Source organism: Porphyromonas miyakawae (assembly GCF_045865415.1).
GTDB classification, from domain to species: Bacteria; Bacteroidota; Bacteroidia; order Bacteroidales; family Porphyromonadaceae; genus Porphyromonas; species Porphyromonas miyakawae.
Genome location: NZ_BAAFSF010000001.1, coordinates 682,501 through 797,843 on the forward strand (window position 1 = coordinate 682,501; position 115,343 = coordinate 797,843).

Here is a 115,343-nt window from a genome sequence, read left to right on the forward strand (position 1 = left end):
CATCTATTTCTCCCTTTTGTGGAGCTTGGTCAAGCCTCCTGGATGTCCTCCGTAGATAAATACATACTAAACGAAGCGCTTGTGGAGTATGTCGCCTGCGTCATTCACAAGGAATATACTGGAGAAAGCTTTTGGGAGGAAAAGGAACGTTATGTTTCGGAGAATGTGGATAGCACAATGTTGAATAATGTATCGCAAATAGAGGAAGTTACTTACACCGGGGAAGACAGTAATAGTAGCTATTGGCTATACTACACCTATATTCCTCACTGCATTCATCAGAAAGCATTAGTGAGTGGTGGAGATTGGGCGACAGCAGAGCGCATTATCTCTATCTACAAACGAGGCATAGAAACTAATTGGGACGAGGGTACTATGCGCCCCATCCTAAATCAGTTCAAGGACGACTTCGGAATTCATTTGAACAATAAATAAATACACTGAAAGACTTCATCCCGGGGAGTGCATTTGTAGTCAAGAGTTCTTCACTTTTACTTATGATATGAAGATTAACTTCAAGTTGACTAATGCTCTAATAGGGCAGTCAAGTTGAGTTTCAGAAGGTATATGACTCGTCATTAGAACTACTTCTACTGCATTCGTAAAAGTGAAAAGAAAAAGAGCTGCATGAGTTAATTCATGCAGCTCTTTTTTTATTAGGTTTCCGTTAATGTGGAAACGATTATTGCGTTACTCTCTCTAATCGTTTCATTACGGAGAAGATGAATGCAGCTGAAAGCAGGCAGCAAGCAATCAGGATACCCCAGAAGGCCACCAAAGACATCTTATCCCAAAGCGAACCCATAACGCCTACGAGCAAGTTACCTACAGCGGTAGCGGCAAGCCATCCGCCCTGCATCAAGCCGGCATACTGTGGAGGTGCTACTTTGGAAACAAATGACAATCCCATCGGACTCAAGAACAGTTCGGCAAGCGTCAGTACGAAATAGGTCCCGATAAGCGCATTCGGTGATACGAGTGTGCTACTGGTTCCTTGCAACGTACTCGGTGCGGGCAGCCCAACTGAAGTGAACAACAGCACCAAAAAGCCGACGGCTGCCAGTAACATACCGATACCGATTTTGCGCGGAGCCGAAGGTTCTTTGCCTTTGCGTGCCAGAGCAGTGAATATGCCCACTGTAACCGGAGTAAGCAAGATGATAAAGAACGGGTTGAATTGCTGGAAGATCTGCGGTGTAATATTAACGAGCGGTTCGGTAATCGTTCTGATGTCTACAAAATATCCGGCAATTAATAGTATTATACCGGCTATTATCAGCCAAATACCAATCTTTGCATTCTTCTTTCCGCCCAACAGTCCAAAGGTAGATAGGTAGATCCCATACATAAAGACGATAAACGGAATAAGGATAAAGAGAGAGAATGCCATATATTGGCTACTCGAAACCTTGCTGACCGTATAGTCTCGTGCAAAGAATGTCATGGTCAATCCATTTTGATGGAACGACATCCAGAAGAAAATCACCACTACGAATACCAGACCTAAGGCGATAAGGCGTTCGCGAACTTCCTGCTTTGACATAGCCGGAACATCCGTTTTACCTTGCGCTTCAGCTGCCGCCTTAGCTTGTTTCGCTGTTACATCTACCGCTTTCCACGTGCTGCGGAAGATAATGAATATCAGGATGGAGAAAATCAAACTGATACAGGCAACAAAGAATGCCAAGCTATAAGAGTGTGACAGCGTAGCGGTAACGTACTTTTCGCCGAATGCCCTTGGGAAATCACCGGCAGCATCTGCCCCCACAATACTTACCGGCACTTCTGCTTGCGCTACTCTGTCGCGAATAGCTTGCTGAGCAGGTGCATCTTCAGGATTCTTGCTTTGCAGTAGGTTGTAGTCATCTTTAGTAACCATCAGTGCCGGATCGGTAATAGCTTTGCTTTCCGTATACTGGTGCAAGCCGGCAATCTTCAAGTTCAGCAGCACTTCTGCCTCGTCCTCGGGGAACATTACGCCCTCTTTCTTTTTGGCAGCTTTAATCTTGTGTGCTTGTTCTTCTGCAGAAAGAGCGTCAAATCCTTGGTGCTGTGCAGCATATTCGCTGATAAACGCTGCTTCGTCTACCGTTTTGTCGTTCAATTTGACGTAGTTGTTCGGTATGGACGCATCGTAATAGAATTGTTCGCGACCGAGGATTGAGTTCGTAATTGCATTACCCACGCTGGGTGCAAAGAAAGCACCAATATTGATGAACATATAGAATATGGAAAATGCCATATCTCTGTTCTTGGAATAAGCGGGGTTATCGTACAATTTACCCACAAGTGCCTGCAAATTACCCTTAAAGAGTCCTGTTCCGCAGGAAATGAGGATAAGTGCGATAAACATTACCGTCAATCCAGCAGCAGCTGTGCCTAAAGGTAGCCCCAAAATGAGGTAACCTGCGAACATAATGCTTATCCCGATCAGAATCGTCTTGCCATATCCAAGCCATTTGTCAGCGATGATACCGCCAAAAACAGGCAAGAAATAGATGAGTGCAAGGAAGCTCCCGTAGATAACACTGGTTACGGCAGACGAAAAGCCGAACTTCGCCTGCAAATAGAGCGTTAGTATGGCTATCATGGTATAATAGCCGAAACGCTCACCCATATTGGCTAACGCCAACACAATTAATCCTTTTGGATGATTCTTAAACATATTATAGTCAGTTAATATTGTGTTTGCTGTTGTCTATCTGTTGTCTATTGCTCCGTTGCCTCTCTTATATCTATGAGAGCTCCGGTAGTTATGTCAAACTGCACTGCCAGATTGCTATTCCGGCTGCGTCCCATACGTATTGAAAGAGAGCGCTTTGTGCCAAATTGTGTTAAGACGAGCTCTTTTTCCGCTATGAGTCGATCCGATTGATAGAGGCTTACTTGAGCTTGTCCCGGTACATTGTATATGATTCCCTTGAGTTTTGATAGGTCTTTCTCTTCTTCAGGCGACAACACAGCCTCCATAATGGAAGAGTATCTCAAAGTAATAAGCTCACCTCTGTGCATCTCTGTACCTATAAACCCATTTTCTTTGGAGAAACGGGTAAGGGCTAGGGGAGTAGTGGCTTTATCAGGTAAGACCCTGAATCGCTTGATGTATTTATGTGTGCTCTCCGTTCCATAAAAAAGAGCTTCAATAGAGGCTATCTGAGATTGTAGCGTACTTACCATAAGTCGGAAAGCTTCACCCTCATGCGGGGCATTCTCTGCTTTGCCACTAATCAGCAACTGTAGATTCTCTTTTAGGTCAAAGAGTGTTTGTGCCGCTATTTCGGCACGCTTAGCTTCAGAAGTAGCAAACCCATACTCAGCAGGAAAAACAGGGTCAATCTTTGTTTCTTTCGTTTGCAGCTCTTGGGTATAGTCTGTTTCACTCTTGGTGGGAAGTATAGCCGGGGTCGCATTGATGGCGGCTAATATGCCTTCACGTGTGAGCGATAGATAGCTGGAAGCAGTCTGAGGGCGAAACTCAACGGTATAGATTTCCTCTTCGTTTACGATGCCTTCCGTAGCTATTTCTGCTAAGGTTAGTTTATTCTCTTTTGATGCTTGCTCAGTAGCCTTTCTCCCAAGGAGTAGCTCTGCGTAGCGGGCATAGCAACCCGGGGTGAAAAGCCCCTCCTCGGCATGGAGCGTTATGACGATACGTGTTTTAGGTAAAAAATAGGTAATACCTTTCTCCTTCACGTCTACGGAGTAGATGCGTCTTGTTACCTCTTGTGCTGAGAGTGTGCCAAACGTGCCAAGTAGTAATAAAAATAGACTTGCAATCGTGCACACGTAATATCTATTGACCTTCATTGACTACAAAACTAACTCTTTTTACTGACATTATTGTCAATTTATAGTACCCTTCTTTGTGTTTAAGGTACTTCTACGGGCAAGGCTTTTTTGCGGAATGCTCCTTGATATACGATCAATTATTTTTCAATAGGTCATCATGTAGAAAAAAAGATGCCCCCTTCCAGCAAGTGGAAAGGGGGCCCTTTCAGTATTGAAAAACAGTACTTATTGTCGAGCTATATGGCATACATCACGTACTTAAACAGCTCATTTATAGAAGAATACGAAAAAGAATTTTGTCTCTGTCTCAATGAAATAATTTACTTTCTATTGGACTTATTGCGTTGCGATTGCCTTTTCCCGCCTTGTGTACCCTTTACAGCTTCTTCAATCTGAGCACGCGTAAAACTGCCATTCAGATCTATGGCTACGAAGTTATCCGGCTCATCCACTATTAGGTAAAGGTTTTTCGCTTTATTGCCTTTCATTCGCCCCACGAAGTATACGCTTGTATCACTATCTTTATAAGAAAACAGCCTTTCAAAAAGCTTGTTGCTCTCTTCGAGTGCTGGTGCAAATGTTTTACGTAAAACACGCATTTGCTCCAATATGTCGGATGAGTAGATGTAGATGTAGCTAACTTCTCTCATCAACTGAGCCAATCCGGGTATATCGCTATTTGCTCCGGTAAATTCCAAGTTGCTGTTCTTTATCATAGTGGGCGAGAGATACACTACGGTAACACCACTAATATTCTGCAGTGCCTTTACGTTAATTTCTTGCTGTGCACTAGCGTTTCCGCTAGACAAAAGGCATAGCATGGTAACCAAACTTATGAAATGTGTAATTTGTCTCATTTTGTATATAGCGGTTGTTGTTATTCGTTTACTTCTGTGTATCCGGCCGGATCAGCGAATACTTGGAGTTGGTCAAGTGAAGCGTTGATCAGATTGTCCGTTTCGTTTAGGTGCTGATAAAGAGCCTCTCGTTGCGTTATACTTTCTTGAAAGCAGTCGTGTAGCATTCGGTAGGCTCTTTCGGCTTGATCGTTTACATCTGCTTGGTAGAGAGGAACGCCATTTATGGTACTTTGGTTCATCTTACGAAGAGAGTGTGTCAAGTACCCACTGCCTCCCAAAAGAATAATCGCAGACGCTGCAACTATTAGATATTGTCGCAGGTGAAACTTTAATGTTTTGGGCTTTAGCTGTTCGGCTTCGGCCATCATGCCTTCAATTACAGCGAGCTCCTGTCGATAGCGACTCTCTTTGGGTTGACCGAGTAAGAGTAAGTGAAGACGGAGCTCCTCCTCAGGAGTAGTCTCCCCCTCCCAATAGCGATCCAATAGCTCTTGTAAAGACTCTATGGGGGCTACTTTTACTTCTTGCTTTGCTTCGTTCATCTCTTATTCTCTTTTTCTTTGTTTGTTTCATCCAACAGTAGGCTGCGGGCTTCTTTTCTGAGTCGGCTCAGTGCACTACGTACAGTGCTCTCTTCAAGACCTAAGCGGTCGGCTGTTTCTTGGTTACTCAGCATCTCATACTGGCGCATCCTAAATATACTGCGTTGGGGTTCTTTTAATCCTGAAGCCCACTTTTTGAGCTTCTCCTCTTTTTCTTGTGCAACCAACTGCTCATGCGGGTCGCTCCACGCATCGGCGAGCACTTCTACCTGTGTGCTGTCAAGATCGCTCTTCAGTTGTGAAGCAGGGCTCTTTAGTTTGTCTAAGCAATGATTGCGCGCTACACGTATCGCGTATGCTTTGGGACTACGTACCTCATCAAGTCTTTCCCTTTCCTCCCAGAGCTTTAGGTATATATCTTGTACCATATCTTCCGCTCCACTATCATTTTTGAGCATGGAGAGACAGACTCGCTCGATCAAGCTGCGTAATGGAAGAAATGTTTTTGTAAAGGTGGCTCCATTCATTACACTTTCCATTAGCACTTTATAAGGATGGGTAGTCCTTTGTTGTTTGCATCTTGCTTTGCTCTTTCTCTTCTTTACTATGGGCCCTTTCTTTCGCCCCTCTACTGATAAGACGAAGAAAGAGGGGATTTGTTGCATGCTCCCCTCGTCAAATTTCAAAGGTAATGATCAGAGTACTTTGAATATATACTATTTCTAGGGAGACTTTTCCCTCTGATTTGAGCAGCTCTTGAGTGGGTGACATTTTTATCTGTATGTATTAAGAGAAACATCTGTACCTTTTGATGGAAACATCTATATCTTTTGTTTGAAAGATCTGTACCTTTTGAAGCTTGTTGCTTAACTTACTGATGAGAAAAATATCGGCTTTAGATAAGAGCGTGTTATGAATGTGCCTTAAGGTATCTTTTTCTCTGTAATACGAATATTGTATTATACACTTTGTTGTGTTGTGTTTTAGAGGGTAGTCGTATTGTGCAGTTCTTCTTTGTTTTGATAAATTTTGCTTCTTTAAGGCAGTAGGTGATGAATGCGCAGATTGATAGATCGCTCATTGAGAGTGAGGATTTGTGCTTAATATTTACTATCTTTGCGGTGAAATATAGGTAGCCCTGTCTATTCGTGTGTAGCATGCAGAGGTACCTGGTTTTTTTGTTTGAAGCAAAACAGTAACAAATATACAGACAAGATGGACCAAAAGATCCGTGAACTAACAGACAAAATTTTCAACGAAGGCGTTGAGAAGGGTAGAGAAGAAGCTGACAAAATATTAGCAGAAGCTCAGAAAAAGAGCATGGAAATGCTTGAAGATGCCCGGAGAGAGGCGGAGGCAATTCGCAAGAACGCTGAGAAGGGGAGAGATGAGTTGAAGAGCAATACGACATCAGAGCTGAAGCTTTACACGGGTCAAACGATCCAAGCCTTACGTACTTCTATAGCAGATACGATTACCGATAAGGTAGTTTCAGAAGCTGTAAGTAAAACAGTTAGTGATCCCTCTTTCCTTCAGGGACTTATTGCAAAGATTGTAAGTAACTGGACTCCGGGAGAAGAGATTGTGATAGAAACAGCCGATGCAAAAGCTTTAGAGGCATATTTTGCAAAAGAGGCGAAAGATCTCTTGGATAAGGGCTTGGTGATAAAGGAAGCTGCAGGTAGAGCTACCGAGTTTACAATTAAACCCCAAAACGGCTCCTATAAGATAGATTTTGGAGAAAGTGAGCTTGTAGAGCTTTTTAAGAGCTTCTTGCGTCCTCGTTTGGTCGAAATGCTTTTCTAGCATAGGGTGGTGTAATGGCTAAGTATTATGCTACGATCGCCGGGCTGCCCAATATCGGCGTAGACGATCGTAAATTACCTTTCGGTTCACAATACTTTGTGGGCGAACTGAAGAGTGTGCTGACTCCACATGACTGGCACTTGCTCTCCATACTGCGTATGGAAGAAGAGCAGCATTTCCTTATTGATTTTCTGACTGATGCCGAAAAGGCCAAAGAGGCTAAGGAGCAACCAACTCTCTTCTCCTATGAGGAGTTGGAAGAGGCCTTGTCTTTACTCAAGAAGGGTGCTAAGTTGAAAAAGAATGCTTTGCCCCGCTATTTTTTCCCTTTCTTTGAGGCGTTCGTTCTCGATAAAGGGGAAGAGGAAGAGCAGGATGAAGAGGAAAAGCGCGAATGGCCTGAGCGGTTGGAGGATAAGCTGTCGGACTTCTATTATGCTTACGCAATGGAGTGTGGCAATGAATTTGTAGAGGAGTGGAGCAAACTTAATCTTAATATAAAGAATGTATTTGCCGCCTTCACCAGCCGTAAACTGGGTTGGAATCCCAAAGAGTTTATTGTGGGAAACGGAGAAGTTGAAGACAAACTGCGTAAAAGCACGAATCAGTCCTTCGGCTTAACTGAGGATGATATTAGCTATCTCAGTGAATTGACCTCAGTGCAGAACGAAACAGATATAACTCGTCGCGAACGCATGATCGATCTGATCAAATGGCGTTGGTTGGAGGATAAGACCTTTGATAAGGTTTTTGATATAGAAGCACTGCTGGCTTACTATCTGCAGTTACGCATTATTGAGCGTTGGACAGGACTGAACGAACAGATAGGAGAGGAGACTTTCCGCTCTATAGTGGCTACACTGAAGCGCGAGAGTAACCGTTCTTTGGAAGAGTTTAAAAGAAATCAAAAAAAGTAATATAACCCATGACGAAAGGTGTTGTTAAAGGGATCGTATCTAACCTTGTGACCTTAGAGGTAGACGGCCCAGTGGCGCAGAATGAGATCTGCTACATCACAGTTGGAGAGGCACGCCTCATGAGCGAGGTCATCAAGATTACAGGCAGCAATGTTTATGTACAAGTCTTTGAGAGCACTCGAGGTATGCGAGTAGGCGACGCAGCTGAGTTTACCAACCATATGTTGGAAGTGACTTTGGGTCCAGGTATGCTTTCGAAAAACTACGATGGACTGCAAAATGACCTCGACGCCATGACGGGTATATTCCTTAAGCGCGGAGACTATACCTCTCCAATTGATGAGGAGCGCGTGTGGCATTTTACCCCTATTGCTAAAGTGGGTGATAAGGTAGAGGCAGCCAGCTGGTTAGGTGAAGTAACGGAGAATTTCCAACCTCATAAGATTATGGTTCCTTTTAAATTTGAAGGAATCTATAAGGTTGTAAGCCTTAAGGCAGAAGGCGACTACAAGGCAAAAGATGAAATTGCTGTATTGGAAGATGCTGAAGGCAATAAGCATAGTGTAACCATGATACAGCATTGGCCTGTAAAGCGTGCTATTCCCTGCTATAAAGAAAAACCGCGTCCCTTCAAGTTACTTGAGACCGGGGTGCGTACCTTGGATACCTTGAACCCTATTGTAGAGGGGGGTACGGGATTTATCCCCGGCCCGTTCGGTACCGGTAAGACAGTGCTACAGCATGCTATCTCAAAGCAGGCTGAAGCAGATATAGTGATTATGGCAGCGTGCGGAGAGCGTGCGAATGAGGTAGTAGAAATATTTGTGGAGTTCCCTGAGCTTGAAGACCCGCACACAGGTCGTAAGCTGATGGAGCGTACCATTATTATTGCTAACACATCAAACATGCCGGTGGCCGCTCGAGAGGCTTCCGTGTATACAGCAATGACGATTGCTGAGTACTATCGTTCTATGGGGCTTCGCGTATTGCTAATGGCTGACTCAACGTCTCGTTGGGCTCAGGCTTTGCGTGAGATGTCAAACCGCCTGGAAGAGCTTCCAGGACCTGATGCATTCCCGATGGACCTTTCTGCTATCGTAGCTAATTTCTATGCTCGTGCCGGTTACGTAATACTCAACAATGGTAAGCCGGGTAGTGTTACATTTATCGGTACAGTATCCCCCGCCGGAGGTAACTTGAAAGAGCCTGTAACAGAGAATACGAAAAAGGTGGCTCGCTGCTTCTATGCCTTGGAACAGCTTCGTGCAGATAGAAAACGTTATCCTGCAGTGAACCCTATTGATAGCTACTCAAAGTATATTGAGTATCCTGAATTTGAGAACTACGTGAGTGAACGTATCTCTCCGGATTGGTTGGGTATGGTGAACGATGCCAAGATGCGCTTGCATCAAGGTAAGGAGATCGCTGAGCAAATCAATATTCTTGGAGATGACGGGGTACCTGTTGAATACCATACCATATATTGGAAGAGTGAGCTTATTGACTTTGTGATTCTTCAGCAGGATGCATTTGACGAAATTGACCGAAATTGTCCGTTGGAGCGTCAGGAATATATGCTTAACCTCGTAATGGATATATGTCGTAGAGACTTTGCTTTTGAGGACTTCAATGAGGTAATGCACTTCTTCCGCGAGTTGATCAATGCTCTTAAGCAGATGAACTTCACCGAATTCAAGGGAGCTGAATTTAATAGCTACTTAGAGCGAGTGAAGGCTATGGTAGAGGAAAACACAACCGAGAAATAAATCCTGAGAGAACGCGATACAAATTATGGCACAATTAGCTCTTAAAAAAGTATATACAAAAATATCGAACGTGACCAAAGCTACTTGTATGCTACATGCTACAGGTGTTGGTAACGATGAGTTGGCTACCATTGATGGGCGTTTGGCTCAGGTGGTAAAGATTATCGGAGAGGAGGTTACGCTACAGGTTTTTGCCGGTACGGATGGCATTCCGACCAATGCAGAGGTCGTTTTCTTGGGTAAGGCTCCCTCATTGAAAGTAGGTGAGCAGCTCTCCGGACGCTTCTTTAATGCCTATGGAGAGCCTATTGATGGCGGTCCCTCTCCTGAAGGTAAGGAAATGGAGATCGGTGGTCCTAGTGTGAATCCGGTGCGTCGAGAGCAACCCAGTGAGTTGATCGCTACCGGTATTGCAGGTATTGACTTGAACAATACGCTTGTAACAGGGCAGAAGATACCATTCTTTGCAGACCCCGACCAGCCGTTTAATGAGGTAATGGCTATGGTGGCTCTTCGTGCTAAGAGTGATAAGATTATTCTCGGGGGAATGGGTATGACCAATGACGACTACTTATTCTTCAAGAATACATTTAGCAATGCAGGAGCACTCGACAGAATCGTGAGCTTTATCAATACGACTGAAGACCCATCTGTAGAGCGTTTGTTAATCCCTGATATGGCTCTTACCGCTGCAGAGTACTTTGCAGTGGAAAAGAACGAGAAGGTGCTGGTCCTCTTGACCGACATGACAAACTATGCGGATGCCCTTGCTATTGTCTCGAACCGTATGGATCAAATCCCCTCAAAGGACTCTATGCCGGGTTCTCTTTATTCGGATTTGGCTAAGATCTATGAAAAGGCTGTTCAATTCCCTTCAGGAGGATCTATTACCATCATTGCGGTAACCACACTCTCGGGAGGCGATATTACGCACGCCGTACCGGATAATACGGGGTATATTACGGAAGGACAGTTATACTTGCGCCGCGATACCAATGTCGGAAAGGTTATTGTAGACCCCTTCCGCTCCTTGTCACGCTTGAAGCAACAGGTAATTGGTAAGCGCACTCGTGAGGATCACCCGCAGGTGATGAATGCTGCTGTACGTCTCTTCTCGGATGCTTCTAATGCACAGACAAAGCTGGAGAATGGTTTCGACCTTACGGACTATGACAACCGTACACTGGCCTTTGCAGAAGACTACTCTCGTCAGTTGCTGGCTATCGACGTTAATGTGGATACTACTGAAATGTTAGATATTGCATGGGAGCTTTTTGCAAAGCATTTTACTCCATCAGAAGTTAATATCAGGCAATCCCTTGTCGATACCTATTGGAAGGGAGACAAAAAAGAAACAAAAGAGGCCAAGGCAGAGGCATAATCAGCTATTATGCTTAGGTAGTTAATTGCTATGGCTATTAAGTTTCAATATAACAAGACCTCACTGCAACAGCAGGAAAAGCAGCTTAAGATGCGTGAGCGTACCTTGCCCACGATCAAGAGTAAAGAGAGTGCGTTGCGGCTTGAGGTAAAGAAGACTAGGCGAGAGGTTGAAAAGCTAGAGGCAGAGTTGGAGGAGGGAATCCAAAGCTATCAGCATATGGTAGGCTTGTGGAACGAGTTCGATACATCGCTGATCTCGGTGGAGGATGTACGTCTCTCTACTAAGAAAGTAGCCGGTGTGTTGGTGCCTGTATTAGACGGCATCGACTTTGAGGTAAAGCCTTTTAGTCTTTTCAACTCACCCTCTTGGTTTGCTGAGGGATTAGATTTGCTTAAGGTACTGGCGACAACGGGTATAGAAGCTGAGTTCCTAGAGCTAAAGTTAGAGTTCCTCGAGTTTGCTCGTCGTAAGACAACCCAGAAGGTTAATCTCTTTGAGAAAGTACAAATACCCGGTTACAAGGATGCTATTCGTAAGATCAAGCGTTACTTGGAAGACGAAGAGAGTCTTTCAAAGGCTTCGCAAAAGATCATGCGTACTAACTTGGAACTAAAAGAACGAAAGGCTAAGGAGATAGATCTATGATAGAGAAAATGAGAAAATACCTCTTTATGACTTATCATAGAGAGTATGAAGCTTTCCTCCGTGAGTTACGCTCCTTAGGGGTAGTACAGATCAAAGAGAATAAGAATACGAAGGAGATAGAGACCTTGCAGTCTCTCTTGGCCAAGCGTAAGGAGATCGAAACTCTTGCTCGCCGCACCAAGATGCTTCAATCTAAAGAGGTAGAGAGTAAGGAAGCCCAAATGCTTACCAACGCTGCTGAGGGGGAGGCGCTCATTAAGGAGATTAACGATCTTACGGCTCGTGCAGAGCTGCTTAAACAGCAGGTTGATGCACAAAAGCGTGATATCAGCTATTGGTCTATATGGGGCGATTATAGTATCGATACTATGTCGGCTCTTGCAGAAAAGGGATATCCTATTCGTTTTTACTCAGTACCTACCAATGCGTACGAGCAGGCTTGGGAAAAGGAGTACAATGCCGTACCTATCAATGAATATCGTGCCCATACCTACTTTGTAACGGTAGGAGGGCCTCAAGAGCACAATATAGAGGCTGAGGAGGTAAAGGCACCTAAGTACTCTTTGACAGAGCTTCAGTCGCACCTTGAGTTACTTGAAGCTGAATTGGAAAAGACGAATCAGGCTATTACTGATTTTGCAGACAATAAGCTTCACTTGCTTGAGGGCTATATTCAATACCTTGATCGCGAGTATGACTTCTCTAATGCCTTGATACAGGCGCAGGATGAGGCTGATGCTTCACTTAAAGTAGTGGAAGGCTGGGTACCTGAAAAGCAGGCAGCCGCCTTGGAGCGTGCTTTAAGCGATACGCCCACTTACTATACCCGCATGGATATAGAGGCAAATGACAATGTGCCTGTGAAGTTGAATAACAACTCGTATGCGAAGCTCTTTGAGCCTATTACGAAAATGTATTCGCTTCCCAACTATAGTGAAATAGACATTACGATGCTCTTTGCACCGTTCTTTATGCTCTTTTTCGCTCTCTGTTTGGGAGATGGAGGCTATGGATTGTTGCTTCTTTCTGTGGCCACATTCGTTAAATATCGTGCTAAAAAAGGCTCTGCCAAGCGCTCTGTTTGTGCCCTGTTGCAGTGGTTAGGAGGTACAGCTGCTGTAGTGGGCTCGCTTATGGGTACTATATTTGGTATGGTTATGCCTTGGGCAGGAGATAGTCTACTGGGCTCGGTGCGCGACGATTACTTCTTAAACCAAAATAATATGATGACGCTCTCCATTGTATTGGGGTTGATTCAGATTATCCTTGGTAAGTTTATCGCAGGTTACAAAATATCAAAGCAGAAGGGTTTCAAATATGGGCTTTCTACCTATGCGTGGGCTTTATTCATCCTTGTCGGTATTTTATCGTTGGGACTACCTAAGATAGCCGGGGCTATACCCCAGTGGCTGATCTATACTATGTACGGCATAGCCGGCTTATCGCTTTTGGTGGCTCTCTTCTACAATATGCCGGGGAAGAATATTTTCCTCAACTTGGGCTCCGGACTTTGGACTTCGTATAACGTTGCTTCCGGACTCTTAGGAGATACGCTTTCGTACATTCGTCTATTTGCTATCGGGCTTACCGGTGGTATTTTGGGTGGTGTATTCAATAACTTGGCTGTAAGTGTCTCTTCCGGCATGCCACCGGTAGTGAACTTTATTGTGGCAGCGATTATCCTGCTCTTTGGCCATGGGCTAAACTTTGGGCTGTGTATGATCAGCTCCTTTGTGCATCCGCTTCGTCTTACTTTCGTGGAGTTCTACAAGAACAGCGAATTTGAAGGCGGTGGTCTACCGTACAAACCTCTTAAGTAAATAAATAATAAAACAATACTAAACCAATCAAACTCAAAACAAAGTATGATTAATGAAATTCTTATCTATGTGGGTATCGCTATTATGGTAGCACTCATCGGCATCGGTTCCGCTATTGGAGTTACAATTTGCGGTAATACCACAGTAGGGGCAATGAAGAAGAACCCCGGAGGCTTAGGCTCATATATCGGTCTCTCCGCATTGCCTAGCTCACAAGGTCTGTATGGATTCGTTGGTTTCTTCTTAGCCACCAACTTAGTAACTACTCTAATTCAAAACGGCGCAGTAAATGCTATTTCTGCGTGGGCTATCTTTGGCGGTTGCTTAGCTTTAGGTGTCGTTGGTCTTGTATCTGCCATTCGCCAGGCTCAGGTTTGTGCTAATGGTATCAAGACGATTGGTAATGGCGATAACGTATTCGGTGCTACTATGGTGATGGCCGTATTCCCCGAGCTTTACGCTATTTTGGCGCTGCTGGTTGTCATTCTTATCTTCGGTGCCGTTCCCGGATGGGTTGGTATCGCTGCGTAAGGCACGATTTAATATAACAAGCTTAGATTTTACGCGGAGTTGCTCGCAAGAGTAACTCCGCTTTCTTTGTGCTGTAGGGCAGAAATGGGCTTCTCCTGCTCGCTTCGTTTGGACGCAAGTAGCGGCCCGTTGATTCGGATCTTGTAGCGTGCCGGATAGGTCTTACCGTGTGGAGCGTGCGTTGTGTGGCAAAAAAAAGCACCTGTCCTAAGATAAGAACAGGCGCTTGGTAGCGTTGACGCAGCGGCTATTTGTGTGCTTCCGCTACGCGCTTCTGATCGGCAATAAATGCAGCTAATCCACTGTCGGTAAGTGGGTGCTTGAGCAAGCCCTTGATGGCAGCAAGCGGACAGGTAGCTACGTCGGCACCGACCTCCAGACACTCAATAATGTGGCGCGTGTGCCGTATGCTGGCAGCGAGTACCTCCGTCCGGAATCCATAGTAACGGAATACATTGACGATCTGCCCGATCAGTCCCACTCCGTCGCCGCTAATATCATCTACCCGGCCGACAAAAGGCGATACATAGGTGGCGCCTGCCTTGGCAGCAAGAAGCGCCTGCCCGAGATTGAAGATGAGCGTGCAATTGGTACGTATGCCCTCACTCGAAAGCGTGCGAACCGTTTTGATCCCATCTTCGGTGGCGGGTACTTTTACTACGATATTTTTGTGTAGTGCAGCCAATTCGCGCCCTTCTTTTACCATATCTTCGTAGGTAGTGGAGAGCACTTCGGCACTTACATCGCCATTCACGATTTGGCAGATGCGCAGATAGTGCTCGCGGCACGCCTTGTCACCTGCAATTCCTTCCTTAGCCATCAGAGACGGATTGGTGGTTACACCGTCCAATACGCCTAATGCGTTGGCTTCCTTGATCTGCTCTAAATTAGCTGTGTCAACGAAAAACTTCATTTCTTTGATATTGTTGTTTTGTGTTACTATTCTTCTTTCGGCTCTCTTTGCGGTTCATCAGGTCGGGTGAACCAAGAGGCATAAATGGAGTAGTTGTGCGCAATGCGCTGATTCATGGTAGCGGCCTGATCGGGGGATACCTGCTTGATCATTTTGGCAGGGCAGCCGGCCCAAAGGGTATGTGGCGGTACGACCGTATCTTTGAGTACTACGGCACCTGCAGCTATGATGGCGCCTTCGCCTATTACGGCGTGGTCCATAACTACACTGCCCATACCGATGAGCGCATAGTCCTCTATCTTCGCACCGTGTATCACCACATTATGCCCGATGGATACATAGTTGCCAATCTCAATGGTAGACTTTTGGTAAAGGGTGTGCAGCACACTGCCATCCTGTATATTGACATTATTGCCAATGCGGATGCTATTGACATCACCGCGCACCACGGCATTGAACCATACACTGCAATTATCGCCCATTACTACGTCGCCCACCACACAAGCTCCCTCTGCGAGGAATAGATTGGTGCCTGTAACAGGGGTGAAGCCCCTTACCGGAATAATCTTTCCCATAACGGCTTAGAGCGGTAAAGTCTTGGACCGAAGCCAAGCGGCCTCCTCTTTGGTGAGTAGGGGAGAGAGTTCCCGATATACCTGCTCCTGATACTCGTTGTACCATGTGCGCTCTTTGTCGCAGAGCATGGACTTATCTACGAGACGATTGTCGAGGAAGCAGAGGGTTTGGGTCTCAAAGCCGAAGAAGCGGCCGAAGTCTGTTTGGCACTTTTCAACTGTGAGGATCAAGTTCTCAATGCGGATGCCCCACTTACCGGCGCGGTAAAGTCCCGGCTCATTGCTGGTAAAGGTATGGATTGCCATGGGGGTGGGATTGTTGTCGGTACGAATGTTTTGCGGTCCTTCGTGTACGTTGAGCGCAACGCCTACTCCGTGCCCTGTGCCGTGTCCGTAGCTTAGTCCGCGATCCCAAAGAGGCTTGCGGGCCAGTATATCCAGTTGGTTGCCGCGTGTGCCCTCGGGGAACTGAGCCGTAGCGATAGCGATGTGGCCCTTGAGTACCAGCGTATAGTCTTCAACGAGCTGCTTATCGGGAGCCTTATCGCCTAATGCAATGGTGCGGGTAATGTCGGTAGTGGCATCTTTGTACTGCGCACCGCTGTCAAGTAAAAGCACGCCCTCATTGCGTACCGTGTAGCAAGTATCCTCTTGGGCACGATAGTGTACGATAGCCCCGTGGTCCTGATAGCCGCAAATGGTATCGAAGCTGTCGCAGATATACATGTCGTCGGCAGCACGGAAGTCGGCTAAATACTTATCTAATGCTACTTCGGTAAATGTTTCGCCTCGGTTGAGTGCATTCTCCAGCCACATAAAGAAACGCGTAAGTGCTACACCATCGCGCAGCATGGCGCGGTGAATATTGGCGCACTCAGTAGGATTTTTGTAGGACTTCTGAATGGTGATCACCGATGGTACCACTTCTACGGTAGCGATCTGCTCGGGAAGCGCAGCAAATACGTTGTGCGAGATGCGACCCTTATCGATGAGCAGCTTTTGCGTCGGAGACACTTTTGCCAAGAAGGAGAATATCTCTTCGTAAGGCTTGATAGCAACTCCTTCTCGGCTTAGCTTATCGGCTACTTCCTTTGTAAGCTTTTCAGCAAACGTGAAGAGAATAGCCTGCTTCTGATCTAAGTAGCCGTAGCCGATACCTACGGGATTGCACTCTACATCGCTGTTGCGGATGTTAAATAGCCAAGCCAGTTCATCCAGCATAGTCACGATGGTGAAGTCGGCTCCATGCTTTTTAATCTCTTTGCGAATGCGGTTGAGGCGGTCGCCGGTAGCCTCTCCGGAGAACTCGTCGGGATAGAGATAGAAAGGATTCTTGGGTATTTCGGGTCGGTCGCTCCAGATCGTGTCCAAGAGATCACGCTCTGTGGCGATGGTAACCCCAAACGGTTTCAAGTACTCTGCAAGGTGCTCGATTTGCGCCTGACTAAAGCAGTTGCCGTCGCAAGCCACTACTTTGCCGTTCCCCAGAGTGCTGAGAAACTCTTCCAAAGTAGCCACCCCGGGTACATCCTCTTTGTACAATTCAAAGGGAGTGCCCTTGATTTGCTCTGCACTTTGCAAGAAGTAGCGCGAGTCGGTCCAAAGAATAGCCTTATCGGCTGTGATCACAACCTTGCCGGCACTTCCGGTAAATCCGCTTATCCAAGCGCGCCCCTTCCAATGCTCGGGTGTGTACTCGCCTAAGTGACCATCACCGGAGGGTATGATATAGGCATCGAAGCCCTGCTCTTTCATGGCGCTGCGTAACGACGCTACGCGCTCAGTGATACGGTTATTTGATTTTGTCATGGGTATAATAGATTTTGATGTAATTAGCTTTCCATTGGGATGGGTCGATGCTCGGGACGCAGCAGATCCAACACTGTTTTAACCGGTGTAAAGGTATCCGCCGGTACTTCTACGAATAGCGTATTCCAGTAGTACATAGCTCCGTTCCATAGGCCGGGATGCTCTAAGGCAATCAGCTCTCTCCCCTCCTTGCTCTTTTGCGAGAGAAAAGCACTCTTGTGATTTACAAAAGAGTGTAGGTCAAAGTGCTCGTTTTTGTAATTGCGGGTATAGCAGACCAAATCAACGGGATTGAAGAACCCGTTCGTTTGCCACAAGGAGCGAATTCGTTCATTCCCTTTGTCGATTTGAGAGCTCTCCAGTATTTGGAGTGAAGTAGAGCCGTCAGCATCTCTCACAATATAAGGGCCTCCGCCCGGCTCTCCCTCGTTCTTTACCATGCCGCACACGCGTACCGGCCTATTGAGCTTTTCGCGAATCATATGGGCAAGATCTTTGTCGGAGGTCTCCTCATCGGTGTTGAGTTCGATACAAAGCTTTTCTTTTAGGAAGCGCTGCATTTCTTCCAACTGGGTACGAGAGGTACGTGGACGATCTAACAGCTCTAAGTAGGCTTTGATCTGATTTACGGTAGCCAGGAGAATACCACCGAGTAGCTTTTTGTAGCGAATAGTGTTGCCTTTTAAGTAGTCGGGAGTAACGTTGTCTATATTCTTGATGAATATTACTTCCGCTTCCTGCTCATTGAGATTCTTTATGAGTGATCCGTGTCCACCGGGACGGAGTAGCAGAGAGCCATCCTCATTACGGAAGGGCTTCCCCGATAGATCAATGGCAATGGTATCGGTAGAGGGGCTCTGGGTTGAATAGCTTATATCGAACAGCACGCCGAGCGCATCTTCTACTTTGGGGCGATAACGCTCAATGTGCGATTTGAACTGCTCCAGCCCGGAAGGCGAAACAGTAAAGTGGATGGCTACATTGCCATTGCGGTCCTTGATATAATAAGCCCCCTCGACCAAATGCTCCACGGCGGCACTGCGTCGCTCATGGTCATAGCGATGAAAATAAATCATCCCTTTGGGTGTGGCGCCATAGTTCATGCCCTTGTCGGTGAGCAGCAATTCGACCAGCTCTTTGTAGCGGCCGGTTTCCATTAGTTTGCTTACGCTCATCCACACCTTGCGGAGCGTAGTCTCGTTGAGTCTTTGTGCAAAGGCGAAGTCCTCAATGTGATCAAAGAAAGTTTGCTGTTCTTCCGTTAGAGGTGTATTCTCATTGCTCTCCAGAATAGGGAAAAGCATCTTGAACATACGGCTCGCCGCACCACTTGCCGGCACAAACTTTAGAACTGATGCATTTTTGCTTTGCCGGTACTGTTCCCAAAGCTCTAAATAGCCCACCTCTTCATCTCCGGAGATGCACATAATGCCATGCTCGGTAGTTGCTGCAGCTACTACATCTGCAAAGGGTGCCCCCTCTCGGAGTAGCTTCAATTGGCGCATAGCCTCGCTTTCGCTAATACCTGCCTCAGCAAATTGCTCCAAGTCGGAAGCACTCCATTGGTTGTCTTGATCTGTATTCATATTCATAGCCTCTTACTTAATTGTCGGAGAGGTACGAAGAATGTTACTCGTCCGCTCGGTAAAGGTAGTTAATTCGCATTGAATGTTTGTAAATACCTATACCTTTTCCGAATTAAATGATAAGTGGAGGAGAGAAAGGAGAAAATATCTTGTTAATCGGATGACTCATTGAGAGGCAACTCTAATCGGGAGCGGTGGGCTTGTCAAGTAGGGCAAACTCCGATTGTCTTCAGCTATATTGCATCGCATGGTTTTCCAACCTCAGAGGGGTATCGGCTCTTGTTATTTATTCTGCAAGGATTAGTCGTTATCTTTGCGAGAGAAAAATAGATATTGAAGAACGCTATGAATAGAAAAGTACTCCTTAAACTTCTTTCCCCTGCTGTGGCAGTCGTTATGATTGCCCTTACTTGTCATCCGCTTAATGCTGCTCTGCCGGATAGTATTGCACCGGTGAAGAACATTATCGTAATGATCCCGGATGGAACCTCACTTTCCACGCTCTCCCTTGCTCGTTGGTATCAACGCTATTTGGCACCTTCCCAACAGCATCTTGCCATAGACGAACTGATGTGTGGGTCCGTTATTACCCATTCCTCCGATGCTCCGATTGGAGATTCGGCACCCACTTCCTCTTGTTATATGAGTGGTGTGGTGAGCCAAACAGGCTTTATTTCTACTTATCCGGTAGCAACAGATCATGATATCGTGCCGGTGGATGAGACAATGGCATACCGCCCCGCCGTAACCCTTGCCGAGGCTGGTAAGTGGTTGCTGAATAAGCGCGTCGGCTTGGTGGTGACATGCGAGTTTCCTCATGCTACACCTGCCGACTGTGTGGCACATACCTATAGTCGCAAGCGGTACGACGTAATTGCTCCACAAATGGCCTCTCTACCGGTGGATGTGTTAATCGGTGGGGGCGTTTCACTGATGGATGCTACTATGCGAAGTCTACTCTCCTCGCAGCAAATAGATCTGATTGAAGATGATCTGCCGGCAATGCGGGCTTATCGGGGAAAGCGACTTTGGTCTCTTTATAGTCCGATGGGAATGCCTTACGACTTGGATCGAGATACCACAGCGGTCCCCTCTTTGGCAGAGATGACCGCAAAAGCATTGGCCTGCTTGTCAGAGGAAAATGATGAGGGCTTCTTTCTTATGGTAGAGGGAAGTAAGGTGGATTGGGCAGCTCATGCCAATGATCCTGTAGGAATAGCAACTGAAATGCTCGCTTTTGATCGTGCGGTGCGCACAGCAATAGAATTTGCCAAAAGCAATGGTGAGACCATGGTGCTGGTAGTGCCGGATCATGGCAATAGTGGCATTAGCATCGGAGAAGCAACGCTGAGGCATTACGACAAAGCCAAGGCGGAAGAGCTTTTCGGGTTACTTACCTCTATTCGTCTTACAGCCAGTGGAATGGCACAGCAACTTAATGCAGCAGACTCGGATCGTGCCGAAGAACTCTTTCGCACTTTTGCCAGTATTACATTGAACGAGGATGATTTGCATCTTCTCTATACAGCGCACGACTATAGGCATTCTCCCTTGGATTCGTTAGCGGTGACCAGTAGTATGTATGGTACGGCTCTTTCGGATGCAGTAGCTGCTATTTATCGAAGTAGAATGCACTTTGGATTTACTACGCATGGGCATACGGGCGAAGAGGTATTCTTGGGTATCTACCATCCTTATGGAGAGCGACCTCAAGGAGTACTGCTCAATACAGAGGTGAACAGCTACTTGTGCGGTTTGTGGGGCCTGCAGGGAAGACTCAATGAACTGACTCATGTGGCTTATGCACCCTTTGAGGAAGTTTTTCCCGGTCAAAAGCTGCGTATTGTGGGCGCGCAAAAGCATCCCGATTATTTGACCTTTACCCTTAGTGGCAAACGAGAAGTGCGTATATACCCCTATACACGTCGCATGGAGTTGGGAAGCCAAAAAGACTTTAAACGAGGCAAACAAAAAGTGATCATTCAGCCTAATAGTGCTATTTGGGTAGACAAGAATAGTACACTTTACTTGAATAAGGAGGTAGCACAAATTATTGAAAAGAGTAGATAGTATGTTAGATGAGAAAAGACTGCAACGTATCCGTGAAATGGCGGAGCGTATGAACGCTTTGGACGCTCTATATGCTCGTGCAAGTGCTTTAGTGGAAGAGGTGGAGCAAGCAGAAGAGGAATTTAAGCTCTTAGAGCAATATTATTACGGTGCATGGCAGAAGGATTACCAAGCTTCCTGCCGAGGAGAAGTTCCCGAAGATGTGCCACAGAGTGTGCTGAGTGAGGACCTTTCCTATGAAACGCTTACTAACCATGATGAGTTGGGACGTTGCTTTTTAGCTATGGCTTATAAAATGCTTTGCAGTAGGGAGTAAGCTTCTTATTTAGTATGGCATCGGACTATACTAAGCGGTAGTTTCTACAGTGTGCAGTTAGTGGTAGTGGCGCTGTTCTTACTAATCGCAAGAAAGCAGTAATTTTGCAAGGGATAGAGAATCACATAAAAAGATGACAGAAGAAGAAAGAGAAGACGCGGGACTATTTGGAAAAAACTCTTCGGATCAGGGGATACAAGACGAATCTTCGTTGGATAATTCGCTTCATGAGGAAAAGAGCTTGAAAGAACCCTCAGAGAACGTGGAAGGGATAGATGACGAAGATGGAAATGATACTCTCGATGATGTCGTTTCGTCAGATGGCTCTCCCTTGCCGGTCGAGGAGGATATTCGCACGTTGCCCGGTATGTACCGTACTTGGTTCTTGGATTATGCTTCCTACGTGATCTTAGAGCGAGCCATTCCTCATATTGAGGATGGGCTAAAGCCTGTACAGCGCCGTGTGCTCTATGCGATGCATCTCTTCGAAAATGGGCACCTGCATAAGGTTGCCAAAATAGTGGGGCAGACGATGGCTTACCACCCTCACGGTGATGCTTCAATCAATGATGCGTTGGTGCAGTTGGGACAAAAAGGTCTGCTGATTGATACTCAAGGGAATTGGGGAAATATTCTCACCGGAGACGAGGCTGCGGCAGGACGTTATATCGAAGCTAAATTGTCACCATTTGCTTTGGAAGTGGCTTTTGATGACGATATAACAGAGATGAAGCCTACCTATGATGCTACAGCTGAAGAGCCGGTCTGCTTGCCTGTGCGCTTCCCTTTGCTATTGGCTCAGGGTGCGGAGGGAATAGCAGTAGGCTTATCCTCTAAGATATATCCACATAACCCTAAAGAGCTTTTAGAGGCTTCTATTGCTTATCTAGAGAATAAAAGTTTTGAGCTTTATCCTGACTTTCCTACCGGTGGATTGCTTGATGTAGATCGCTATAACGATGGGCGTCGCGGAGGGCAACTAAAGAGCCGAGCCCGAATAGAGCGGATTGGGGAGCGGCAGCTTAGCATTACTTCTCTCCCTTATGGGAAGACTACTTCTACACTTATTGACTCTATTCTACGTGCCAACGACAAAGGGCAGATTAAAGTAAAGCACATCGACGACATGACTGCTCAGGAAGCCGATATCCGCATTCAACTGCCACAAGGAGTCTCTACCGACAAGACAATAGATGGTCTATATGCTTTTACGGATTGTGAGGTGCCTCTTTCTCCCAATGCATGTGTAATACGCGACGGCAAACCCTGTTTCTTGGGTATATCGGACTTGCTTAAGTATAGTGCCGATCGCACTGTTTCTCTTCTTAAGGAGGAGCTGGAGCATCGCCGTGAGGTGCTGCAAGAGGGACATGTAGCCGCTTCTTTGGAGCGTATATTTATTGAGGAGCGTATTTATAAAGAGAAGCCGTTTGAAGATGCTGCTAACGAAACGGAGGCTTTGGATTATATAAAAGAGCGTATTTTGGCCATGCCGGACTTAGTCTTTGTAAGGCCAATAAAACGCGAGGACCTGAAACGACTCTTAGAGATTAAAATGGCTCGTATCTTGCGCTTCAATCGCCTTGCTCATGACAAGAAGATCCTGTGTATTGAAAAAGAGCTGGAGCAAGTGGAGTATGATATCACCCACATTACAGATTATACAATCGCTTATTACCATCGTCTTATAGAAGAGTATTTTTCTGATTGTCAGCGTAAAACAGAGATAACACGCTTCTCTAATATAGAGGCAACGAAGGTGATAGAAGCAACCGAAAAACTCTACTTCGATCGTGAAGGCGGTTTTGCCGGTACTCAGATTAAGAATGGAGAATTCGTAGCTGAATGCTCTCTCTTGGATGATATGATTATTTTCTTTAGAGACGGCACTTACTTGATTACTAAAATAGAGGAAAAAAAGTTCCTTGGCGGAAAGGAAGTAATCCATATAGATCGCTATGTGCGTAATGATAAGCGTACTATATACAATGTGATTTACCGGAGTGGTGCGCAAGGATCCTCCTTTATTAAGCGGTTTTGTGTAACGGGGATGGTACGCGACAAAGAGTACGATCTGACAACCGCAGAGAAGGGGTCGAGAGTACTTTACTTTTCAGCGAATCCTAATGGGGAGGCTGAGACAGTGCGTATTACATTGAAGCAGCAGCTGAGAATGCGAAATTTGGTATTTGAGAAGGACTTTAGCGAGATACTTATCAAGGGGCGTCAAAGCCGTGGTAATTTAGTTACGCGGGCATCAATTCAACGAATTACACTGAAGGAAAAAGGTGCCTCAACTCTTGGCGGACGAAAGGTTTGGTTTGATAAGGATGTATTACGGATCAACTTTGATGGACAGGGTACCTACTTAGGCGAGTTTGAAGCAGGAGATAAGATTTTAGTAGTTCGTAATGATGGACTCTACTATACAACAGAGGTAGACGAAAGTGTTCATTTCCCCTCCGAACCGCTTAGAGTAGAGCGTTTTGATCCTAATAAAGTATGGAGTGTAGTGTATAGAATGGGCCCGACTCAGTACCCCTACCTCAAACGCTTCCAATTGACCGATCGAGCAAAGCCATTTGCACTGCAGGGTGAAGAAAATGTATTCGTATGTATGAGTGATGCAGCGGAGCCTATATTGCAGCTATGTTATGGAGGTAAGGATGAACATAGACCTCAAGAAAGTATAGATGTCGTTGACTTCGTTGGTGTTAAAGGGGTTGCAGCTAAGGGAAAGCGTCTCTCTACTTATGAAGTGGCAGATATTGAATTAATAGCCCAGGCTTCTGAGGATGAGACTGAAGACGATGGAATATGAAACAAACTTTCATTTTTTTGATTCTTTTACTCAGTAGTGCTTTCGGTCTCTTTTCACAAGAGGCGCCTAAGAGTACAACCACTTACCTTTCTTTTAAGGGTGGAGTAGGGGGAGTATTGATTACAGATGAGTGGTTGAGTCCTCTACGATATGGAGGTACAAGCTATTCCTTAACAGGAGAGGGAGAGTTCCCTCTTATGAAAGACTCTCCGTGGATGCTTCGCTTGGCTACAGATCTGCAGTATGCTCATGTATTGAATCCTGCAGGGAATGCTTCAATTGACTATTTTCGTACAGAGCTTATTCCGGAGGTAATGTATCGTTTATTTTTGCCTCACGGCTTTAGTTTAGCTGTGGGCCCGGGAATTTGCATTTCGGGAGGATCAAGGTCGCATTCTCGTAACGGCAACAATCCCGTCTCGGTAGATGCAAAAGCTAATTTGACTGCTGCTGTATTAGTCGGTTGGCGTGTGACCTCCTACAAATGGCCCATAGCTTTTAGGCTTTATGCAAATATCAATACGATAGGAGTAGGCAATAAAATTGGCTATGCGGAGAGCTATTTTGAGCAAGAGTTTGTGGATAAAGGGTTTGTTCATTCTGCGCTTTTTACGCATTGGGGTAATCAGTTGCAGTCTATACTTGCTTTTACAGTGGATGTGCCTTTATGGAACGTACTTACTCTTCAATTAGGCTACAAAATGAATGCTGATATAGCGCGAATAAGTGATCGGAAGAGAAGTGGCATTACCCATATGGGAATGGTGGGTATTAGTTTTGAGACTTTATGGTTCCGTGGGCGTCGTGCTGCTTCTTCAGATAAAGCGGCACCATATTTATTCAAGCCTTTTGAATTATGAGAAAACTGGGAGATTTTGTACTAGTTGCTTCGGTTTTATTGTGCTGTGCCTCCTGCTCTACAGAGAGAGAGTACACGCAAGACGCCGTGACGAACTATCGTGCGCTGTGGACTATATTGGATGAGGGCTATTGTTACTTTGATGAAAAGCTCCCCGCGGATAGTACTTGGGAAGATATGTATGATAAATACCTGCCCGCTGTACGAGCTGCAAAGAATAGTGATGAACTGTTTGATGCAATGGCTCTATTGGTAAATGAATTAAAAGATGGTCATGTCAATCTTTTGACCCCATTCGATATAAGTCGCTATAAGGGTTGGTACAAGAATTATCCTTCTAATATAGACAACCGTGTGAGAAATTTATATTTAGGTGAGGATTATCGTACCGCAGCAGGTATTGCATACAACAAGATCTCTTACAATGGTCATGCGAAAGATAGAATAGGCTTGATGGTATATGATAGCTTTGCTTCCCCTATAGGAGCCGGCAACATAGGTTATCTGTTTTTACACTTCAAGGATTGTAAAGGTATTATCTTGGATGTGCGTGATAATGGAGGCGGTAGTGTGAGCTATGCAGAGCTTTTGGCTGCTCATTTTGCTGAGAAGCGCACTCCGGTAGGGTATATGCGCTATAAGTCAGGAAAGGGACATCATGATTTCTCTGAACGCCATGAGTTGGCGATAGATACCCTTCATACAAGCATTCGATGGTTACGCCCTGTAGTGGTACTAACCAATCGCGGAATGTATAGTGCCGCAAATGATTTTGCTCTCTATATGAAAGAAATGCCTTATGCTACGTTGCTGGGAGATACCACAGGAGGAGGTGGCGGGTTGCCACGTTCGAGCGAGCTTCCCAATGGATGGGCTGTACGCTATTCATCTAGTGTAACAACGGATCTACAAGATAAGCATATTGAGTTTGGTATAGCTCCGGATAAAGTCGTGATGCTGAAAGATGAGGATGTAGCCGCAGATAAGGATACATTGATTGAGGAGGCAATTCGCTTTATCAATCATTATTATGTCGTGAATAAGTAACTTTACAGAAGATTTACTCAGCGATAGAAAGAAATGGGTTGCTGATAGATAGGGAATGCATATATGAAACATGGATTTGTCAAGGTCGCTGCAGCTGTACCTTATGTAAAAGTAGCAGATTGCTACTATAATGTGGATCGCATTGCAAGTATGATCCGACAGGCAGATAAAGAGGGTGTAGAGATAATCCTATTCCCGGAGTTGTCCATTACGGGTTATACAGCCGGAGATTTACTACTCCATCCTTTTCTGATAGAAGAGGCTTACAACGCCCTTTTGCAGTTAGTTAAAGAAACAGCAGATTGTGAGCTGCTTGCAATTGTAGGAATACCCATTCGAGTGGAAGAAAAGCTCTTTAATAGTGCAGTAGTTTTCCAAAGCGGCCATATATTAGGTGCTATTCCCAAAACCTATCTTCCTAATTATAGAGAATTTCAGGAAAAGCGTTGGTTCTCTCCTAGTGAAGTACTGCAATACAAGGAGGTAGCCATAGGGAATGAGACGGTACCCATCGGAAAAAATATTCTATTCAGAAGCGGTAAGGTAGGTATAGGTATAGAAATATGTGAGGATATGTGGACGCCCTATACACCGGGTACGCGACTGGGATTGTATGGAGCTCATATTATCTTTAACTTGAGTGCCAGCAATGAGAATGTAGGAAAGCATAACTATCTCCGTTCCTTAATTAGCGGTCTTTCTTCGCAAGGGCTGTATGGGTATGTATATGCCTCCAGCGGATACGGAGAGAGCTCTACCGATTTGGTCTATACCGGTAAGGCATTCATTGCGGAAATAGGCAAGATAGTGGAGGAAATGCAGCGCTTTGACTATTCCGAACGAATGATTGTGAGCGATATAGATGTAACACAGATACAAAACGAGCGGTTGACTAATAGTAGTTTTAAGAGTGCTGTGTCGCATTTTGCTCAAGAGGATGTAAGAGAGATCCCATTTAAATTGCGCTCTGCTGAAGACTCCTATCCTGTGAACCGGCCTATTCGCTGCAACCCCTTCATACCGGAAGAAATACCCGAAAATGAAAGCTGTGCAGAAATGTTTGAAATACAGGTCTGTGGCTTAGTGCAACGTTTGCGTCATATAAAGGCCGAGCATGCCGTGATTGGCATCTCCGGAGGATTGGACTCTACGTTGGCTCTATTAGTTACAGCCTCAGCTTTCGATAAATTAGGACTTTCTCGAAATGGAATTTTTGCGGTGACCATGCCGGGCTTTGGTACCTCCTCGCGTACTCATGATAATGCGGTGACCATGTGCAAGGAACTTGGTGTCTCCTTTATGGAGATAGACATTAAGGAGGCTTGCTTGAAGCATTTTCAAGCAATCGGACAAGATCCTACCCAGCACGATACAACCTTTGAAAATGTTCAGGCGCGTGAGCGTACCGAGTTGCTTATGAACCTTGCAAATAAGCATAAAGGGCTTGTGATTGGTACCGGAGACTTGTCGGAAATAGCTCTTGGATGGTGTACGTTTAATGGAGATCATATGTCTATGTATAGTGTTAATTCTACTGTTACGAAGACCTGTGTATCTCTTATTACCAATTGGTACGCTAACCATATAGCACAGAGCGAGCATTTGGCTGCAGTACTCGCCGACATTGTAAATACCCCATATAGTCCTGAGTTGCTCCCGGTAAAAGACGATGAGTCAGAGATGAGTCAAGTAACCGAAGAGTTGATTGGCCCCTATGAACTGCATGACTTCTTTCTTTATCATATGATTTACAGTAAGTCAAGCCCCGAAAAGGTATTTTATCTGGCGAGTGTGGCTTTTGCCGGTAAGTATGATGAGGCTTTGATAAAGAGTACGATGAAGCAGTTTGTTAAAAGGTTCTTTAGCCAGCAGTATAAACGTAACTGTATGCCGGACGGGCCTAAGGTAGGAAAGTTGAGCCTTTCTCCGCGAGGGGAGTGGCGCATGCCGAGTGATGCGGTAGGTACGATGTGGATCCGTGCTATTGATATGCTATAATCGTTACCTTTGCACGAAAGATAGAGTGAATAGAACTGATACTGCAGCACTGAATAACACAATATGGCTCATAGCTTAATCATAATTCCTACTTATAATGAGCGCGAAAATGTAGCGGAGATGATTCGTCAAGTGATGGCATTTGAAGAGGGATTTGATCTCCTTTTTGTAGATGATGCCTCACCCGATGCCACCGCAGGGGTGATCAAAGCTATGATGCCAGACTATCCTAATCGGATTCATCTGATCGAGCGAAGTGGTAAACTCGGACTTGGTACAGCCTATATTACAGGCTTCAAGTGGGCGTTAGAGCACGGGTATGATTTTATTTTTGAGATGGATTGTGATTTTAGTCATCCCGTATCAGCCTTGCCTCTGTTGTATAGTGCAGTAGCTCATGAGGGCTATGATATGGCGATAGGCTCCCGGTATGTAAAAGGAGGAGGTATAAAGGATTGGCCCTTTTTACGCCGAACTATTAGCTATGGTGCTTCTCTTTATGTTCGTACAGTAACTTGGATGCCTGTAAAGGACCCAACGGCGGGCTTTGTGTGCTATAAGCGCGCTATTTTAGAGCGGTTGGATCTGGATGCAATTGAGTTCAAGGGGTATGGCTTTCAAATAGAAATGAAATATGCAGCCTATCGCTTGGGCTATAAGATCAAGGAGGTGCCCATTACCTTTACTGACCGTAAGCTAGGAACTTCTAAGATGAGTAGCTCTATCTTCGGAGAGGCTTTCCACGGTGTGATTAAGTTAAGTCGCAGAGCCTGTAAGGGTTCTTTCCCGGTCACACGAAAGTAATTGGAGGGTATGGCGATGAAAACTTTATTGCTCAATGGAACCATTGTGAATGAGGGACGTTGCTACACCGGCTCTATAGGCATAGAGGGTGAGCTGATTGCCGTTGTGCATGAGGGAAGACTCTCTTTGGAAGAAGCATCTCAACGCTTTCGGGAGTATATCTGTATAGATTGCCAAGGAAAAATTATTTTGCCCGGATTGATTGATGATCAGGTGCACTTCCGTACTCCGGGAATGGAGCATAAGGGCGATATCGAGACAGAGAGTCGTGCTGCCTTGGCTGGAGGAGTAACCTCCTATATGGATATGCCTAATACTAAGCCGGCAACCATTGATTACGATGCGCTTATGTGGAAGCGTGACTATGCAGCCGCACACTCTTGGGCCAATTATGGCTTTTTCTTTGGAGGAACTAATACCAATTGCGCTGAAGCTCTAAAGATCCCCACGCACTTGATCCCCGGCTTAAAACTGTTCTTAGGGGCTTCTACGGGTAATATGCTGGTGGATAATGAGCGTGCATTGGATTGCTTTTTTGCGGAATTTCCTCTCCCCATTGCCATTCACTCTGAGTCGGAAGCGATCATAAGGGAAAATAGGGAGCAAGCCATTGCCCGATGGGGAGAAGATCCCCCTGTGTCGTATCACCCTCTGATAAGAAGTGAGGAGGCATGCTACCGCTGTACTGCCGAGGCTTTGGAGCGTGCGACTAAGTATGGAACTCAGCTACATGTATTGCATTTATCCACTGCTAAAGAAGTGGCACTTTTTGATCCCTTGGACGCTATGGAGTCGCGGGCAATTAGTGCAGAGGTGTGCGTGCATCATCTTTGGTTTAATGATGGTGATTATGCTGAAAAGGGTACGCTCATCAAGTGGAATCCTGCTATTAAAACAGAACACGACCGGGAGGGGCTACTCGAAGGCGTACAGAAGGGGCGTATCTCCGTTATTGCTACGGATCATGCTCCTCACTTATTAGAAGAAAAGCAGGGGGGTGCTCTAAAAGCCGCTTCAGGAGGTCCTCTAATTCAGTATAGCCTGCTGGTTCTTTTGGCCTTGGTAGATCGGGGCGAGCTGCCTTTGGAGTCGATCCCTACTAAAACGGCACACTATCCGGCCATGCGCTTTGCAGTGGCCAAACGAGGCTTTTTGAGAGAGGGGTATTATGCCGATATTGTCGTAATAGACCCCAATCAGCAAACGATGGTGACGAAGGATAAAATTCTCTCTAAGTGTGGTTGGTCGCCTTTTGAAGGGATGACTTTCAAACATTCGGTGGAAGCTACCTACTTGAATGGCGAACGGGTATATTATAAAGGTAAATTATGTGAAGAACGTCCGGCTGCAAAAGCCCTCCTATTTAGGCATTGATAGATAGAAAATTAAAAACACTAAAGTAAAGATAAACGTATTAAAGTATGGAAAAAACTGATTGGGCCTCTTTAGGCTTTGGTTATCACAAAACAGATTACAACGTACGCTGCTACTACCGCAATGGTAAGTGGGGCGAGTTGGAAGTAACTCAGGACGAAACTATTACCCTTCACATGGGAGCTACCTGTCTGCACTATGGACAGGAAGCCTTTGAAGGTCAGAAAGCGTTCCGCGGCAAGGATGGAAAGATTCGTATCTTCCGTATCCACGACAATGCTAAGCGTATGATTCGTTCCGCTGAAGGGGTCGTAATGCAGCCCGTGCCCGAAGAACTCTTTGTTGAGGCTTGCTTGAAGGCAGTTAAGCTCAACGAACGCTTTGTTCCTCCTTACGAAAGCGGTGCTTCGCTCTATATTCGTCCTTTGCTCATCGGATTGGGCGAACAGGTTGGGGTTAAACCTGCTCCCGAGTATCTCTTCGTTGTATTCGTAACGCCTGTAGGCCCTTACTTCAAAGAAGGCTTCAAGCCCACTCCTATGGCTATTATGCGCGGATACGACCGTGCAGCGCCCTTAGGTACCGGTACGATCAAAGTGGGTGGTAACTATGCCGCCGGTATGGTGCCCACCGTTCTCTGCCACGAAAAGGGCTATTCCGCATGCCTCTTCCTTGATGCAAAGGAAAAGAAGTATATCGATGAATGCGGCCCCGCTAACTTCTTCGGAATTAAGAACAATACCTATATCACACCGAAGTCCACTTCCATTCTGCCCTCTATCACCAATATGAGCTTGATGCAGTTGGCTGAAGATATGGGTATGAAGGTAGAGCGCCGTCACGTTCCCGAAGAAGAACTCGCCGAATTTGAAGAAGCCGGTGCTTGCGGTACAGCTGCCGTGATCAGTCCTATCCTTCGCATCGACGACTTGGACGAACATAAGACGTACGAAATCGCTAAGGACGGCAAGCCCGGTCCCGTTTGCGAAAAGCTTTATCACAAGCTCCGCGCCATTCAGTATGGTGACGAAGCCGATCCTTACGGATGGGTTACTGTCTTGTAAGCAACGCTACATACACAAACGGCTCTCTATGAGAGCAATCCTTTGTGGCATCCCCTTATCGGGATGCCACTTTTTTTGTATCTATTCTGCCGTTTACCGCTGATTTGCCGCTTCTTAAACGGCATTAAAGAGCAGTTAATCCGTGGTTAATGAATCCTCTATTCGGAGTTACAGGTACGCAAGTCATGAATAACCAAATTGTAGATCCGGAGCATACAGAAAAATGATCGCAAGGAAACAAAATTTCTATCGAGAGGAAACGTTTTTTTGTGCCCTGTAATCAGAGAAAATCCTATAGCCTTTCCCGAAAAACCCTATAGCCTTTTCTGAAAAACCCTATAGGGTATTTGTAAAAACCCTATAGCCTTTTTTCTAATTCTACGGCATGAAAAATTTGATTCTACGGTACAAAAAATCTGTTTCTTCCGGAGAAAGAACTCCTTTGATACGGAGATGACGAGGCGCACCTCACAAGGAAAAAGAGCGGTTATACGGATGGGTAATTGCAATGCTTCGATTGAACCTGAATGAAATAACGATGCTATGTGGGTGGGGGCTATGTGCCATCTCGGCATTTTGCAACTCGGTGACCTTTGAAGCGAATATCTTTGTGGAGAAAGTAGGTAAATAGAGCAAGAAATGTACGGAGAAACCTTATGATTTGGGATAATGTTGCAAAGATTTATGATGCAGCTACGAACGTAACGAACGGAAAGGCTAATCGGAAAGTGAGTGAAATTGTAGCTAAGCAGATCGAATCCACCGATAATGTTTTAGAGTGTGCTTGTGGTACGGGGCTGTTGACACACCGGATATATCCGCTGTGCCAATCCATTGTGGCAACGGATTTTTCCACCGCAATGCTGCTCCAAACGAAGAAAAAGTGCAGTCAGGCTACCAATTTACGCCTTGACAAGGCTGATATTACGCAGCTCCCTTACGATACAAACTCTTTTGACAAGGTCATTGCGGGCAATGTATTGCATTTACTCCCCGATTCGAAGAAGGCAATGGAGGAAATGAGGCGCGTATGTCGTGTAGGTGGGGAAATCATAATCCCCACTTACGTGAAGCCTGAGCATAAAAATCTGCTTACACGCAGTTGGCTGAATCTATTGAGAATAGTGGGTGTAAAATTCAAAAACAGCTTTACCTTCTCCACTTATCAAGAGTTTTTCAGCACATTGGGATATAAGGAGGTGCGCTACCTTCTGGTGGACGGGTGTCCGTCGTGTGCCATCGCCTTTGTAAAAATCTAGTGTAACTGCCATCCATGGAGGTGGCTCGGAGTAGGGAGAGGGCTCACTTTTAGTATGTTGCCGAGATGGAAAAGGGAGTGTATAGGTGCTCAGCTTGCCCCTATCATAGAATAAATAATATTTAATTCATTGCCGATTGGATAATAACATGTACCTTTTACGAGGAAATGAGAAATCACTTCGGGAATAGCATAAGGCAATATACTTTACAAACAAAAAGGAAAAACAAAAACATGAAAACGAAAACTACCAAGAATCTGCTGCTTGCCGGGTTGCTCGTGTTCTTCACACTCCCTGCTGCAGCACACAGCACTGTGGTTACCACTGCAAAACAAATTCGCAGCAGAGCTACACTTAGTCAGGAAAATTCGACGGCGACAAAACTTGACTATGCAACCAATTTATTCGGTAGACCTCAACAAATCACACAGGGGCAAGCCACTACAGCAACGATAACCCTGCAGACCGGTAAGGCCGTCGGGGCTAAGCTGATTATGCGTGTGGACGGTAAAAATATCTCTCTGGAAGGGGTAAAAGAAAAAGACGTATTTGGCGCTTACGAATTATACACGTTAGAAAGTAATCAAGTCACTATAAAAGGCGATATAAGGGTCTTAGAGTGTCCTCGCAGTAAGATATCTTCTCTTGATATTAAGGGCGCAGCGTCATTGGATTCACTCTCCTGCTTTTCGAACGACTTGACCTCTTTGAATCTACAGGAAACACCCAAACTTAGATATCTGAATTGTGCCTTCAATGGGACCTTTAGTGAGATCAACCTCACAAAGTTGCCCTTGCTGGAGGAGGCTCATATGAGCTCTCTTCATCTGACTGCCTTGGACTTAAGTGGCAACAAAGCGCTTGTGCGCTTGAATTGTGCCATGAATAAATTAAATACCCTTGATTTAAGTAACAATAAGGAGTTGACTTATCTATGGTGCTATGGTAATCAGATAAAGAATTTGGATCTAAGGGGCTTGAATAAACTCAAGTTGGTACAATGCTATGAAAATGAAATGGAGCAACTAAGATTGCCAAAGTCTGAAGTTTCAGGAAGTTCCGTACAGAATCTACAAGTGTGGTGTCAAAAAAATAAGCTTGCGTCCCTCGATCTCTCCTCCATACATCATCTCGCTTACTTAGTTTGCAATAATAATCCACTCAAAAAGCTAGACATAAGTGATTGTAATGCGATACAAAGTGTAGACTGCTCTTCATGTGCAGTAGAAGACTTCACAATAAATGCGGAGAACAATAAGTTGATCGCATCAATACAAATCTCAAACAATCGTATGTCTCACAGTGCATTTAATAAGCTTGTGAATGATATGCCTAAGAGAAATGGACATTCTTCAGGAGTACTTGCAGCAAAGGACTGCACAAAGCAAGAAGCAAATGAAGTATTGGCTGCTGACATAGACATCGCAAAAAGCAAGAATTGGAAAGTGTTAGCTAATCGTGGCTCAGAAGAGTGGGAAGAATATAAAGGTGATGAAACGCAGCGGTTCCGTGTATTGACAGAAGTACAAGGTAAAGGAGAAGTAAAGATTACCGGAGTAAAGGACGCCAAAGATATACCCTTTGGCACTATCATTAACATAGAAGCTACGCCTACCGAAAACTGGGAGCTAAAAAGCATAGTAGCCAATGGAGAGGATATCACCGAATCAAAGCAGGTTACCGTGAAGAACTTTGTTACTTTGGTGGTCACTTTCGTTGAAAAATCAGGAACCGGAATTGAAAATACCCCGAGAGAATGTAAAGTCTCCCTCTACCCGAATCCGGCGAGCGCGGAAGCAATGCTATGTGGCGCAGCACCCATGAGTGAAGTTCGGCTCTATGGTGTAGACGGTACACTGCTCCAAACAGTTACGGCAGAAGAAGAGGGTAGTGTACGGCTCTATCTCGAAGGGCTACCTGAGGGTATCTATCCTATTGTATTTCAGAATGCCTTTGGCGTGTCAAACTCCGTAACTTTGATTATCAAACGATAACGAGCTCTCACCTCCATAAGCAGGAGCACCCTACACCAAGGGTGCTCCTTTTTACAATAAAAGGCACCTACTTTTAAGTTAAAATAAATAGCCTGTGCTTCAATATGGCACACCCTATGAGGTACCTTTGTAGCGCAAACAATAAATATATGTACTATGGAGGTAAACGATTTATTAAAGAAGCAGCTAGATGATGCTGCTTGGAAAGAACTCTCCGGAGAGTTTCCTTGGACGCTTGAGACCCTCAAAAAGTATAGAGATAAGTTGGACTGGGAGAGGGTGTCCGAGAATTATAAGATCTTATGGACACCGGCAATGTTAGTGCAATTTAAGAATTGGATAGACTGGAAGAGGCTCTCCTGGACAGATTGTGAAAGCATTCTAACTCCGGATTGCTTGGAGCAGTTTGCCGACTTTTGGGACTGGTCTAAATTGTCGGGTAATGAGTCCGTACCACTGGACTATGAAACGATAGATCGCTTCATTGACAAGTGGGACTGGTCTGCACTGATAGATCAGCCATACTCAAACGATACAAGGGTATCGCATTTGTATGGCACTGAGTTTTTGGAGCGGTACATGGACAGAATCCCCGCAGAGGCACTATACCGCTCTCTTTTATGGAGAACAATTATGGAGCAGCGAACAAAAGAGCTACAGCGCCAGATTGTCAGGGGAGAGATCTAACTTATCAATATCAGCTGTGCTATGGTTTGGCATAGCTGATATTGTATCTTTGCCACAGATAAAAGAATGGAGATGTTATGGCAAATATTTTCGGACGGTATGTCTGGCTGATCGAGCAATTTCGTCAGTATGGGCGTCTTACCTTTGAAGAGATCAGTCGTCACTGGGAGGAGAGCGGATTGAGTTATAATGAGCCCTTGCCGAAGCGGACCTTTCATAACCATCGGCAGGCAATTCTTGACATCTTTGAGGTGGAGATCTTATGTGATCCCCAGGATGGTTACCGCTACTACATTGACAATCCCGAGGAGCTGGAGCAGGACAACCTGCGCAGCTGGCTCATAGACTCCTACACGGCGATGAATCAGATACAAGCTGACAGCAAGCTTCAGGGGCGGATACTCTTTGAGCATGTCCCTTCCGGCCGAAAGTGGCTCCATGTGATTACCGAGGCGATGCGTTACGGTAAACTCCTACAGATTACTTATCAAGGGTTTGGAAGACCTGAGGCTTACAGCTTCGAGGCGGAGCCTTATTATCTGAAAGTAGCAAATCGCAGATGGTATCTCTTGGCACGTAGTCCTTACTACTCAGCACGCAATGTAGAGCTTAACGCTGAGGATGGGGGCTCGTGCCCTGAGGATGTCTATCTAGTCTATGCTCTGGATCGCATCTTAGCTTGCGAACCGCTTGAGGAGAGCTTTGAGATGGATGAGTCTTTTGACATAGAGGCTTACTACCGTGGCTGTTGTGGGGTGATTCACTCCGAGGAGGAGCCTGTGCGTCTGCTAGTCAATGCCTATGGTCAAGGCGCGGACTATCTCCGCACGCTACCGATACATGAGTCGCAGAGAGAGCTACCCTCAGAGGTGGAGGGTGTGGCTCGCTTTGAGCTGGAGGTCTGTCCCACATACGACCTCTACCAATTGTTGCTCGCGATGGCAGACCAAATAGAGGTTGTTGAACCTCAGCCCGTACGAGAAGAGATGTATAACTTTGCACAGACCCTTATGGCGTACTACACGCCAAAGAACGAAGCGTAAATAAGCTACGGCACAACCCAAAATTGAACACCATACATTTGATGAGGCCGAGAAATGTACCCGCCTCTTCCTGTGCGAACAAAAAGACAGTAACTTATCCATATAAGTGCGTCACTGACTCTCACTTGAAGTAACTTATAATTCAATGCGGATACTGCATCCATCTGATACGCACGGCTATCATAGGCCACTGTAGGAGTTTGCTACGCACAATACGCTATGGACACCCGAGGATCACAGACGTATCTCGCTCATGAATAAAGCAACTAACATGCTCCGGAAAAAGCCCGACATCGTCTCGTACATTGAGATCTAGTCCAGTTAGCGTAAGTCCTCTAGTGCTAGAGGCAGTAAGCGATAGACTCCCCTCCAGTTGGATCGTGTCCTGCTGCGGGGGAGTCTCTTTTTTGTGTAGGAGTGTGGCCCTAACCTTTGCGTGCGGATGCCGATAGCCAACAGCTAACGGCCAATCTCACCCTTGTGTGCGAATGCGATCATCGAAGGCGGAGAGAGCAGCCTTGGCACCCTCGCCCATAGCAATCACCACCTGCTTGTAGGGGATGCTGGCACAGTCGCCCGCGGCATAGATACCCGCTACGGAGCTGCGGCAGTGGTCATCGATGACGATCTCGCCCATGCGGTTGCGCTCGACCAGACCATCGAAGATATCCGTATTCGCCTTGAGCCCGATCTGCACGAAGACCCCAGCAACAGCGAGCTCGAAGGGAGCCCTCCCGTCACGGGGAGCGATGCGAAGTGCGGATACTTTGCTGCCATCGCCGATGACCTCTTCCGTTGCCACGTTCGTGTGGACGGTCACGTTTGGTAGCTTAGCCAGCTGCTCCTGCAGTACGGTGTCTGCCTTGAGGCTCTCCATAAACTCCAAGACGGTCACATGCTTGCAGATGCCCGCTAAGTCGATAGCAGCCTCAATGCCTGAGTTACCACCGCCCACGACCGCTATGTCTTGCCCCTTGAAGAACGGTCCATCGCAGTGTGGGCAGAAGGCTACCCCGCGACCAATATGCTCCGCCTCGCCAGGCACACCTAGCTTGCGCCAGGAGGCTCCAGTGGCAATGATCACTTGCGGTGCTACGAGCGTCTCACCGAGCGAAGTGACTACCTCCTTCTGGGTATCGACTAGTTTGATCTGCTCGACATGTCTCTGCTCCAGTATCTCTACGTGGTAGTGTAGCACATGTTGGCGCAGATCTTCGGCAAGCTGCGTCCCTGTCGTATGAAGCACGGAGGGGACGTTTTCGATAGCCGTCGTCTCATTCACCTGACCACCTATGCGGTCAGCCACAAGTGCGACGTGCAGTCCCTTGCGAGCCGAGTAGAGCGCAGCCGCTGCGCCAGCAGGTCCACCACCGATGACGATCTGGTCGTACTCCTTGCGCTCCACCGTGGCGGACGACGGCTCCCCACCGACAGCATCGGATAGCTTGCTGAGTAGCTCACCCAGCGAGCTCTTACCTATATGTAGCACCTGATTTCCCAGGTAGACCGTCGGTACGGCAGAGATGTTTAGCTCCTTAGCCTCTTCCGTGTAGAGAGCACCATCAACCATCTCGTGGGTCACACCCTCACCCGCAATGAGCGTGATTAGGTTAAGGCTCTGAACCACGTCGGGGCAGTTGGTACAGCTGAGCGAAATATAACTGCGTAGATGAATCGGTTTGCGTAGCGAACGGATCTTGTCACAGATAGCCGTATCGGGAATGTTCTTCCCCTGACCATCCGCATTGTATATGGCTAATATCAGACTGCTAAACTCATGCCCCGAGGGGATCGCCCTAAAAGTTATCCCCGTGGGCTGCTCGTCACGCAGTATTTCCACACTTAGCTGGTCGCCCACGCCCATCTCTAACGATAGTTGCGGAGAGGTTGAGGCGAAGTCGCCGAGGAGCTGCTCGAGTTCTTCGTAGTGGGCACCCTTGGGAGCCTTCGCTCTGAGCGTGTATCGATGGTTTAGCGAGGCAAAGATGCTTTGCAGCTGCTGTAAGGTATCTTGGTCCAGTCTCATGATTATGCTGTTTTTAGAAAGAGTAGAGGGCTGTGCCACCCGTGTGAGTACACGACACAACCCTCTTGTTTTGACATGTGGATCTAGGTGTTAGATCTTACCAACTAGGTCTATACTAGGCTTGAGAGTGGCATCGCCTTGTTTCCACTTGGCGGGGCACACTTCGCCTGGGTGCTCATAGATAAACTGAGCCGCGCGCACCTTGCGCAGTAGCTCCTGAGCGTCACGGCCTATGCCGTTGTCATGGATCTCAGCCACACGCACCTTGCCGTCTGGATCAATTAGGAAAGTACCACGGTAAGCCTGTCCATCCTCCTCGATCATCACGCCGAAGGCACGAGCTAGCTCGAAGCGCATATCAGCGAGCATCGTGTACTGAACCTTCTTGACCGCCTCGCTGGCATCCTGCCAAGCCTTGTGAACGAAGTGCGAGTCAGTGCTCACGGAGTAGATGTCTACGCCGATCTGCTGAAACTCAGCATAGTTGTCGGCAAGGTCAGCCAGCTCCGTAGGACATACGAAGGTGAAGTCGCCTGGATAGAAGAAGAGTACGCTCCAGTGCCCCTTGAGATCCTCGTTAGAGACCTCGTGAAAGCCCTTGGATTTGGTATATGCGGGTACTTTGAACTCTGGTAAGTTGCTGTTGATAATAGGTTGCATAGTCATTTGCATTTGAGTTTTAGATAATGATTCATTAATCGTCGGTAGGACATTCCTACCAACACCCACAAAGATAAGGGTAAGCAACAGAAATAAAAAGCAAACCGCATACCTAGAATTGGGTAATTTTTTCTGTGGGCAAGTACTTTCCTTCGGTGAAATTAGCGTTATTTCTTAGCTATAAAACTAAAGCTCCTCCCGTATGGATATCCACTGTTTATGAGTCGAGGATCTCTTTGGCTGAAATGAGGAGTTGCCAGAAAACGCTTCTCTCATTAGGCGTAAGTAAGGAAGTAGCGGAGGAGCAAATATCCTATGGAAAGGTATGCGACAGGTATCAAAAAGCCGGAAAGTATGATACCAATAAAGAGCGTATAATCAAGGGAGAAGGAACCCTATGGGATGCGTACAATCTACTTACGGAGTTCGCTACGCACACTACGCTATGGACTCCCGAGGATCACAGACGTATCTCGCTCATGAATAAAGCAACTAACATGCTCAGAAAGAAACTGGATATCGTTTCCTACATTGATATAGACTGAGTTATACCGGCCTTTCTGCCCTATATCTCCTTCTTATTGATAAAGAAATAGAGCTTCTTGAAGAATGCCTTATACTTTGTAATAGTTGATTGAAGCTGCCTCTTTTGTCCACTATTCTTTACGAGGAAGAGATGTTTGACATGCACCTTATCACGGAATAAATGACATTCAATTGAAGAAAGTGCATGCTGATTGAATAATAAGACGTACCTTTATGCGGAAGGAAGTTAAAATTAGTATGGTTGGGATGATATTTAAAGGAGATGTGGGAAGATTAACTAATGCTTTCTTCATCCATATGCCTTTTCTAATAGGAATTCTTGCTTCCGAAAAAAATAGTGAATGCCGAGAAACTCTTTGGAAGGTGTTTGCTTTTTCTATTTGGAAGAGCGCTCCTAATGGGAACACCCAAAAAATAGTGACGCTTAGCTTGCTTGAGTTAATAGGGGGAAATATTCGCGGAGTCGTTTAATCCCACCGATGCATGCTCTCTTTGAAAAGTCATAAGCGTTTGTAACCCAAAAATTTTTCTATATTACTAGACAGCATGCATCGGTGGGAATAAAGATACTGCTGACCCCTTTTGTAAGATGCGACCCATTAAGAGGTTTTTGCTAAGGTGAATATCCTATTGATGGCAGAGAAGAAAGCCAATGGATAGCCCCCTAAATATTTATTAACAAACAACAAGAAAAAACTAACAATATGAAATCAAAGATTACAAAGTATCTGCTACTTACAGTAGCCTGTGTGTTTTTTGCACTTCCTGTAGCAGCTCAGAGTATTACTTTCTCTACAGGACTTGGTGTTGGAAAAACCATTAAGTTACAAATTGAAGCGAATGGTCCTGTTACTGCGACAGGCATTGTAGGAGAAATAAAAAGTAATGGTACTAATAGTTACAAACTTACCTCTCAAAAGGTTACCCTCACTGGCGATATAAAGAAATTCGGATGTAATTCAGGTAAATTAACCTCTTTGGAGTTACGAGACTGTAGTAATCTAACTGCATTAGGGTGCAATGAGAATGAGTTAACGTCATTAGATATTTCACATTGCCCTAGTTTAACTGCCCTTAGTTGCTATACAAATCTATTGACCTCATTGAAACTAACCGACAACACTTTAGATAGATTAGTTTGTTTTGACAACAAGTTAGCATCACTAGACGTATCAAAATGTGGTAAATTGACGTATTTAGCATGTAGTAGTAATGCTCTCAAAACTCTTGATATTTCTAACTGTCCGAAGTTGACCTATCTTGGCTGTAGTAAAAATAAACTTACTACATTAGATTTATCTAAGTGCCAGGAACTACAAACATTTTGGTGTGATAATAATGACATCACATCTTTAAGTGTTGCAAATCAAGAGAGTTTAAGGTTCTTAAATTGTGAGAATAATAAAATCACCTCCTTAAATCTTAGCAACTGCAACAATATAACTACATTGTATTGCGATAATAATCAGTTAACTCAGTTAGATCTAAAGCAAACGCCTAAGCTAACCGTACTGAGCTGCTCCGGGAATTCCTTAACGTCTTTGGATGCGACCAGCTGCCCCAATTTAAAACGCCTGTTCGCATATACCAATCAATTAACTTCTTTAGACCTATCGAAATGTAAAGATATTGAGTACATTTCCTGTGAGGAAAATCTGCTTGATTGTGCAGTAATGGAAGCTATTGCAGAGGCTCTTCCTACAAAGACAGTAAGCAACAAAGGTACGTTTGACGCGCTCTCTCAAGTTGAGTCAAATGCTCTTCCCGGCAAAGGAAACATACTGACCAAACATATTGTAGAGATAATTAAATCTAAGAATTGGGATGTATTCTGCACTAAAGAAGCAGGATCGGATAACAAGACGAAATACAGCGGACGCAATGGTAGTTGTACTGACTATGAACCGGTAAACACTATTGTTTTCACAACTACAAGAGCAATAGGAGAAACGATAACCCTATCAATAAAATCAGAAGGAGAGGTAACTGCAAAAGGTATCCGTGAAACAACGATAGATCAGGGCAAGAAGTCTACCTATACACTATCCTCTCAAACTGTAGAACTTAGCGGTAATATAACGGAGTTAGATTGCGAATCTAATGACTTAACCTCGCTGGACGTATCCATGTGTCCCAGCATAGAGCAACTGTTTTGTGGAAACAATAAAATAGCGTCCTTGGATTTATCCAAATGCTCAGAAATAAAAAAATTGTATTGTTATAAAAATCAATTAAGCTCATTAAATATCTCGCAGTGTTATGAGATTAAGGAATTGGCTTGCTATAAGAATCAACTTACATCGTTAGACGTATCCAAATTTGGCAAGCTCACCGATTTAGTATGCTTCAGCAATAAACTTACCTCATTGAAGGTAGCGGAATGCACACAACTGAATTGGCTTTCTTGCGAAGATAATTTGCTTAGCTGCACGGCAATGGAAAATATTGTTGAAGAGTTAGCTCAGAGGGTACAAAATGACCCGGGTAGCCTCATTGTACTTTCTAAGGAGGAAATGAATGCAACACCCGGAAATGGCAATATCATGACAAAGCAAAATGTGGAGGTTGCAAAGTCTAAGTTTTGGAAGGTATTATACGTCAGTAAAGAGGGAACTATCGACTACTCAAATTACGTTGGACGAGAAGGAACCTGTACAGAAAATGGACTTTCCTTTGCTGTGACTGTTTCAAAGGCTATAAACGGACAGATCATAATCAAAGGCGCCAATAACCTTGAGGCAGTGCCTTATGGTACAGAACTTACTGTAGAAGTTGCTCCCGAAGTTGGCTACGAGTTGGATAAACTTATGGCTAACAATGAGGATATTACTGAAAGTAAGTCCTTTGTAGTGAAAAGCAATGTGACGATTACCGCCACATTCAAGACCAATGCGGAATCGGTCGCACGTGAAAGCGCCTCTCTCTACCCGAATCCGGCGAGCACAGAAGCAATGCTATGTGGTGTAGCGCAAATGAGTGAAGTACGGCTCTATGGCATGGACGGCACACTGCTCCAAACAGTTACGGCAGACGAAGAGGGTAGTGCACGGCTCTACCTCGAAGGACTACCTGAGGGTACCTATCCTATTGTATTTCTGAATGCCCTTGGCGTGTCAAACTCCGTAACTTTGATTATCAAACGATAACAGGCTTTCACCTCCATAAGCAGGAGCACCCTTGGCGTAGGGTGCTCCTCTCTACAGCAAAAGGCACCTACTTTTGGAATAAAAGTAGGTGCCTTTTTAATTGACCTATTTATATGTTTTAGTCGCTACTTCCGGGGTTATAGTCATTGATGCGAGGCTCCTAGCGCTGTGCCATAGCCTATTTGCTGAATGCTTCTATAAAGCGAAAGCCCCTACACGTTTGCTTGTGTAGAGGCTTGTTGAAAAGAGGGTCTTTCGGAAATTTGCTATTTACTCTACCATTACTTTCGTTGTGGTTTTGTTCGCCCTTACGACGTACATACCCGGTTCAAGAGCAATGAAAGACGCGCCCTCTGCTATTTTGGAAGAAGCAACTAATTCTCCCGATAACGTATATATATTTATCGAAGAGACAACTGATGCGTATACCCTAATGCCACCTTTTATACCAAAAAGCATGGGAGAATCCTCTTGTACAAAATCTGTTCCTGTAGTAGGATCCTTTACCAGTATTAGATTAGAAGGCTTTGATGCCACGGCATCCTTTTTGTCACCATGCCGGTAACGCAATCCAGTTACCATATAGTAGATCTCATGATTTGCACCAAAGTCGGGATTTGTCATCTCGATTGATTTTACATTAGCATCTTGCGTGTGTAGGGATGCGGTCGTCACTGATACCTTCTCTCCGGCTTTAACATCTTGCGTGATTTTGATATAATCGATGAGGAATGGACGATAGTTGTTGCTGTAAAAGGTTAGTGATTCCTTTGCAGAGCAAGCCGGTACCGTAACAGTGGTTTCAATAAAACCGCCTTTAGGAAAGCGTATCCCCGCATAAGCCGCTGCATTGAGCCCCTGAATGGCAAGCCAGTCGTTTTCCTCTCCCCAGGCATGAATAGTTACTTTACATTCTCCGTCATTGTGACCGAGGTCAAGAGGTGGCGTTACGATAGATCCGGCTATTTTGCCCTTTTCTCCGCTTGCTCCCATTCCACCGAGCCAACCTTCCACACGCTGCATGGATGAGGCTTTCCACCCGGCAATGTGAGTCAGGTCATCAATGGGAATAGTGGTACTTGTATATTCCCCTTGTTCAATAAATCCCTCGGCAATATCACTTTCTTTGAAATCTGAGGTTACTTTGGAGAAATCTTCATATAGAATGACGTAATCTTTTACATCCTCTGTAAGGGTATTTTGACGGATTTGCTCTATTCTATACAAGTCTACCTTTTTGTTACTTGTCCAATTAGCGGTGTAGCTCTCATTCGTCACATTCGTGGCTTCTAATGCTGTGGGCTGGCTGACTGTATATACTTCAATTTCTTTCGAAGGTTCGGATATGTATTCGTTATTGGCAGCCTTCACTACGTAGTAGTAATCCAAATTGGGATCAAGATCTGTTACCTCATAAGTTACATTCTCTTCTTGTGAAGCTGCAGGAGTTTTTACTTCCTTGTCTTCCAGAAGGTAGGTATATTTTGGAGGAGCTATGAATGAGTATTCAACGTCATCCAGGAGGATGGTTGTCTGGTCACCCGGAATCGGAAGCCATTCGATTTTAAGTGCATATACTTTATCGAACTGCGCAATGTATTCTGTTAGATTAATATCTATTCCATTCTTTGCCTCCTCGGTAAGAAGTTCGCTCAAATCGATAACATGAAACTGGTAGAGTCCGTAGTCGGTATCAAACGATAGGGCTATACCGCTCCCAAATGGTACTTTCTCATGAGAAACTTCTGCTTTGAGTCTGAATTTAATGAATGATATTCCCTGCTTGCAAATCGGAGTAGTAACGAAATCGCCTTCATCTATAAGTCTCAATGACTGTGTGTTGTCAGACGTGGCATTCTTGGCTATATGCTTTTTCTTCGGGTCTTTCCATTCTATTTTCCAATCAAGTGGATAGTTTGGGGTTGTTTTATCTATTATGCCATCTTTATCGGCATTGATATTTTCAAATCCCTCTTTAACCGTAACCTCTTCATTACCTTCCTCTTTGGAGTAGACGCTGAGGAGGTATTTAGTGGCTTCTAAGCTTGGCGCCCATACGGCTTTGAAGCTGTATTCGGTTGCATCTTCAGCTTCTTGAGCTTTGGGGGCAGCAATGGACTTTTTGACACTTTGCAACTTAATATCATCGATAAGGACGATGCCACTATTGACACCGGATAGGAACTGAAAGCCACTTGCCTCAAAGTCACCTCTGTCAGAAGTATAAGTAAATTCCTGCCACTCATTTGTGAGGGTGTATGTTTTTCTTTCAAAGTCAACAAGAGACTTTCGGCTTAAAAAGATTAACTCAATGGTATTCTCTTTCCCCGGATCAGTATCTTTAGTGAGTCGGGCACGAAATGTAAGCGTTATTTCGCCTGACATATCGCCTGCCGGAGTATTGAGAAACCATCCGTCTTTTATGGCTATACAACCTCCCGCTGCATAGAGACCTTCACCTCCCCATTGCTTAAAGCCGAGTTTCGGGCTATAGGGCTTCAATACTGATGGGTTACTAAAATTCCCCATTGCGTCTACTAACTTTGTGGCATCCGGAGCGTCTTCACTTCCTGCAGTTAATCCGGCAAAATCTTCATCAATAAGTATGGTGGAGTTTTCTGCTTTTCCCTCTTTTGGATAGACCTCTCCACCATCCCCATTACAATGTATGAGGACTTCTGCACGGAGCGTAAGGAGTGAGAGTACTTCGAATCCACATAAGAGGATTACTAATCCAAAGATCGCATTAAATACTTTTCGTCTATTCATAATGATTTCTGTTTTACATTAATCTTTCTAATAAGACTTTTTATTGTTCACTGTGATTGCAAATATACAATGTTTTTATGTTTATTGGTCAATAATACTCTTGAAATTGTGAGCAAAATACTTACAATATAGCTTAACGATAAATGAAACTATGTGGTTCCCCCCAAATAGCTAATCAAGTGAAAGATCAGCCGACCAGACCTATATGGAGGGATATTTATTATGAATCATTTCCTGGAAATAGAAGTATTATCTTCTTTAGTGAAGAAGTATGCTCTCAAGTTGTGCGGGAGGGCTCATGGGCAGTTGGCATTTTATAGATCTCTATACAGAAAGATCAGAATCTTTTGATCAAAACATCAGAACCTTTTGATTAAAACATCAGAGCTTTTGGATTGAAACATCAGAACTTTTCGGAAAAGAACTCCGGCATAGAGACCTTAAAAAGGACAGATTTTTCCCAAGTTGTGCGGGAGGCTCAGGGGCAGTGGACGTTTATAATAAAAAAACTTCCATACTTTCTGTAAAGAAAGTATGGAAGTGCTATGCGAAGAAAGGCTCCGTGCAGAGCCTTTCTTAAGAGAGCTTAGCGCTGACTACCGAGTAACAGTTATCTTAGTTGTAACCACTTTACCAATATTATCACGCAAAGAGACAATATAGGTACCATTCGGTAACTGTTCAGCCTGAACTTCGCCTTGGCAAGATAAAGCAAGATCGAACGATCTTACTATCCGTCCATTCAAATCAAATAAATCAAGCGAAGTCAGAGGCGTGGGACTTCCATAGCGAAGGGTAGTTATTCCCTCTGCTTGGTAGGAATAACAATATGCAGACTGAGAAGCTATTTCCGCTGCATCAGTGTCGTAATAGATTTCCACAAAGCCCAAATTGGGGCCAAATACCTTACGCTTGTTCGTTAGGAGAATACGCTGATCACGCTCTTCAACTGCAATGAGACGTACCAAAAGGTTATCCCTTTTGTACCCAATCCAAAAGTCTTTGTTTCCATCAAATTCCGGAGTGAATTCAATTGTCTCTCCCTTTCCAATAGACTGCTCTAAGGGGTGGGAGATCGCCATGACAGGCATAGATGGATTGGCCGGATTGAGTAGTGCTGCTCTGATTGTTAGATTTAGTTTTTTGTCCTCCTGTACATCATAGAGCACACCTTCGTTTTTTATTTTGAAAGTCGGTCCGTAAACCTTTGAGCAGGCTCCATTCATCCTTTTTACCTTGGCGGAAGATACGTTGGAAACTAAAATAGGGGTAGTGTATTCAGTACCAATCACACTTATTCCGCCCACAATGCGATAAGCCTTTGTTTTGGGAAGCATACCCAAGCCTGAGCCATCCTCACTAGGAACTTGGAAATAAACACGAGGGATCTGAGCTACAATCCCTAACTTTTCGCCTTTAGCAAAATTGCAATCAGCGAAATTGAATGTTTCCTCTTTTTCGCTATTTGCCGGTACTACTACTACACGTGTTGCTTGTGCATTGACAAGAGGAAGTTGTTTTACAGCCTCATTCGGATCACTCGGGAACTGCTTAGCATCACCCAAGAATATGGTTACAGGAGCATAGTACTCGCGATCGCTACTATTCTTAAACTTAAGGGTAATGGTACCATCTGAATAGGCTTTAACAGAGCTCTTTTCACTGACAAAAGTCTCTGCGGTAAGCGGAATTTCTGGTACATCATATTCAATCTTTGTAACCTCCTTATTACTAACAGTTACATAGATAGAGAGTGGTTCTATATTCATATAGGCACAAGGTTCATAAGTGCCGTTAGACTGTGCACTCCAAAGAGGCATTATACGGTATCTTCCATCAGCAAGTGCTGCAGAACCATAGTCAAAATCCAATGATACAACGGTGTTGTTCATGGCTGAAAGCTTACGAAATGTACGGCTTCCCAGATAAACATTTTCCCCATTTTCTTTGTAAACAGCAGGTTTAAAGTAATAGCCTTGAGATTCGTATGCACCTTGGTAGAGGGATACTTTTAGCGTGAGCCGTTTACTTGCTTTTGTATGTGTGTAGCGCACGGAAGCCAAAGGAGTCGTAAGCTTTCCGTCAACGGAAGAGCCGTCTCTATCAGGACTTAATCCGACAAGGATTTCTTGAGTCATGTTATAGCTTCCGAGTCCGGCGCCTGTACCCGTTGCGGTGGGGTTCAAAGCTTCCAAGCGATAGAATCCGTTAGCGAGACCGTCCCACCCCCAATTGAAGTGGAAAAAGCCTTCCCCGTTGTACCCGTCACACACAAAGGCATGTCCGCTACCATCTACGCCTCTACCGGTGTAGAATACAGGGCACTCTTTTTTCAGTTCGTCAAGAATAAGATTTGCCCAGTCTTGAGCTGTGTAGCCACTACGCGACACTAAGCGAACCGCTTTATTATAACGCAAATTATCGCGAAGAGCCGGTAAGACATCCCAATTGAATGCTCCACTGGAATAGGAGGAGTAGCTCATTTTTATAGCCATTCCTACATCCTTCAGCAAGGTACCAATGGCTTTTGCTTCTACTTCAGTAGGTTTAACATTTCCCTCAAAGCAACCCGGCATATTAGCCCAGTCGTAATCGTGATCAAATGTAACCTTATAGTAAGCACCTGTATACTGTCCATCGATCCCTCTTGCCTGATAAGTCACTTCCCCCATACCTCTTGTCGGCCATTTATGGAAACGCATGATTTGTGAAAGTGCTGTAGCCACACAGCCGGTTACGGCTTGCTTAGTTTCTCTGGGTACGATTGGGCATTCTGAATTATAGGGATATGTTTGTCCCCATCTTATCTTTTCTCGTTCGAGTAGGGGATCTATCTTATCTGCACTTCGTAGTCCGGAGGTGTAAGTTTGAGTTCCGGAGGACGCATTTGCAGTCCGATAGAACTCCTCTATCTGTTTGTCATAGCAAGAGAACCAGGATTTTATATGATCGGGTATTGCCTTTTCGTCAAAGTGGCCTTCCATTGAGTATGCCAAGACTTCATACAAGCGGTCATCTCCGGCTATGATGGCAAAACCGTCATGGGTGCCTTTATTGAATATGTAGTAATATACTAAAGACTTAGCGTCCGATGAGCGTAGCGAAGAGGGTGCCGAGCGAACATAAGCTAAGGTAAGCGGAGTATCACTACGCAGTGCCTTAGGGGAAAGAATTCTTTCGGCCTTAATGCGAGCTTGCTCTGCTGTAATAGGCTTAGCCAACAGCACGCTCACACTACCAATTATAAATGCGAGAAGAAATAATAGTTTCTTGTTCATATGTGTATAACAATTCCATTTTTATAATAGGAGAACAAGAGGAGTGCGAAGCTCCCCTTGTTCTCATGGGTATAGGGATTGTCTTAGAGAATATATTTTACGGCTTTATTTACTCCGCCGGTTGTATAAATAACAATGACAATCGTACCGGAGGATAAGTGGTTGATCGAAATTTCGTTTCCTTCTACTGATGAGAGAAGGGTGCCAGATGTCGTATAGAGGGCAAGGCTTTCAGCTCCCTTTACAGAGAGTATATCGCCTTCACGTACTATTACCTCTTGGTTTGCTTCAATGGGCAAAATTCCGGTCTTTACGGTAGCAATCATTTCCTTTGTTTCCATTGTCAGGCCGGGCACACGTGCATTGGTGATTTTGCATACATACACACCGCTTTGGTCCTTATTTACCTTGTCAATAGAGAGAACCGGTGTATTTTGACCATCTACCTTTTTGCCATCCTTGTACCACTGGTATACGTTCTTTGTTTCAGACAAATCGGTTGTGCTGAAAGGTGCATTACGCAAGTCTTCCAATGTAGGAGCAGTAAAGCTGAGGGCTTCGCCTTCCTTTACCTCTTTACTAGTTTCTTCTACTTCCAACTTGTTCTGCGGAGCAAAGATCAGCTTATTCGTTACGTTGGTAGGTTCCTTACCGGTCAATATAGGAGATAGTTTTTCAAAATCCTTTAGTACGAAATCGTTGTTGCTGACATTGATGCCGTGTGCATTGAAACGATAGTAAGGACCCCAGCCGTCCGGTTGGTGTTCTCTCTCCTCGATGGAACCATAGAAATGGTTGTTTTGAGCATATAATACACGCAAATCTTCCAGATCTTCAAGAGCAAGCAGTCCGTCTAAACGTCCCTTGAAGTTGTTGTCCTGAATGTAGATTTGAGAGATCTCCAGCATTTTCTGAAGCACCGTTGTGGGGTCACCGGAAAGTCCCGCATTATTTATCCAAATCTTATCCAGGCTAGTGAAATTACCAAAACGCTCCGGCAGTTCACCGCTCAATTTTAGGTTAGCAAGGTCTAATTCCAAGAGACGGTTAATACCAAAACCATCACTTTCCTGGCCCTCATCTACAGGAGCCCATTTTGCGGGAATCGTACCGGTAAACTCATTGTCACCAAGGATAAGCTTAGTCAAATTATGCAATTGCCCAATCCACTCGGGGAGGTTGCCGGTAAGCTTATTCTTTTTCAGATTGAGGTGATTCAATTTAGTGAAATTTTTGAACGACTCGGGAATGGTGCCCGTTAGCTCGTTCATACCCAAATAGAGTTGTACTAAATTGGTCAAATTGCCTAATTCATCAGGTATTTCTCCGGTCAAGTGGTTATTAGCCAAAGCAAGTAATACCAAATTCCTCATTGTTCCCAACTCCTTTGGTATGGTGCCGGTATGTCCATTCTGCAAAAGAAGTTGCTGCATGCCGGTGCACTTGGCAATGGATGCAGGGATTTCGCCTACAAAATTAGGACAACCGCCAATAGCCAAAGCCTTCAAGTTAGCGCACTTGGAGAAGTCCTTAGGCAGCTCACCTGTTAAAGGTAATGGTTTGGGACTTTCGCCCAATTGAATGCCAATAAATATGATCTTAGGAAGTTCCCATATGGAAGGATGAAGTGACCCCAAAGTACAGTTGTTTGCCTGGAATTGCAGCAATTCAGGAGTTTTCATCTCTGAGAGAGGACCCGTAATACCCGTATCTGATAGCTCAAGTATCTTTAGCTGTGGCATATCAATTACATCAGGCAGGCCTCCGGTGAGGGTGTATTCTCTTACTTCCCCCGCATTAGCTTGCTTTCTCTGATTTGTAAGCCATAGTTCCTGCAGCTTTTGGAACTGGAACAATTCCTTCGGCAGTGGCCCTTCCAATAGGTTGTTATCCAAGCGGATCTTTACCAATTCAGTAAGTGCTCCTATTGATGCCGGAATTTTTCCTTGCAAATTGGAGCTGTGAAGGTCCAACTCCGAAACGTGTCCATCCTTAATCTTTACACCTTTCCATTGATCTACGGATGCAGTTAAATCCCACTTGGTCCAACTCTTCCATTCTGCTCCATTGGTAGAATTGAAGAGGTCAATGAGTGCCTGCTTTTCGTCTGCCGGGATTAGCTCCTGGCCATGCGCTGTTCTTATATTCAATCCCAAGAAGGAGACCAAGAACATAAGCGCTACATTGATTAGTAGTTTGTGCTTCATAATGTTATTTGCTATGATTGTAAATCTATATTGTGTGTTATGCCTAATAGCTTTTGGCTCATTCGGATAGCAAATATACAGAATATAATCGAATATATTGTTATCGTGCATCTAAAAAGAGTCCATCCGATTGTGGTAGAAGACGCTGATGCTAAGTGAGTTGGATTATAAAGGGTGGGCTTGTATGTCACAACCCACCCTTCTTATGGTAGAAAAACGTTAGTTATCTACAGTTATTCTCTTCTTGGATCAATCTTTGATTTCAGGAAGAGGGATAATCTCAAGTTTGCTCTGCTGTACATAGCCTGTGTAGCGTTGCATAGCCGCACGGAGAGACTCGTTTGCAAGCTCTTCTGCTTCTGTCGGGAACATCTTGTACAGAGAGGAGAAGCGTACTTCACCCTTTAGGAAGTCTTTGAACTTACTCCAATCCGGTTCTTTGCTATCAAGTACAAACGGGTTCTTGCCCTCTTCTTCAAGGCGTGGGTCATAGTGCCACAGATGCCAGTATCCGCACTCAACGGCACGCTTTTCTTCAAGCTGACTCTTTCCCATACCTCCCTTCAATCCGTGAGAAATACAGGGTGAGTAAGCAATTACCAATGAGGGCCCGGGGTAGGCTTCTGCTTCGCGTAGTACTTTAAGGGTATGCGCTTGATTCGCTCCCATAGCAATTTGAGCTACATACACATAGCCATAGGTAGAAGCAATTCGGCCTAAGTCCTTCTTGTGTACACGCTTTCCGGATGAGGCAAACTTAGCGATAGCACCTAAAGGCGTACTCTTAGAGGATTGTCCTCCCGTGTTGGAGTAAACTTCCGTATCTAACACGAGAATGTTCAGATCCTTGCCACTTGCGAGTACATGATCCAATCCTCCGAAGCCTATGTCGTAAGCCCAACCATCACCACCAATAATCCACTGAGACGGCTTAAGGAAGTTATCTTTATATTCTCCTAAGAGTGAATCCTTCAGCTTACGGTCAGCATCAATCAGAGGTAATATCTTATCACTTAGGTCTCGTGTAGCTGCTGAATTATCGAAGTGTTCCAGCCATTCGCTTAGTAGGGGTAGAAGTTTAGAATCAGCATCATTCTCTTCTACTATACGGCTCACTTCAGCACGCAAGCGATTGCGACGGGCTTGTTGTCCCAAAATCATACCCATACCGAACTCTGCATTGTCCTCAAACAAAGAGTTAGCCCAGGCAGGACCTTGTCCACAAAAGTTTGTGGTGTAGGGGGTAGAAGGGGCACTGGCTGAGTAGATGGATGAGCACCCAGTTGCATTGGCTATTTGCTGACGAGAGCCAAAGAGCTGTGTGAGTAGCTTCACATACGGCGTCTCACCGCAACCGGCGCAGGCTCCTGAATATTCAAAGAGTGGCTGTGCAAACTGAGAGTTCTTTACATTGGCAGTTACGTCTACTAAGTGAGCCTTGTTGGTAACCTGATGTCTTAGGGCATCCCAATTCTTTTGCTCTTTGCGTGTTTCGTCATCTAAGGGTACCATTTCCAGCGCCTTGCCGTTCTTGTTGCCGGGGCAAACAGCGGCGCAGTTACCACATCCAAGGCAGTCCAATACATTGACTTGGATGCGGAAGCTTAAGTCCGCTTCTTTGAAGCCCTTGCCGATTGCTGCAAGTGTCGTTACTCCGGTCTTGGTACGCTCAGCTGCATCCAACAAAAATGGGCGTATCGTAGCATGAGGACACACATAGGCACACTGATTACACTGTATACAATTGTCACTTATCCATTGAGGTACAAAGGCAGCTACACCACGCTTTTCACTGTCTGCCGTGCCATTGTCCCAAGTTCCGTCTTCGCGTCCTACAAAGGTAGAGACAGGAAGCGAATCGCCCTTTTGTGCATTGATTACGCGTACTACATTGTGAACGAAATCAGTATCGTAAGGATTGACAGCAGGCTCTTCATCCGGCAAGTTGGCCCATTCAGCCTTCACCGGTATCTCAACTACCTCGGCACCACGATCTACTGCCTGGTAATTCATATTTACGATAGCTTCCCCTTTTCGGCCATAGCTCTTAACAATGAATTTCTTCATTTCAGTTACGGCTAAGTCGTAAGGAATGACATTGGCAATCTTGAAGAAAGCAGATTGTAAAATCGTATTGGTCCTATTGCCCAATCCTATTTCTTGCGCAATGGCAGTTGCATTGATCGCATAGAATTTAATATCATTCTTGGCTAAATAACGCTTTATATGGTTAGGAAGGTGTTGTTCAATCTCTTCCTTTGACCAGATGGCATTCAGAAGGAATGAACCTCCCTTTTTCAAACCTTTCAATACATCGTACATACGGAGATACGCAGGTACATGACAGGCTACAAAGTCGGGAGTTACAACCAAATAGGTAGAGCGAATAGGTCTGTCGCCAAAACGGAGGTGTGATGCGGTAAATCCTCCGGACTTCTTCGAGTCGTAGGCAAAATAGGCTTGGCAATACTTGTCTGTATTGTCGCCGATGATCTTTACGGAGTTTTTGTTAGCACCTACAGTACCATCAGCACCTAATCCAAAGAACTTAGCCTCAAATGAACCTTCGTCAATCAGCAGATCTTCCTTCTCGGGTAGTGAAGTGAAAGTAACATCGTCCACGATACCGATAGTGAAGTGATCCTTTGGCATAGGCAGCTCTAAATTATCGTATACGGAAAGAATCTGAGCAGGAGTTACATCCTTAGAGGATAAGCCATATCGACCACCTACGATGAGCGGAGTGCGATCACTGTTGTAGAAAGTGGTCTTCACGTCCATGTAAAGCGGCTCTCCCTGTGCTCCGGGTTCTTTAGAGCGATCTAGTACAGCGATGCGCTTTACCGATTGGGGAATCGCTTCCATAAAGTGCTTTACGCTGAAAGGACGATAGAGATGAACAGCGAGTAAGCCAACCTTTTTCCCCTCTGCGGCAAGATGATCAACTACTTGGCGAACCGTTTCCGTTACGCTGCCCATGGCGATGATAATGTTCTCGGCATCCTCAGCTCCATAGTAATCGAATAGATGGTATTTACGTCCGGTAAGTTCAGAAAGTTGATCCATAGTTTGCTGTACCACCTCGGGTATAGCTTCATAGAACTTGTTGGCAGCTTCCCTTGCTTGGAAGTAGATATCCCCATTCTGAGCCGTACCGCGTGTAACAGGATGATTGGGCGAAAGAGCACGTTCGCGGAAAGCTCTAACAGCCTCCATGTCAACCAGTGGACGTAACTGTTCATCCGAAAGTACTTCTATCTTCTGTATTTCGTGAGAAGTACGGAATCCGTCAAAGAAGTGAATAAAAGGAACCCGGCACTTGATAGCAGCTAAGTGCGCTACTGCAGCAAGATCCATAACCTCTTGTACAGAGCCGGTTACAAGCTGCGCCATACCGGTTGTACGGGCTGCCATAACGTCCTGGTGGTCTCCAAAGATGGAAAGTGCCTGTGCTGCAAGAGCACGTGCTGATACATGGAAAACACCCGGAAGTAGCTCGCCGGACATCTTGTACATATTAGGAAGCATCAAAAGTAACCCTTGTGATGCTGTAAACGTAGTAGTAAGTGCTCCGGCTTGGAGTGATCCGTGCATAGCGGCAGCTGCTCCGGCTTCACTTTGCATCTCCTCCACATGGACTACTTCGCCAAAGATGTTTTTTCTCTTTTGTGACGCCCATTCATCCACCAGCTCTGCCATCGTAGAAGAAGGCGTGATGGGATAAATGGCGGCCACTTCACTGAACATGTAAGCGATGTGTGCGGCGGCTGTATTCCCGTCGCAGGTCATCTTGTTAGTGGTTTTAGCCATAATAATTATTTCTCTCTTTATATCTTAACTTTCTCTATATAAGTTGTTTCTCACAGTTTTATTTCTTTCCCCCCTTTTCAGTATAAGAAGCCAAAGATCCACAATGGAAGTTTCTCTTCGTTTCCTATTGTAGTATTAGAGTCCACTTGATACATGTGGTAATTCTCTTTTATACGAGGCAGCCGATCCATCCCAAAGCACAATTTGTTATCCACAATAAAGGTCTCCGCTGCATTCTGTGGGTGTTCAATAAGATGGTTAAACCCCACATTACATTGAAAGAATGTACGATGTATAATACCCTCATCAGCCATGGAGGGGTGCATTAGGCGGTATAGATTAGAGTTCTCCAAATAGACCATTGAAGGGGTTTTGGATGAACTCATCCCACTCGGGCTTCGGCGGGTTACCAACCTAATGAGATGTGCGTCAGCCATGGACATAAGGTAGTTTACCACCGTGGTACGACTCAGCTCAAGCTCTTTTGACAAGCGTGATATGTTGAGTGGTGTGGATGAATCCAAAGCAACTAAGTATAATAGCTTACGGAGTTTGGGTAGTTGACGTTGGTCAATATTGCGTATATACATCAAATCTACTTCCAACGTCATATTGACGTTCTTTAGAAGGTTCTCTGAATAATTGCGCTCCTCCCTATAAAAAGGGTAATAGCCGTGGTGCAGATAATCCGTAATACGGGTAAGCGGATTAACTTGCTCCATAATTAGGTGAGAGAACTCTACGTGCCTTGTCAATAAATCCTCCCAACTAATCATGGGTAAGCTTATATTGTTTTCCAGCATGAGAAATTCGCGCAGCGAAAGACCCGGGAGGAAGTAGGTTACACCACCCGGTATTTCCGATTTTGTACCCTCTCCAATAGAGGTCGTATAGATAATTTGTAGGTTGGGAAATTTGTTGCTGCACTCCCTCAATTCTTCTTGCCAGCCTTGATACTTGAATATTTGATCCAGAAGAAGCGTTTTGCCTCCTCTAGATACAAAGTCAGCTGCAAAATCTGTTAGGCTGGTTGTGGTAAACAAAAACTGATTGAGATTTACATACAAACAAGCACGGTTGGCTACCCCATAGTGCTGTTTTGCCCAATCCAATAAGAAGAAGGTCTTGCCGACCCCTCTGCTTCCTTCAATCCCAATGATGCGTAGGCTTTCATCGATCTCATGAAACAGCCTGCGCAGTAAGGTGCGAGGCTTATTGCGCAATAGGTAGTCGTGTGTTCTGTAAAGTGACTCAATCATACGTCTCCTAATTCACCACAAAGATAGTAATATAATCGAATATTGTAATCTCTTCTTTGCAAAATTAGGAAAATACAGCCATAAAATGATGAATGAACTTGACAATAATGCTGTAAGTTCCATGACCAAAAGCGTGAGAAGGGTAGTGAAGTATCTTGTTGTGAGAAGAATAGAGTATGTAGAACATTTGAAGAATTCAGGATTTGACCCTTAATCAAGAGCTACATATAGTGTGAGTATATAGCCTTTTTCCGTGATATTGTGAGGATTCTTCCTAAAAGGCAAAGAGGGGAAGTGAAAATTTTCACTCCTCCTCTTTGCAGAAACTCTCTGTTATGTACCTGATCTAACGTTTGATTATAGCAGATTGGAAGCTAATTCACTAAGTTTACTTCTCTCGCCTTTTACTAAGTTGACATGAGCAAAAAGGTCTTGTTCCTTCATTTTGTCAATCATATAGGCTAAGCCGTTGCTTTCAGCATCCAGGTAGGGACAGTCTATCTGCTCAATGTCCCCCGTGAAAATAATCTTAGTGCCCTCACCTGCACGAGTGACTATGGTTTTAATCTCGTGAGGAGTGAGGTTTTGTGCCTCATCCACAATAATCAGTGAGTGGGAAAGGCTTCGGCCACGTATATAGGCTAAAGCTTCGATTACAAAAGATCCATCTTTTTCCATTTGCTCTAAGTGGTTCAATGCGCCTTTGTTTTGGCCCAGCTGACTTTTAATAAAGCTAAGGTTGTCAAACAGAGGTTGCATATAGGGCGTTATTTTTTGTTTTTCATCTCCCGGAAGGAAGCCTAAATCCTTATTTGCTAATGCTACAATAGGCCGAGCTAGCATGATACTATTGTACTTTTCGCACTGCTCAATGGCGGCAGCTAAAGCCAAGAGTGTTTTACCTGTACCGGCTTTTCCTGTAAGGCCTACGAGAGAAATCTCATCATTGCAAAGTACTTCAAAAGCAAATGCCTGCTCTGAATTGCGCGAGGTGATACCTGCACAGGTGCGCTTAGGTACTTGCTTTACAATGCGACGTAACGGATCGAAACGCACCATTACACTATTGCGATCACTTTTAAGTACAAAGCATTGGTTGGGGAGTAATTTGCTGTGAAACTCAAGTTCTTCAACCGGAATCCCCTCATTATTTGCGTAAATCTTGTCAATTAGGTCGCCTGATATATCTGTAAACTCTTCGTGAGCGTTATCAAAGATGTTCCTATCGGTGACTTTATCGTTGAAATAATCCTCAACGGGCATGCCCAAGGACTTTGCCTTCATACGAAGGTTTACATCCTTTGTAACCAAAATAGTAGGGACATCGGTATGGGTTTCGGCAATAGTTAGTGCTGCGGATAGAATACGATGATCCGCTATTCGCTCCGGAAAAGCAGCCTTTACACGTGGGTGCTCTTGTCCCTGTACATAGACAAATAGCTTGCCCTTGTCTTTCCCCAAATTAGCTCCTTCTTCAATAAAGTTCCCATCTGAGGCATTGTCCAAGAAACGTACAAAAGCTCGTGCATTGTAATTAATCTGCTCGCTCCCTTTTTTAAAGCGATCTAATTCTTCAAGTACTGTAATAGGAATGTATATGTCATTTTCCTCAAAATTATTGACACATTCATAGTCGTGTAGTATGACGTTGGTATCCAGTACAAATATCTTCTTCGAATTTTTCTTTTTTGTTCTTGCCATAGTAATGTATAATCTTCTCATCTCAAAGATAACTCTTTTATTGATTATTGTAAAGAGTTGAATGTAAAAAGAGGGATATTTGTATTATAATATCAACTTTATTCAGTGAATGTGGGAGCTTACCGCCACCGAGGAAAACTCTATTTCCGATGAGTAAATGAAATCGCTTCAGGGGTAGGACCGAGATAATATAGTTTTATAGCCAGTCAAAACAACTATAAGTTTGGATAAAAATATCTGTATCTTTCGTTTAATACATCTATATCTTTTTATCTAAAGATTCAGATGTTTTTGGGGTATTGAGTAGAACCCTCTCTCCTTGAATAGAACCCTCTTTCGAAAACTGTAGAGCAGTGACAAACGGGAGAAGAGAATTTTGAGTCTCTTGTGGATTCATTTTTTTTAGTACCTTTGCAGTCGCTACTCACAAATGTGATTATCCTCAGCGGGGGTATTATGGGGTAGTGAGGTTGCCGAAATAGCTCAGTTGGTAGAGCAACTCATTCGTAATGAGTAGGTCGCCGGTTCGAGTCCGGCCTTCGGCTCCAAGAAAAGGTGAGAGGTATTGTAATTGTACATTTTATTTGTACCTTTGCAAGCGCAATGGCCGACTAGCTCAACTGAATAGAGCATTTGACTACGGATCAAAAGGTTGTGGGTTTGAATCCCGCGTCGGTCACTAAAATAGATTTTCTTATGAAATAAATAAGCTCTTCAGTACATTGAAGAGCTTATTTGTTTTTTATTCAAAGCTATAGCTTATGGTACAAATAATATGTCACACTGACAAATAATTAGTTAGGAATTTACAGAATGTCCCTATTTAGTAGTAAACGAAGAGGGTGTGCCCAAACTCGGAATTCAGAAAAACCTCCTTTTGTATTGACCGTTTCAACCCCTCATAAATATCAAAATAACCGCTATCATTGAGTTATTAACTCTTTGGTAGCGGTTATTTACAAATAGTAGTTGCAGTGATCGGGTTTTATACACTAAATCCATCTAAAGAAGATTGGTAATCACATAATTGTTTTAACAACGCTCAAGCTGGAGCATTATAGAGATTATTTCACTACTTTGTTATTTCTATTTCGGGGATGACATAACTCTATTTTTGTTATGATGGCAAAAGGATGTATAAAACTATATGGTTGCTTTATTCCTTCAAAAAAGACAATTCTCATCCTTATCCTTTCACCATAGGAAATTCTCCTAGTGTCACACTCGTTTTTTATACTGATGTAATAATTCTCACCCTTGTAAACAAACGAAACTGAACTTTTGGGAATCTCTTTTATCTCTTTTTTTATAGCAGAAGCTATCCCTAGCGTGTCTCCGTCCAAAGGGTTTCTACCTATCCCTTGAAATATACATTCTATTTCTCGCTCATATTTTCCATCTATATATGTTATATGGCTATACAGGCTACTGTCTGGTATGCACTGAGCATCCATGTTACAAGATAATAGTATGACAAATGTCAATAAAATAGTTTTTGACAAAATGGTTTTCATCTGCGTCCCTTTCTTCTATTTGAGGTTTTTGATATCCTAACCAGAGAAACTGCATATGGTCTTTGTGAACCTCGAGAATAGTCGATATAACTAATTATTTAGAATCAAATTGATTATCAGGTAGTTCTTCTGATAACTCCCATATGCCGCATTACCCATTACAGATTTTTAATCCAAGGTCTTTTATTGTTTGACTTTGCCACTGCAGGAGTTGTGATATCCCTTTATCATAATCTCTATCAATTACGAAGCTTTTTATAAGTTGAGCGTTCTTTACTTCTTTAGAGCAAGAATTGAAATTAACATCCCTTTCTGTTGATATTATCTCATCTAAATAAAACAACGACTTATCATAATGACCTAAAATAAAGTAAGTCAATGCCAAGTAGCTGTCACGACTAAGTTTATCTCCATAGAAAGGATGGTTGTTTAGAAACATCAAAAAATCATCAAATGTATTCAATTCGTCTAAATTGGCAATTTCGTTTATCCTTTTCTGTAGTTCTGACGTACCATCTATACTCCAATAAGTACCTATTCTCTCACCCAAACTAAAGTTTAAAGCACCAAATGGTTCATAAAGACATTGAACAAAATAGTAAACTATGAATGATGTAGAGTCTATAGAATTATCTAAATATAGCCCAACTAAAACTACTAATCCTGTCTTATGAGACACTATATAGTATGCTAATCGCCCTTTTTTGTGAATTTATCTGGGAGAATAAGATTCTTCATTATTTTATTTAATACTGATGTTTTCATTTAACCCTACGTTAGTACCGTGCTACGATTGCCCAATCCCTCTTTGGTCAGTTATCAATGTTAGGAATATAGGCTTTATATGTATAATCGGCAATAAAATGCTTCTGGCAATTCTTACATCGGCAGCGTTGTTTACCTGTACTACTTTTACCGCTTTTGAGAATATTGTTTGAGTGGCAATGCGGACATAAAAACTCCACTCCCAATCTGGAGCATAAAGAGCCGAAGCGTTCTCGTAAGACCATCCTTTATTTGTTTTTTTTGCTGCAAAAGATAGCACAACGCAGAGAGTTTATCTCCACCTTTGCGTCCAATTATTTAAATCAAGCTGATTTTCAGGCAGTTATTCTAACAACCCCCATTTTGGAGCATTACCCAAGCAATATGCTGCATTTTTTATCTATGACGTATGTTTTAATAATCACTCCAGTTTGTATCCTTAGTTTAATTTTAATTCGCGATATCCATATTCCCATTGTTTGACATCCGAATAATACGTTTTATTGTAATCCATAGACATGATAAATGATAATGTAAAGGTCGTGTCATTATAAACATCATAAAATAACATATTTGCTCCATCGCCATTAGTAAAACCAATTTCGCTTAGAATTTTAGGAATCTTATGATGTTCCTGTCTAAATGCTTCTATTTTCTCGATAATCTGATCGCCTTTGTCAGTCAATTCCCTTTCTCTCTCATCTTTAAAAATAAAGAATAAGATAAAGAGAAGAAGCATAGCTATTGTTGTTATGGCGAAAATTTTCTTTTTCATTTTATGGATTGTTCTTTGTATAGACAGGAATTGTTGTTTTGTTGATGCGTGAAGGAGTTTTTTGGGGTTCTTTCTGAGGTAAATCTTTATAGTTAGATGCTTTTTCGGGCATAGTAGCTCCCAATCCCTGCAAATAATTATACAACTGCTCTCCCAAAGAGAGTTCGCTTTCGGGATTAAAATAATTTGCTCCAAATTCTGCACCCAATTTGTCACTTGGTAGATCTTCGTAGCTATAAGCTGAATGTCGGGCAAAAAAAAACGATCAGTCCACTCTTGGAAATAACCATCTTGCCGTAGTAATACTCGATGGCACCACTACCATCCTCAATAATTATTATCACGCACAAACCACTTGTTGTTCGTGAGTAAATTTAGTATTTTCTCATTGTTGAATTTCTTAATTTGAAAAGAAAAGGTTAAATACCCCATGTCAACATTATTATGAATTAACCATTCGAACGTTTCGTCAAAAATAGTTAGGCCTATCATGTAATAAGTGTCAATACTTTCCTTGCTTCGCCCTCGTGGAGTATAAGTCTTGTTACCTCTCATGAACTCTATAAAATCTTTCCTTGAAAAATTAGAATAGATTTCATCTTTTGTTATATTATACCCTTTTGTTAAGTAGATAAAGTTGGAGTCTATGTTTTGGAACAAAGGCATAAAACAGGCTCTAAAAAATCAACAACAGGCCATTCATATTCAAAATTTAAAGTTTTGACTTGTTCTTGGTTATTGACAAAACCGTCAATGTCTAAACTATATATTTTATATAGTTGCTCTGTTATATGTGAATCTATAATGCTTTCTATCATTATTATTTAGGCATCTAATCAAAATTAAGCGACAGGTTTAGAGAAGTTTATTTTCTTCATTTCGTGGGTCATAATTAGAGATCGGGTCCACGCTCATCCATAAACTCATTCGTGGATCATAGTACCGTGCCCCATCGTAGTACATACCTGTCTCCTCATCTAGCCCTTTGGCATTGAAGAGATAAGGTGTGTTCCAAGTGTTGTTACGCTCTTCTATGAACACCTCACCAAACGGCACATACTCAATGTGCTGCAATACTTCTCCATCCAAGTTGGTGATGTAACTACTGCTGCCCAAGTGGTCAGGGTGGTAGAAGAATGCATCTTCTCGTACTCGTCATTGTCCTGGCCGTTGTATGGGATGTCGAAGGCACTTATTTTCAAAGCTCCCGTATGACGTGTCTGATAGCTGCTATTGGGTGGTAAAAGAGCATCCGAGGTCCAGCCCACCTCATTATAGTGCGAATGCGTGCTTTCATTTCTGGACGATAGCAGTGTATAGGGCACTTTCTACAAGTCGGCTTGAGGGAAGCAAAACGACAATGGTCAAGCTGGTTAGATGCGTAGGCGAGAAGCTGACGACACTCCGGACAGAGTTCACGATGCCCCTCCTTCTTAGAGCAGTAGAGACGTATCATGTACTCCACTACCTTTTTCTCCTCCTCTATGTTGTGCTTCATGCTATTAGTAGCTCCTTTTAGCAGACAAAGATACCTTATTCAATCCATCTTAATAGGACAGCTTTGTAGTACTTCCCCTTCTGAAGTGCTATCATATATTTTTTATGCTCTCTCTCTCCTTAATAAGTTACTTCAAAGGAATTCGCAAAGCATATAATGAAGACTAAATAAAATCGGGCTGCAATAACATTGAGTTACTACAGCCCGACATTGGTTTATTTGGCTCGTGTTCTATTCTTCGAGAGCCGCTTGTGCGGCAGCCATGCGAGCAATAGGCACACGGAACGGAGAGCAGCTTACATAGTTAAGTCCTACGCGATGGCAGAACTTAACGCTGGAGGGATCTCCTCCATGTTCTCCGCAAATACCAATCTTAAGCTCCGGCCGAATCTCGCGACCTCTCTCGGTGGCAATCTTGATTAGCTGTCCTACTCCCTTTTGGTCAAGTACTTGGAAGGGGTCTACCTTCAAGATCTTCTTCTCTAGGTAGGTCGGCAAGAAGCTAGCTATATCGTCACGCGAGTAGCCGAAAGTCATCTGTGTAAGGTCGTTCGTACCGAAAGAGAAGAATTCAGCGCTCGATGCAATACGGTTTGCCGTGAGAGCAGCACGCGGAATCTCAATCATCGTACCTACCTTATAGTCAATACGAACTCCATACTCCTTGAACACTTCTTCAGCGGCAGCACGAATAACGGTCTCTTGCTCCTTAAATTCGTAAAGAATACCAACGAGCGGTACCATAATTTCGGGTAGGGTGGTGTATCCCTCCTTTGTAAGTTGACAGCAGGCACTCATGATGGCAACAGTCTGCATGTGTGTTATTTCAGGGAATGTGTTCCCCAGACGGCAGCCACGATGACCCAGCATAGGATTCTGTTCACTCAACTTACCCACGCGCTCGATAACCTCTTCTACGTCAATGCCCATGTCATCAGCCATGATTTTCTGGCTCTTTATATCATGAGGTACAAATTCGTGGAGAGGTGGGTCAAGCAAACGAACGGTTACAGGCAGTCCGTCCATAGCTTTGAAGATCTCGTAGAAGTCTTTCTTCTGGAAAGGAAGTATTTTAGCCAAAGCCTTTATACGGCCCTCCTGATCCTTGGCTAAGATCATTTCACGCATTGCTTTAATCTTAGCTTCTTCGAAGAACATGTGCTCCGTACGGCAAAGCCCAATACCCACAGCACCTAAGTCGCGTGCCGTAGTAGCATCGTGTGGAGTGTCGGCATTAGCACGTACTTTGAGACGTGCCTTGCTGTCAGCCAGTTTAAGGAGCTTGGATAAGTCCTCGTCCAATCGGGCAGCTTCCGTTTCTATCTTGCCTTCAAATACCTCACCAGTAAACCCATTGATAGAGATGAAATCACCTTCGTGGAAAGTGCGATCACCAACTTTGAATGTACGTTTCTCATAGTTGACAACCATTTCGCTACAGCCCGTAATACAGCATTTGCCCATACCGCGAGCGACTACAGCAGCGTGTGAAGTCATTCCGCCACGAGCCGTTACAATACCTTCCGACACCGTCATTCCTTGCAAATCCTCAGGAGAAGTCTCCAAGCGAACCAGGATAACAGGGTCTCCATTGTGGCTATAGGTAGCAGCATCGTCGGCAAAGAAAACAACCTTACCGGTTGCGGCACCCGGAGAAGCAGGTAGTCCCTTTGTGATAGCTACCGCTTTTTTTAGAGCCTCCTTGTTGAATACTGGGTGTAGTAGTTCATCAAGTTTATTGGGCTCAATACGCATAATTGCTTCTTCCTCTGTGATCAAGCCTTCTGCTAAGAAATCCATGGCGATCTTTACCATGGCCTTACCGGTACGCTTCCCATTACGTGTTTGGAGGAACCAGAGTTTGCCTTCTTGGATAGTGAACTCCATGTCCTGCATATCGCGATAGTGTTGCTCCAGCTTATGTTGAATGTCGAAAAGCTGTTGGTATAACTCGGGGAAGGTCTCTTCTAACGAAAGGAAGTTTTTCTTTCTCTCTTCTTCTGAAATACCTTCGTTCTTAGCTCGGCGAATAGAACCCTCTTTAGTAATTTCGTGCGGAGTACGGATGCCCGCTACCACATCTTCGCCCTGTGCATTTACTAAGTACTCACCATTGAATAAATTCTCTCCGGTACCCGAATTACGAGAGAAGCACACACCGGTGGCAGATGTTTCACCCATATTACCAAATACCATAGCCTGTACCGTGACGGCTGTACCCCATTCTTCCGGAATGCCCTCGAGGCGACGGTATATGATCGCACGCTCGTTCATCCACGAGTTGAATACTGCCATAATAGCTCCCCACAATTGCTCATAAGGATCTGTGGGGAAGTCTTTGCCGGTACGGCTTTTGATAGCTTCCTTAAAACGCTTCACAAGCTCCTTGAGGTCATTTGTTGTAAGGTCGCTATCAAGGGTTACACCTGTCTCAGCTTTTACATCTTCAATAATCTGCTCAAAAGGATCAATTTCAGTTTTTGTAGTAGGCTTAAGACCCAATACGACATCCCCATACATTTGTATGAAACGACGATATGAATCCCAAGAAAAACGCTCATTACCCGTTTTCTTGGCTAAGCCAATCACAACTTCATCATTAAGTCCTAAGTTGAGGATGGTATCCATCATACCGGGCATAGAAGCCCGGCTACCACTTCTCACAGATAAAAGTAATGGATTATCAATACTGCCAAACTTAGTGCCCATGATAGATTCGACACCTGCAATGGCATTCTCAATTTCCTTTGTCAAATGTTCTTGTACAGCATCGCGCCCTAAGGTATAATACTCGGTACAAACTTCGGTAGTGATGGTAAAACCGGGAGGAACCGGTACTCCAACGAGGTTCATCTCAGCTAAATTAGCTCCTTTACCGCCGAGCAATTCTCTCATGTCAGCGCTTCCTTCGGCTTTTCCGTTGCCGAAAGTGTAAACACGTTTTTTCTCCATTGTGTTTCTAACTATTCTTTACTCAGATAATGTTCAATATATAATGTTTCGATTTCGGTTTTGTTAATCAAAGTCCTTATTCTGCTGTTTCTTGTGTATCGTCAATCTCATCCAATGAGGTAACTTCTTCTACAGAAGAGTAAGGTATCAGTGGTTCATCTTCATATCCAGAGCCACAGGGGTTATAATTAGGTGGAATTTTAAATGATTCATCTGATGAGTAACCCAATGTATAATCCTTGTACACTTTGTCCATAAAGAGAGCAAATACAGGCAGTGCAGCAGAAGCACCTTGCCCCATTGCAGTTGAATTGAAATGGATAGAGCGATCTTCTCCTCCTACCCAGCAACCCGCTACTATTTCGGGAGAAAAACCTATAAACCAAGCATCGCTATTGTTTTGCGTTGTACCGGTCTTTCCTCCTAAAGGCATATTCAGCTTGTAGCGGAAACGAAGTCTCCCTCCAGTACCCCCGTTCACTACAGCTTGCATCATATCAAGTGTTTTTAGGGCAGCATCCTCCGGAAGTACTTCAGTCACACGAGGTGCAAAGGATGCAATCACATTACCATATTGATCCTCTATGCGGCTGATAAAGAGGGGTTCTACCCTGATCCCTTGTGCTACGAAGGCTGAATAACCACTTACCATTTCGCTCAACGAAACGTCCGGCGTGCCCGCAGCTAATGATACTACTGGGTCAATATATCCCGTAATTCCATACGAACGAAGCAGTCGGGCAAATGTATAAGGCGAAGTGCGACTCATTAAATAGGCAGTTACCCAGTTAGATGAATTCTGCAATCCCCATCGGATGGATACCATTTCTCCTTGCCGTCTGGCTCCTCCACTACGAGGCGTCCAGGGGCGTCCATTGGCATCGTATAGAGTGATTGGCTCGTGAAGCACCATGTTGCAGGGAGTAATGCCTTCTATCATAGAAAGCGAATAAAGGAACGGCTTTATCGTAGAGCCGACTTGTCGACGTCCCATAGAGACCATGTCGTACTTAAATGTGCGGAAATCAATTCCTCCTACATACGCCAGCACATGCCCATTAAAGGGATTCATCGCCATAAATCCGGCACGAAGCAGACCCTTATAGTAGAGAATTGAGTCTCGCGGGCTTAGCAAGGTATCAATCGGTCCCTTCCAGCTCCACAATTGCATCTGATGCGGTACTTTAAATGAAGCTAAAATGGCTGCTTCAGACGCCCCCTCTTTTTTCATTTGTTGCCAACGATCAGATTGTCGCATAGAGCGTTGGATCATTTCCTCTCGATCAGTTAAGGAAACGGAAGAAGAGTATGGGGCCGTAGCAGAACCTCTCTTTTCTTGTTCAAAGATAGGCTGTAGGAAGCCTCCTATATGCTCATTTATGGCCTCTTCTGCGTATTGTTGCGTTTTGCTGTTAATGGTGGCATATATTTTTAGCCCATCACTATAGAGGTCATAGTTTGATCCATCAGCTTTTTTATTCTTATTGCACCAACCGTATAAGGGATCATTCACCCACGCAGCAGAGTCTATTGGATACTGGTCTATAGTCCACTGGTTATAGTCACTTCGTTTGGGCTTCTTAGCCGTAAGGAGCAGACGAATATGCTCTCTATAGTAAGGTGCCAATCCGTCGGTGTGACTCAGTACCTTAAAATCCAATTCCATGGGTAGCCGGCAAAGCGAGTCAACCTCTTGCTTAGTAAGCATGCGTGCTTTCTGCATTTGCCTAAAGACCACATTGCGTCGCTCAATGGATTTCTCGGGAGTCTTATGCAAAACAGGATTATATAGGGATGGGTTTTTACACATTCCTACCAATGTCGCTGCTTCCTGTATGTTAAGCTGATCCGGTGTTTTACCAAAATAGGTCTGCGCAGCTGAGCGGATGCCTATTGCGTTATAGAGGAAGTCAAACTGATTAAGGTACAGGCTGATAATCTCCTCTTTCGTATAGTAACGTTCTATCCGAGATGCGATAACCCATTCAATCGGTTTTTGTAAAAGACGCTCAAAAATATTTTCTGCCTTCGGGGAGTATAGCTGCTTAGCAAGCTGCTGTGAGATAGTACTTCCTCCACCTCCACTCCTTTGTCGCAATAGACCGGTTCTTACGAAGGCTCTTCCCACTGAGCGCATGTCAATCCCCGAATGCTTATTGAAGCGTACATCTTCAGTTGCAATGAGTGCATTTACAAGGTGTGGCGAGAGTTCATCGTAAGAAGTATAAAGGCGATTGCTTCCTGATCGGGCGTAGGATCCTACAACTACTCCATCAGAGGAAATAAGTTGGGAGGCATATTTATCTATCGGATTCTGTAATTGTTCAATGTGAGGCATATAGCCAATGACCCCCATTGCAATTAGAGAGAATACGATAGCTACAAAGAGCCATCCGGCAAGAAATATCCACCACAATACCTTTATTACTCGACGCATACTATATCGCTAGCGGTAACCCTATTTGTTGCGCTTATTGAATTTTTCTTTAATAAGTCCCATCTTATAAGCAGCTAGCAACTTTTGCAAGTTGTCAACCTGCATTCTAAGTTCTTTACCTACATCAGTGTCAGCAACCAATATGCGGTGTGAAGTAGCCTCTGTAAGGACAGTTACACTTCGTATATCGTCAAGATTTTCAATAGCCTGTTTCTTTGAAGTGAAGGGTTCATGTTGTACGAGGTGTAGTCCTTGCGAATTGAATATCAATGTATAGCCCGCAATTCCTGTACTAGGCTGATATGCGCGACTAAATCCTCCATCAATCACAAGTAGCTTCCCATCCGCCATCACCGGCTTTTCTCCTTTAACTGCCTTAATGGGGACATGTCCGTTGATAACGTGACAATCGGCTCCGGAGAGGCCGAAGTCGGCAAGAATAAGATCTACTGTTTCTGCATTCTTGCGGAAATTATAGTAATGTCCCTTCTCTTCTTTGTGCGTAGCACTATCTTTGATAAAATAGCGTTCAAAGGTAGTCATTGCAGATTTATCAAATACAGGTGAGTCGGCTCCGCACCATAGGTACCACATGAAGTCTGTGGCACGCCGTCTTTCTACAGAGCCTCGAGGAGCAAAATAGGCACTCCGTATAATACTATCGACTTTGTCATATAGAGCTTTGCCTTTGTATTTGCTTCTGCCCAGTGTGACTTCCTTTAAATTGCCATCAGCATCAAGAGGCATAGAGGCATGGAAAAGCAAGTTTCCATTGCATACGAGGTACATGCTACCTAAGCGATACATTACTTCAATATGCTCACGAAGTTTGTCGCTACGCTTAAAGGACTCCATCAATTTAGCCACTACCGTCCGCTCTCCATCTGTCAGCTTATAGGGATCCTTCGGATCTACCGTAGGAAAGTTCATATCGAGCATCGGGTACTCTCCACTTGTCCCATTTGCTGCAGCACCCGTTAGGTCAACAGTGCCTTTTTCGAAATTTATCCTGTGCAGCAGGTTGCGGCACTCCATGTGGTACTCAGGATGCGCTGCAATCAGTTGAGCTTCTAATTTGAACTGAATAATGGAGATGGCCTTGTGCATCTGACTAATCAGGTAAACGCTCTTATCGTCATACGTTACATCAGCATCTCCGAGCTTGGGTTGAAACTCGCTGCACGGATCCCCTGCATATGTATCCATGGCAAAGCGAGCCAACGGAAGCATATTAATACCATACCCTGCCTCAATCGTATCTAAGTTTGCATACCGAAGCGCAATACGAATAACGCAAGCCATACAAGCTTCGTTGCCGGCTGCTGCTCCCATCCAAAGTATATCATGGTTCCCCCATTGGATATCTACATTGTGGTAGTGTGCAATTGTTTCTAATATAAACTGTGCTCCCGGCCCTCTGTCGAATACGTCACCTACTAAGTGTAAGCGATCGATAACCAATCTTTGTATCGTTTCACATAGGGCTATGATAAATTCATCTGCCTTGCCAATAGAAACAATTGTGTCAAAAATACTCGCTATATAAGCTGATTTGCTTGAAGCCTCGCCCTTCTCATGCAAAAGTTCTTCCAAAATATAGCTGTAGTCCTTAGGGAGAGATTTCCTCACTTTGGAGCGTGTATACTTTTCTCCGGCTTTACGGCAAAGTTGAACCAATCGGTTGAGCGTAACTCTGTACCAATCGTTCATATCCTTACCGAGCTTTTTGTGTAGTTGTTCCAGCTTCTCGTGTGGATAATAGATTAGTGTGGCAAACTCGGCTTTTTCTTGTTCAAGCATGGAGTTTCCGAAAAGCTCATTTATTTTGCGGAGTACGCTACCGGAGGCATTCTTCAGTACATGATTGAATGCTTCATGCTCCCCATGCACATCAGCCAAAAAGTGCTCTGTGCCCTTGGGCAAGTTTAGAATAGCCTCTAAGTTTATAATCTCTGTAGAAGCAGCCGCTTGTGTGGGAAAGCTTTGTGAAAGCAATTCAAGGTAACGAAGGTCCTTACGAATCGTTTCAGTTGTTATGTTTGAAGTACTATCCATAGCTATCTTAATCTCTCAATCTTAGGCAACTACCATATTCCGGTCCAAAGTTACTCAATATTACGCAATGAGCAACGTGTACGTAGAAAGGGCAGCGCAATAATAGCCTTGCGTCGCCCTTCCTGTAATAAATTCAGAAGCAGGTGCTTAATCCAACTTGTGGATTACTAAGCCACTGCGGAGCTTCGGTTCAAACCAAGTGGTCTTCGGCGGCATAATGTTACCCGTATCGGCAATGTTCATCAATTGCTTCATCGTTACGGGATACAGTGCTAAAGCAACCTTCATTTCACCGCTATCTACACGCTTCTTTAGCTCTCCCAAGCCGCGGATACCGCCTACAAAGTCAATGCGCTTATCACTACGCAAATCGGTAATACCGAGAATATCGCGCAGAATCAGATCACTGGAAATAGTAACGTCTAACTGGCCGATTGGGTCGTTATCGTCGTAAGTGCCGGGCTTAGCTGTGAGTGAGTACCAATTGCCGCCCAAGTAGAGTGAGAAGTTGTGTAACTTGTTGGGTCTGTATTCGTTTTTGCCCTTATTTTCAACCACAAAGTGCTCTTCCAACTTTTTAAGAAACTGCTCTTCCGTCAAGCCGTTGAGATCCTTTACTACACGATTGTAGTCTATGATAGTCAGCTGATTAGCTGGGAAGCAAACTGCCATAAAGTAGTTGTACTCCTCATCACCTTTATGGTTGGGGTTGTTCTTAGCTTTCTCAGCGCCTACCAAGGCTGCTGCTGCGCTACGGTGGTGACCGTCGGCAATATACATGGAGTCGAAGCCGGCAAAGATCTCTGTAATACGCTTGATGTCTTCGTCTTTATCTACAATCCAAAACTTGTGACCGAAGCCATCGTTGGGGGCTATGAAATCATATAGGGGACGCTCTTTTGTGTAGCGGGCAATAATCTTGTTTAGCTCCTCATTGTCCTCATGAGCAAAGAATACCGGCTCTACATTTGCATTATTAACGCGAACGTGCTTCATACGGTCTTCTTCCTTATCGCGGCGCGTTAGCTCGTGCTTTTTGATGCGACCCTGCATATAATCCTCAACCCAAGCAGCAACGACCAACCCATATTGCGTTTTGCCGTTCATCGTTTGGGCATAGATGTAATATAGTTCCTTTTCGTCGGGAACTAACCAACCTTTTTCTTGGAACTTAGCAAAGTTTTCTGCTGCTTTGTCGTAAACACGAGGATCGTGTTCGTCCGTTCCTTCAGGGAAGTCTATCTCCGGCTTAATGATGTGATAGAGCGACATTTCATTGCCCTTAGCCTCTTGGCGAGCTTCTTCGCTTGACAATACGTCGTAAGGGCGGCTGGTGACCTTTTCAACTAAATCTTTGGGCGGTCTTAAGCCTTTAAATGGTTTTATTCTTGCCATAGGTATAGTCTTTTAAAAAGCAGGGGCACAAAGTATGGTCTCTGTGCCCATGCATGAGTTTTACTTATTTACTCTGAAGCGCTCTTCGCCATTCTTCAGGAATCCAACGATTTGACGTGCAGCAGCAAGACCTGCATTGGCATTAGCTTCCCCCGTTTGTGCACCCATCTTCTTGGGAGTTGAGAAGTAACGATCGCCTAGAGCAGCCACCATTTCGTCGTTATTTGTCGGCATGATGTCTGTAATATAAGTAAGGTCTTCACGCTCCTTCATAGCGCGGAGTAGCCCTTCTTCGTCGATAATCTCCTTACGAGCACTGTTCACGATAATACCGTTCTTCGGCATTGACATTACGAGATCGTAATTGATCGACTTAATTGTTTCGGGCGTTGCAGGAGCGTGCAGCGAAATGATCTGGTTGTTAGCAAAAAGTTCCTTTTCGCAAGCTACATACTTAACACCGTATTCTTCAAATTTAGCCTTGTTAGGGAAGGCATCATAGGCACTTATTTCCATTCCGAAGCCTTTAGCAATGCGGGCTACGTTTTGTCCTACGTTACCGAAAGCAACGATCCCGAGCGTTTTGCCCTTCAGTTCTTTGCCGCTCTTACCGCTAAAGCGCACACGGTTCATATAAACCAGCATACCCATAACTAATTCGGCTACTGCGTTGGAGTTCTGCCCCGGTGTATTCATTACGCAAACATTGTGCTTGGTAGCTTCGTCCAAATCTACGTTATCGTAGCCGGCACCGGCACGAACTACAATCTTCAGCTTCTTTGCAGCGTCAAATACTTCCTTATCAATTTTGTCGCTACGGATAATGATAGCCTCTACATCAGCAACAGCTTCGAGCAGCTGCTTCTTTTCTGTATACTTCTCAAGAAGAACTACCGAATAGCCTTCTTTTTCCAATATTTCTTTTATGCCCTTTACAGCAGCCGGTGCAAAAGGTTTTTCTGTGGCAACTAATATTTTGCTCATATCCTTATAATACTTATGAAGTGTAGGGGGAGATGCATTTACGGCATCTCACTCCCTACACTTGCGTTTTTTGTCTTAATAGTTTAGTGTTTCTTTTCGAATTCCTGCATGGTAGCAACCAGAGCCTTCACATCTTCCAGCTCCAATGCGTTGTAAAGGCTGGCGCGGAAGCCGCCTACTGAGCGGTGACCCTTGATACCAATCATGCCGCGTTCTGCTGCGAATGTAGCGAATTCCGGTTCAAGTTCCTTGTATTCGTCCTTCATTACGAAGCAAACGTTCATAATAGAGCGGTCTTCTTCGGCTACGGTGCCGCGGAATAGTTTGTTGCGGTCAATTTCCGTGTAAAGGGTTTCGGCCTTTTCAAGGTTCCTCTTTTCAAGTACCTTCAAGCCACCTAACTCCTTGTACCACTTCAAGGTTTGGAGTGCTGTGTAGATAGGCAATACAGGAGGAGTATTGAACATAGAACCCTTCTTGATGTGGGTGTTGTAATCCAACATCGTGGGCAGAGGACGATCAACCTGACCCAGTGCATCCTTACGGATTACTACGAAAGTAACCCCGGCAGGAGCCAAATTCTTCTGAGCACCACCATAGATAGCATCGTACTTAGATACGTCTATCGGACGAGAGAAAATATCACTGGACATATCGCATACCAAACGAGCTTTGCAGTCGAAGTCCTTGCGGATTTCCGTACCATAGATGGTATTGTTGCTCGTGTAGTGGAAATAGTCGATATCTTCGGGGATAGTAAAGTTCTTAGGTATGTAGGTAAAGTTCTTATCTTCACTTGAAGCCAATACTTCCGTAGTAGTACCAAACACCTTGTCTACATAGCCAGCCTGCTTAATTGCATTAGTTGCCCACGTACCGGTGTTGATGTATGCAGCCTTTTTCTTCAGAAGGTTCAAAGGAATCATATAGAACTGAAGGCTGGCACCACCACCGAGGAACAATACTTCGTATCCTTCCGGAATGTCGAGCAGTTCTTTGAAAAGCTGCTGTGCTTCTGCCATTACGGCGTCAAATTCTTTACCGCGGTGTGATACTTCCAATACAGAAAGACCTGTACCTGCAAAGTCGAGAACAGCGCTTGCCGTATTCTCAATTACCCCTCTATTCAGAATGGAGGGCCCTGCATAGAAATTATGCTTCTTCATAAAGTAATACTGATGATTATGATACTAATTTTATTATGTCAAAGGCTAATATTCCTTACCCTTTTAGGCTGTGAGTTGCTTTGCCTCTTAGAGGGTAATTTATATGTTTATTTATTCTATCTGCAAAGATACTCAATTGTTTAGAGAAAGTCAATTTATTTTTTTGCTAAGAAACGAACTTGTGTCGAATGTACTCTCCCATCGCTTGAAAAAAGCTTAGCTCGCTGCACTCTCGGGGAAGATGCTCTCTTTATTAGGTACTCCTTTTCAATGGAGCAGTGTGTTCCAAAAAGGAAGAAAAAAGATGCCCCCTCTTACAAGCAAGGGGACATCTGCCAAAAAAGTATGTAGGTCTTCTTATTATATATTGTTAGATAAACTCAAAGCGAGCCGTAAAGAAGCGCAGCTGTTTGGGTTCATATGCGAAGCGCAGTCCTCGTATGGTCTCTCTGTGCTTGTACAGCTTCTTTACTCCCTCGGCTACTACATCCATGTGCTTATAGGTATAGACGCGTCGGGGTATAGTCAGGCGCACCGTTTCCAGCTTAGGTCTGTGATTCTCACCGGTGTGCGGATCGCGACCTGCCGACACAATACCGCGCTCCATACTTCGTACACCACACTCTACATAGAGGTTAGCAGCGAGGCTTTGGGCCGGGAATTGGTCTTGCGTAAGATGGGGGCAGAACCTTCTTGCATCAAGGAATACAGCATGTCCGCCCACCGGCTCAATAATAGGTATACCGGCCTCAAGTAATAGATCTCCCAAATAGCGTACTTGAAGTATTCGGTGCTGGATGTATTCGTACTGCATACTCTCTTTTAGTCCTATCGCCATGGCTTCCATGTCGCGTCCTGCCATACCTCCATAGGAGGGCATTCCCTCGTACACAACCACCATTTCTTTTGCTTTCATGAATAGCTCTTCGTCGTTCATACAGAGGAAGCCACCGATGTTTACTAAGCAGTCCTTCTTTCCACTCATTGTACAGCCGTCGCCGTAGCTAAACATTTCGTGTACGATCTCGGCAATACTCTTGTCTGCATAGCCCTCTTCCTGCTCCTTGATGAAATAAGCGTTTTCTACGCAGCGGGTAGCGTCAAAAAATATCTTGATCCCATACTTATTGGTTAGCTCCCTCACGGCACGCATATTGGCCATGGAAACGGGTTGACCGCCCGCGAGGTTAACCGTAACGGCAAGGCATAGATAAGCGATATTTTCTGCACCCTTCTCGTCAATCAGCTTCTGGAGTTTGTTCAGGTCGATGTCGCCCTTAAAGGGGATAGAAAGAGAGGCGTCGTGTGCTTCGTCGCGGATTACATCCACAAAAATACCACCGTTGCGTTCCTGGTGATAGCGGGTAGTGGTGAAATACATGTTGCCCGGTACATATTGACCCGGTTTAATAGCAATCTGACTCAGTATGTTCTCTGCACCGCGTCCCTGATGTGTGGGTACTAAGTGCTTGAAGCCGAAATACTCTCTCACCGTATCCTCCAAATGATGAAAATTGCGGCTACCTGCGTATGCTTCGTCACCAACCATAAGTCCTCCCCACTGGCGGTCGCTCATGGCGTTGGTGCCACTATCGGTAAGAAGGTCTATGTACACATCCTCGCTATTAATCAGGAAGGTGTTGTAGCCGGCCTCCTTAATTACCTGCTCGCGCTGAGCGCGGTTAATCATATGTACAGGCTCTACGCTTTTGATGCGGAACGGTTCTGCTGGATACTTGCTGTAGTCAATCATACTTTCTTTGTTGTCTATAATATGTTTGTTTAGTGATTATGTGTATGTGTTTGTGGCTCTATTTATCTCTTTATATGGCGCATAATGGCATTTTATAATCATGTTATATATCATAATGTATATAACAATATATTCTTTTCGCAAATATACATGATTTATCGTTACAAACAATATAAGAGGAAATAAAACTCTATTTTTTTTGTACTAATAGTGATTCGCATATATTTTTATCGTGCAAAGTGACTATATTTGTGAATCGTCCAAGGCATGTGTTCCGAAGGAGCCATATCCTCCTCCGGCACGCCCAAAGCATAAGAGTAAACGATAAATGAGTAGCTTTGTGCTACTTGAATAGAGCTTACGGGAAAAATGAACATTGGTATTATCTCGGCTTTATACCTCTTTTTGGTGATCAGCATCATGGTGGTGATTATAGGGGAGAATAGGAATCCGCTAAAAGCTATTCCTTGGCTTTTGGTTGTGCTCTTTGTGCCGGTTATCGGGGTGATACTATACATTTTCTTTGGGGAGGACTTACGGCACGTCTACCTTATTAATAGGAAGGTGTATAAAAGGCTTTCTATCATTCCTACGGAGCTTGCCAAGCGCAATGAGGGGCTTTTCGAAGTTGATGCGGATAATACCGTGCGTTTGCTGGAAAAAAACTCAGCCTCTCCCTTGCTCGGCTATGACTCCGTGCAGATCTTTACAACAGGTAAAAGTAAGTTTGACCGCTTAAAGCAGGATATCGCCAACGCAAAAGACCATATTCATCTTCAATACTATGCCTTTAACGACGATGAACTGGGGCAGGAGTTGGCTACACTCCTTATTCATAAGGCCAAAGAGGGGGTTGCGGTACGCATTCTGTACGATGACGTAGGCTCATGGGGTACGAAGCGTGCCTTTTGGTTGCGTATGCGCAAGGAGGGGGTAGAGGTTTATGCTTTTATGAAAGTGGCTTTCCCTATCCTTTCGTCACGCGCTAACTATCGCAACCACCGTAAATTAGTAGTCATCGATAGTCGGGTGGGTTATTTGGGCGGTATGAATATAGCCGATCGTTATGCCAAGGGGGATAGTTTAGGCCCCTGGAGAGATACCCATTTCCGTTTTACGGGTGATGTGTTGGCTGAGATGGAGAGCTGTTTCCTCTTGGATTGGTACTTAGTGACCAGAAGGGTAGTGAGCAATATTGGCACTAAGTATATTGCTGAGCTAAATGCTCCCGCTAAAGTACCCCCTACAAAGGGTGAGGCTCTCTGTATGCAGTTGGTAAAGGGGGCACCCAATGGTATGTGGCGCACTATAGAGCAAACAATGGTCGCCCTTATATTGAGAGCAAAGAAAAAGGTCTGTATAGAGACGCCCTACTTCCTTCCTACCGAACCGCTTAATAGTGCTATTATGATCGCCTCACTCAGTGGGGTAGAGGTTGAGCTGCTTATTCCAAAGAAAGGCGATAGTTTCTTTGTACAAGAGGCGTCTCTTTCTTACGTGGATCCCCTTCTCGAGGCAGGGGTAAAGGTATATCGCTATGAGAAAGGCTTTCTGCACTCTAAGTTTTTGACGGTGGATGGAGAGATCTCTATGGTTGGCTCTACCAATATGGATTTTCGAAGCTTAGAGCACAACTTTGAAATAGCAGCGGTGATTTACGATGTCGCTGTGGCTAATGAATTGAATACTGTATTTAAGGAGGATTTGCAGCATAGCAGCCCCATTCTGTTAGAGCAGTGGCGCCAACGAAGTCGGACAAAGTGCTTCGGAGAATCGGTAATGCGACTCTTTTCTCCTCTCTTGTAGTGTGGAATGAAATGGTGCGTGTCCGGAGTCGTATGGAGGGTAAAATGTATAGGAATGTGAGGTGCTATAGGTGCTGCCTTATACATTATCAGAGCGAAATAATCGGTATGCTTTCCGCTATGTGGATACACTCAAGATGTGATTTACACCAATAAAAGTAATAGGAATTCAAAAATATCATTATCTTTGCAATGTAAGAAAGACTAATAAGTAAGACTATAACAGTGCACCCTAACACAAGATACCCACTGCTTTCTCTTTTCGGCAACGAGGCGAGGGGTATGTGGACTCCGAAAGCCGGCGTTACTATACCGAATCGGAGGCTTCTGTTTGTCGGACGAAAACTTTGCTTATCTGCGGAGGGTGCCTTAAGCGATAAAGAGTTTTATAATTAAGTATAACTATTAAAAACAAAGAAAGGTATGAAAAGAACTTTATTAATGTTCTGCGCCCTTGCACTTACAATCGGTGTATTTGCATCTTGTAAAGGGAAAGAGCCCGAAGTAAAAGAAATTACTTCTGTAAAGGTGGATCCTACTGCTGCACTCCTTAAGCCAGGTGAAACAAAGCAGTTGAAGGTAGAATGGACTCCTGCTGAAGTAAAGGTAAATGCTACATTTACCAGCAACAAGCCCGAGATAGCTAAAGTTGATGCTAAGGGTTTGGTAACAGCTGTGAAGGAAGGAGAAGCTATTATTACCGTTAATGTAGGTAACAAGAAGGCTACTTGCAATATTACAGTTAGTGACAAGACGATCACGGAAGTGAAAGTTGAGCCTACTTCTGTAACGCTTAAAGCAACCCAAACTCAAAAGTTGAACGTTACTTGGACTCCTGCTGAATTGCCCGCGACTCCTGCTTTCTCAAGCAATAAGGAAGCTGTGGCTACAGTAAACAACGAAGGTGTAATTACCGCCGTTGCTGAAGGTAATGCAGTGATCACCGTAACGATCGGTCAGTTGACTGCTACTTGCGATGTAAAGGTTGAACCCGGTGCCGCTCCTACAGGCGTAAGCCAACTTCCTTTGATGAAGTTCAAGGGTCCGAAGGATAAGGAAATTGCTGCTTATGAAGCAAAGGTAGGCAGAGAGCTGAAGGACAATGTGCTCGTTGCTCCCAAGCAGGGCCTCAAAACCCAAGCTTATGTAGGCAACCAAGATCTTATTCCGGTAGCTTGCTACGGTCTTACTATGGGTGATAACTTGGCTATCGTTGCTTTAGGTACTGAGTCTCTTGAAGATTGTGCCGCTACGCTTGAAATGCTTCAGAAGAATGGTTTCGAGAATGCACAAGTGATGGATATCAAGGGACAGCAGGTGATCGCCGGTACCAGCGCAGACGAAAAAATCACGGTTATAGGTTCTGATGAGCCGGTTACAGGTGTAAATGGTCAACCCGATACCAAGCTCTTCATCAGATTCCTGACTGAAAATGTTGCTACTGCTGAGCACGCTACAATTCCTGATGTAAAGGACTTCCCCGATGTAGCAAACTTCTTTGGTGGTGCAATCAATGCAGATAAGATCAAGGCTTATGAAGAAAAGTTAGGTTTCCGTGAGTTTGATGCTAGCCAATCTAAGGATAATAACTTTGCTTTCAATACGAAAGAAGATCGCATTGATGCTTCTAACATCTTCTGGACATACTATGTAGGTACTCCTGTGAATCCTCCTGTTTTCATCAATTCACAGGTATGCAGTGCAGCCTCTGCTGCTGACTTAGCTAAACCTGAGGTAGCTGCTTGGCTCAAGGCCAATGGCTTTACGATTGATGAAGCAAAGAGCCAAGATGGTTGGTACAAAGCTTTCACTGAGGATAGAAAGCTCGGTCTCCAGATCTTCTATAGCGAAAAGGATAAGGCTGTCTTTATGCAGATTGTAGAGGGTAGTTTCTTAGATAAGCAGTCTAGCGCTATGCAAATCCGTAGAGCTGCTCTTCGCAAAGAAAATCGCGGCTTCAGACTCCCTGCAATGGGTGATTTGAAGGTTAGCCGTCGCTAAGATGACCGCATAGATCGTAGCTTCTCGCTCATGTAGTAGAGAAGTGCAAAAGATCGGGGGGATGGTACTGAGATGCCATCCCCCTCTTTTTTATCTCCTTTTTTCGATTTTCCTGCGCTCTTGAAAGGAAAACATTCCGAAGAATTAGTAATCTGCGCTATTGGATGCATCGTTAGTACACAGCGCCTATGAGGAAATCCTAAGCCGAACAGGTGGGGGCAGATACCGCTTGAGGAGGCTTTTTCGACAAGGAAGAGCGCAGAAAGAATGCAGTACGCAGCTCCACCCAAAATGATCTCTACCTTTCTAAGAAAAGTTATAAATCTATTGACTAAAAGATACCGATCTTTTCATCGGAAGATCGGTATCTTTTCCCGGGGGGGTATTATGGGAAGAAAGGGTATAGATATTTCGTTTGGCTCTTTCCCTGTACATCCTTTCTTCATTTTCTTTTATGCATTTTATGCAGGCATTTTGTATATTTGTATGGAAAAGTAAGTACAAGAAAAAGCATATGTCAACCCTTAGAGAGCAACGGCAGGTACTCATAGCGAAGTATATTCGCAGTAAAGATATACCGGATCAGAAGAGCTTGAGAGCCCTTTTGCAGCACAATGGTTTAGAAGCAGCCCAGTCCACTATATCGCGCGACTTGGAGGAAATGAAGGTAACCAAGGTGAGAGGCGCCCGCGGAAAATCATTTTATCGTTTGCCGGAGGATAGTCCCATCAGCCAGCCTAAATCAATGCGAATCAGTCCTACTCGGGGATTTAGTGAGCTGGTATATGCCGAGCCTTACATTGTGGTAAAGACGCGTGCCGGCTATGCCAATAGTTTGGCTGCCGATATAGATGCTATGGGGCATCCTGCCATACTGGCTACTATATCGGGATACGACTCCATTTTGATCATACCAACCCGTAACGCTTCCTATCGAGAGGTAAAAGAGGCTTTGGGTATGATTATTCCCGAGCTAAAGGAATAAAGAAAATACTATTTATTAATATGCGTGCGCTACGTAGGGAAGAACAGCAGCAGCTTATGAATGCAGGCTGCCGGGCAAAATTGTGGGATGCTATTCGTGTAACGGACGATTTTAGCCCCGGTGGTTACGAAAATGTAACCTTCATTGGGGAGATTTCCCTTGCCCGACAAGAGGCTCTAATAGGGGGGTACAGGGTTAAAAATGTTCGGCTGAAAAATTGCATTATTGAGCAGAATGTAAATATTGCGGACGTCTCCGGTGTCATAGAAGGTTATCACATAGAAAGCGGTTGCACCATTCGGCACATTGGCAGAATGGTGTACAACGAACAGGAGCTATGTGGCGAAGGAACTGAAATAACTCCTTTAGACGAAACCGGTAGCCGATCACTTCTCCTCCACAGAGGGTTAACGGCGCAGATTGCTTATCTGACCATTTTTGCAAGGCACAATCCTTCCGTATCTACGCAACTCAGTGCTATTGCGCAACAATACGTAGCGGAGCTTAAATTGGACAAGCATGCGCGGATCGCTTCCGGCAGTCGTATCGAATACGTTGAAACGCTTCGAAATGTGCATATCGCTCAAGCCTCCACCCTTTACGGAGCAAAACGCATCGAAAGGGCTACGCTGTGCCGTACCTCTATAGGAGATAACGTAATTATGGAGGATGTGGTGGCGATGCCGGGGAGCGTTATTACCGAGAACTGTGTGCTGCATCGTTGTTTTGTCGGTGAAGGTGTGTGTATGGAAGGGGCTTTCTCGGCACACGATACGCTCATTTTTGCCAATTCGCACCTCAGTAATGGCGAAGCCTCAGCAGCACTTTTGGGGCCGCATACTATATCAATGCATCGCTCCACGCTCTTGATTGGTAGTTGTGTATCGTTTTTCAATGCCGGGAGCGGCACCAATCAGAGCAATCATCACTATCGTTTGGGTCCGATGCACTATGGCGTTATGGGGCGCGGATGCAAAACGGCAAGCAATGCCTACTTGCTTTGGCCTGCCGTAATTGGTAGTTTTACCAAAGTGGTAGGGCGCGTGATGACGCAACCCGATACGCGACACTTCCCCTTCTCGGAGCTTATTGCGGAGGGGAATACTACCAAGCTGCGGCCTGCTGCCTTGCTTGCGTCCATCGGTACGTTGCGCGATCAGGATAAGTGGTATTGGCGCGACAAGCGTGTGCATAAAGAGAATGGCGACTTAATTGATTATAGCGCCCTTCCTCCCTCCGTAGTGAGCGAAATGTATGCCGGTTATAATGCGTTGCGGCTTCTTATGGAACAACACACTGAGGTAGAACGCTATAATGTACGTGGCGCAAGTATCGAACGGGCAGATCTTTTGTTCGGAATGGAACACTATCGGGGGGCTTTAGTACTATTTGTGGCAAATACACTCGCCCAATGGTGTCTTGATCGCACCGCAGCACTAAAAGCTTTGCACGCTAATGCGCGACAAAAACAGAACGCGCTTATCTATTATGACCTATTCGGTATTTCGGTTCCGGAGGCTGATTTGACTCGTTTGTATAAGCGGCTGGAACGAAAAAAGGTGAGGAACATTGACCAATTGGCAGAGTTCTTCCGGCAGTGCGATAATCAAAATAGGTTTTTGATACCTTTAGCTACTGCGCTGCTTGCGCATTTGTTTGACGGTACAACGGAAGAGCGTTTAACTGCCTGCCTTACAGAAGCGTTGAAAGCATCGGCGCGATTGGAAAAAGAGCTACTTCGGGATGCTGCCAAGGAGCAGAGTCCACGCATGCAAGTGGTATACGGATTGCTCGCTTCGGATAGTGGTGCAGCGGCAAGGGAACTCTCTTTGTTAAAGGAAAATACAGAAGAATTGCCCTTTATTAAGCAGATGCGCGCCCAAAGGGAGGAAGAGCGTTGTGCCATAGAGCGTTTATTGTGATGAAAGTAAGGCTATTGGCGTGTGTATTTGCTCTCTTTCTGAGCTGTACATTCGCTTTTGCCCAGTGCTTTGAGGGCATTTGGCAGGGGAATATTACCTATGCGGGAGCCGAAATGCGTGTAGAACTGCGCTTAGAGCGTAGAGGTGCGGAGTGGTATGCCACAGTATCCCTGCCCGGTGTACTGCCTCAATCCTTAGATATAGACCAAATTGAGCAAGCGGATCAACAGCTTATTCTTCGTGCCGCTTCGTACGAACTCACCCTCACCTATATAGCCGGTGCCGATAAACTTGAAGGCACTCTCCGCATAGAGAATACCCCCGAAACCCTCCCCATCCGCCTTTCCCGCAGGGGAATAGGATGAATCCTGTGTTAAAGGACCATACTTAAAAAAAGTTTAGAAGGTGGGCTTCCCTCCATGTTCTGGGGTGCTTGTGGATAGGTATCAAGCAAAAGGTACATACCTTTTGTCAGGTGGCTCTTGCTACTCCGCAGGTTACCGCGCAGAGAAGAATAGCGTGTAGGTAACCATTGGCGTAAAGCCTTGAGTATAAATCGTAGAATAGTCGCCTGACTGCTCGTCAAAGAACAGGGACATTACGTTCTTGCTGTGGGTTAGATTCTGAAGATCCACCGCCCATTCTTGCGTAATCCGTCTGCCTAATTGTCCGCTCCCATCCACAGGATAGAAGTGAAGGGAGATGTAGACTATGATGACGCTCAGCCGGCTCCCTTTTAGTTGGGTACTACCTTGTGTGCGTACAACAAGTTGGGTGGCAGCGGCTGTATCTGTGAAGCAGTAAACAAAGTCGGCATAATCAGAAAAAGAAAAGGGAGCATCCCTTACAGATGCTCCCTTCGTGCGGTCGGGGGGACTCGAACCCCCACGCCTTGCGGCAATAGATCCTAAGTCTATCGCGGCTACCAGTTACGCCACGACCGCCCGCCTCTTAGTGTCCTATGTGTGTAGGGGTACGGGGATTCGAACCCCGGACCTTCTGCTCCCAAAGCAGACGCGCTAACCGGACTGCGCTACACCCCTAAAAGAACGCCAAGTCGCTTACCTTGGTCCGGCAAAGGTACATACTTTTTGTAAATCTATCACTATTCTTGTCACTTCATAGTGATAGAATAAGTGAAAAATTATTGCCTTCTTTGTGTGTCCTCTCCATATTGGTTCGGTCCAATAGCCCCCTCTTGGATAAAGTAAATGAGCAATATAATGACTCCGACAATGGGTATAAGACCAATAAGCATCCACCAGCCACTCCTATTCGTATCATGCAATCGCCTTACTCCTACCGCTATTGAGGGGAGAAGCAGAGCTAAAGAGATGAGTATAGGCAGGCTTGAAAAAACTGATATTTCATCGAATGAGCAGAAGGCAGAGTCTGTGATTCTCCATAAGAAGCCGGTGCCGTTGATCATACTAGCCGCAGCACCTACCACGTTGCTGAATAGGAAAAAAGACCAGTACTCTTTACGTCCTGCACGACCATTAAAGTCTACGTACTTTTTACTGATGCATTGCCAAAAATACTCCCATAAGCTTTTTGTAGTGGCACCGCTCGGAGTGCCTTGTGCATAGTTGGCTCTATACGAAGTATCGGAGCTATAGCCTCCATTGTTGTAATGGGGTAGGGGAGGGAGCGCAGCGGGTCGCTTGTGGGGTATAGGCGGAATTTTTTCAGAGGGCTTTAAAAGGGCCTTTAGTTCGGGAAAAGATTCAAGCTCTTTCCACTGTTCCATCCCTTCAGTCCAAATAAATTCAGCCTCGCAAAGCTGCTCTCTATTCTCTTGTAGTTGGGCAATGGTTTGGGAAGCGGAGCTAATGCCCTCTTTTGCCAAGAAATAGAGTCGATTGTCTTCCTCGGGATCATTAAAGTCAATCTTCTCCTCTGTATAGGGGAAACGCTTCTGTCTATTGAGGGAGGTACTTATGATCGTACCGGGACGGAGATCCAAGGCACGAATACCTTTTGAAGTAAAAGGCCCTTTCTCTATACCATCTTGATACACGTAGTAAAGTGGTTGCATGATGTTTGTCGTTGCGAGTCGTTTTTATTTCTTTTTGTCCTCAGTTTTGGCCGCTGCATAGGCTTTGTTGAGTCGCTCTGTCACCTCTTTGGTTATATCCATACTGGCGTTGCCATAGAGCAATCCACTCATTTTTACATTGCAAAGGATGAGATCGTAACCCCACTCCTTATTCATCTTTTCTACTTCCTCTTTGATTGTATTGTAGAGTTTTTCGTTGAGCGCATCCTGCTCTTTGATATATTGCTCTGAGAGTCTTTGATCAAGAGTCTGGGCATCTTGCTGCATCTTCATAATGCGCTCTCGCTCCATCTGTGCCGCAGTTTGATTGACAAATCCACCGCTCTGTAGTTTCTGTTGAAAAGCTTCTCCGGCTTTTTGGATGGCATTTATCTTCGCTTGAAGCTGATTGCGTCCCTCTATGGAGCGCTTTTCCAGCTTGCTGTTCATCTCTTTGTACTGTTCGTAGTTATTCAGTACGGAGTCCATCTCTACAAATGCTATCTTGAGTGTACCAGCCTTCTGTGCGGTAAGCGTATCTTGCTGTGTGTCCCGCTCTGTTTGTGTGGTTGTGGAGGTATTGCTTCCCTTTTGGGAATTGTTGCATCCTGTGAGTGAAAGCGCTGTCAAAGCGATGATAAGTGGAAAGAACTTCTTCATTTGTGATTTATATTACTATTTATTTTCTTCAATTAGGTCTTTTAGACTGGGGCGGAAAGCTGCTTCATTGAGCTCTTTGTGGGCACATTGAATGCCTTTCTTGCGTAGCGCCTCAATATCTTCAACGTGACCGCTCGGAAACTTGCCATCCTTTTTGATTAGAATGCCAATGGAGAGCAAAAGAACAGCGATACCAACTATTACTAACGAAATGATGACAATCATACTTCTTTTCATTACATTTGCACTGTTGCAAAGATAGTACATAAGTATAAATATTAATAGATAAACAGATATAACAAAAATGAAGATTACAGACTTAAAGCCCGCCGGCGTATGGCGTTTCTTCGATGAGATAACTAAGGTACCTCGTCCGAGCAAGAAAGAGGAGAAAATAAGAGCCTATTTGCGTAAGTTTGCGCAAGAGCGTAACTTGGAGTTTGATGAAGATCATGTTGGTAACATTGTTATCCGCAAGGCTGCCACTAAAGGGTATGAGGATCGTAAGACAGTAGTTTTGCAGAGCCATGTGGATATGGTCTGCGAGAAGAATAGTGATGTGAATCACGACTTTGAAAAGGATCCTATCCGGACAATCATAGAAGATGGTTGGGTTAAGGCTACAGGTACTACACTGGGTGCAGATGACGGTATCGGAGTGGCTTCTGCTTTGGCTGTACTGGATGACGATACTGTAGAGCATGGTCCTATTGAATGCTTGTTTACCGTAGACGAAGAGACCGGTATGACAGGCGCTTTCGGTATTCAGCCCGGCTTTATCAAGGGAAGCATTCTCTTGAATCTAGACAGCGAAGATGAAGGACAAATGTTCATCGGTTGTGCAGGGGGTATGGGTACTACCGGTATCATAAGTTATGATACCAAGAAGGCAGATAGCAATTCATTCTTTGCCAAAATAACCGTCAACGGACTCAAGGGGGGACACTCCGGAGGTGAGATCCATATTGGCTTGGGTAATGCCAATAAACTCTTGACTCGTGTACTCTACAGAGCTATGAATGAGATGCCGCTGAACCTTATCGCTATCGATGGGGGCAACTTACACAATGCGATACCTCGCGAAGCCTATGCCGTAGTAGCTGTTCCTGCCAATAAAAAAGAGGCACTAACTGCTATTGTAAATCAAATGCAGGGCGATATGCAGCATGAATTGCGTAGGGTAGATCCCGATGTGAAAGTTACTATCGAAAGTGCTGAAAAGGCTGACAAGGTAATTACCGATGAGTGCACCGAGCGTATCGTGCGCATGCTGTACGCCATGCCTCATGGGGTATTGGGTATGAGTCACGACATGGAAGACTTGGTGGAAACTTCAACCAACTTGGCTTCCATTAAAATGAAGAAAGCGGGTGAAATAGAGGTAGAAACAAGCCAACGTAGCTCTTCAGAGTCGCTTAAAGAAGACGTGGGCAACTTAGTAAAGAGCGTATTTGAGCTTGCCGGTGCTAAGGTAGAAGTGCGCGACGGATATCCCGGTTGGGAACCTAATCCCGACTCAGAGATCCTGCAGGTAGTAAACGATGCCTATAAGAGGCTGTTCAATAAGGAGCCGCAAGTACTGGCTATTCATGCAGGGCTTGAGTGTGGACTATTCCTTACGAAGTACCCCAACTTGGATATGGTTTCATTTGGTCCTACACTTCGCTATGTACACTCCCCGCGCGAGTGTTGTGAAATAGAAACGGTAGATCTATTCTGGCGCCATTTGGTTGAGATACTGAAGAGTATACCCAAGCGCTAATTAGTATCTATTTGACATATCTTTTAGATTAGATGGGTTGCGGCAGGTGTCGCAGCCCATCTCTCTTTTGGCATTCCCGGTGTGCGCTCCATTAGGTTTGTGACCTTCTCGTTCATCGGATGGCATAGGCACCTCTTGCTGTTTGCTTTTACTAATCCGGCAAACGAAAGGTACAATGAATAGAGCCGTAGCCATGTCCCCTATAAAAACATAGAGGGGCGAAGCGTGCCCCTCTATGTCATGTTATTAAAATCAATTTCAAATACCTGCCCTTATATCTCCTCCAACGCTCTTCTCCATTTGCTGATCTACTGAAGGAGTGCTCTTACGAAGCAAGAATAGGTGGGTGGGGATTAGTAGTAGGTGTACTCGCGCTCAACGATGTTTATAGGGGTCCCATCTTGGTATATCACCATCTGTGTCCAATTGCCCTTTTCGTCATATTGATAGGTGCATTTACCTTCCCAGGAGTTGCCTTCTGAGTCAGGACCAATCCATTCTATTAGATTCCCTTTGTCATCGTATGCAATCCTCCCTTTGAAGTTTGCGCCATCTTGGTCACTAAGGCTCATTTCTATACGATTTCCGTTCTTATCGTATACATACTTTTCTTTCCAAACAAGGGAACCGTCTGATTCGTAATGGTTACTTTCGATTTTATTCCCATTATCATCGTAGGCACTCACTGTTTTCCAATCAAGAGAGCCGTCTGATTGGTAGCTGTTGCGCTCAATTTCATTCCCCTTCTCATCGTAGGAACACATTATTTTCCCATCAAGAGAGCCATCTGACTTGTAGTGGTCTATTTCTATCAGATTTCCTTTTTCATCATATAGAAACTTTGTCTTTCCCTCAAGGGTACCATTTGCATCATACTGGCCTCCTTCTATTTGTTTTCCCTCATCATTGTATACGAATTTTTCTTTGTAGAAAAGAGTGCTGTCCGCAAAATATGTACTTCTTTCTATTAAATTCCCTTTCTCATTATACGCTGCAATGATATTATAAAAATCTTTATTATCTACGACACGCGTTACAATGTCTTGTTCGCCTTTCTCGATTTTCCCAAACTTTTCTATTGCCTTGTATACGCTTTGGGTATAGGACTTGACTGCCCCTTTTAGATTTTCCGTTTGCCAGTTTTGTTGTTCTTGTCCAGTTTCTGCTCCGGCACATCCGGCTATGAATAGCGGCATCAGTAGTAGCACTGGTACGCATCTTAATAGCTTATTCATATTTGTATATCGATTTGTGGGGTTATTATTTAGGTTGGATTAATAATGCTGAATGGGAAATAAAAAAGACACAGACTTCCTGTGCAAAGAAATCTGTGCCTTTCTCTTATCGTTTCATATTTTTACCTCTATACGAATTAGAGGGTGGGGCCGGCAGCTACCAGCTTTTTGCCCAAGTCGTTGCCGGTGAACTTATGGAAGTTGGTGATAAAGCGCTGCGCAAGATCGCGCGCCTTTTCGTCCCACTCCTTGGCGTCGCGATACGTATCGCGCGGATCGAGGATGCCGCTATCTACGCCGGGCAGCTCGGTAGGTACGAGGAAGTTGAAGTAAGGCATTGTTTTCGTGGGAGCCTTATCAATGCTTCCATCCAGAATAGCGTCAATAATGGCACGCGTATCCTTAATAGAGATACGTTTGCCGGTTCCGTTCCATCCGGTATTAACGAGGTAAGCCTTGGCACCTACCATCTTCATTTTCTTAACCAATTCTTCGCCGTACTTAGTAGGATGCAGCGATAGGAATGCAGCTCCAAAGCAAGCGGAGAAGGTGGGGGTGGGTTCGGTGATACCGCGTTCCGTTCCTGCCAGCTTAGCGGTAAATCCACTGAGGAAGTAGTACTGCGTCTGCTCCGGCGTAAGGATAGATACGGGAGGCAGCACACCGAAGGCATCGGCGGAAAGGAATATAACTTTATTGGCGTGACCCGCCTTGCTGATAGGCTTTACTATGTTCTGAATGTGATAGATAGGATAGGAAACGCGCGTATTTTCTGTCACGCTCTTATCGGAGAAGTCGATTTTTCCGTTGGCATCTACCGTCACATTTTCAAGCAGAGCATCGCGCTTGATCGCATTATAGATATCGGGTTCGTTTTCCTTGCTCAAGTTGATCACTTTTGCATAGCAACCGCCTTCGTAATTGAAGATTCCGTCGTCGTCCCATCCGTGTTCGTCGTCGCCAATCAGTTTGCGCTTCGGATCAGTGGAAAGGGTGGTTTTACCGGTTCCGGATAGTCCAAAGAAGATAGCGGTTTCCGTTCCTGCCTGATTAGTATTGGCGGAGCAGTGCATGGAAGCCATTCCGCGGAGCGGATTGAGGTAATTCATGTAGGAGAACATACCCTTTTTCATTTCGCCGCCGTACCAGGTGTTGATAATAATCTGCACCTTTTCGGTCAGATTGAATACTACCGCTGTTTCGCTGTTCAGCCCCAGTTCCTTGTAGTTGGTAACTTTTGCCTTGGAAGCGTTCATCACTACAAAATCAGGCGTACCGAAGTTTTCGAGTTCCTCTTTGGTAGGACGAATGAACATATTGGTGACAAAATGTGCCTGCCAGGCCACTTCCATAATGAAACGTATCTTCAGCCTGCTATTGGCATTGGCACCGCAAAAAGCATCTACCACAAAGAGTCGCTTATGGGACAGCTCTTCCGTGGCAATCTTTTTGAGTTCTTTCCACGCTTCGGGCTTAACGGGCTTATTATCGTTCTTATATTCGTCGCTGGTCCACCAGATGGTATCTTTGGTAGTATCGTCGTATACAAAGAACTTATCCTTGGGGCTTCGGCCGGTGTAGATACCTGTCATTACATTAACGGCACCCAACTCCGTGAGCTGACCTTTTTCGTATCCGGTTAATTCGGGCTTGAGTTCTTCCTTATATAGGAAATCGTAGGAAGGATTGTAGATCACTTCCTTCACCCCGGTAATTCCGTATTGACTTAAATCCGGTTGTTTCATGATATTTTTAGATTACTATAGTTTGTTTTCTTTGTTTTGTTTCAAATAAATCGTGCTTTACGCATATCGCCCTCTTCGATAATTGCGCGATGGAAGGCGAAGGCATTGCGCAAATCGTGTGGCGTATGAACCGATTGCGTCCGAGCAACGTATTCGGTGAGCAGTTCGCGATAATCGGGATGTACGCAGTTTTCGATAATACATTTTGCTCTTTGGCGCGGATCCTTGCCACGCAGGTCGGCAACGCCATATTCGGATATAATTACCTTAACCGAGTGTTCGGAGTGATCGAGGTGCGAAACCATCGGAACAAAGGCACTTATGGAGCCGTTTTTAGCAGTGGATGGAGTGGTGAATATGGAGAGATAGGCATTACGGGTAAAATCGCCCGATCCACCGATCCCGTTCATCATCCGCACACCGTTTACATGTGTGGAGTTTACATTGCCGAAAATATCGGCTTCTAAGGCAGTATTGATGGTAATGATGCCCAAACGGCGCACCACTTCAGGGTTGTTGGAGTATTCGGAAGGCCGCAATACGATGCGATCACGGAATTCGTCCAAACGAGCGTATATATCCTGCATCACGCTGCGGGATACGGTTAGCGAGCAACCACTTGCAAACTTAACGCGCCCTTTATTCATCAGCGCGATTACTGAGTCCTGAATCACTTCGGTGTAGACGTTAAAGTCCGGTATATCACTATTATCGCCCAAAGCGCCTAGTACGGCATTGGCCACATTGCCTACCCCGCTCTGAATGGGAAGAAACTCTTTAGGAATGCGCCCTTCCACAAGTTCTTTGTGGAGGAAAGCAGCTACATTGTCGCCAATAGCCTTGGTTACTTCGTCCACCGGGGTAAATTTACCTTCATCGTTGGGTTCGCTGGTCTTTACGATGGCAGCGATTTTGCCAGGATCTACCTTTATGTAGGGCAAGCCGACGCGATCCGACGGGTGATAGATAGGGATTGCTTCGCGGAAAGGCGGGTCCAGAGGCTCCGCAAGGTCGTGCATACCGCGTATGGCAGCAGGATGCTTGTCGTTCAATTCCACGATAATGCGTTTTGCCATTCGGCATATGGTAGGCAGAATTCCTACACCGCAAGTGGGTACGATCTCACCATTATCAGTCACTTCGGCAGCTTCCACAATCGCCACATCTATATCTCCATAGAAGCCCGAGCGCATCTCTTGGGCAAGCTGAGATAGATGCATATCCACATAGTGTACTTCCTCGTTATTGATGGCAGCGCGCAAATCTTTGGTAGATTGGTATGGGGTTCGGAAGGAGATTGCCTTAGCACGCGCCAGAACACCGTCCAAACGATCGGAGGTGCTAGCTCCGGTAAAGAGCCCTATCCGGAAGGGTCGCCCCGCTTGATGCTCTTCCTCGGCATAGCGAGCAATCGCTTTGGGTAGCACTTTAGGGCATCCGGCATGGGTAAACCCGCTCACGCCCACATTATCGCCATTTTTAATCAACCTTGCCGCCTCATCGGCACTCATTACTTTGTACATTGCTTTCCTCAAATATATAATCGTGTTTTCTTATTTCATAAATAGCTCTCGTGTCACGCTTCCTTTGTACTTTTGTAAAAGGAAGGATTGATGCGACTACTCAAAGGTACTAAATAATGGACAATAAGGATATAAGAAGTACTAATGATCCTATTAAACCGGGAAATAACATTGCAAAGTGTCAGGATGCGCCTATAGGGACACACAAAGTGTTCGCTTCCTTTTTGTGGTTTTACTTGCAAATGCAAGGAGTTGAAATGAAAGGGCGAATCTCACGACTCGCCCTTCCTACATTAACCAAAACCTTAACTATAGAAAAATCTTTCTTTTCCATCGCAAAGTTGGTGAATTATTTCCAATGCAACAACTTTGAAACCTACGTGAGATGCATATTTTTAATTGTCTTAACGGGAATGTATCAGGTTGTGTTTCTTTTACCTATTAATGTATCAAAATAATGTCACAAAAAGTTCATATAGAAACTTACGGCTGTCAGATGAATGTAGCTGATACAGAAGTTGTGGCTGCTATACTCAAAACAGTAGGATATGATTTTACTGAGTCTCCGGAAGAAGCGGATGTACTACTTATTAATACGTGCAGTGTGAGAGATAATGCCGAGAAGCGCGTTATAGGGCGTATTGAAAATCTACAAGCGCTAAGGCGTAAGAATGGAAATCCGGCTATAATAGGCGTTCTGGGATGTATGGCGGAGCGAGTAAAAGAAAGGCTACTTACTGAGTATGGAGTCGATTTGGTAGCAGGACCCGATGCGTATTCTGATTTGCCGAATATGCTTAGCGATGTAGAAAGTGGTCACAAGGCAATCAATATTACCCTTAGCAAAGAGGAAACTTATCGCGATGTGATACCGCTCAAACTCCCCGGGCTGCATATCTCCGGCTTTGTGAGTATTATGAGAGGCTGTGATGAGTTTTGCTCGTATTGCATTGTTCCTTTTACTCGAGGTAGGGAGCGAAGCAGAGAGCCGGAGAGTATCTATCGAGAGATTGAGCATATGCGTGAGGTGGGGTATAGGGAAGTGACCCTACTTGGACAGAAGGTAAATGGCTATCATTATATAGGAAAAGATGGTGCTGAAGTGGATTTCCCAGATCTGCTCGTTGCTATCCATCGGATTGCTCCCGAAATGCGTATCCGCTTTACCTCGCCTCATCCAATAGATATGAGCGACAAGTTGATCCATACCATGGCAACCTATCCAAAAATCTGTGCTCATATTCATTTGCCGGTACAAAGTGGTAGCAACGCAGTCTTGGAACGTATGAAGCGAGGATATACAAGAGAGTGGTACATTGATAGGGTTGCTACTCTGCGTAAAAGTATCCCGCACTGTGGTATCTCTACTGATATCTTTTGTGGCTTCTGTGGAGAAACTGAAGAAGACCATGCCGATACGCTTAGACTTATGGAAGAGATTCGTTTTGATTCTGCATTCCTCTTTAAGTACAGTGAGCGTCCTTCCACATATGCGGCAAGACACTACCCTGATGATGTTCCGGAAAGCGTTAAACTAAGACGATTAGAAGAGTTGATCGCCCTGCAAAATAGGCTGAGTCTTGCTTCTAATGAGGCTGATATAGGTAAAACTTTTGAGGTACTGGTAGAGGGAGTCAGTAAGAAGAGTCGGGATGAGTACTTTGGCCGTACTGTAACCAATAAAGTAGTCGTCTTTCCAAAGGCTCAGGCTCGTATCGGAAGCTTTGTGAATGTGAGGATAAAGAGTGCAACACAAGCAACGCTCTTAGGGGAAATATAGGCTGGAACCTAAGTTGTAATATGAGTGATAATCAAACTTTTCTTGATCTGATACGGGATTACTCTCTTTGGAGTGATTATTTGGGGACATTTGCCTTTGCGGTCAGTGGAATACGGGTTGCGGAAGAACACCAATTAGACTGGTTCGGTGCCTATGTGGTAGGATTTATTACAGCTGTAGGAGGTGGTACGCTGCGTGATATGATGTTGGATATTCCTGTTTTTTGGTTTTCCAATCCTATGTATTTGATGATTACCCTATTAGCGCTTCTTACGTATGCTGTTTTCCGGAGATACTTGCTGAAGGTTGAGCATGTTGTATTCTTTTTGGATTCAGTCGGATTGGGAATGTTTGCAGTTGTAGGGGCACAGCGTAGTATAGATGCAGGTATGGCGATTTGGATAGCTCCTTTGATGGCTACTATCACAGGGGCTTTTGGTGGTATGATACGCGATATACTAGTCAATGAAATCCCACATATCTTTGTTCGTGAGGTGTATGCATCGGCTTGTTTAATGGGTGGATTGGTCTATATTTTCCTTTTTAGTTTTACACCGCTTAGCGTACCATTTATTGGGCTTTTCGTCTCCCTTCTTGTACTTTCAATAAGACTATTGGCTATTCGTTATAAGTGGACGTTGCCGGGATTTGCCCCTATGACACGTCTTTAGTAGTCATTGAATACTCTTAAAATAGTATCTTTGTTATGGTTGAATGACGAGTAATGGAATGAGTATGTCGCATAAAGACCCTATTATCTTAGGAATTGAGAGTAGCTGCGATGATACCGGTGCTGCGATTGTTTGTGGACGCCGGCTGCTAAGCAATGTGGTAGCCTCACAGGCTGTACACACTGAGTATGGTGGGGTAGTGCCTGAGATGGCTTCCCGGGCACATCAAGAGAATATAGTCCCTGTGGTAGCTACAGCCATAAAAAGGGCCGGTATAAATAAAGAGGATATTGATGCAGTTGCCACAACTGCCGGTCCGGGTCTATTGGGATCCTTGCTGGTAGGTGTGAACTTTGCTAAAGCCTTTGCATTAGCTTTAGATAAGCCGCTTATTACCATTAATCACCTTAGAGCACATGTTTTAGCACACTTTCTCTACGAGGAGGGGGAGGAAAACAAGCATTTCCCCGAGTTCCCGTTCCTTTGCCTATTGGTTTCGGGCGGTAACTCACAGATTGTCCGGTTGGATTCTCCCTATGAAATGGAGGTTATAGGTCAGACTATTGACGATGCAGCCGGGGAGGCTTTTGATAAATGTGCCAAGGTAATGGGCTTGGGTTATCCCGGTGGTCCCATTATCAATAAACTTGCCGGAGAAGGGGATCCTAAACGCTTTCACTTCGCAAAGCCGCATGTGGAAGGCTATAACTATAGTTTTAGTGGGCTTAAGACATCATTTCTCTATACACTGCGAGATGAATTGGCTAAGGATCCTGATTTCATTGATAAAAACAAAGCTGATCTCGCAGCTTCCTTGCAAAAGACAGTGATTGATATATTGATGGATAAGCTTCGTCGCGCTGCCCAAGATATGAAGATAACACGCCTGGCAGTTGCAGGAGGCGTATCGGCCAATACAGGGTTGCGCGATGCTTTTTACGCCTATGGGGAGAAGTATGGTTGGGAGGTTTTCATTCCCAAATTCGCCTATACGACTGACAATGCTGCTATGGTAGCAGTAGCCGGATATTATAGTTATCTCCAAAAGGCTTTTGCTACAATAGATGTAGTGCCTTTTGTAAAAACTACCCTTTGTCAATAACCGATGTCGTGTGTCGCTAATCCACTAACCCATATGATTGCCCGTATGCTCCTCATGCGGGGCAAAAGTCTTTCAACGGCAGAGAGTTTTACAGCCGGAGGAATTGCTGCCGAGCTTTGTGCTGTTCCTGGTGCGTCTACTTGGTTCAAAGGGGCTATCGTAGCTTATTCGGAGATAGTAAAAGAGTCCTTATTAGGTGTATCAGAGAATCTTATTGCTATGCATGGGGTAGTTAGTCGTCAAGTAGCTGAGGCTATGGCTCGTGGAGTTATTCGGCAGTTAGGCACGGACTATGCGATTGCTACTACAGGTGCTGCCGGACCAACTGCTCCTGACAAAGATACCCCTGTGGGTACAGCCTGGATAGCTATTGCATCGCATACTAATGTGTGTGCCGTTGAATTGCACTTAAGAGGTACACGACGAAATATAACGACTACTGCAACACAGGAAGCCCTTAAGGCTTGCTATAGCATGCTGCGTAATAACAACTAATAGTAGAAAACAAACGATATATATCATGAGAAGAAACCACTTTTGTCTGCTCGTATCCATCTGTCTGACTATGCTTGTAACAAATGCATTGTTAGCTATGGCACAGAGTAACTTGGGAACAAATTGTTTTATAGGCTTCGAGTATCAATTGAGCTACAATGAGAATTGGGGGGCGAATCGTCCGGTAATTCTTTCTGTGGAACCTGCCTCTCCTGCAGCTCAAGCCGGATTAAAGCCCGGAGATATCATTGACAGTATCAACGGATTGGCCACAAGTGAGATGGATGAAGCTGCTTTTATCCGCACACTCACAAATCCGACAGATGAAGAAACAAGGCTTTGTGTATCCAATTTTGCATATCATCGTGCAGAGCGTATTCTGCCAAGATATTGCTTGGGCGTTGATATGATTGATGAGCGTCAACTCTCCAAAGCTTTCTCTTTGTATAGTTTGGAGGATGCATCTGAGCGTCTTGTTGTTTATCCCTTTGACACGGGTAGGGAGGGGAAGACCTCCTTTGAAGCATATCAAGCTTTTGCCTTTGCCGATGCACAGAGTGATGCTCTTAACGAAACGGATGAGGTTTTCAAAGCCGTAATTAAACAGGCTTTTGAGCGCAAGGGATTGCGTTACGATGTGCACGATGCAGATATCATTATAGACACCTATTATCAATTGGTGCGTAATCCCTTTTACAAAGAAGTATCCAAAAAAGATATTGTCTCAGATACTAAGAAGTATTATCGCGTGGCACCCGAGAGTGGTATCCTAACTCCTATGCCACTTCTTGAAGTAGGGGCAGACAAACAAGCGGCGCCCACTGTACTTACGGTTGGTATTCGTCTGTTTGATGGTCGTAATCTAAGTCATATGATTTGGAGCTGTGAAGCTGTAGAACATATCATGGAAGAGTATCCCATTGCCGAATATGCACGCAATGCGTTGCCTATTATGCTGATGCAGTTTCCCTTTGTACGTTATGATCTTAATCCTGCCATTCGTGTCGTCTCTCGGCGTTTCAACTATACCGGTATTGTGTATAACGCAAGAGATATCAGTCTCGTGGCTTTTGTAGTTCCCGGTTCTCCTGCAGATCGTGCCGGGATAAAGAGTGGAGATCGTATTACGGCGATCAACGGCAAGATGATGGATACTAAAGATGCACTCAATAAGGCATACCATTCGTTTGTTCAGGAAACGATACGTTTTAGAGATGGGTCAACGCTCTATACAGATAAGTATGGCTTAAAGAATTGTCGCTACTGGAAGTCCGGTGATAATAAAGCAATTGCCAAAAGGTTTGCCAAGAATAAGTACAAAACGGTATTTTCTTACCTGTTTAATTTCCGTCCCTATGTAAGTGGAAATGAGTTGCCTACATCCATCGTATTTGATATAGTTACGAAAGAGGGTCTCATGAAACAGGTTTCGGTAATGCCGGAGGTTAGAGATGCTTCGTATTACTCTCTTGACTAAGCAGGAAGATAAAGCCTTTGGCAAGATAATGAGGGTTTCAGAATATGATAAATAGCTTTTGACTGCTCTTGAGTCGGAGAGAGTGGACATTTCTCGTGTACTTGTATTGTAGAATGGTCGCCAACTTCGCGGGTATGCATGGAGTCACGTAGATTATACATTAAATTACTACATTTGCAGCGGTTAAATGGCTTTATTTAAAGAATAATAAGTAGGAATTATCATGACAGATAAAGTAAGCTATGCATTGGGTTTAAGCATAGCAAATAATTTTTTGGCAAGCGGAATAAAGAGTATTGTTACAGAGGACTTTGCAGAGGCTATAGCCGATGTATTCAGTGGAAAGCAACCTCAAATAAGTTACGATGAGGCTAGGGAGGTAACAGAAGCCTTCTTTAATCGTATTCAGAATGAAGAAAAAGAGCTCAACCTTGCAGCCGGCAAGGAGTATGCTGAGATTATGCGACATAAAGATGGCGTTAAGAGCTTACCAAGTGGTATTTTATATGAAGTACTAAAAGAGGGGAATGGTCCTAAACCCAAGAAAACAGACTCCGTAGAAGTACATTACCATGGTACGCTTATCAATGGTGTTGTCTTTGATAGCTCGTACGAGCGGGGTAAGCCGGCTTCTTTCCCTGTTAATGCTGTGATTCCGGGCTGGACAGAGGTTTTACAGCAGATGCCTGTAGGCTCTAAATGGCGTGTGGTGATCCCCTCTCACCTGGCATATGGCGAGCGCGGTGCCGGTAGTGTCATTAGGCCTAACATGACCCTTATTTTTGAAATTGAGTTACTGAGTATTGAAGAGAATCAGTAGTACCGTATTATAACAGACTATTAAAGATGAGGATTAAACAGTTCTTTATTGTCCTAACCTGCTGCCTGACCTTGATAAAATCTGCGTTTGCGCAAGAGGTTGCAGATACGACACTTAGTGCAAATGAGCAGTCTGTAGTTCCTACGGCCGAAGAGGCTTCTCGGGCTTTAGGCGTGGCCTTCGGCGATGCCTTGAAACAGAATCTGAAGCGTTTCCCCGGTAATGAGACAATTCAGATGAATGTGCTTTTGGAAGGGCTTAGTAGCTATGTAAGAGGCGTGGATACCACCCTCACGGCTAAGGCAGCTAATGATATAGTGATGCAGTACTTCAAATCGATGGAGCAAAGCATCAATGAGAAAATAAAAGAGCAATCACGTGCTTATTTGGAACAAAACGCCAAAAACAAAGATGTGCATGTTACCGAAAGTGGTTTGCAATATGAGATCCTTTCCTTAGGTAAGGGACCCAAGCCCACAGTTGAGGATACAGTAGTTGTACACTATAAAGGTATGCTCACTGACGGCACGGTATTTGACAGCTCCTACGACCGAGGTGAGCCGACTAAGTTCAGTCCATTACAGGTTATCCCCGGTTGGACAGAAGGACTCTGCTTGTTGCCTCAGGGAAGTAAGGCCCGCTTAGTCATCCCCGAGCAACTTGCTTATGGAGCACGTGGAGCGGGACAAAAGATACCTCCTTATTCAACCCTTATTTTTGAGATTGAATTATTGCAGGTAATAAAGGGAGCACCAATCCCTGTAGCGGAAAGCATATCTGCTAATGCATCCGCTAAGAATCAAAAAGGAAAAAATAGTGAAAATAGAAAATAAAAATATTTCGTATGAAAAAACAATTTTTTTTGGCACTAAGTGCCTGTATTGCCTTGACACTGTCTTTGGCATCTTGTGGGGGTAAGGGATCAAACAGCACTAAAGCTGATCCCCTGAATGATAGTATGGCAATGGCTCTCGGCTATATGCAGGGTCTTAACTATGCCCAACAGATGGAAATGCAGAACATGCAAGCCGGAGATGACTCAATTAACCGAGCTAAGTTCTTAGAAGGTTTTCAAAAGGGGCTTTCTATGGCAGACAAGAAACAGTATTCATACTATTTGGGTCTTGTAAATGGTATGAACGTATGTAAAAGCAATGCAGAAAGCTTTTTGAGTAATGAACTTTTCAAAAAGTATTTCACCGTGGCCTTTACAGGTGATACCGTGAAGGTAAAATGGAGTGAAGACGCAGCCAATGAGTACTACAATCGTGAAATAAACGAATTCAACAAGCGCGTAACAGAAAAGAAGTACGGTGAAAATAAGACCAAGGGTGCTGAGTATATCAAGAAGTTCTGTAAAGACAAGGAAGTAAAGACTCTTCCCAGCGGGGTTGCCTATAAAGTACTGACTCCGGGTAAGGAAGATGGCGCTACTCCTACTCCCCTTGACACCGTGAAGGTAAACTATTCGGGTCGTCTGATTGATGCCGAAGAGCCATTTGATAGTTCCTATACACGTGGTGAACCGGCAGAGTTCCCTGTAAATGGAGTTATTCCCGGTTGGACAGAAGTGTTGCAACAAATGAAAGAGGGCGAAAAAATACAAGTTGTAATACCGGAAGACCAAGCTTATGGTGAGCGTGGTGCCGGCAACATGATTCCTCCTTATTCAACTTTGATATTTGAAGTTGAATTGCTTGAAGTACATCCGGCAGCTAAGGTAGAGGCTACTAAGTAAAAGAAGCATTTATAGAAGAAAACGAAAATAATTAAGCTCCCCTTTGAGAAGTGTACTTCCGAAGGGGAGCTTTTCTTTTGTAGAGGTCTCGCTAAGCAAAGCTACTGCAAAACAAACTTGTCAATATCTCAGAGAATATTTTGCCTTCCCTAAGTCCTTTTTTCAAGACTTACTCTTAGAAGTTATATTGAATACCACAATAGAAGGAGCGAGGTGCGAGTGGCCCATATATGTATCCACTATCGCGTGATGCTCCGCGATCGTAGTCCCGCTGCATGGAATTAAATAGATTCGTCATTCCTGCATTGAGTTGTACTTTGGAGGAAAATAGTTCAAATTCATAAGATAGCTTGGCTCCTAACTCAAAGAAAAAGGGTGAACTTACTAACTCATCTATACGAACAACTCTATCTTCCGGAGCTATTTGGTGAGCGTCAAAGTAGGCGTCAAAGTCGGAAGCCTTATGTCCGGCAGAACGGTCTGATTCGGCTGCTCCGGCACCGTACTCAATAACGTGTGGCACTAACATAGATCCGGTCAAATTCCCATTTAAGGCTATTGTGAAACCATGGAATAGCTCTGCACTGAAAGTAAAGTACCCATATGCATTTGGTGTGCGTAAGACCCTTTTCTCGGAGAGCTTTTCAACCTTTATGCTCCCTTCTTCTATGATGGGCATACCGTTTTGAGCGAAGAGGGCATGTTCGCCCCATTCTTCCGGTTGATCATAGCGATTTTGTGCCACCGTGGCTCCTAATTGGAGCTGTAACCAATGCCATGCAAAGCGTCCTTCTATATTTACTCCAAAGACCTTGCAGCCAAGTCCATTTGTCCTCATATAGCGTTTGATCCCATCATTTTGGGAGGGTTGCTCCTGTAAAACAAATACATCAGTGATACGATTAAAGAAGCCCTCTACAAGGAGGTTTGCAGAGAACCCTCTATGCCTAAAATAGAAGTCCCCACTAAGATTGAATGAATGACTCGACTCAGGATGTAAGTCTTTAGAATTAATGATCTTTTGGCTGTCGCCCCCTACTACAGATACGTGTAGATCTTCATCATAGATTTGAGGAGCGCGGAATCCCTTTGCATATGAGAAGCGTAAGTTGATGTCGTTAGTAGGGTTGTAGCGTAGCGTGACACGTGGACTGAAAACAGGGTTCTTTACCAGCGAATGCTCATCTAATCGAGTCCCCATTAAAATAGACCACATATCATTCTTCCACTCTATTTGTGCCAGTTGGCTCCAAATGTTGAGTTTTTGTCTTAACTCAGGGAATAAGGATCGTACTTCGCCTGCATTTTTGCTGTTGTTTCCTGTTCTCGATGGCTCAGGTGTCCAATGGCGTATGGGCATGGCATCTTTTAGGGAATCGTAGGTGTATTCTACCCCTACGAGTAGTTGTGCAGGTAGGAACAAAAGCTTGTCAAAGTCGTATGAGTATTGAGCCCCTGTGTTCATTGTAAGTCCTCTACTGCGCCCATCGTTTTCTCCCCAGGCCTCGTGCGGAATAGGGTAACCTACATCGCCTAAACGGATCCCATCAGCATCTGTTTGCTCTCCGATACCACCGTAGTAGCTCTCTCTTCGGATAGATTGGCCCGATACGTAGATCTGAAACTTATGCTTGTAATCCTTAGAAAAGAGATCATATTTGCCGCTTCCACTATAAATAGAGTGGCGTACATGCTCTGATACAGCGGCTACATGGTCGGGCCACTCCAAAATATGATCCCCTCCGCGACGATCTTCCTGAATAGTGTGAAATTCACTTGTCAATTGAGAGAAGTCTGAAGTTTTAATGTACCCACGTGCGCCAAGTGAGTGTGCATTTAGAAAGCCTAATTCGCTATAGTTATCCCCATTAGCATCCCAGGGCTTTCGATTTCGTGCTTGGCCAAAAACCACTGCTCCGATTCGATTGTCGCTGCTCACAAGGGAAGCATTGAAGCTGATGTTGTTGTCAGGCTTCTTCATGCCAGTTAAGGTAAGGGATTCTTTGAAGGTAAAACTATTGCCGGAAGGAGCTTTCGTAATGATGTTTACAACTCCACCAATTGCTGAGGAGCCATACAGTGCTGAACCTCCTCCACGTATCACTTCTACTCGTTCAACCATGTTGGTAGGTATCTGCTCCATGCCATATATACCGGCTAAAGAGCTGAGTATGGGCCGGCTATCAATAAGTATCTGTGTATAGCGTCCATCTAATCCATTGATTCTAACTTGATTGAACCCGCAGTTCTGACAGTTATTCTCCACTCTCAGACCCGGCTGGAAGCTGAGGCCCTGCATCAGGTTATTAGCATTGATACGACTGAATAATTTTTCATCCGCAATGCTCACCACGGTAGGAGCCATACGACGAAGTGTTTCCTGTCTGTTTGCCGTTACTACAACTTCGTCCATGCTAATTATGTCTTCAACGGCTTGAAAATTGACCTCGCTTATTTTATCTTTTTCGACATTGACTTCCTTTTCTTGGCTTTGATAACCCACTCCGCGCATGATGAGCGTTAGTTTTCCGGGCTTCAGGTGCTTGAGAAAGTAGTGCCCAGTGGCATCAGTCGTTGTACCGAAGGTGGTTCCTTTAATTTGAATTGTCATTCCGGTCAAATGCTCACCTGTGTGTGCATCGGTAACATGTCCAACGATATTTGCATCACTGGGTAAGTGACTCTTACTATGTTGCGCTGTCAGTAGCGTGTGGGAGATAGTAAGGAACAAAAATAGTAATGTAATTCTTTTCAACATGGTATCTAATATTTCAAATAAACTAATTGACTGCAAAACTACTGCAAGATAGAGAGCGCTTCAATACTTGTCAGTGGGTATATTACTTCTATGATATAATACTAAGTTGCTATTATCTTGATTCCGGCATGCTTATCTTTACTATCTCAAAAAACATCTGTACCTTTCAAATGAAAGATCTATATTTTTCAAAAGAAACATACAGATCTATTTTGGAAAAGATAAATACCTTTTATCAACGGTAAAAAGAGTATCGGAAATAAATGAGGAGCAGAAATAAAAAGGCCGGCTAATCAATCAATTAGCCGGTCTTTATTATCTGGTTGTGTATTGGTAAGAAGGAAGTAGAGACTCCCCTCTAATCAATATTTATTGGGCAAATTCAAATGAACTGGTTGTATTCGTCTCAATATTGATCGTCATACCTTCTGCCATAGCACTGCCCTTAAGTGGTAAGGTCATAAGACCATAGAGAGGCACTCCGGTAGCTCGGTCAATCTCTACATTCATAGAGCCAACACCACTTACAGCAGCTCCTTGGAAGTCACCATCAATGGATAGCTTGGCATTGATCAGATAAGAGTGCTCAGTTACATCTGTAAGGGTATATACGTTCTTAGAACCGGCTTCCTTATCTTCTACGGTCCAAGAATCTCCCTTCTTTACAGAGGCATGATATAGCTCGCTGAGTAAGTCTGTAAAAGATTTCATGATTGCTTTTACAACCTCATTATCTACCCCTTCTGTCACTGCAACAGGTTCTCCGACAACCTCAAAGTATGGGGTAATCTCCGCCTTAACTACATTGTGAGTCATCTTTTTAATGGCTTTATTAAAATTATTCTCACTGTCTTCTGAGGAGATTTTTTGGGTTTGCCCCATGCCTTCATTCTCAACTTCAATTTTGTTGATTACCGCATTGATAATGTAGTTTTCCCCCTTCTTCTCCATGATAGAGAAAACAAGATCAGTCTTTACGTTGTTGACAGACTTCATGTTTTGACCTCCGTAAGAAACAGAATTATCCTGTCTCATATTTTGTCTTAGAGGAACCTTAATGGGAGGATTGAGGTTAAGACGGATGTCATACGTTTGTTGTGCAGTAGCAGTGCAAAGCACTGTAACAAAGATAGCTGCAAGATAAAAGAATCTCTTCATCATATTCATTGGTCTAAGTATTAGTTATCTCTATTTTATGTTATGCAGTTTATGGCCCATACGTTCTTTTTTGGTTCGTAAGTAGGTTTCGTTGTATGGGTTTGGCTTAATTTCCAAGGGAACTACTTCGGCTATTTCAAGTCCATAGCTCTCAAGCCCGATACGCTTCACGGGGTTGTTGGTCATAAGGCGCATTTTACCTACGCCAATGCTACGGAGCATCTGAGCACCAACTCCATAATCTCGCTCATCTGCCTCATAGCCTAAATGTAAGTTGGCATCTACCGTATCAAGGCCATCCTCTTGTAGCTTATAGGCCTTCATCTTAGCCATCAGTCCAATGCCTCTTCCCTCTTGGTTTAGATAGATGACAACTCCTTTCCCCTCTTTCTCAATGGTTTGCATGGCTAAGTGTAATTGCTCACCACATTCACAGCGGCACGAGCCAAATATATCTCCCGTGGCACAGCTTGAATGAACTCGCACCAAAATAGGTTCATCCGGTGAAAGGGATCCCTTAATAAGTGCGATATGTTCGCGTCCATTGCTCTTCTGACGGAATGGAATAAGATCAAAATCTCCATATTGAGTCGGAAGGTGTATGCGCTCACCTTCTTCAAGAATATTGTCTGTACGGAGACGATAGGCGATCAAGTCTTTGATAGAAATGATGTGCAGATTCCACTTTTCGGCAACCTTAAATAATTGCGGTAGACGCGCCATAGTACCATCTTCATTAATGATCTCAATAAGTGCAGCTACAGGCTGCATACTGCATAGTCGGGCTAAGTCAACTGCAGCCTCAGTATGTCCGGCACGACGTAATACCCCTCGCGAGCGAGCACGTAACGGATTTACATGTCCCGGGCGACCTAAATCGCTTGCTTTTGTATTTGGATCAGCTAAAGCGCGTATCGTCATTGCCCTGTCATGCATAGATACTCCTGTTGTACAACCATGGCCAATTAGGTCCACGGTCACGGTGAATGGAGTTTCGTGCAGAGATGTATTGTCATCTACCTGCATGGGAAGTTCTAATCGCTCAGCAACTTCTTCGCTGATAGGCGTGCAGAGTACTCCACGACCATATTGCATCATAAAGTTGACTTTCTCAGGTGTTATCTTCTCTGCAGCTATGATGAAGTCGCCTTCGTTCTCACGATCCTCATCGTCTACAACAATTACAAAATTACCTTCCTTAAAGGCGTCTAAAGCCTCTTCAATCGTGCTTAGCTTGTTTCTTTCCATAATATGTTTATACGACCTGCGTAATACTACTCCTGACTATCAATTTGATAGACTTCTCTTATGTAGGTGTCTATTTTTTGCAGTGTGGTACTAAGCAGTTCTTTTCGTTTGTTCTCTTTTCGTTTGCGATGGTAAAGGTACAGAATAAAGGGCAAAGAGAAGGGAAGAATAGGCAAAAGGAGTAAATAGATCACCTTTGAACGAGGAATAAGTGAAGAAAACGAACGTCTTTCAGCCGGCAGCTCTCTTAAGTAGCTCAATACGTGTAGGTCATCAAAGTCAATTAGCTTGTCAATCATAGAGTTGAGCTGTCCGTTGGTTACTCTAAATTGCCGGTTGAGTTCTATCAAATAGTTATGTCGAGGAAGGGCTCTATGTAAGAATGGGTTTGCAGCCAGTTTGGCAAGCTCCTTTTGTGCAGTAGCGACCTCCTGCAAAGCTATTTGTGCAGAGGGGTGAATGATAATCAGCTCCCGTCTGGATACTTCTCTTTTCTTTTCCGGCTGGAATAAGCCTTTTATACTTGCTATGATAGCATCCAGATTCAGTGTGGCAGAGTCTTTAGTAGCTTGAAGCGTAAGGAAAACACCTAAAGGAAGTAAAACAAAAGCAGATAGCCACATACCGATCCACACCTTCCACTCACCATGGTATCCCATTTTGTAGCCATAAGTATCCACCATGTAATATAGGATAAAGATAAGCACGGATACCACCATGGGGGTACCAATACCACCTTTTCTTATGATAGCCCCTAATGGTGCGCCAATAAAAAAGAAAAGCAGACAAGCCACAGGAAAAGTGAACTTTCTATGCCGCTCCTGATCATGGGTGCGATAGGAATAGGCTTGCCAGTCATATTCATAAAACTTCCCTTCAGCATCTTGTGCCAGAGTTTTTAGCTGATCAATGCCATTCTGCATCGCTGTTTCAACTTGGTTCGGAGGTAGAGTAGTGAGAATACTGTCTAATGAAAGAAGTCTATAGTTATCATCTGTAAGAAGAAAACCCTCTTGATTATTCTCCTGTGCTGAGTAGGAGAGGCTACTATTCCGGTCTTGCAGCACCCTTTCCATGATCCCATCTGCATTCTTTGTGCCAATGCTGTCCAATGCGTATCGAGCTGTATCTTGAATGTATGCAGTGAGTTGTCTAAGGTTTTTCCCAACAAATTGATTACGAAGCCCTTCATCACTTTGGAGTTCAAAATTAGCATCAAATGGGATAACGATCTGTTTATAAGCAAAATGCTCCTTGTAGTAAGAGCGCGCTACATCTTGGGAATAAACCTTCTGGTTACTTTCTTGAAGTCCATGAGTTAATTGCTGAAAGCTTTCTCCGCGCCATAGATCTAGTTTCAGAAAGGTTTTGGAGGCGTCCATAACCAGCTTGCCGGAGTCAGCTCTTATAATACGCGTATTGGAGAAGCCCTCCGATAGATCGTATATCATTACGCCAGCAAGTGAGCGATCTTTCGTGTTTTTCTTTTGTACAAAAATACTGTAATCGCTAATCCCATTGTAAAAGCTACCTTCGGGAATTTCCAAGTCCGGTTGTTTATATCTTGCCGAGAAGGCTATTTGGTAGAAGCGCACTTGCGCATCCATCATTATGGTATTGAGAAAAACGAAAAGGCCGATGCTTAGTGCTGCCACTACGCCTATCAGAGGGAGCATGATGCGATGCAGTGGAACTCCGGCACTCTTGATTGCGAGTAGCTCTAATCGCTCTCCAAGTCCTCCGAAGGTCATTAATGAGGCTAATAGAATACCTAAGGGAAGAGCCGTCGGTAAACTAATCTTAGCCACTTGTATAAGCGCTTCAAGGAGCGTGGCAATAGAGATCCCCTTACCTATAAAATCATTGGTATAACGCCATAGAAACTGCATGATCACTACGAACCAACAGATAGAAGTAGTCATCAGCAGCAGGGGAATAAACTGCTTAAGCATGTAACGGTATAGGCGTTTCATCTTTTCTTATAAGGATCTCTTATTCTATTGGGATTGTTTTTCACAAAATCACTCCAATTACGAAGTACTCTATTCCCTGATGCAAGTGGGTTAGAGGTTTGATAGTAATGGCAAAGAGCCGCAGCCAATCCGTCAGTTGCATCTAATGCCGGAAGCATGCTATCCTGAGGAATGTGTAGCAGCCTTTGTAACATTTCTGCAACCTGCTCCTTAGACGCATCTCCGCTGCCTGTAATGGATTGTTTGATTCGACGAGGTGCATACTCGGTGATGGGTAAGTCGCGAGCCAAAGCTGCTGCGATAGCTACTCCCTGAGCTCTCCCGAGCTTTAGCATACTTTGTACGTTTTTTCCAAAGAATGGGGCTTCAATAGCCATCTCATCCGGTAAAAACTCCTCAATAATGCCCGTAATACGATCATAAATGCGCTTAAGTCGCAAGTAAGGATCCGTAAGCTTACCAAGCTCTATGATGCCCATAGCCATAAAATTAGGCTTGGCACCGTTGATCTTAAGAAGCCCATACCCCATGATTACAGTACCTGGATCTACTCCGAGTATGATTCGCTCTGCCGCCACTATTTATTGTTAAGCTCTTCTTTTAGATAATACCCGGTATAACCAGTCTTTTTACGAGAAAGTGCTTCCGGAGTTCCCTCAAAGAGTATCTTTCCGCCTCCGGCTCCTCCTTCCGGCCCCATGTCAATGATCCAATCAGCGGACTTGATTATATCCATATCATGCTCGATGATAAGAACGGTATTGCCGCGCTCTACCAAGCTATTGACCAAGTTTAAGAGTAACCTTATATCATCAAAGTGAAGTCCTGTAGTAGGTTCATCTAAGATATACAGTGTCTTCCCGGTATCTCGTTTAGATAGTTCGCCTGCCAACTTGACCCGTTGACTTTCTCCACCACTCAGGGTAATGGATGGTTGTCCTAATTTTATGTACCCAAGCCCAACTTGTCGCATGAGCTCTAATCGAGGCGCAATAGAGGGTATATTTTCAAAGAACTCGGCCGCCTGGTTAATAGTCATATCCAGCACATCGGCTATTGATTTTCCCTTGTAGCGCACCTCCAATGTTTCTCTGGTGTAGCGCTTCCCTTGGCAAACACTGCAGGGTACAGATACATCAGGCAAGAACTTCATGCTGATATTGATATACCCATTCCCCTTACAAGCTTCACAGCGTCCCCCTGCTACATTAAAAGAAAAGCGACCCGGCTTATACCCTCGGGCTTTACTTTCGGGTAGAGACACAAAGATTTTACGTATCTCAGTAAAGAGCCCTGTGTAGGTAGCAGGGTTGCTTCGAGAAGTACGTCCCAAGGGAGACTGGTCTACTACTGCTATCTTGTCGATATGCTCTACTCCATCTAATTTCTTGAAGGGTAGCGGTTCTTCTTTGGCATTGTATAAGGCTTTGCGAATTGCAGGTACAAGCGTTGAGTTAATGATAGAGGATTTACCGCTTCCGGATACTCCGGTCACACAGATAAAAGTCCCTAAAGGAAGCTTTAATGTATTGCCTTTGAGGTTGTTGCCAATTGCTCCACTCAATGTAATCAAGTGTCCGTTCCCGGCACGTCGCTTAGAGGGAATCTCAATACGCTTTATACCATTCAGATAGTTTGCAGTAATTGTATTGGCATGAGAGAGATTCTCAGGAGACCCTTGGAAAACTACTTTCCCGCCTAACCTTCCTGCACCGGGTCCGAGGTCAATCAGGTAGTCAGCTGCTAACATAGTGTCGCGGTCATGCTCTACTACCACTATTGTATTGTCGCCGTCACGGAGTTTCTTTAATGAATTGATTAGTAGCCTACTGTCTCTTTTGTGCAATCCTATGCCGGGTTCGTCTAGCAGGTAGAGCACCTCTACTAATCCTGTGCCTATTTGTGTGGCTAAGCGTATGCGTTGGCTTTCTCCGCCACTTAGCGAAACAGATGTCCGTTGTAAAGTGAGGTAATTGAGTCCTACATTGAGCAAGAAATTTAATCGCACGCGTATCTCCTTGATAATTTCTTCTGCTACGGGGTGAAGTTGTTTGGGGATAGCTTCTTCAATTGCAGGGAGTAGGGCAGTAAGCTTATCTATGTCCATTGCATTGAGATCAGCTATGTTCCATTCTCCGATTCGGTATGAGAGGGCTTCTTTATTCAGGCGACTACCGGCACACTCAGGGCAGGGAACGGTAGCCATATATTCGTCAACTGAAAGACCATCGTTGAGTAAATCATGAAAAAATAGGTATTTCATTGCCCCTAAAAACAGATCATTGGATGGGTCGGCATCCGTTTCTCCGCAAAGAAGTCGCTCAACGAGCTCATCGGGAAGCTCTGAAATGGGTGTATTTAGGCTAAATCTCTCTTTTGCAAGTTCTTTCTTAATCTCCGACATGTAACCCTTGAGTTCTTTTTGTTGGAGAAAAGGAATTCCACCTCCGGCAATACTCGTTTCCTTATCCGTGATAAGTCTATCCTTATCCAAACGATGCACCGTGCCTAACCCTTTGCAATGGGGACACCAACCTCGTGGAGAATTGAATGAGAAGGTAGCCGGTGAGGGATCTCCGTAAGAAATGCCACTCTCTAGGTCAATGAGCTTCGTAGAGAAAAGGCGTACAGTCCCATCTTCCCTCTCACGTACTTGTAGTAACCCATCGCCCTCCTTTACCGATAAGCGAACGGCTTCGCTAAGGCGCTGCTTCATTGTTTCCTCAACGATGAACTTGTCTATAACAACGGATACATCATGTGTGCTGTATCGATCAAGCTTCAACCCCGGGACTAGCTCTTGCACTTTGCCATCTACCAAAATATTTAGGTAGCCTTTGCGGCGCATCCTATCCAGTAATTCTCTATAGTGTCCCTTTCGCCCCCTTACGATAGGTGCCATTAACTCAATTGCTTTGCCACTATAAGTAGATAAGATCAGATCGGTTAATTCCTCTTCGCTGAAGCGTTGCAGCTTTCGGCCCGTTTGACTTGAATAGGGAGTTGCACAGCGTGCATAGAGTAGCCTTACAAAGTCCCATATCTCTGTAATGGTACCTACGGTGCTTCGAGGGTTTGTAGAGGCCGTTTTTTGTTCGATGGCAACAACAGGACTTAAGCCATCAATGGCATCCACTTCTGGACGCTCATTACTGGAAAGAAAAGTGCGGGCATAGGGCGAGAACGTTTCGATATAGCGACGTTGCCCCTCAGCCAAAAGAACATCAAAAACAAGACTCGACTTACCGCTACCACTAAGCCCCGTTACAACAGTTAGCTTATGACGCGGTATACGGACGTCAATATGCTTTAGATTATGTACGGAAGCACCATGAACAGAAATGGCTCCTGCAGCGAACAAAGCCTCGTTTGTCTTCTTATTTTCAGCTTTTCTCTTCATCTTCGCAAAGATACCTTTTCCGCGTCACTTATGCCCTATGTGGCAACCTTTGTAAAGGAAGATTTCAGCATTTAGATCTCCTCAATCGAAAGATCCATATCTTTCAAGTCAAAGATATAGATCTTTCATTTGAAATATCTGTATCTTTTAAATGAAAGATCAATACCTTTTGGGGAGAAGATACTAATAAGAGAACAGGCGATACAGTATGATCGCAATTATAGCATAAACAATGTTAGGCAATTCTGCTGCAAGGAATGGAGACAAAGAGCCTGAGATGGCAAAACTTGCAGATATGGTCATAAAAACGATATAAGTGAAGCTTAATGCAATTCCCAGGGCTAAAGAGAGGCCCATTCCTCCTTTGCGCTTGCGTGCGGAGAGGGAGACTCCAATAAGGGTTAGAATATAAGCGGCAAAAAAGGCTGCAAAGCGTTTATGCAGTTCCACCTCAAAGCCCTTTACGTTTGAGGCGCCTCTGTTCTTTTGATTGTTAATTTGCTCAATCAAACGTGGGGTAGTGAGGTTCTCAGCATCCAGTGCCGTAGCAAGAAAATCTTGTGGCGAAATATAAATTAAAGTATCAAGTGTGGAAAAGCGACTCAATGAGTCTCCTGTAGTGCGAAAGTACGTTATTGATCCCTCTTGCAACTCCCATTGGTGGTCATCTTCATAGTGGGCTTCCTCGGCTACTAAGCGGCTCTGCAATGTGCCATCTTCAAAGTGATCAATCGAAAAGTCTGTTCCCTGATTGTTTTCTGCATTAAAATAGCGCATATATAAATATTCTCCGGGAGAAAGCTCCATCTGAATACACTCGGCATAATTGATGCGTTTGTCTCGTATGTAAGTGTTCTGAAAGTTGTTGCGCACTTTATTGCCCGGAGGTATTACGAAGCTATTGAGCAATAGAGTGAAAATGGCTATTACAGTGGCAGAAACCATGTAAGGGCGTAAGAGACGATTAAAGCTAACGCCCCCTGCTAAAATAGCCGTTATCTCGTTTTTTTGGGCTAACTGAGTCGTAAAAAAAATAACCGATATGAAGACAAAGAGCGGACTGAAGAGTACTGCATAGTAGGGAACAAAGTTGACATAATAGTCAAAGATGATTTCATGAAGTGTCAGATCGGGATTAGTAAACTTATCAATCTTTTCATTGATGTCAAATATCACAGATACACTAAGTATCAGCGAGATGGCTGAAAGAAAGGTACCCAAAAAGAGCTTGATTATATAGCGATCAAGCCGCTTAAGATACCACCGCTCGCTTCTTTTCTTCCTTTTTACGGAAGGGATAGGTTCAGGGGGTACTTGTTGCATTGACTCTTCAGAATTCATCTTCTTGTGCGTATACTTAATGTCGTTCTTCAGTAAAGTCAATATACTCGCCTTGATCTTTGTCAAACTTGCGGCGTTCGACCTCTTCAATGGATAGCTTTTCCTTTTTGGGAGTTTTGTGGTGGTGCTGCCGTCTTTTTACCCCCTCTTGCGATTGCTCTCCAAACTGGCGTTGTAATCTGCGAATCATCAGTGTAGAAATGCCTCTTATTATCCACTTTCTACACAAATAGATGATAAGAATGATTAAGAGGAGAATCAATAAGAAATCCATAAATATATATTCTCTTTTTGTTAAACCTTATAGCGCTCTATACGCTTAATGATAAAGGGTGAAACGATTATGTATACAATAATGAAGTGGGCAAATCCGACCATTTTCCACAGAGCAACAATAACTAGGCCTATCAATCCTAAAATAAGGAGCAACAGGTTGGTAACCTTTTCTTGTCTATTGCGAGAGGGAATATGTGTTTTGAGAGATAACAGCGGTAAGTTGCTGACCATCAATATGCCCATGATGATAACAAGTGAGTAGGTAAGAGAGAGAATGAGTGGCACAGAGGTTGATTCCGTCTGAATAAGTCTCTCTGACCATCCTATCCAAAAAAGGGCATTAGCAGGAACAGGAAGACCATAAAAGAACCTTCTGCTTCTTGTGTCACGATTGAATCTGGCTAGCCGATATGCTGCAAAAAGTGGCATTACAAAGAGTGGAAGTACTATCCATTTGTACTCTGCTGTATCGGGCAAGTTTGTGCGGAGTGCTTCTAATAGTAAAAAAGTGGGTGCTACAGCAAAAGAAACAATATCAGAAAGAGAGTCCAAATCTCCTCCTATAGCACTTTCACTATGCAAAAGTCGTGCAGTCAATCCATCAAATACGTCTAATAGAGCGGCAGCAAAAATAAAGTAGATAGGAATATGTATGTCAGGATAAGCATAAAAAGTAAGCCAAATCGCTGTTATGCCACAGAATAAATTGCCGAGCGTCAGTAAATTGGGAATAAAGCTAATAAACTTTTTCATAGAGGAAGATGGCCTAAGAGTGTCATTCCACCCGTTACTTGTGTACCAATCGAATGCTCTAAATTAGACTCTAAGGGAAGGTATAGGTCAACTCGAGAGCCAAAACGAATAAATCCTAATTTGTCATTTACATCCACTTCGTCACCTTCCACCACGTAAGTGGTAATACGCCTTGCAACAGCTCCTGCAATCTGCTGTACTAAAATGCGATGATTACTATTTGTACGAATAATTACGGACGAGTGTTCATTCTCTGTACTACTTTTCGGAAGGAATGCTTTGTGAAAGTTGCCCTCTGTGTGTTCAACTCTTTCTATAATGCCGGCTACCGGCACCCAATTGGCATGAACACTATAGATCGACATAAAGACAGAAAGCTTTATGCATTCACACTTCAGATAGCGTCCTTCATAAACAGTCTCAATCGCCACGATTTTCCCATCTGCCGGAGAGGTGATTGCGTCCTCTTTTTCTAAATAGGGGTTATGTCTGATAGGACTTCTGAAGAAGTTTAGTATGAGTCCCAAAACGACAAGGGATAGCAAAACAACTGCAAAGAATATGCTCTTGTAGGGTTGAAAATGCCACACCATCCACGAGAATAATATGGATAAAAAAATAAATGAAAGGATAATGCCACGCCCCTCTCGATAAAACTTTTTATGAATACTTCTACGTTTTGTCATACTTTACTTAATGATAGTTGCTTCTTTATAAGGGTATACCTTCTCTATATAGGAACCATTGGGATGCGAGTACCACAAAAAACCCTCTACCTTGTCAAAACCCATTTGTTTAATACAAATGCTATAGCCGGCGACTTGTTGTTTATGACTCTCTTTGGGATGAGCAAACTTATAATCAATGACTGCAACTGAGCCGTCAGCAAACTTTACCACTCGGTCTGGTCGGACCATACGAGTGCCTTCCGGTATTAAGATCGTTTGTTCGTTCAATATAACATTCTCCGGTGCAAACCATCGCTTGCCATATGGATGTTGTAACATTTTTTCAAGTAGGAGGGTGGTAGACTGACACTGATCCTCCCGTAAATATCCTTCTGCGATAGCTTTACTTATGGCAAAAGGAAGGGATTCGGCTACGGATACGTTACTGAGGATTTCATGCAGGGCACTTCCTCTTTCAATAAGATCCTCCTCCTCAAACCTCTCTTGAGCTTGTAAGTGTATGCGTAGGCGCGGGAGGTTGCCATCCAAGTAATGGTGGATTGAAGGTACAGATAGGGACTCTGTATTTTTCGTCTCTTCAGCACGATCTTCTTGAGAGGGAATTTCCTGAGTAGGGAGTAGCTTATTGCCCTCTTTGCCCCAGAGCACTTCGGATAGCACAGTGTGTAATAGTAGTTTCTTTTGCTCTCTATCTGTTGGGGTCTTCACCCATAGGACCATTCCTTTTTTCGCTCTTGTAGCAGCTACATAAAATAAGTTCAAGCGATCAATAACCTCTTTCACCATTTCCTCGTAGTACTCTTTAAGAAAGAGTGTCTTTTCGAGTTCCTTTGTTCGTTTAATGGGTACTTTCAACGAAGGATATTCAGTTCCACTCGATAGTACATGAGAAGGTGATACCCATAGGTAGGCAGAGCGACTACTGAGGTTGGTAAAACCTAAGTCCCAAGTCAGGAAGGGGAGGAGAACAATGGGAAAGCCCAATCCCTTTGCCTTATGAATGGTCATGATGTTAATCGCATTTTCATCTCGTGTGGGAAGATCCTGCTTATAGCCACGTGTGTGCCACCATTCAACAAACTCAGCAAGACTTCCTTTCCGGTCTTGGTGAAAGTCGTCTATAGTGTCCTGCAAAGCCATTACGTAGGTAATTTCTCTCTCCGGTATTTTTGATGCAATCTGTTTGATTATCTGATTGGTGAGATGCGAAAGAGTGCTATGAGCCGCCTCTTCTTTAAGACTATCAAAATAAGTCTTAAAAGAGGCTTTATTTATATCCTTGTCAATCAAATTGCGATAACGTAAATGGGCAATATCATATGACGTGCGATCCTCATTGTCGCTTAATGCAGATAAGAGGTCAATAATCAGCCCCACGATCTTTGAGCTAGAGAGCTTTAAGGCTTCAGCACTAGTAAATTTGAAGAGCTCTTTGCACCGAGGATTTTTTTCTACAAACTGAAGGAATGTAGCCGCAACTTCGCCAGCCTGTTTATTCGTATTAACTAAAACGGCAATATCTCGAGGCTTGTACTTTTTATGCACAATTAGGTCAATAATCTTTTCGCATAATGGGGGAACACCATTCTCTTCTTCCGAAGTAATAGGTGAATGCCCCGTATCAAGTAGATAGTATTCTACTCCTCCATGATTGTCAGGGAAAGAAGCTTTCTGCTCCGAGTGTTTATAGGTTTCGTTAATGCTTTGTGTTAGTTGATTAATCTTATATTGGTCAAGTAGGCAGCAGTCGTCCGATACCACTTTAGCAAGGCTATTCTGTATAGTATCTGCTAACATCTTTGAGACAGTGCCTGGAAGCTGCTTAAATAGAATGTTGTTGAAGTTAACGATTTCGGGAGCACTACGCCAGTTTTGCTCTAGTGTAGTTTGATTGTAGTAATACTTAAAATCATCGGGTACAGCTTCTTGTAGAATAGTCCTATCACAGTGTCTGAACTTATAGATACTTTGCTTTACATCGCCTACAATGAGATTTTTGTTGCCAGCGGATAGAGAATTGGCTAGTAGCGGCTTCAAATTATTGTATTGCAAGCGGGAAGTATCCTGAAACTCATCAATCATAAAGTTGTGAATAGCCACTCCGGTTCTTTCGTATAGAAAAGAGGAATCACTGTCACCACTATTGATCAACGTATTGATGAAGGCTTGAGACGAAAAGAGCAACATCGTATTTTGCTCTTTTCCTTCCTCTTTCATTGAGGCATCAATATGTCCAAGCGTTGCTAAGAGAGGGAGTTCTTTAGCGATGCATTGAAGTGAATTGTATCGAAGCATTTCTTCGCTTGTTACCTTCGCAGAGGAGCTTTTCTTCTCTATCGAAAGAGCTGTAATAGAGCTATCAATTTCTTTGCGTAAAGACTCTATTTCTTCATTTGTCGGCAAGGCGTATGCAACTGTCCCTTGTAGTTCGGCAGCAGCAAAAATCTGTTTGCCTATATTTTCTATCTGTGGAAGTACGTTATATTTATCCCCTTCATCTATTCCACTCTTGACTATGCTGTCAATCCAACTTCTGGCATCCTTTTTCTCTTCGTTTTCTAGACTATTGAAGAGTAATAGAGTCCCTTTATGTAGCCAGTAGTCATTATCCAACTCAATCCGATAGTTACTCTGATGTCCTATTTCAGTAGCGAAAGACCGTACGATCTCTTCAAAAAACGAGTCTATGGTTTTGATCTTAAAAGCGCTGTAGTCACTTAAAAGTACTTTAAGTGCGGTCTTTGCTTTTTGAACGAGTGTCTCTGGAGATAATTGTAGTCGTTCGCATAAACTGCTACACATTGGCGACTTCTGCTGGGTGATATCGTAGAGAGCTTCTATGATACGACTCTTCATCTCCTCTGTGGCCTTTTTGGTAAAAGTTACAGCTAGGATGTGTTGATACGATTGCTCCGGATTTTGCAGTGCTAAAGCGATATACTCCTCTGAAAGGGTATATGTTTTACCAGCCCCGGCAGAGGCTGTATACACTTGAAGTAGTTTACTCGTATCC

86 protein-coding genes, 4 tRNA genes and 1 pseudogene (2 of these 91 only partly in view) are annotated in these 115,343 nt (G+C 44.3%); 40 read left to right on the forward strand and 51 right to left on the reverse strand.

The features are described 5' to 3' along the window. On the forward strand, nt 1-435 hold the end of the coding sequence (locus ACLWMH_RS02790; protein ID WP_411915228.1) for a hypothetical protein. Its footprint begins 1,050 nt before the window's first position; the window shows 435 of its 1,485 coding nt (coding positions 1,051-1,485); its start codon lies beyond the left edge, outside the window; the stop codon is at nt 433-435. 247 nt (nt 436-682) lie between these two features. Here ACLWMH_RS02790 and ACLWMH_RS02795 read toward each other — a convergent pair whose 3' ends face one another. From ACLWMH_RS02795 to ACLWMH_RS02815, 5 genes are all read right to left on the reverse strand, one after another. Further along, on the reverse strand, nt 683-2,665 hold the full coding sequence (locus ACLWMH_RS02795; protein WP_411915229.1) for a peptide MFS transporter: 1,983 nt from the start codon (nt 2,663-2,665) through the stop codon (nt 683-685). 44 nt (nt 2,666-2,709) lie between these two features. Next, entirely contained in the window at nt 2,710-3,807 is a 1,098-nt protein-coding gene (locus tag ACLWMH_RS02800) for a DUF4831 family protein (protein ID WP_411915230.1), read from the reverse strand. A gap of 302 nt (nt 3,808-4,109) precedes the next feature. Next, nucleotides 4,110-4,646: a DUF4252 domain-containing protein gene (locus ACLWMH_RS02805; RefSeq protein ID WP_411915231.1), complete on the reverse strand. Its 537-nt coding sequence runs from the start codon at nt 4,644-4,646 to the stop codon at nt 4,110-4,112. 20 nt (nt 4,647-4,666) lie between these two features. Next, on the reverse strand, nt 4,667-5,191 hold the full coding sequence (locus ACLWMH_RS02810) for a hypothetical protein (protein WP_411915232.1): 525 nt from the start codon (nt 5,189-5,191) through the stop codon (nt 4,667-4,669). Next, nucleotides 5,188-5,856 carry an RNA polymerase sigma factor gene (locus ACLWMH_RS02815; RefSeq protein ID WP_411915233.1) on the reverse strand — a complete coding sequence of 223 codons (669 nt, stop codon included), beginning with the start codon at nt 5,854-5,856 and terminating at the stop codon, nt 5,188-5,190. Before ACLWMH_RS02815 ends, ACLWMH_RS02810 begins: the two co-directional genes overlap by 4 nt. 550 nt (nt 5,857-6,406) lie before the next feature. Between ACLWMH_RS02815 and ACLWMH_RS02820 the strand changes: the two genes are divergently transcribed. Genes ACLWMH_RS02820 through ACLWMH_RS02850 form a run of 7 tightly spaced genes read left to right on the forward strand, consistent with a single transcriptional unit; the run spans nt 6,407 to nt 14,060 of the window. Continuing rightward, on the forward strand, nt 6,407-6,997 hold the full coding sequence (locus ACLWMH_RS02820) for a hypothetical protein (protein ID WP_411915234.1): 591 nt from the start codon (nt 6,407-6,409) through the stop codon (nt 6,995-6,997). 14 nt (nt 6,998-7,011) lie between these two features. Continuing rightward, on the forward strand, nt 7,012-7,914 hold the full coding sequence (locus ACLWMH_RS02825) for a DUF2764 family protein (RefSeq protein ID WP_411915235.1): 903 nt from the start codon (nt 7,012-7,014) through the stop codon (nt 7,912-7,914). An 8-nt stretch (nt 7,915-7,922) separates the two neighbouring features. Continuing rightward, on the forward strand, nt 7,923-9,680 hold the full coding sequence (locus tag ACLWMH_RS02830) for a V-type ATP synthase subunit A (protein WP_411915236.1): 1,758 nt from the start codon (nt 7,923-7,925) through the stop codon (nt 9,678-9,680). Between the two features lie 25 nt (nt 9,681-9,705). Then, nucleotides 9,706-11,061 carry a V-type ATP synthase subunit B gene (locus ACLWMH_RS02835; protein WP_411915237.1) on the forward strand — a complete coding sequence of 452 codons (1,356 nt, stop codon included), beginning with the start codon at nt 9,706-9,708 and terminating at the stop codon, nt 11,059-11,061. Nucleotides 11,062-11,091: 30 nt separating this feature from the next. Next, nucleotides 11,092-11,709 (forward strand): V-type ATP synthase subunit D, encoded by a 618-nt coding sequence (locus ACLWMH_RS02840; protein WP_411915238.1) that lies wholly within the window; start codon nt 11,092-11,094, stop codon nt 11,707-11,709. A 26-nt stretch (nt 11,710-11,735) separates the two neighbouring features. Next, entirely contained in the window at nt 11,736-13,529 is a 1,794-nt protein-coding gene (locus ACLWMH_RS02845) for a V-type ATP synthase subunit I (protein ID WP_411915239.1), read from the forward strand. Between the two features lie 45 nt (nt 13,530-13,574). Further along, nucleotides 13,575-14,060 carry an ATPase gene (locus tag ACLWMH_RS02850; protein WP_411915240.1) on the forward strand — a complete coding sequence of 162 codons (486 nt, stop codon included), beginning with the start codon at nt 13,575-13,577 and terminating at the stop codon, nt 14,058-14,060. Between the two features lie 247 nt (nt 14,061-14,307). On the opposite strand, the gene fsa is transcribed toward ACLWMH_RS02850, so the two are convergent. Genes fsa through ACLWMH_RS02870 form a run of 4 tightly spaced genes read right to left on the reverse strand, consistent with a single transcriptional unit; the run spans nt 14,308 to nt 18,943 of the window. Then, the gene (fsa, locus tag ACLWMH_RS02855) at nt 14,308-14,973 is read right to left on the reverse strand and encodes a fructose-6-phosphate aldolase (RefSeq protein WP_411915241.1); all 666 of its coding nucleotides are present in this window, start codon (nt 14,971-14,973) and stop codon (nt 14,308-14,310) included. A 26-nt stretch (nt 14,974-14,999) separates the two neighbouring features. Beyond that, nucleotides 15,000-15,548, reverse strand: a complete 549-nt coding sequence (locus tag ACLWMH_RS02860) for a gamma carbonic anhydrase family protein (RefSeq protein ID WP_411915242.1) — start codon at nt 15,546-15,548, stop codon at nt 15,000-15,002. Nucleotides 15,549-15,554: 6 nt separating this feature from the next. Beyond that, entirely contained in the window at nt 15,555-17,357 is a 1,803-nt protein-coding gene (locus ACLWMH_RS02865; protein WP_411915243.1) for an aminopeptidase P family protein, read from the reverse strand. Nucleotides 17,358-17,380: 23 nt separating this feature from the next. Continuing rightward, nucleotides 17,381-18,943 (reverse strand): DUF4301 family protein, encoded by a 1,563-nt coding sequence (locus ACLWMH_RS02870; RefSeq protein ID WP_411915244.1) that lies wholly within the window; start codon nt 18,941-18,943, stop codon nt 17,381-17,383. Between the two features lie 345 nt (nt 18,944-19,288). Here ACLWMH_RS02870 and ACLWMH_RS02875 point away from each other — a divergent pair, with 345 nt between their 5' ends. The 13 genes from ACLWMH_RS02875 (at nt 19,289) to ACLWMH_RS02935 (ending at nt 36,279) form a co-directional block, all read left to right on the forward strand. Then, nucleotides 19,289-21,013 carry an alkaline phosphatase gene (locus ACLWMH_RS02875; RefSeq protein ID WP_411915245.1) on the forward strand — a complete coding sequence of 575 codons (1,725 nt, stop codon included), beginning with the start codon at nt 19,289-19,291 and terminating at the stop codon, nt 21,011-21,013. 1 nt (nt 21,014) lies between these two features. Beyond that, entirely contained in the window at nt 21,015-21,329 is a 315-nt protein-coding gene (locus tag ACLWMH_RS02880; RefSeq protein ID WP_411915246.1) for a DUF4298 domain-containing protein, read from the forward strand. Nucleotides 21,330-21,462: 133 nt separating this feature from the next. After that, nucleotides 21,463-24,150 (forward strand): DNA gyrase/topoisomerase IV subunit A, encoded by a 2,688-nt coding sequence (locus ACLWMH_RS02885; protein WP_411915247.1) that lies wholly within the window; start codon nt 21,463-21,465, stop codon nt 24,148-24,150. Next, entirely contained in the window at nt 24,147-25,010 is an 864-nt protein-coding gene (locus tag ACLWMH_RS02890; protein WP_411915248.1) for a hypothetical protein, read from the forward strand. The genes ACLWMH_RS02885 and ACLWMH_RS02890 overlap by 4 nt, the downstream gene beginning before the upstream one ends. Then, nucleotides 25,007-26,056, forward strand: coding sequence for a S41 family peptidase (locus ACLWMH_RS02895; RefSeq protein WP_411915249.1), 1,050 nt, complete (start codon nt 25,007-25,009; stop codon nt 26,054-26,056). The genes ACLWMH_RS02890 and ACLWMH_RS02895 overlap by 4 nt, the downstream gene beginning before the upstream one ends. A 63-nt stretch (nt 26,057-26,119) precedes the next feature. Further along, complete coding sequence (locus ACLWMH_RS02900; protein WP_411915250.1) at nt 26,120-28,054, forward strand: NAD(+) synthase; 1,935 nt, start codon at nt 26,120-26,122, stop codon at nt 28,052-28,054. A 63-nt stretch (nt 28,055-28,117) separates the two neighbouring features. Further along, nucleotides 28,118-28,858: a polyprenol monophosphomannose synthase gene (locus tag ACLWMH_RS02905; RefSeq protein WP_411915251.1), complete on the forward strand. Its 741-nt coding sequence runs from the start codon at nt 28,118-28,120 to the stop codon at nt 28,856-28,858. 15 nt (nt 28,859-28,873) lie between these two features. Then, nucleotides 28,874-30,232 carry a dihydroorotase gene (locus tag ACLWMH_RS02910; RefSeq protein WP_411915600.1) on the forward strand — a complete coding sequence of 453 codons (1,359 nt, stop codon included), beginning with the start codon at nt 28,874-28,876 and terminating at the stop codon, nt 30,230-30,232. 47 nt (nt 30,233-30,279) lie between these two features. Beyond that, nucleotides 30,280-31,296: a branched-chain amino acid aminotransferase gene (locus tag ACLWMH_RS02915; protein ID WP_411915252.1), complete on the forward strand. Its 1,017-nt coding sequence runs from the start codon at nt 30,280-30,282 to the stop codon at nt 31,294-31,296. A 656-nt stretch (nt 31,297-31,952) separates the two neighbouring features. After that, entirely contained in the window at nt 31,953-32,555 is a 603-nt protein-coding gene (locus ACLWMH_RS02920) for a class I SAM-dependent methyltransferase (RefSeq protein ID WP_411915253.1), read from the forward strand. Between the two features lie 233 nt (nt 32,556-32,788). Next, a complete protein-coding gene (locus ACLWMH_RS02925) occupies nt 32,789-34,549 on the forward strand; it encodes a leucine-rich repeat domain-containing protein (RefSeq protein WP_411915254.1) in 1,761 nt (586 codons plus the stop codon). Nucleotides 34,550-34,705: 156 nt separating this feature from the next. Next, entirely contained in the window at nt 34,706-35,236 is a 531-nt protein-coding gene (locus tag ACLWMH_RS02930) for a hypothetical protein (protein WP_411915255.1), read from the forward strand. Between the two features lie 77 nt (nt 35,237-35,313). After that, nucleotides 35,314-36,279, forward strand: a complete 966-nt coding sequence (locus tag ACLWMH_RS02935; RefSeq protein ID WP_411915256.1) for a helix-turn-helix transcriptional regulator — start codon at nt 35,314-35,316, stop codon at nt 36,277-36,279. Between the two features lie 472 nt (nt 36,280-36,751). Here ACLWMH_RS02935 and ahpF read toward each other — a convergent pair whose 3' ends face one another. Continuing rightward, nucleotides 36,752-38,305: an alkyl hydroperoxide reductase subunit F gene (ahpF, locus tag ACLWMH_RS02940; protein WP_411915257.1), complete on the reverse strand. Its 1,554-nt coding sequence runs from the start codon at nt 38,303-38,305 to the stop codon at nt 36,752-36,754. A gap of 90 nt (nt 38,306-38,395) precedes the next feature. Continuing rightward, entirely contained in the window at nt 38,396-38,965 is a 570-nt protein-coding gene (ahpC, locus tag ACLWMH_RS02945) for an alkyl hydroperoxide reductase subunit C (protein ID WP_411915258.1), read from the reverse strand. Nucleotides 38,966-39,120: 155 nt separating this feature from the next. Between ahpC and ACLWMH_RS02950 the strand changes: the two genes are divergently transcribed. From ACLWMH_RS02950 to ACLWMH_RS02960, 3 genes are all read left to right on the forward strand, one after another. Further along, entirely contained in the window at nt 39,121-39,510 is a 390-nt protein-coding gene (locus tag ACLWMH_RS02950; protein ID WP_411915259.1) for a hypothetical protein, read from the forward strand. Nucleotides 39,511-39,724: 214 nt separating this feature from the next. Further along, the gene (locus ACLWMH_RS02955; RefSeq protein ID WP_411915260.1) at nt 39,725-39,982 is read left to right on the forward strand and encodes a hypothetical protein; all 258 of its coding nucleotides are present in this window, start codon (nt 39,725-39,727) and stop codon (nt 39,980-39,982) included. A gap of 233 nt (nt 39,983-40,215) precedes the next feature. Next, nucleotides 40,216-42,657, forward strand: a complete 2,442-nt coding sequence (locus tag ACLWMH_RS02960) for a leucine-rich repeat domain-containing protein (protein ID WP_411915261.1) — start codon at nt 40,216-40,218, stop codon at nt 42,655-42,657. A gap of 270 nt (nt 42,658-42,927) precedes the next feature. On the opposite strand, the gene ACLWMH_RS02965 is transcribed toward ACLWMH_RS02960, so the two are convergent. The 6 genes from ACLWMH_RS02965 to ACLWMH_RS02990 form a co-directional block, all read right to left on the reverse strand. Next, the gene (locus tag ACLWMH_RS02965; protein WP_411915262.1) at nt 42,928-45,426 is read right to left on the reverse strand and encodes a hypothetical protein; all 2,499 of its coding nucleotides are present in this window, start codon (nt 45,424-45,426) and stop codon (nt 42,928-42,930) included. Nucleotides 45,427-46,022: 596 nt separating this feature from the next. Beyond that, nucleotides 46,023-48,704, reverse strand: a complete 2,682-nt coding sequence (locus tag ACLWMH_RS02970) for a thiol protease/hemagglutinin PrtT (RefSeq protein WP_411915263.1) — start codon at nt 48,702-48,704, stop codon at nt 46,023-46,025. 83 nt (nt 48,705-48,787) lie between these two features. Further along, nucleotides 48,788-50,911, reverse strand: coding sequence for a hypothetical protein (locus ACLWMH_RS02975; RefSeq protein ID WP_411915264.1), 2,124 nt, complete (start codon nt 50,909-50,911; stop codon nt 48,788-48,790). 249 nt (nt 50,912-51,160) lie between these two features. Beyond that, complete coding sequence (gene nifJ, locus ACLWMH_RS02980; RefSeq protein ID WP_411915265.1) at nt 51,161-54,721, reverse strand: pyruvate:ferredoxin (flavodoxin) oxidoreductase; 3,561 nt, start codon at nt 54,719-54,721, stop codon at nt 51,161-51,163. A gap of 77 nt (nt 54,722-54,798) precedes the next feature. After that, nucleotides 54,799-55,980, reverse strand: a complete 1,182-nt coding sequence (locus ACLWMH_RS02985) for an AAA family ATPase (RefSeq protein WP_411915266.1) — start codon at nt 55,978-55,980, stop codon at nt 54,799-54,801. Between the two features lie 357 nt (nt 55,981-56,337). Then, nucleotides 56,338-57,681, reverse strand: a complete 1,344-nt coding sequence (locus ACLWMH_RS02990; RefSeq protein ID WP_411915267.1) for a PhoH family protein — start codon at nt 57,679-57,681, stop codon at nt 56,338-56,340. Nucleotides 57,682-58,153: 472 nt separating this feature from the next. On the opposite strand from ACLWMH_RS02990, the gene ACLWMH_RS02995 reads away from it, so the two are divergent. Both ACLWMH_RS02995 and ACLWMH_RS03000 read left to right on the forward strand, forming a co-directional pair. After that, a tRNA-Thr gene (locus tag ACLWMH_RS02995) sits at nt 58,154-58,229 on the forward strand. Between the two features lie 57 nt (nt 58,230-58,286). Beyond that, nucleotides 58,287-58,360 (forward strand) — tRNA-Arg (locus ACLWMH_RS03000). Between the two features lie 986 nt (nt 58,361-59,346). Here the strand turns inward: ACLWMH_RS03000 and ACLWMH_RS03005 are convergent. From ACLWMH_RS03005 to ACLWMH_RS03065, 13 genes and pseudogenes are all read right to left on the reverse strand, one after another. Beyond that, nucleotides 59,347-59,874 (reverse strand): hypothetical protein, encoded by a 528-nt coding sequence (locus ACLWMH_RS03005; protein ID WP_411915268.1) that lies wholly within the window; start codon nt 59,872-59,874, stop codon nt 59,347-59,349. A gap of 133 nt (nt 59,875-60,007) precedes the next feature. Further along, nucleotides 60,008-60,205 (reverse strand): IS1/IS1595 family N-terminal zinc-binding domain-containing protein, encoded by a 198-nt coding sequence (locus ACLWMH_RS03010; protein WP_411915269.1) that lies wholly within the window; start codon nt 60,203-60,205, stop codon nt 60,008-60,010. A 194-nt stretch (nt 60,206-60,399) separates the two neighbouring features. Beyond that, nucleotides 60,400-60,735, reverse strand: coding sequence for a hypothetical protein (locus tag ACLWMH_RS03015; protein WP_411915270.1), 336 nt, complete (start codon nt 60,733-60,735; stop codon nt 60,400-60,402). Nucleotide 60,736: 1 nt separating this feature from the next. Further along, entirely contained in the window at nt 60,737-60,943 is a 207-nt protein-coding gene (locus tag ACLWMH_RS03020) for a hypothetical protein (RefSeq protein WP_411915271.1), read from the reverse strand. 674 nt (nt 60,944-61,617) lie between these two features. Continuing rightward, nucleotides 61,618-61,907, reverse strand: a pseudogene (locus ACLWMH_RS03025) (RHS repeat domain-containing protein); the annotation flags it as partial. 26 nt (nt 61,908-61,933) lie between these two features. Continuing rightward, entirely contained in the window at nt 61,934-62,233 is a 300-nt protein-coding gene (locus tag ACLWMH_RS03030) for a nitrous oxide-stimulated promoter family protein (protein WP_411915272.1), read from the reverse strand. A 231-nt stretch (nt 62,234-62,464) separates the two neighbouring features. Further along, the gene (gene ppdK, locus ACLWMH_RS03035) at nt 62,465-65,185 is read right to left on the reverse strand and encodes a pyruvate, phosphate dikinase (RefSeq protein ID WP_411915273.1); all 2,721 of its coding nucleotides are present in this window, start codon (nt 65,183-65,185) and stop codon (nt 62,465-62,467) included. Between the two features lie 76 nt (nt 65,186-65,261). Continuing rightward, the gene (locus tag ACLWMH_RS03040; RefSeq protein WP_411915274.1) at nt 65,262-67,622 is read right to left on the reverse strand and encodes a transglycosylase domain-containing protein; all 2,361 of its coding nucleotides are present in this window, start codon (nt 67,620-67,622) and stop codon (nt 65,262-65,264) included. Between the two features lie 21 nt (nt 67,623-67,643). Beyond that, a complete protein-coding gene (locus tag ACLWMH_RS03045) occupies nt 67,644-69,677 on the reverse strand; it encodes a fructose-1,6-bisphosphatase (RefSeq protein ID WP_411915275.1) in 2,034 nt (677 codons plus the stop codon). Nucleotides 69,678-69,824: 147 nt separating this feature from the next. Beyond that, nucleotides 69,825-71,072 (reverse strand): DUF1015 domain-containing protein, encoded by a 1,248-nt coding sequence (locus tag ACLWMH_RS03050; RefSeq protein ID WP_411915276.1) that lies wholly within the window; start codon nt 71,070-71,072, stop codon nt 69,825-69,827. Between the two features lie 60 nt (nt 71,073-71,132). Continuing rightward, entirely contained in the window at nt 71,133-72,056 is a 924-nt protein-coding gene (locus tag ACLWMH_RS03055; protein WP_411915277.1) for an NAD(P)-dependent oxidoreductase, read from the reverse strand. Between the two features lie 83 nt (nt 72,057-72,139). Then, the gene (gene serC / locus ACLWMH_RS03060; protein WP_411915278.1) at nt 72,140-73,222 is read right to left on the reverse strand and encodes a 3-phosphoserine/phosphohydroxythreonine transaminase; all 1,083 of its coding nucleotides are present in this window, start codon (nt 73,220-73,222) and stop codon (nt 72,140-72,142) included. Between the two features lie 370 nt (nt 73,223-73,592). After that, nucleotides 73,593-74,975, reverse strand: a complete 1,383-nt coding sequence (locus ACLWMH_RS03065; protein ID WP_411915279.1) for a tyrosine phenol-lyase — start codon at nt 74,973-74,975, stop codon at nt 73,593-73,595. Nucleotides 74,976-75,344: 369 nt separating this feature from the next. Here ACLWMH_RS03065 and cls point away from each other — a divergent pair, with 369 nt between their 5' ends. The 5 genes from cls to ACLWMH_RS03090 all read left to right on the forward strand — a co-directional run bounded on the left by cls (nt 75,345) and on the right by ACLWMH_RS03090 (nt 82,053). Further along, on the forward strand, nt 75,345-76,781 hold the full coding sequence (gene cls, locus ACLWMH_RS03070; RefSeq protein WP_411915280.1) for a cardiolipin synthase: 1,437 nt from the start codon (nt 75,345-75,347) through the stop codon (nt 76,779-76,781). Between the two features lie 422 nt (nt 76,782-77,203). Beyond that, nucleotides 77,204-78,781 (forward strand): Ig-like domain-containing protein, encoded by a 1,578-nt coding sequence (locus ACLWMH_RS03075; protein WP_411915281.1) that lies wholly within the window; start codon nt 77,204-77,206, stop codon nt 78,779-78,781. A 514-nt stretch (nt 78,782-79,295) separates the two neighbouring features. Then, the gene (locus tag ACLWMH_RS03080) at nt 79,296-79,766 is read left to right on the forward strand and encodes an arginine repressor (RefSeq protein ID WP_411915282.1); all 471 of its coding nucleotides are present in this window, start codon (nt 79,296-79,298) and stop codon (nt 79,764-79,766) included. A 20-nt stretch (nt 79,767-79,786) separates the two neighbouring features. Then, nucleotides 79,787-81,688: a DUF4954 family protein gene (locus ACLWMH_RS03085; protein ID WP_411915283.1), complete on the forward strand. Its 1,902-nt coding sequence runs from the start codon at nt 79,787-79,789 to the stop codon at nt 81,686-81,688. Next, complete coding sequence (locus ACLWMH_RS03090) at nt 81,688-82,053, forward strand: hypothetical protein (RefSeq protein WP_411915284.1); 366 nt, start codon at nt 81,688-81,690, stop codon at nt 82,051-82,053. Before ACLWMH_RS03085 ends, ACLWMH_RS03090 begins: the two co-directional genes overlap by 1 nt. 132 nt (nt 82,054-82,185) lie before the next feature. Here the strand turns inward: ACLWMH_RS03090 and ACLWMH_RS03095 are convergent, their stop codons facing one another. The 6 genes from ACLWMH_RS03095 to ACLWMH_RS03120 form a co-directional block, all read right to left on the reverse strand. After that, nucleotides 82,186-82,371: a hypothetical protein gene (locus ACLWMH_RS03095; protein WP_411915285.1), complete on the reverse strand. Its 186-nt coding sequence runs from the start codon at nt 82,369-82,371 to the stop codon at nt 82,186-82,188. A gap of 179 nt (nt 82,372-82,550) precedes the next feature. After that, a tRNA-Leu gene (locus ACLWMH_RS03100) sits at nt 82,551-82,632 on the reverse strand. A 24-nt stretch (nt 82,633-82,656) separates the two neighbouring features. Continuing rightward, nucleotides 82,657-82,731 (reverse strand) — tRNA-Pro (locus ACLWMH_RS03105). A gap of 101 nt (nt 82,732-82,832) precedes the next feature. Next, nucleotides 82,833-83,726, reverse strand: a complete 894-nt coding sequence (locus ACLWMH_RS03110) for a DUF805 domain-containing protein (RefSeq protein WP_411915286.1) — start codon at nt 83,724-83,726, stop codon at nt 82,833-82,835. 24 nt (nt 83,727-83,750) lie between these two features. Then, nucleotides 83,751-84,386 (reverse strand): OmpH family outer membrane protein, encoded by a 636-nt coding sequence (locus ACLWMH_RS03115; protein ID WP_411915287.1) that lies wholly within the window; start codon nt 84,384-84,386, stop codon nt 83,751-83,753. Between the two features lie 15 nt (nt 84,387-84,401). Further along, nucleotides 84,402-84,611 carry a hypothetical protein gene (locus ACLWMH_RS03120; protein ID WP_411915288.1) on the reverse strand — a complete coding sequence of 70 codons (210 nt, stop codon included), beginning with the start codon at nt 84,609-84,611 and terminating at the stop codon, nt 84,402-84,404. A 79-nt stretch (nt 84,612-84,690) separates the two neighbouring features. Between ACLWMH_RS03120 and ACLWMH_RS03125 the strand changes: the two genes are divergently transcribed. After that, nucleotides 84,691-86,148 (forward strand): aminoacyl-histidine dipeptidase, encoded by a 1,458-nt coding sequence (locus ACLWMH_RS03125; protein ID WP_411915289.1) that lies wholly within the window; start codon nt 84,691-84,693, stop codon nt 86,146-86,148. On the opposite strand, the gene ACLWMH_RS03130 is transcribed toward ACLWMH_RS03125, so the two are convergent. From ACLWMH_RS03130 to ACLWMH_RS03145, 4 genes are all read right to left on the reverse strand, one after another. Continuing rightward, the gene (locus ACLWMH_RS03130) at nt 86,149-86,343 is read right to left on the reverse strand and encodes a hypothetical protein (protein ID WP_411915290.1); all 195 of its coding nucleotides are present in this window, start codon (nt 86,341-86,343) and stop codon (nt 86,149-86,151) included. It abuts the gene before it with no gap. 158 nt (nt 86,344-86,501) lie between these two features. After that, entirely contained in the window at nt 86,502-87,383 is an 882-nt protein-coding gene (locus ACLWMH_RS03135) for a hypothetical protein (RefSeq protein ID WP_411915291.1), read from the reverse strand. 137 nt (nt 87,384-87,520) lie between these two features. After that, on the reverse strand, nt 87,521-89,128 hold the full coding sequence (pckA, locus tag ACLWMH_RS03140; RefSeq protein WP_411915292.1) for a phosphoenolpyruvate carboxykinase (ATP): 1,608 nt from the start codon (nt 89,126-89,128) through the stop codon (nt 87,521-87,523). 41 nt (nt 89,129-89,169) lie between these two features. Continuing rightward, on the reverse strand, nt 89,170-90,651 hold the full coding sequence (locus ACLWMH_RS03145; RefSeq protein WP_411915293.1) for an acetyl-CoA hydrolase/transferase family protein: 1,482 nt from the start codon (nt 90,649-90,651) through the stop codon (nt 89,170-89,172). Between the two features lie 457 nt (nt 90,652-91,108). On the opposite strand from ACLWMH_RS03145, the gene miaB reads away from it, so the two are divergent. The 8 genes from miaB to ACLWMH_RS03185 all read left to right on the forward strand — a co-directional run bounded on the left by miaB (nt 91,109) and on the right by ACLWMH_RS03185 (nt 98,734). Continuing rightward, complete coding sequence (miaB, locus tag ACLWMH_RS03150; protein ID WP_411915294.1) at nt 91,109-92,431, forward strand: tRNA (N6-isopentenyl adenosine(37)-C2)-methylthiotransferase MiaB; 1,323 nt, start codon at nt 91,109-91,111, stop codon at nt 92,429-92,431. A gap of 20 nt (nt 92,432-92,451) precedes the next feature. Continuing rightward, on the forward strand, nt 92,452-93,102 hold the full coding sequence (locus ACLWMH_RS03155; protein ID WP_411915295.1) for a trimeric intracellular cation channel family protein: 651 nt from the start codon (nt 92,452-92,454) through the stop codon (nt 93,100-93,102). A gap of 64 nt (nt 93,103-93,166) precedes the next feature. Beyond that, entirely contained in the window at nt 93,167-94,204 is a 1,038-nt protein-coding gene (tsaD, locus tag ACLWMH_RS03160) for a tRNA (adenosine(37)-N6)-threonylcarbamoyltransferase complex transferase subunit TsaD (RefSeq protein ID WP_411915296.1), read from the forward strand. Nucleotides 94,205-94,237: 33 nt separating this feature from the next. Then, nucleotides 94,238-94,699: a CinA family protein gene (locus tag ACLWMH_RS03165; protein ID WP_411915297.1), complete on the forward strand. Its 462-nt coding sequence runs from the start codon at nt 94,238-94,240 to the stop codon at nt 94,697-94,699. Between the two features lie 25 nt (nt 94,700-94,724). Then, nucleotides 94,725-96,176 carry a PDZ domain-containing protein gene (locus ACLWMH_RS03170; protein WP_411915298.1) on the forward strand — a complete coding sequence of 484 codons (1,452 nt, stop codon included), beginning with the start codon at nt 94,725-94,727 and terminating at the stop codon, nt 96,174-96,176. Between the two features lie 223 nt (nt 96,177-96,399). Beyond that, nucleotides 96,400-96,996 (forward strand): FKBP-type peptidyl-prolyl cis-trans isomerase, encoded by a 597-nt coding sequence (locus ACLWMH_RS03175; protein ID WP_411915299.1) that lies wholly within the window; start codon nt 96,400-96,402, stop codon nt 96,994-96,996. Between the two features lie 26 nt (nt 96,997-97,022). Then, nucleotides 97,023-97,829 carry an FKBP-type peptidyl-prolyl cis-trans isomerase gene (locus tag ACLWMH_RS03180; protein WP_411915300.1) on the forward strand — a complete coding sequence of 269 codons (807 nt, stop codon included), beginning with the start codon at nt 97,023-97,025 and terminating at the stop codon, nt 97,827-97,829. A gap of 11 nt (nt 97,830-97,840) precedes the next feature. After that, nucleotides 97,841-98,734, forward strand: coding sequence for an FKBP-type peptidyl-prolyl cis-trans isomerase (locus tag ACLWMH_RS03185; RefSeq protein WP_411915301.1), 894 nt, complete (start codon nt 97,841-97,843; stop codon nt 98,732-98,734). Nucleotides 98,735-98,909: 175 nt separating this feature from the next. Here ACLWMH_RS03185 and ACLWMH_RS03190 read toward each other — a convergent pair whose 3' ends face one another. From ACLWMH_RS03190 to ACLWMH_RS03240, 11 genes are all read right to left on the reverse strand, one after another. After that, on the reverse strand, nt 98,910-101,492 hold the full coding sequence (locus tag ACLWMH_RS03190) for a TonB-dependent receptor (protein WP_411915302.1): 2,583 nt from the start codon (nt 101,490-101,492) through the stop codon (nt 98,910-98,912). A gap of 369 nt (nt 101,493-101,861) precedes the next feature. Next, nucleotides 101,862-102,653, reverse strand: a complete 792-nt coding sequence (locus tag ACLWMH_RS03195; RefSeq protein ID WP_411915303.1) for a hypothetical protein — start codon at nt 102,651-102,653, stop codon at nt 101,862-101,864. 27 nt (nt 102,654-102,680) lie between these two features. Beyond that, complete coding sequence (locus tag ACLWMH_RS03200; RefSeq protein WP_411915304.1) at nt 102,681-103,898, reverse strand: bifunctional 3,4-dihydroxy-2-butanone-4-phosphate synthase/GTP cyclohydrolase II; 1,218 nt, start codon at nt 103,896-103,898, stop codon at nt 102,681-102,683. 26 nt (nt 103,899-103,924) lie between these two features. Further along, complete coding sequence (locus tag ACLWMH_RS03205; RefSeq protein WP_411915305.1) at nt 103,925-105,871, reverse strand: LptF/LptG family permease; 1,947 nt, start codon at nt 105,869-105,871, stop codon at nt 103,925-103,927. Beyond that, nucleotides 105,868-106,452 carry a crossover junction endodeoxyribonuclease RuvC gene (ruvC, locus tag ACLWMH_RS03210; protein ID WP_411915601.1) on the reverse strand — a complete coding sequence of 195 codons (585 nt, stop codon included), beginning with the start codon at nt 106,450-106,452 and terminating at the stop codon, nt 105,868-105,870. Before ruvC ends, ACLWMH_RS03205 begins: the two co-directional genes overlap by 4 nt. Then, the gene (gene uvrA / locus ACLWMH_RS03215; protein WP_411915306.1) at nt 106,449-109,271 is read right to left on the reverse strand and encodes an excinuclease ABC subunit UvrA; all 2,823 of its coding nucleotides are present in this window, start codon (nt 109,269-109,271) and stop codon (nt 106,449-106,451) included. The genes ruvC and uvrA overlap by 4 nt, the downstream gene beginning before the upstream one ends. Before the next feature lie 183 nt (nt 109,272-109,454). Further along, nucleotides 109,455-110,594 carry an LptF/LptG family permease gene (locus ACLWMH_RS03220; protein WP_411915602.1) on the reverse strand — a complete coding sequence of 380 codons (1,140 nt, stop codon included), beginning with the start codon at nt 110,592-110,594 and terminating at the stop codon, nt 109,455-109,457. Nucleotides 110,595-110,628: 34 nt separating this feature from the next. Further along, complete coding sequence (locus ACLWMH_RS03225) at nt 110,629-110,886, reverse strand: DUF4834 family protein (RefSeq protein ID WP_411915307.1); 258 nt, start codon at nt 110,884-110,886, stop codon at nt 110,629-110,631. Between the two features lie 20 nt (nt 110,887-110,906). After that, entirely contained in the window at nt 110,907-111,641 is a 735-nt protein-coding gene (locus ACLWMH_RS03230) for a CDP-alcohol phosphatidyltransferase family protein (protein WP_411915308.1), read from the reverse strand. Next, a complete protein-coding gene (locus ACLWMH_RS03235; protein ID WP_411915309.1) occupies nt 111,638-112,327 on the reverse strand; it encodes a phosphatidylserine decarboxylase family protein in 690 nt (229 codons plus the stop codon). Before ACLWMH_RS03235 ends, ACLWMH_RS03230 begins: the two co-directional genes overlap by 4 nt. A 3-nt stretch (nt 112,328-112,330) precedes the next feature. Then, nucleotides 112,331-115,343: the 3' portion of a UvrD-helicase domain-containing protein gene (locus ACLWMH_RS03240; protein WP_411915310.1), read on the reverse strand. Its footprint extends 2 nt past the window's final position; 3,013 of the gene's 3,015 nt are visible here — the last part of the coding sequence; its start codon straddles the right edge of the window (only 1 of its three bases is visible, at nt 115,343); it ends in the stop codon at nt 112,331-112,333.

Bases quoted from the DNA above. Each gene is read 5' to 3' on its own strand.
- ACLWMH_RS02795 (WP_411915229.1), bottom strand. From the start codon at position 2,665: ATGTTTAAGAATCATCCAAAAGGATTAATTGTGTTGGCGTTAGCCAAT.
- ACLWMH_RS02800 (WP_411915230.1), bottom strand. From the start codon at position 3,807: ATGAAGGTCAATAGATATTACGTGTGCACGATTGCAAGTCTATTTTTA.
- ACLWMH_RS02805 (WP_411915231.1), bottom strand. From the start codon at position 4,646: ATGAGACAAATTACACATTTCATAAGTTTGGTTACCATGCTATGCCTT.
- ACLWMH_RS02810 (WP_411915232.1), bottom strand. From the start codon at position 5,191: ATGAACGAAGCAAAGCAAGAAGTAAAAGTAGCCCCCATAGAGTCTTTA.
- ACLWMH_RS02815 (WP_411915233.1), bottom strand. From the start codon at position 5,856: ATGCAACAAATCCCCTCTTTCTTCGTCTTATCAGTAGAGGGGCGAAAG.
- ACLWMH_RS02820 (WP_411915234.1), top strand. From the start codon at position 6,407: ATGGACCAAAAGATCCGTGAACTAACAGACAAAATTTTCAACGAAGGC.
- ACLWMH_RS02825 (WP_411915235.1), top strand. From the start codon at position 7,012: ATGGCTAAGTATTATGCTACGATCGCCGGGCTGCCCAATATCGGCGTA.
- ACLWMH_RS02830 (WP_411915236.1), top strand. From the start codon at position 7,923: ATGACGAAAGGTGTTGTTAAAGGGATCGTATCTAACCTTGTGACCTTA.
- ACLWMH_RS02835 (WP_411915237.1), top strand. From the start codon at position 9,706: ATGGCACAATTAGCTCTTAAAAAAGTATATACAAAAATATCGAACGTG.
- ACLWMH_RS02840 (WP_411915238.1), top strand. From the start codon at position 11,092: ATGGCTATTAAGTTTCAATATAACAAGACCTCACTGCAACAGCAGGAA.
- ACLWMH_RS02845 (WP_411915239.1), top strand. From the start codon at position 11,736: ATGACTTATCATAGAGAGTATGAAGCTTTCCTCCGTGAGTTACGCTCC.
- ACLWMH_RS02850 (WP_411915240.1), top strand. From the start codon at position 13,575: ATGATTAATGAAATTCTTATCTATGTGGGTATCGCTATTATGGTAGCA.
- fsa (WP_411915241.1), bottom strand. From the start codon at position 14,973: ATGAAGTTTTTCGTTGACACAGCTAATTTAGAGCAGATCAAGGAAGCC.
- ACLWMH_RS02860 (WP_411915242.1), bottom strand. From the start codon at position 15,548: ATGGGAAAGATTATTCCGGTAAGGGGCTTCACCCCTGTTACAGGCACC.
- ACLWMH_RS02865 (WP_411915243.1), bottom strand. From the start codon at position 17,357: ATGACAAAATCAAATAACCGTATCACTGAGCGCGTAGCGTCGTTACGC.
- ACLWMH_RS02870 (WP_411915244.1), bottom strand. From the start codon at position 18,943: ATGAATACAGATCAAGACAACCAATGGAGTGCTTCCGACTTGGAGCAA.
- ACLWMH_RS02875 (WP_411915245.1), top strand. From the start codon at position 19,289: ATGAATAGAAAAGTACTCCTTAAACTTCTTTCCCCTGCTGTGGCAGTC.
- ACLWMH_RS02880 (WP_411915246.1), top strand. From the start codon at position 21,015: ATGTTAGATGAGAAAAGACTGCAACGTATCCGTGAAATGGCGGAGCGT.
- ACLWMH_RS02885 (WP_411915247.1), top strand. From the start codon at position 21,463: ATGACAGAAGAAGAAAGAGAAGACGCGGGACTATTTGGAAAAAACTCT.
- ACLWMH_RS02890 (WP_411915248.1), top strand. From the start codon at position 24,147: ATGAAACAAACTTTCATTTTTTTGATTCTTTTACTCAGTAGTGCTTTC.
- ACLWMH_RS02895 (WP_411915249.1), top strand. From the start codon at position 25,007: ATGAGAAAACTGGGAGATTTTGTACTAGTTGCTTCGGTTTTATTGTGC.
- ACLWMH_RS02900 (WP_411915250.1), top strand. From the start codon at position 26,120: ATGAAACATGGATTTGTCAAGGTCGCTGCAGCTGTACCTTATGTAAAA.
- ACLWMH_RS02905 (WP_411915251.1), top strand. From the start codon at position 28,118: ATGGCTCATAGCTTAATCATAATTCCTACTTATAATGAGCGCGAAAAT.
- ACLWMH_RS02910 (WP_411915600.1), top strand. From the start codon at position 28,874: ATGAAAACTTTATTGCTCAATGGAACCATTGTGAATGAGGGACGTTGC.
- ACLWMH_RS02915 (WP_411915252.1), top strand. From the start codon at position 30,280: ATGGAAAAAACTGATTGGGCCTCTTTAGGCTTTGGTTATCACAAAACA.
- ACLWMH_RS02920 (WP_411915253.1), top strand. From the start codon at position 31,953: ATGATTTGGGATAATGTTGCAAAGATTTATGATGCAGCTACGAACGTA.
- ACLWMH_RS02925 (WP_411915254.1), top strand. From the start codon at position 32,789: ATGAAAACGAAAACTACCAAGAATCTGCTGCTTGCCGGGTTGCTCGTG.
- ACLWMH_RS02930 (WP_411915255.1), top strand. From the start codon at position 34,706: ATGGAGGTAAACGATTTATTAAAGAAGCAGCTAGATGATGCTGCTTGG.
- ACLWMH_RS02935 (WP_411915256.1), top strand. From the start codon at position 35,314: ATGGCAAATATTTTCGGACGGTATGTCTGGCTGATCGAGCAATTTCGT.
- ahpF (WP_411915257.1), bottom strand. From the start codon at position 38,305: ATGAGACTGGACCAAGATACCTTACAGCAGCTGCAAAGCATCTTTGCC.
- ahpC (WP_411915258.1), bottom strand. From the start codon at position 38,965: ATGCAACCTATTATCAACAGCAACTTACCAGAGTTCAAAGTACCCGCA.
- ACLWMH_RS02955 (WP_411915260.1), top strand. From the start codon at position 39,725: ATGCGGAAGGAAGTTAAAATTAGTATGGTTGGGATGATATTTAAAGGA.
- ACLWMH_RS02960 (WP_411915261.1), top strand. From the start codon at position 40,216: ATGAAATCAAAGATTACAAAGTATCTGCTACTTACAGTAGCCTGTGTG.
- ACLWMH_RS02965 (WP_411915262.1), bottom strand. From the start codon at position 45,426: ATGAATAGACGAAAAGTATTTAATGCGATCTTTGGATTAGTAATCCTC.
- ACLWMH_RS02970 (WP_411915263.1), bottom strand. From the start codon at position 48,704: ATGAACAAGAAACTATTATTTCTTCTCGCATTTATAATTGGTAGTGTG.
- ACLWMH_RS02975 (WP_411915264.1), bottom strand. From the start codon at position 50,911: ATGAAGCACAAACTACTAATCAATGTAGCGCTTATGTTCTTGGTCTCC.
- nifJ (WP_411915265.1), bottom strand. From the start codon at position 54,721: ATGGCTAAAACCACTAACAAGATGACCTGCGACGGGAATACAGCCGCC.
- ACLWMH_RS02985 (WP_411915266.1), bottom strand. From the start codon at position 55,980: ATGATTGAGTCACTTTACAGAACACACGACTACCTATTGCGCAATAAG.
- ACLWMH_RS02990 (WP_411915267.1), bottom strand. From the start codon at position 57,681: ATGGCAAGAACAAAAAAGAAAAATTCGAAGAAGATATTTGTACTGGAT.
- ACLWMH_RS03010 (WP_411915269.1), bottom strand. From the start codon at position 60,205: ATGGTCTTACGAGAACGCTTCGGCTCTTTATGCTCCAGATTGGGAGTG.
- ACLWMH_RS03015 (WP_411915270.1), bottom strand. From the start codon at position 60,735: ATGAAAAAGAAAATTTTCGCCATAACAACAATAGCTATGCTTCTTCTC.
- ACLWMH_RS03030 (WP_411915272.1), bottom strand. From the start codon at position 62,233: ATGAAGCACAACATAGAGGAGGAGAAAAAGGTAGTGGAGTACATGATA.
- ppdK (WP_411915273.1), bottom strand. From the start codon at position 65,185: ATGGAGAAAAAACGTGTTTACACTTTCGGCAACGGAAAAGCCGAAGGA.
- ACLWMH_RS03040 (WP_411915274.1), bottom strand. From the start codon at position 67,622: ATGCGTCGAGTAATAAAGGTATTGTGGTGGATATTTCTTGCCGGATGG.
- ACLWMH_RS03045 (WP_411915275.1), bottom strand. From the start codon at position 69,677: ATGGATAGTACTTCAAACATAACAACTGAAACGATTCGTAAGGACCTT.
- ACLWMH_RS03050 (WP_411915276.1), bottom strand. From the start codon at position 71,072: ATGGCAAGAATAAAACCATTTAAAGGCTTAAGACCGCCCAAAGATTTA.
- ACLWMH_RS03055 (WP_411915277.1), bottom strand. From the start codon at position 72,056: ATGAGCAAAATATTAGTTGCCACAGAAAAACCTTTTGCACCGGCTGCT.
- serC (WP_411915278.1), bottom strand. From the start codon at position 73,222: ATGAAGAAGCATAATTTCTATGCAGGGCCCTCCATTCTGAATAGAGGG.
- ACLWMH_RS03065 (WP_411915279.1), bottom strand. From the start codon at position 74,975: ATGATTGACTACAGCAAGTATCCAGCAGAACCGTTCCGCATCAAAAGC.
- cls (WP_411915280.1), top strand. From the start codon at position 75,345: ATGAACATTGGTATTATCTCGGCTTTATACCTCTTTTTGGTGATCAGC.
- ACLWMH_RS03075 (WP_411915281.1), top strand. From the start codon at position 77,204: ATGAAAAGAACTTTATTAATGTTCTGCGCCCTTGCACTTACAATCGGT.
- ACLWMH_RS03080 (WP_411915282.1), top strand. From the start codon at position 79,296: ATGTCAACCCTTAGAGAGCAACGGCAGGTACTCATAGCGAAGTATATT.
- ACLWMH_RS03085 (WP_411915283.1), top strand. From the start codon at position 79,787: ATGCGTGCGCTACGTAGGGAAGAACAGCAGCAGCTTATGAATGCAGGC.
- ACLWMH_RS03090 (WP_411915284.1), top strand. From the start codon at position 81,688: ATGAAAGTAAGGCTATTGGCGTGTGTATTTGCTCTCTTTCTGAGCTGT.
- ACLWMH_RS03110 (WP_411915286.1), bottom strand. From the start codon at position 83,726: ATGCAACCACTTTACTACGTGTATCAAGATGGTATAGAGAAAGGGCCT.
- ACLWMH_RS03115 (WP_411915287.1), bottom strand. From the start codon at position 84,386: ATGAAGAAGTTCTTTCCACTTATCATCGCTTTGACAGCGCTTTCACTC.
- ACLWMH_RS03120 (WP_411915288.1), bottom strand. From the start codon at position 84,611: ATGATTGTCATCATTTCGTTAGTAATAGTTGGTATCGCTGTTCTTTTG.
- ACLWMH_RS03125 (WP_411915289.1), top strand. From the start codon at position 84,691: ATGAAGATTACAGACTTAAAGCCCGCCGGCGTATGGCGTTTCTTCGAT.
- ACLWMH_RS03130 (WP_411915290.1), bottom strand. From the start codon at position 86,343: ATGGCTACGGCTCTATTCATTGTACCTTTCGTTTGCCGGATTAGTAAA.
- ACLWMH_RS03135 (WP_411915291.1), bottom strand. From the start codon at position 87,383: ATGAATAAGCTATTAAGATGCGTACCAGTGCTACTACTGATGCCGCTA.
- pckA (WP_411915292.1), bottom strand. From the start codon at position 89,128: ATGAAACAACCGGATTTAAGTCAATACGGAATTACCGGGGTGAAGGAA.
- ACLWMH_RS03145 (WP_411915293.1), bottom strand. From the start codon at position 90,651: ATGTACAAAGTAATGAGTGCCGATGAGGCGGCAAGGTTGATTAAAAAT.
- miaB (WP_411915294.1), top strand. From the start codon at position 91,109: ATGTCACAAAAAGTTCATATAGAAACTTACGGCTGTCAGATGAATGTA.
- ACLWMH_RS03155 (WP_411915295.1), top strand. From the start codon at position 92,452: ATGAGTGATAATCAAACTTTTCTTGATCTGATACGGGATTACTCTCTT.
- tsaD (WP_411915296.1), top strand. From the start codon at position 93,167: ATGTCGCATAAAGACCCTATTATCTTAGGAATTGAGAGTAGCTGCGAT.
- ACLWMH_RS03165 (WP_411915297.1), top strand. From the start codon at position 94,238: ATGATTGCCCGTATGCTCCTCATGCGGGGCAAAAGTCTTTCAACGGCA.
- ACLWMH_RS03170 (WP_411915298.1), top strand. From the start codon at position 94,725: ATGAGAAGAAACCACTTTTGTCTGCTCGTATCCATCTGTCTGACTATG.
- ACLWMH_RS03175 (WP_411915299.1), top strand. From the start codon at position 96,400: ATGACAGATAAAGTAAGCTATGCATTGGGTTTAAGCATAGCAAATAAT.
- ACLWMH_RS03180 (WP_411915300.1), top strand. From the start codon at position 97,023: ATGAGGATTAAACAGTTCTTTATTGTCCTAACCTGCTGCCTGACCTTG.
- ACLWMH_RS03185 (WP_411915301.1), top strand. From the start codon at position 97,841: ATGAAAAAACAATTTTTTTTGGCACTAAGTGCCTGTATTGCCTTGACA.
- ACLWMH_RS03190 (WP_411915302.1), bottom strand. From the start codon at position 101,492: ATGTTGAAAAGAATTACATTACTATTTTTGTTCCTTACTATCTCCCAC.
- ACLWMH_RS03195 (WP_411915303.1), bottom strand. From the start codon at position 102,653: ATGATGAAGAGATTCTTTTATCTTGCAGCTATCTTTGTTACAGTGCTT.
- ACLWMH_RS03200 (WP_411915304.1), bottom strand. From the start codon at position 103,898: ATGGAAAGAAACAAGCTAAGCACGATTGAAGAGGCTTTAGACGCCTTT.
- ACLWMH_RS03205 (WP_411915305.1), bottom strand. From the start codon at position 105,871: ATGAAACGCCTATACCGTTACATGCTTAAGCAGTTTATTCCCCTGCTG.
- uvrA (WP_411915306.1), bottom strand. From the start codon at position 109,271: ATGAAGAGAAAAGCTGAAAATAAGAAGACAAACGAGGCTTTGTTCGCT.
- ACLWMH_RS03220 (WP_411915602.1), bottom strand. From the start codon at position 110,594: ATGCAACAAGTACCCCCTGAACCTATCCCTTCCGTAAAAAGGAAGAAA.
- ACLWMH_RS03225 (WP_411915307.1), bottom strand. From the start codon at position 110,886: ATGGATTTCTTATTGATTCTCCTCTTAATCATTCTTATCATCTATTTG.
- ACLWMH_RS03230 (WP_411915308.1), bottom strand. From the start codon at position 111,641: ATGAAAAAGTTTATTAGCTTTATTCCCAATTTACTGACGCTCGGCAAT.
- ACLWMH_RS03235 (WP_411915309.1), bottom strand. From the start codon at position 112,327: ATGACAAAACGTAGAAGTATTCATAAAAAGTTTTATCGAGAGGGGCGT.